Origin of the sequence: Microtetraspora malaysiensis (assembly GCF_001528665.1) — a bacterium.
In the GTDB taxonomy this organism is placed as follows: domain Bacteria; phylum Actinomycetota; class Actinomycetes; order Streptosporangiales; family Streptosporangiaceae; genus Microtetraspora_A; species Microtetraspora_A malaysiensis.
Genome location: NZ_BBYJ01000008.1, coordinates 170642 through 283602 on the forward strand (window position 1 = coordinate 170642; position 112961 = coordinate 283602).

Sequence of the window (112961 nt, forward strand, 5' to 3'; positions counted from 1 at the left end):
GCCACCTGCCAATTCCCCCACACGCAGCGCACCGGCGACCACCGGAATCACGCTGAGCATGATCAGGCCGGTGGGCCCCATCCATCCGGGGACTTTGGCGCCCCGTCCGCCCGGCTGTACCTTCTGGAGCTTGGTGCCCCTCACACTGCTTTCGGTCATGAGGGGATCGTGGCTTCTTCGCCCATGTCTGCTCATCACACGAACGGTCCGATTCAGGTCAGCCGATCATCCAGCGATCAGGCGTACTTTCGGCTGATCCGGCGGCCTGGCCGCGTTTCTTAGCCTTTTGGCTGCCTCCGCACTCGCATTGACTCGCATAAGGAGATGGCGATGAAGGCGTTCGTCTCACGCTCGTACGGGCCACCCGATGTCCTGACGCTTATCGAAATCCCCGTCCCCGTTCCTCGCGACGACGAGGTCCTGGTCCGGGTACGTGCCAGCTCCGTCAATCCGTACGACTGGCATAACATGCGCGGCGAACCGTACCTGGCCCGCCTGATGCCCGGCGGCCTCGCGCTCCGAACCCCCCAGGTCACCATCCTGGGCGCAGACATCTCCGGCCAGGTCGAATCCGTCGGCAGAAACGTCACGGAATTCCGCCCCGGCGACGAGGTCTTCGCCGTCATCAGCGGTGGCGGCTTCGCCGAATATGTCTGCGTCCGCGAATCCGACCTGGCCCCGAAGCCGGAGAGCCTCTCGTACGAGGAGGCCGCCGCGGTTCCCATGGCCGCCAACACCGCTCTCCTCGCCCTGCGCGACGAGGGTCATATCCTGCCGGGCCAGCGTGTTCTCATCAACGGCGCGTCCGGTGGGGTCGGCACGTTCGCCGTACAACTGGCCCGCGCCCTCGGCACCGAGGTCACCGGCGTCTGCAGCGCTCGGAACGTGGACCTGGTCCATTCCCTCGGCGCGACCAAGGTCATCGACTACACCACCCAGGATTTCACTCGCGAGACCCAGCGCTACGACCTGTTCCTGGACATCGCCGGAAGCCGACCGGTCTCCGTCTCCCGACGCACCCTGCGCCCCGAGGGGGCCTACGTGGTGGTCGGCGGCCCGCCCGGTCGCTGGATACAACCCATGGGCCATGTGCTCTCCGCCCTGTCGGTATCCCGCTTCGTCGGCCAGCGGATATCGGTGGCAGACGCCCTCAAGTGCCCCAGCCCCAAACAGAACCTGCAGACGTTGAGCGCATTCCTGAACGACAAACGAGTGATCCCGATCATCGACCGCCACTACCCCTTCGAAGAAGTCCCCAGGGCAATCGGCTACCTGGAGGAGGGCCATGCCCCCGGCAAGGTCGTCATCTCCTTCTGAGCGGCGCCCCTCACCGGAGGCGTCCCACACGTGACGCACCATGGCCTACAGCAGGTACGGAGCCGACGAGGGCCCGGTCAAGGCGATACAAGGTGTCAGGTGCCGCTCCCCTTCCGATACCGGTTCTGCTTGCTACCGGTGATCGAGTCGGCCGAGATCCGGGCCTCTGAGGGCTTGATCACCGTGCCGTCAGCATGCCATTAGGCCAGGCCGAGTAGCGGGCGAAGGTAAGAGCTGTATGAGGTTGGCCCGCAGGTCAGACGCCCACAGTGCGATCAGCGGTTTCCATCGAACTGGAGCAACCCCGCCCAGGCCAAACCACGTTTGGGAGTCATGCGATCGGCTGGGCCGCATCGAGTGCCTGTACGTACACTGACGGCATGAGTGCGCAACCGCAGGAGTCCACTCCTGAAGGGCACCTGCCGGAGAAGAACCTGCGCGCCATCCGCAGAGCGTTGGTCGTTCCGCAGGACCGAGACGGGTTCGACGCTGGTCTTGACGTCGTCCTGGCGCAGGTCCGCGCCAGTTTGGACCTCGGTCGGCTGAGCGAGTTCATCCACTCCTGGTGGCTGATCGCGTGCGACTCCGTCAAAGATCCGCAGGGCCGCAGAGACCTCTACGAGCGGGCCGCCCGTGTCCAGGAACTGGCCGACGTTGGCGAGCCGATCCCTCGGGGCGACAAGACGTGGCGCGAACTGCTCGCTGAGCGCGGGGTCGAGCGGTAGGTGTACTCGATCGTTGAGCCCGATCCTGTCGCTCAAGAACAGATCGCTGCCCTCCCCGACGATGCCTTGCGATATCTAGCCGGAGCGCTGGATCTGATTGAGCTGGAGCCTTGGGCCGGCGGACCACAGTCGCCAAGCAAGCTCGACGGGAACATGCGGGTCATGCCGTTCGGAGAGTGTGGGCTCGTGACCTATCTCGTATTGGATCCTCAGCGCGAGGTGTATGTCGTCCGCGTGCAGTGGATCTAACCTTCCGTCTGCTCGCAGGCGTGGCTGTACTGGGTGACTATCTGGGAGACAAGCGCCATGGACGAGCCTGGACGGTGGTGGACCGTCGTGGACTGCATGGCCAGGTCAGGGCGGGTGCCGGTGCTGGTTCCGCCCCTTCCTGGGTTGACCTACGAGCGAGGGGTCACTGGTTCGAACCCAGTACCGCCCACCAGCGAGAAGAGCCCTGTCTTCCACCTGTCGAAACGGGGCTCGTGCCATTAGCCGTGCCATTGGCCGATGCGGGCGATCTCGCTCAGAGATCACTCGCCTTGGTCGGCAGGACTTCTGTGACCTTTCCGTTCATAGCGTTCGCGATCTTGCGGTCAGCCTCCGCCGTGCGTAGATCATCGCGGTGCGGACGGAGTCGTGCCCCATCCGCTCCATGAGATCCCGAAGCGTCGCGCCCGGACCGGCGGCGATCCTGTTGCCGGTGCGCCGGAGATCATGGAAGTGCGGGCCGGCGAAACCGATCTTCTTCGTGTTCTTCGCCCAGCCGGCGGCTTTCAGAGTGGCCTCCGGCCATCACGCGAATTTGATCGCCGGACGCCAGGGACTAGCGGACGCGGTCGTAGACCATGGCGATCTCGCCCAGCTCGCCGGTCTCCTGGTGTGTGAGCGTCCACTTCGAAGCCGGCAGGCCGTCGTCGAACAGTCGCTGCCCACCTCCGGCGATCTCTGGGGTGATCATGAGATACAGCCGGTCGAGCAGGTCCGCCGAGAGGAGCGCCTTGATGATGCTGGCGCTGCTGTTGACGAGAATGTCGCCCTCACCGGTGGTCTTGAGGTCGGTGACGACGTCCGCAGCGGGGCCGTTCACGAGGCGGGTGCGTTCCCACGGCGCCTCGGTCAAGGTGGTCGAGAGGACCACCTTTTCCGTGTCGACCAGCCACTTCGCGTATCCGCGATCACGTGGATCGGCGTTCTCGTCTTCGGCGACCGTCGGCCAGAACCCCAGGAACCCCTCGGCATTGAGCCGGCCGAGCAGCGCCGTCGTCGCGCCCTCCCAGATCCGGGTGAGGTGATCTCGCGCGACCTCGGTGGTCGCGTACGGGACGATCGCGCCCAGATCGCCGGGCCCGCCGGGGCCGTTGTAGCGCCCGTCGAGGGTGAGGCTGATGTTCGCGGTCACCCTGCGTCCGGTCGGGTTGGTCATGGCTATGCTTCCTTTTCCTTGGTTCGCGCTGCCTTGGTAGTGCGCTGAGATGTGCCGATGGCGTCGGCGAGGTTGTCGAGCACCTGGCCCCAGCCGGTTACGATCCCGGCGATGTAGGGAACGGCCTCGATGGTCGTTTCGGTGATACGCAGGCCAAGCCGCAGCTGGGTGCCGTCCGGGACCACGGCGAGGGCCAGGTCGTAGCGGCCGGTGAACGAGACCGCCCCCGCCGCGTTCAGCACCGAAAGGTCGAACACGAGGTGCTCAGGTTCCTTCGCGGCGTGGACCCGCCCCTCGGAGCGGTATCGCCCCTCGGCATCGCGATACTCCAGGACAGCGCGACCACCCGGCTTCGGCTCAAGGGCGCAGTCGGTGACCGTCATCGACTGCGGGGCCCACCAGGACGCAAGAAGGTCCGGGGCGACCCAATACCGCCAGACGACGTCCGGGGGCACGGCCAGCACGCGCTCGAACGAGAAGGTGCGCCCGTCGGCCCACCGTTCCCGGTCCGCGACCGCGGACTCCGCTTCGATGGCGGCGCGGTAACGCGCGATGACGTCTCGCTCGTTCTCATGCGCCTCGATGGTCTCGACCAGTTCCCGCAGGCGGCGCTCGAGGGCCTTCAGCGGCGCCGCCTCGACCGCGTAGACGCGACGTTGCCCGAGCGGGAAGACCGTGACGAGACCGGCACGGGCGAGGGTCTGGAGGTGCTTGGTGGTCTGCGGCTGCCGTAAGCCGGTCAGCTCAGCCAGTTCGCCGACAGACCGGGGCCGCTCGGCAAGAACTTCGACGATGCGCCACCGCGCGCCGTCTCCAAGTGCTGATGCGAACTGATCCACGAGCCGAAGTATTCGGTACGAAGAATATTCTTGTCAAGGAATGCTTCGCGGGGTTGGATCTGCTGTGGATGGCTACGCCACACCGCGACAGCGTGCACTTCGCCGCAGGGATCGCTCTGCACTGCAGCAGCCTGCTCGTCCCCGACATCGCCGCCGCTGTCTACCGGCCACGTGCTCGACACCGGCGACGGACGCCTCGCCCAACTGTGCGTGTGCATCCAACTCCGCCCCCACCTCGGCATCGGCGCCCTCGACCCTGCACCACACGGACGCGCCGTAGCGGGCCGAGGTTCCTTCCTTGCCTCGGGTGGGGATCTCCGCCAAGTGATCGCCGAAAGTCGAGGATGGATGGACGGCTGTTGGCTCGACCGCTCCGATCAGCGGATGCCGGGAATGCCGGGAATGCCCACCTTGGCCGCGAACTCGGCGGTGAAGACCACCATGACATCGTCGGTGCCCAGGTGAAAGGCCTCGCCTGGTGGATAGGCCAGTAGGCCGAGGCGGCGGGGCGGCGCTCTGCGGCTCCGCATCAATGGGAAGAGGCGGTCGATTCAGTTCGGGCGTTCCACACGGCTCGCTTGAAGTCGGGACATTCCGTCAGCGGCTCGTGGTCACAGGTCGCGGCGTGGTCGAGAGCGTCGCGCAACCGGATCAACTGGGCGATGCGCTGGTTCAACTCCCCGGCTTTGACCGCCATCTTTTCGCGTACCTCCTGGTCGCCGGGGCCGGCTCCCAGAAATGAGCCGATTTCGGCGATTCCGAAGCCGGCACTGCGAGCGCACATGATCAGCCCGAGGCGTTCCAGTACCTCGGGTCGGTAGGCGCGGCGCAGACCGTTGCGGCCGGTGCTGGAGATGAGGCCCTTGCGCTCGTAGAACCGCAGCGCCGAAGGGGCCAGCCCGGTGCGCTCGGCTATCTCGCCGATATCCAGCAGTGTCTCGTCCACCCCGGTGGCTTCCTTGTCTCCTTGACTTGAATCGCGGTTCAAGTTGCAGTCTAGGGCGCATGAAGATCCATCACCTGAACGTCGGGTCACTGAGGGAGATCGAGGCGACCTACAGCGCCCTCACTCCGATGCCGATCGTGTGCCACGCTCTGCTGCTCGAAACCGATGACGCCGGCCTCGTGCTGGTGGAGACCGGCCTCGGACTGGACGATGTCCGACGGCCCGAGGAGTCGCTGGCCGCCGACTGGGTCGCGCTGACCGAACCGCTTCTGGACCCAGATGAGACCGCCGTCCGTCAGATCATCCGTCTAGGGCATGACCCCGCGGATGTTCGCGACATCGTGGTCACGCATCTGGATGTGGACCACTCCGGCGGGCTGCCCGACTTCCCGCAGGCGAGGGTTCATGTGGTGGAAGCCGAATACAGGTCCGCGCTGGCCGAGGCCCCGAGCCGCCGCTACCGCCCCGCCCACTGGGCGCACGATCCGCACTGGATCACCTACGGCAGCGACGGCGGTCAGGACTGGTTCGGGTTCCCCGGGGCGCGTCCGCTGGAGGGGCTGCCGCCGGAGATCCTCTTGGTGCCGCTCGGCGGTCACAGCGCCGGTCATGCCGGAGTGGCCGTACGGCATGATGACCAATGGCTGCTGCACGCGGGCGACGCCTACTTCTACCACCGGGAACTGGACGGTGACACCCCGCACGGGCATCCGCTCATGGACATCGTGCAGCATGAATCGCAGGTCGACCGAGCGGGCCGCCTCGACACCCAAGCCCGGCTGCGCGCGCTCGTGCGCGAACACGGGGATGAGGTGACCGTCGTGTCCGCACATGATCCCTGGGAGTTCGACCGCGTCCGACCATGAGCTTCGGGCGCATCCGGATGGTGGCCGCGCGATGAGACCGCGATCGAGGTGTGGACGCGCCTGTCATACGCCGCGCTCTGCGGCCCCGATACGAGGGAACGGGGCGGTGGAGAAGACGACCTCCACCGGGACCTCGAAGTACGCGGCGATTCTCAGGGCCAGGTGCAGGCTGGGGCTGTACTCCCCGCGCTCCAGGTAGCCCACCGTCTGGTAGTGGACCCCGAGGGCTTCGGCGAGTTGCCTGCGGGAGATCCCGCGTTCCGCGCGCAGCATGGCGATGCGGTTGTAGATCACCTCGCTCATGGCGTTCGTCTTTCTCGTGCGGTTCAGCGGGTTCCGGTATGTGCGGCGGCGTCACGACAGGCGTTGCATGGCCTTCTCGCGACGGGCCGCCACTTTCGACCCGGACTCGCGACGCGCCATCCGGCGCAGCACCATCGGCGCCACCACCAGTCCGGCGACGGCCCAGGCCCCGAGGACTCCGACGGTCTCCAGGTGACGCCAGGAGCCGCCGATCTCCACGGCCGCCATTGTGTCGGGGAGCAGTGCCGAGCGCATCCCGAGCCCCAGCCAGTAGATCGGGAAAGCCTGTCCGATCCACTGCAACCACTCCGGGAACTGGGTTATCGGATAGAAGATGCCTGAGGTGGCGGTGAGGCCCATGATGGGCAGCATGAGCAGCCCTGAGCTGCGGGGGTTGGAGAACAGGGATCCTGTGATCGCGCCGATCGGCATGGTCGCCACCAGGCCCAACAGCAGCACCCACGCCAGGGTCACCCACGAGCCGAGACTGCCTGTCGCCAGGCCGTCGAAGATGAACAGGCCGGGGATCAGTACGATGGCCTGCGCGATCAGGGTCATCCCGGACACCCGGACGATCTTGCCGATGAGGTAGCCCAGCATCCCGTTGGGGATCGCCTTGACACGCAGCAGGGTGCCATCATCGCGGTCGATGGCGAGCAACTGTGTCACAGTCATCAGCCCGCCGGAGGCGACGCCCATGCCGAGTACGCTCGGCAAGGTCATGGACCCCAGGGAGAAGTTCGTGCCCGCGACCGTCGAGCCCCGCATGAACAGCATGGCGACCAGCAGGATCGCTGAGAAGAACAGGTTGGACCCGATGTCCTGAGGGCTGGTGAGGCTCTGCTTGAGCTCGAGCAGACCGCGCTTCAGCCCTGCTCGTACGGCGATCGATGTCGCGTTCATCGGGCCACCACCTCGTCGCTCCCGGAGCGCTCCTGGACTCCGAAAGGATGCGCGGCCACATTCCGGCCGGCTTCGTGCTCACGCACCAGGGCCATGTAGGTGTCCTCCAGGCTGGCCCGGCGCACCTCCAGGTCGGAGATGGCATCGCCATGCTGCTTGAACAGCTCGTGAACGAACCGCGTGGCCTCGACCGTCGTATGCACGAAACGCCCGCCGTCGTGGCTCCACCGTACCTCCGCCTCCGTCGGCATCTGCCGTGACAGTTCGTCGGCCGAACCGTCGGCGATGATCGACCCTCCGGCCAGGATCAGGATGCGGTCGGCCAGTTTCTCGGCCTCGTCCAGATCGTGCGTGGTGAGCAGGATCGTGGTGTCGCCGCTGTCGGAGAGACGATGCACAAGGTCGTGGAACTCCCGCCGCGCCTCCGGGTCGAACCCGACGGTGGGCTCGTCGAGGAAAAGCAGCTCCGGGCGGCCCACGATGCCGATCGCCACATCGAGCCGGCGCCGCTGACCGCCGGACAGCTGCCCGACCTTCTTTTTCACGTGCTCGGTCAGCCCGACCGCGCTGACAAGCTCGTCGACGTCCCATGGACGGCGGATCCGCTCCGTGGAGTAGGGCACGTAGTAGGAGGCGAGGTGCGCGAGCAGCTCGCCCACCCTCCATCTGGCGTGATCGCGCCAGGACTGCAGCACCACGCCGAGCCGCGCCCGCCATCGCTCGTCACCGTGGGCCGGGTCCACACCGAGCACCTCGACGTGTCCGGCTGACCGCATCCGGAAACCTTCCAGGATCTCGATCGTCGTCGTCTTGCCCGCCCCGTTCGGCCCGAGCAGGGCGAGCACCTCACCGCGGCGCGCCCCGAAGGTGACCCCACTGAGCACGTCAGCTGTGCCGTATCGCATCCGCAGGTCGCGGACATCGAGCACGGTGTTCTCGTCGGGCGGCCTGGCGTTCAGTACCGATGCGGCTGATTCGCTCACGACTGTCACAGCCCACCTTCCTGTCTAAGTCTTCATAAGAAATGTAGCAGGAGTGCTACGAATGGCAATACTTGTACTGACTGTGGAGGTCGCCTGGCGCGACGGCCCCTCAGGTGGATAGCCGCGTCGGCGTGTTCGCCGAGCGTGCGGGGGTCGATCGCGCTCGGCGACTACCGGCCGGGCGGGAACGACATCGATTTCGTCGCGGTGGCCGGCGGGCGGCCAGGCGTGGAGGTCCTCCGCAGGGTGCGCGGCGAGTTGGAGGCGCGCCACGCGAAGCCGTTCTTTAGCGGGCTGTACGTCACGTGGGACGACCTGCAGCACGGCAAAAGGCCATGGTGCTGGAGAGGAGGTGACGTCAAGCAAGCCGTCGCGGCCGGCGTGGGCCCGTCGGTGCGGCCATGGCGGGACGACCGGTGGTGCGCCTTGAGCGCGGAGAATGGGGCCGGCCCGGCACGGCGGCTGAGCGGTTCGCCGATGTCCCGCCAAGCCTCGTCAACCTTGTCCGACGGTAACGGATCCAGGCCCTTGCATACTTTCGTCTATACGGAGAGTAATTATTCGATGACATACTGTGCAGGTCCTTGGAGGTTCTCCCCGGAGGAAGACATCCCATGATCAAGCCGGTACTGAAGGCCCTGCCCGCGGCGCTCGCGGCGGTTGCCCTGTTCGCCACCCCCGCCGTTCTCTCCGCCCCCGCGCACGCCGCCACCGCGTCGACCGGCCGGCTGCCCGCCGGGGACGACGTCTACCGCGACTGGTTCACCAGCCACTCCAACTGCGTCTCCGCCGGTCAGGGCGGGATCGACCGAGGCCACTGGGGGCACTACACCTGCTCGGAAGGCGACTGGTTCTGGCACCTGTGGACCGACCGCTGACTCCTTGCGTGCGGCCATGTCGTGTGAGGCGCTGACCGGCCCCCGGCCGGTCGCCGCCGCGGCGTGACCCGTCGGCGGGGGCCCGGGCCGTACGGCCCCGCCGACGATCGCACCTCGTCGAGCGCTGCACGGCCATGGCAGGATGAGCGGCTTCAGCCGAGCGCCCAGAGAGGCATCTGCCGTGTCCGACTTTGACAGCCAGGTTTCCTACTGGGATGCCGTCGCGGCCACGAAGACGTTCACTCATCCGCTCCATCTGCCTTGGCTCGACGGGGTCAGCGCAAACGCTGCGATCCTCGACTACGGATGCGGATACGGCCGCACCATGGAGGAGCTCGAACAGCGCGGCTTTCACAATCTCACGGGCGCGGACACCTCGCCAGAAATGATCAAACGGGCCCGCGGTCTGCACCCTGCCATGCGCTTCGCGATCTTGGATGCACCACCCGTTTCGCCCTACCCGGACGCGAGCTTTGACGCGGTCCTGCTTTTCGCCGTGCTGACCTGCGTCCCCAGCGGTGAAGCCCAGCACCGGTTGATCTCCGAGCTGAACCGCATCCTCAAGCCCGGCGGGATCCTCTACGTCAGCGATCTTCTGCTGCAGGACGACGAACGCAACCGCAGCCGGTACGACCGGTATGTGCAGGAGTACGGCTGCTATGGCGTGTTCGAAACAGGCGACGGCGCCGTCTGCCGCCATCACTCTCGCGAGTGGCTCTCCGACCTGCTCGCCGAATTCGAACCCATCGATGCCCGAACCATCACGGTGTCCACCATGAATGGGCACGAGTCAACCGGGATCCAGATCCTCACGCGTAAGCCGATGGCGGCGTAAACACGGCTCAGATCCGCAGGTGTTGACAATTACTCGTCCTCCTGAACGGAGAGCGGTCGGCGACCCGGTTTGACGGCAATAGCCTCCAAGCGTGGACATACCGTTTGATCTCGATCGCGCGCTGGGGTCCCTGTACGCGGCCTTCTCTCCGTATCCGCTTCCGGAGAAAGTGGAAGTCTGTTACCACTGCGTGTCACCTGAAGATGTCCGGGCGGCGCGCTCCGCGCCCATTCGGATGCTTAGCGCGTCACGTCGGATCCATCGGGTGGATGCGGCGGGTCGGCGGCCGGGTGCGGTGACGGGGGGCGGAAACTGTCGGCCGGCTTCGCTAGGTTTCCGCCATGGCGGAATTCGTATTGGTTGCCGGGGCGTGGCTGGGAGCGTGGGCCTGGGACGAGGTGGTGCCGGAGCTGCGTGCGGCGGGCCACGGCGCTCACCCGTTGACGCTCTCCGGCCTCGCCGAGAAGCGGGGCGTGCCGGCCGGCCAGCAGACCCACGTCCAGGACATCGTCGATCTGGTCGAACGGCTCGACCTGCGTGAGGTCGTCGTGGCCGGGCACAGCTACTCGGGCATCCCGGTGGGGCAGGCCGCGGAGCGGATCGGGGACCGGCTGACCCGCGTGGTTTTCGTGGACTCGAACGTTCCGAGGCCCGGGGCGGCGTTCGTCACCCACCCGTACGGCCGGGTGGTGGTGGAGTCGATCGCCGAAAATCAGGGGTTCTGGCCGCCGCTGGCCGCGGCGGACTACGACGGCCAGGGGCTCACCGGCGAACAGATCGCCCGGATCGTGGCCAGGTCGACGCCGCACCCGGGGGCGTCGTTGACCGAGGCGGCCGTGCTGGAACGGCCGCTTGGTGAGCTGCCGGCGACCTACATCAAGTGCCTGCTCGACGGCGACAAGCCGACCGAGGACGTGGTCGAGTTGCTGACCAGTGAGAACTGGCGGCTCGTCGAGATGGACACCGGCCACTGGCCGATGTTCTCCCAGCCGCGCGAGCTCGCGCGGATCCTGCTCGACGCCGCCGCCACGTGAGTACGCGCTCGTAACGACCTGCCGACAGCGGCCGGACGGACTCTCACTCCGCTGGGAACTCTCGCCGGTGCGCTGCGGCTCGGTCAGAGTGCGCTGTCCGGATCGTGACTCCTCATCACGCCGAAGTAGGCTTCGGGCCCCCCTTCCATGTGCTCGGGCAGTTCGTCCAGTGACGGCACCGAACTCCAGGCATGCGTTCTCGACCACATCAGAACCCAGCGAGTTGGACTCCCGCATAGCCGACCTCACCCGGGCCCGTTCGGCTCTGGGCGACCTCCTTGACGCCTCCACCCGAGCACTCGCCCACGTCTGAACCGGCTGTGTCGTCTCGCTGGTAGATGTCCGCCCGGGGCGGTGGTGGAAGATCAGCGGTTGTGAGTCGCGTTCGATCGTTGAGTGGGGCGCCGATCGAGCGGAGTCCTCTCGATGATCTCTTCGCGGGGCAGTCGGTAGAGCGTCTGCAGGGCGCGGAGGAAGCCGTGACGGTCTGCCTCGGGCAGGCGCGCGAGCAGGCGCTCCTCGTTGGCCTGGATCTCGGCCCGCACCGATCCGCGCACCTCGCGGCCTTCATCGGTGATCGTGAGGATCCGCGCGCGGCGGTCCCGAGGGTCCGGTTCGCGGGTGATCAGCCCGGTTGCCTGCAGTCTGTCGAGGGTGCTGATGATGCGGGTCTTGTCGGCGCCGATCGCTTCGGCGAGAGCGGCCTGGGTGCGTACCGAACCGTCATCCAGGGCGCCCAGTACGGCGTAGCCCCACATGGAGACGCCATGCGCCGCCAGCACCGGTAGTTCCGCCGCGATGAGCGACTGCAGAAGAGGATACAGCATCTCAGCGATGTCGCGGCGGCCCGTCACGGGTCCAAGATACCCACTTGACGAGATCATAAGCATATGCAGATCATATGCGAATGCACATGAATGAGTTGATGGAAAAAGCCGATCTTGTCGCCCTCGACGCGCAGGCCGTCCGTGCCAGCGTCGAGGTGGCGGCGCAAGTGCGGCCCGCAGACCTGTCCCGTCCGACGCCCTGCCTCGGATGGACCGTGTACGGCCTGCTCGCGCACATGGCCGCACAGCACTACGGCTTCGCCGCGGCGTCCGGGGGAGACGGCGATCTCGCCCGGTGGAAGCTGCGTTCTCTCGGCGACTACCCCGTGGCGAGCTATCGGATCGCAGCCGAGCACGTCATGGCGGCCTTCGCCGTCGACGGCGTGCTGGAGCGCATGTTCCCGCTGCCCGAGGTGAGAAGCGGGAGCGTCTTCCCCGGGACACAGGCGATCAGCTTTCACTTCATCGACTACGTGGTGCATTCCTGGGATCTCGCCAAGGCGCTGGGGACCGAGGTCGTGTTCCCGCCGGACCTGCTGGACGTGGCTCTCGCCGTGGCGGAAGCCGTACCCGGCGGCACGGCGCGCGAACAGCCCGGGGCGGCCTTCGCGCCGCCGCTCACGTGCTCGGGCGGGTCACGTCTGGATGAGATCGTCGCAATCCTGGGCCGCTCACCGAGCTGGCCCGAATCTCCGAGAAGGAGCACGATATGAGCAGCAGCGTCAGATTGATCCGCAATCACCAGCTCACGCAGCAGGTGGACTACGCCTATGCCGCGGTCGCCGACGCGCCGGTGCGTTCCATCTGGGTGGCCGGCGCATGCCCCCTTGATCTCAACGGCGAGACCGTCGCGGTCGGCGACTACGCCGGCCAGGCGCACCAGGTGATGCGCAACCTCGTAACCGCGCTGGAAGGGGCGGGCGCGTCACTGACCGATGTCGCCAAGACCACCGTCTACGTGGCCTCCTCCCGGCAGAGCGACCTGGTCACGGCGTGGGAGGTGTACCGGGAGTACATGGGCGAGCATGACGTGCCCAGCACGTTGCTCGGCGTGACCGTGCTCGGCTACAAAGACCAGCTCGTCGAAGTGGAAGCCGTCGCCGTACTCCCAGGTGCGCGCGACTGACTCCGAGGAGACAGAACCCCCGCCGAAGTCACCCGGAGCGGCTTCGCGCGCCCGGACCCTCACGTGTCGAGCTGCTCGCCTGGCGGGGACGCGGTCCGAGCGGTGAGCCGGGCGGCGCGGGTGGTCAGGTAGTCGCGCTCGGGGATGCTGGTCGTCCGGCCCGCCGCCGTACGGTAGTCCTCGATGGCCGCCCGGCGGTCGCCGGCCATCTCCAGCAGGTGGGCCCGGGCAGCGTGGAAGCGATGGTTCCCGGCGAGGCGGCCGTCGAGCGCCTTGAGCAGGTCCAGACCGGTGGCGGGGCCGTGGACCATGGCGGCGGCGACCGCGCGGTTGAGCGACACCACCGGGTTGTCGGACATCCGCTCCAGCAGGCCGTACAGCGCCAGGATCTGCGGCCAGTCGGTCTCCTCGGCCGTCGCCGCCTCGCTGTGCAGCGCGGCGATCGCCGCCTGCAACTGGTACGGCCCGACCGAACCTCTGGCCAGGGTGCGGGTGATGAGCGCGACGCCTTCGGCGATGGCGCGGCCGTCCCAGAGACTCCGGTCCTGGTCGGCGAGCGGGACGGGCATCCCCGACCCGTCGGTGCGGGCGGGGCGGCGGGCGTCGGTGAGCAGCATCAGCGCGAGCAGCCCGGCCACCTCGCAGTCGTGGGGGAGCAGCCGATGGGTCAGCCGGGCCAGCCGGATGGCCTCCCGGGAGAGCTCCACGCGGTGCACGTCGGGGCCCGCGCTGCTGGCGTACCCCTCGTTGAAGATGAGGTACAGCACATGCAGCACCGAACCGAGCCGGGTCGCCCGCTCTCCGGGCGGAGGCATCCGGAACGGCACGCCGGACGCCTTGATGCGCTGCTTGGCCCGGCTGATCCGCTGGGCCATGGTGGCCTCGGGCACCATGAACGCCCGGGCGATCTCGGCCGTGGTGAGGCCGCTCACGGAGCGCAGGGTGAGGGCGATCGCCGACGCCGGGGTCAGCGCGGGGTGGCAGCACAGGAACAGCATGATCAGCGTGTCGTCCCGCTCCGTTTCGAGCGCCTCCTCGGCGGAGGGCGCGGTGAGCCGTTCCGGGGGATCCTGGGCGGCCACCAGTTCCTCGCGGCGACGCCGCGCCTGCTCGTTGCGCACCTGGTCGACCATCCGGCGGTAGGCGACCTGGACGAGCCAGCCCCGCGGGTTGTCCGGAACGCCCTGCGCGGGCCACTGGGCGACGGCGTCCAGCATCGACTCCTGCACCGCGTCCTCGGTGGCGTCGAAGTCTCCGAAGCGGCGGGTGAGGAGGCCGACGACCTGCGGAGCGAGTTCGCGGAGCAGGTCGTCGACGGCGGGCGTGCTCACCGGCTCACCCCGGCTGTCCGGCCACCGGCGCCGGGTACGACCGTCGTCCCCATCGGGAGGACGACCGAGGCCGTGGACAACGCACCGGTGGACGGCGTATCCACGGACGTCGCCCCTGTGGACGTCGTGGTCGCCGGCGCCGCCTGGGAGGCCGGCGCTCCTGCCAGTGTCAGGAACGGCATCGCGGCCCCCGCCGCCGCTCGCCCGGCTCTCGCTCGCGCTGAGAACATTTCCACCTCCTTACGCCGCCGGATTCCCCGGCGGATGCCGGATTTTCGACGTGCCGGAAATCCACGGGCGGCGATTGCGGTTATCCGCCGCGCGTCCGTGTTTTCCGGACCATTGACATCGTCTGACGTGATCGCGAATTTGCTAACCTCGAAGATTCAAGGGTGTCGTCGTCATCCGTGCGGAGGACCCAGAGGAAATGCGGACGATCCTCCTTCAGGCTGAAGCCCCCGGGCCCGAATCGTCCACTCTGGAGGTCCCTCCCGGTCGTGAGGTCAGCTTCGGTCGCGGTGACCGATCCGCTCACGTCGACTTCCCGCTGCACCATCCCGGGGTCTCGCGGCGGGCAGGGGCGATCAGGGCGGTAGATGACTACTGGCTGCTGACCAACCTCAGCCGCACCGCCACCCTCGTGGTGGAGAACCCCGAAGGCGGCGGCGAGTTCCTCAAGGTGGCTCCCGGGCGGGCCGCGGCGCCCGTGCCGTTCGAGTTCGCCCGCGTGGTGCTGCCGGTCGCGGACCGGTCGTGCTCGTTCCTGGTGTTCGCCTCACAGCACAGCTACATCGACTTCGACGCGCCGAAGAGCACCGCGGGGGAGCCGACGCTGTCGGCGTTCGCCGTGGACGAGACGGCGAAGTACTTCCTGGTGCTGGTCGCGCTGTGCGAGCCGCGGCTGCGGGACTGCTCGTCTCCGGTCATCCCCACGGTGCCCGAGGTGCTGGACCGCCTGCGGCGCGCTCCCGGCGGCGTGGAGCTGACCCGGCCCGCCGTCAACTTCCACATCGACTATCTGGCCAGGACCAAACTGCGCGTCAAGGAGGCGTCGGGCGTGCGGAAGGCCGACTGGCAGCGGGCCGCCCTGGTGTCCGTCGCGCTCCGGTTCGACCTCGTCACCGAGGACCACCTGGCGCTGCTCGACGGCTGAGCGCGCGCACGGTTCACGGCTGATAGTCGGCGCGGAAGCGGCGCACCCGGTCCACATACGGCTGGAAGCGGGCCGGTACGCCGTTCCCCTGGCGGATCACGTCGTCGGAGGAGCGGAAGGCCGCCGCCCCCAGCAGACCCTGGTCCCCGGGCACCCCGGCCAGCAGCGGCAGCCGTACGCACAGGTAGCGGCCGACGGCGGGGATGGAGTCCTCGGGGGGCAGCGGAGGCGTCGGGATCTCATCCCGTCTGTCCACCGGAAGGTAGAAGCGCATCACGGACGGTGTCCACCGGGCGAGGCCGTACTCGTCCTTGGCCGGATCGGACAGGTCGGGGTTGAAGCCGCTCTCCGCCTTCAGGATCGCGGCGACGAGCGCCGGGGTCAGGCCGGGCTCGCCGCACGAGGTGCCGGCCTGCACGATCAGCCCGCGATATTCGCGCGGGATGTCGGAGTCGGTGCGCAGCCAGCGCGCGTAGGGGTCGGGCCGGTGGTCCACGGCCGTCGAGCCCGAGCCGCACGCGAGCGTGAGGAGAGCGGCGGCGGCCATCCCCGAGACGGCGCGTGTCCGGGTCCGCCCCGGCGCGCGTACGGTGCCGGCGAGCACGCGGGCCCGCTGCAGTTGGCGCGCCGCCTCGGGCCGGGACCTCGGGCGGGGCGACAGACAGTCGCCGATCCAGCTCCGCCAGGCGTCCGGCAACGAGGAGGGAAGCGCCAGGGGCCGCTCGCCGGCCGCGTACTCGGCGGCGGCGACGTAACGCGCGCGGGCCGTGGGGGCGCTGAAGGGCAGATGGCCGGTGAGCAGCTGGCAGGCCGTCACGCCGAGCGCCCAGATGTCGGCCGAGGTCCGTACGGCGTAGCCGCGCTCGGTCAGCGGCTCACTCCAGCGCTCCGGGGGCACGTGGTCGATCGACCCCGCGGGAGGAAGGTAGCCGTGAGTCCCGTCGATCTCCGTGGCCAGACCGAAGTCGGCGAGCCGGATGGAGCCGTCCGCCATCATGAGCACGTTGCTCGGTTTGAGGTCGCCGTGCATCCAGCCTTCGGCGTGCAGGTGTGCCAGTCCCTCGCAGATCTCCGTGATCAGTCTCGGCGCGCCGGGAACGGGAGTCCCCGGCGCCCCCGCGCGGAGCAGGTCGGCCAGCGATCCTTCGGCGAGCTCCATGACCAGGACGCAGGCGCCGTCGAGTTCCGGATCGCCCGCGTCCTCCACGACGAGCGTTTCGCTGACCTGGACGATGCGCGGATGCCGGAGCGTGTGGTGGAGGCGGATCTCCCGCTGGGTCATGTCCCGCAGGTGCCGCAGCTGGCGGCGGGTGACGGTGCCGGTGGGGAGGAACTTCAGCGCCGCGGGCGCCGCGTCGCCGCTCACCGGCCGTGCCTCGTAGACGCTGGCCCAGCTGCCGGAGGCGATGGGCCGGGTCACCCGCCAGTCGCCGACCCGGTACCCCGTCGGCACACTGACCGCCCAGCCCTCGGTGTCCATGTGGCGTCCCCATCTTCTCGACGTCACCCTGTCAGCACAGAGTCAGTGCGCACCGTCATGCTAACCGTTGAGGATCTTCGAATTCGAGGGCGATTCGGGAACGCTGCGGAATTCCGGGGAAATGCGAGGCGCCGCATCCCGCTCCTCGCGGCACGGCGTCACCGGCACTTGTCACCTAATGGCCGCCATAAGCCACTTACAGTATTTAGTCCTTTTTATGCATTTTTGGAGCTATTCATGTCGCTGAACCGCTCCGCACCTGCCGAAATCCGGCCTCCCCACGCCGACCGGTGCCCCCGGGGCGCATCAGGCCCGGGAGCCGCCGCGCGAGCCGTAGGCCGGGCCGAACACGACCAGCAGTGCCAGATCCTCGGTGATGTCCACGAAGCGGTGTTCCTCGCCCGCCGGAACGAAGATCACCGCTCCGGGGCCGACCTCCGTCTCACCGCTCGCCGCCACGATCCGGGCCCGGCCTCTGGTCACCACGTAGATCTCGTCCTCGGTGTGCGGACTTTGGTCGTCGACCCCGCCGGCCGGGATGCAGTAGGTGCCAACGGACAGGTCCGGCACCTTGAGCTGCTCAACCCAATCGTTGGCGGCCCCCGCGGCGGGCTGCGCCCACGCACCCGCACCCGTGATGATCTCCATGGCGGCCAGCGTACCTGTCAGGTCGATCTCTCCGGCGGTTGGAGAGTGGAGGTGCTGCGAACCGGGCTCAGGACTCCGCGGCCGGGACAGCCGACCGATAGGCGCGCCAGATCGTGACGTCGTACCCGATGGCGAGAGCGGCGCCGAGCAGCAGCGGCGCGCCGGCGACGCCGATCGGCCCGGAGAGCATCGCGGTCGCGGCGACGGGGCTCACGGAGACCGCGACGCTGCGGGCGATGCTGGTCATGCTCGCGGCCGCCGTACGCTCGCTCGGCCGTACGGCCACCGCCATGAACGCCTGGCGAGCGGGCACATCGATCTTCGAGAGGCTCTGCCGCATCAGGAGCAGGGCGACCGCGGCGCCGAGGCCGGGGGCGAACGCGACGCAGGCGAGGATCAGGTTGGACGTGAAATGCGGCAGCAGCATCGCGGTGAGCAGCCCGCGGCGCGCGGCCAGCAGGGGCGCGGTGAGCTGCGCGAGCGCGGGCAGCAGGTTCGCGGCGAAGAAGATCAGGCCCAGCTGGGAGGTGGTCGCGCCGAAGCGGTGTGCGAACCACCAGGCGAGGACGGCCTGCACGACGAGACCGCCCGCGAAGGCGTCCACGGCGAACAGACCCACCAGGCGGTGCACCCGGCGCGGCAGCCGCGACATCGGGACCGGGGCGAGGTCCTCCACGTCTCCGTTCGTCGCCGCGCCCCCGCTCGCGGCGACGGCGCCCGCTTCGGCGGCGGGGGAGAGCCCGAGGAACAGCAGCACGGTCGCGGCCGCCAGCACCGCGTACAGCGCGAACGCGGCGTCCCCGGCGGAGACGACGTGCTGCAGTCCCAGCGCGGCCGCGGCCAGTCCGCCGAGCGCCCCCGCCGCGAGCGCGGTCACGTTGTAGACAGTGAAGATCCTGGTGAGCCGGGCGGGTTCGCACGTCTGGGCGAGGATCGACTGCTCGACTCCGGAGAAGGGGGTGTTGTCGTTGGTCGACGGCGAGATGGTGCCGACGAACGCGGCCGCGACCAGGGCCGGGTACGACTCGCTGACCGCGAAGACGGCCCCGGCGAACGCCATCAGGCATCCGCACACGATCAGCGCGCGCCGCCGGCCCCAGCGGTCGGCGAACAGCCCGAGCGCCAGGCTGGACGCCACGGACCCCGCCGACGCGGCGGCGAGCAGCATCCCCGTCTGCCAGGGAGCGTCGCCGTCCTGGGTGAGCATCCCGGCCAGCAGGACGCTCGTGCATCCGTACCCGAAGGTTCGCAGCGCCCTCGCGGCGACGATCAGCCGGGCGTCCCGCGCCATGCGGCGCGACGGCATCCGTTTCGACCACGCAGTCACGGGCCCACGCTGAGGGGCCGCCCACGCCTCCGCCACCCCGACACGCCTGCGCCGCCCTCTGGAACCCCAACTCCGGGAGGTCGGCGGAGCGTCCACGGCAGGGAACCCGGCCGGCCGAGATTTCTTCCGCGAATTCTCCCGAGTATGTCGAGAACGAGGTCGCGTGCTTCGACCTGGGGTGAACTGTCGACAAGCTCAGGGAGCGAGACCATGAAATACATGCTGCTGATGCAGTTCAGCGGGCAGAGCGACGTCCCGCCGATCCACAGCTGGCCGGCGGAGGACGTCACGGCGCACATCCAGTTCATGCGCGAGACGGACCGCAAGCTCGTCGAGGACGGCCTGTTCGCCGACGCCCAGGGACTCACGGGCCCCGACCAGGCCCGGATCGTACGGTCCGGCGACGGCGGCCCCGTGATCACCGATGGCCCGTTCCCCGAGATGAAGGAGTTCCTCATCGGGTGGTGGATCATCGACTGCGAGAGCCTGGAGCGGGCGACCGAGGTCGCGGCCTACATCTCGGCCGCGCCCGGCCCCGGCGGCAAGCCGCTCAACATGCCGATCGAGGTGCGCCAGGTGATGGAGGCGCCGCCCGAGGAACTGTGACGCGTGGACGATCCGCGCGGGTCCGGCTCACGAGCCGCCGGACATGCCACGCGGCCGCCGCCCACGGGATCCGCGCCCGCGCCGGCCTGACGATCGTCACCGGCCGGACGGGCGCGGGAACGGGGGTCAGAAGTTCTGTCGTACGCCGAGCTCGTCGAGGCGGTTGAGCATGTCGGCGGGGTCGGAATACACCCGGAACGCGCCCGCGCGCTCCAGCTCGTCCCTGCCGTACCCGCCGGACAGCAGGCCGACCCCGAGCGCCCCGGCGCGACGCGCGGCGAGCAGGTCCCAGACGCTGTCCCCGACCACCATCGCCGAGCGGGGGTCGATGTCGAGCACGGCGGCGCCGGCGAGGAAGAGGTCGGGGTCGGGCTTGGCCCGGCGCACCATGTCACGCGTGACCATGGGGGTGTCCTCCGGCAGCCGGAGCATGTCGAACGCCCGCCGGGCGGTCTTGGCGTACCCGCTGGTCGCGATCGCCCACGGCACCCCGCGCTCGGTGAGCTCGGACAGCAGCTCGATCGCCCCCGGCAGCGGCTTCACCGAGTCCAGCTGCTCGGTGTAGGCGGCGGCGTGCGCGTGCTGGAGGTCGTCGATCTGCTCCTGCGTCAGCGACAGGCCCGTCTCGCGCAGCAGCGCGGTGACGAAGAGGCCGCCGCTCATGCCGATGCGCCGGTGGATGCGCCAGACCGACAGGTCGATGCCTATCCCGGCCAGCGCCGAACGCCAGGCGATCACGTGCTGGTACACGCTGTCGATCAGGGTGCCGTCGAGGTCGAAGAGGAACGCCGGGTTGGTCGGCTCGGGATAGCGAAGGTCAGTGCTCACCTGGACATTCTCGCGGGACGCCGTCCGCCGGCCTCCACCGGCGTCCGGGTACGGCGGGACCGCGGGCTCGGATCAGTTCACACTCCGGCCCGGGAGGGGGTGCGCATCGCCTGCTGCCGCGTCTCCTGCCATTCGGCCGTCTCGCGCCGCTCCATGTCGCGCATCTCCTCCACGCGGAGTGCGACCCCCATGGCGAAGAACGTCGGCGCCCACTCGCCGACGAAGAGGCCCCAGTGGTCCGCCCGGCCCTGGCCCGCGGCCGCGTCGTCCCTCGACAGGAACCAGGACGTGGCGGCGAGGCCGATCGAGGCGAGCCCAGCCGTGTACATCATGCTGGAGCGCAGCCCCATCTTGTGGAGAGTGCGGATCATGTTCCCCCCTGGACGGTGACATCCCTCTTCTGATTACCCTCCGTAATGTTTGACAAACGGTACGCATGCCTACAAATCGGCCTAGAAGCGGGCGTCGACCTCCGCGCGTGACGGCGGCGCCGCGCCCTCCCGTGTGCAGGTGAGCGCGGCGGCGAGGACCGCGTAGCGCAGCGCGTCCGGGAGCGCCATGCCCCGGTCGGCGGTCGCATGCAGGAAGGCGCCGGTGAAGGCGTCCCCGGCGCCGACCGTGTCCACCACCCGTACGGGCACGCCGTCCGCCTCCGCGGGGGAGCCGTCGCGGGGCAGCGCGACCGCTCCGGCCGCTCCCCGGGTCACCAGGACGAGGTCGAGGTCGTGCTCGGCCAGCCACGCCCGCGCCGTGTCGAGCGGGGCGCGTTCCGGGTGCAGCCAGCGCAGATCCTCCTCGCTGGCCTTGACCACGTGCGCCGTCCGCAGCCACGCCCCCACCTTCTCCAGGTACGGCTCCCGCCCCGGCAGCGCGGCCGGTCGCACGTTGACGTCGTAGACCACCGTGACCTCGTCCCGGTGGCTCGCGGCCCACGAGCGCAGCACGTCGGCGCCCGGCTGTACGACGGAGGCGACCGAGCCGACGTGCAGGGCCCGGGTGCCGGGCGGCAGCGTCGCGGGCAGCTCGCCGGGGGTCCACTGCCAGTCGGCGGTGTGCTCCAGGTAGAACCGGAAGTCCGCGGAACCGTGTTCGTCGACGTCCACGACCGCCAGCGTCGCCGGCTCGTCCGCCTCGACGGCGAGGGAGAGGTCCACGCCGCTCTCGGTCAGGTGGTCGCGCAGCCGCCGTCCGAACCCGTCCCGCGACAGCCGGCACAGCAGCCGGGCGGGGGTGCCGAGCCGCGCGACGGCGACCGCCGTGTTGGCCGGGCCGCCGCCCGGGACGGCGCGCCAGGTGTTCTCCGCGCCGGTCGGGACGAGGTCGACGAGGGCCTCGCCGCACACGATGATCACAGTTCCTCCCGCTGGGTGCCGTTCTCGCCTTGAAGTCTGGCAGCGGCGGGCTGTCAACCGCCAATTTCCTAAATACCTACCTGGACGCCATGGAATTCCGATGTCATGATGGCTGACATGAGATCACGGCGAGTTCTGACCGAGCGTCGTCACATCGATCTGCTCCGCGTCTGCGCCGCCGCCTGTTGACCCCCGGTCCCACAAGATCCGGCACGTCACCAGGTCCGAAGGAGAAGCGCAATGACCCAGGCGGAGATCATCGACCTCGCCGCCCGCGAGCCGGTCCGTGACCGGGCCGGGGCGGACGAGGGCACCGTACTCAGCGTGGTCCCCCTCCCCGGGGCGGAGGCCGCGCTCATCATCGTCGGGCACGTCGTCCCCCTGTCCCAGGCGTCCCAGGTCCGGGACGCGCGCCAGGCGCCGCCCACGTTCCCCGTAGACGCCGCCGACGCCGACGGGGTCGTCGTGGACCGCACGGCCCGCACCGTGCGGGTCGACGGCGACGACATCGAGCTCACCTACCGCGAGTTCGAGCTGCTCGACTTCCTGTGCTCCGCGCCCGGACGCGTCTACACGCGCCGCCAGATCATGGCCGCCGTGTGGGACAAGTACGGGGATGAGAGCGCCCGCACCGTCGACGTCCACATCCTGCGGCTGCGCAGGAAGCTGGGCCGGCACGCTGGGAAGATCGTGACCGTGCGGAACGTCGGTTACCGGTTCGTCCGCAGTGCCCCCGCGGTTGTGGCCGGGGGTGGGACGGACTCTCCCGCATAGCGGAATATCAGTCTCTTCCGCCCGGCTTGACCTCGTCGGAACCCCCGGGCACGACCGCTCCGACGGTAATCCGGTGGCGGAGACATACCTGGCCGTACCTATGCTTACGGCGGGATGAAAACTTCGCTCGCCGATCTGCAGGGAAGCCTGCCTGACCTGATGCTGCGCGATCAGCGCAGGCTCCGCCGGCGCATCGACGGCATGCGCAAGATACGGGACGGCAAGGCGCGCCAGGCCGTGGCCGCCGAGATCGCCGCCGACATCGAGGCGGCCGAACTCCGCGTCGCGGCCAGGCGCGAGGCCGTGCCGCCGATCAGCTATCCGCCGCAGCTTCCGGTCAGCCAGCGCAGGGACGACCTGCTGGCGGCCATCAGAGACAACCAGGTCGTGATCGTCGCGGGCGAGACCGGCTCCGGCAAGACCACGCAGATCCCGAAGATCTGCCTGGAGCTGGGCCGCGGCGTTCACGGGCTGATCGGCCACACCCAGCCGCGCCGGATCGCGGCGCGTACGGTGGCCGAGCGCATCGCCGAGGAGCTGTCGATCTCGCTCGGCGACGCCGTCGGCTACAAGGTGCGCTTCACCGACCACTCCAGCGACGGCACGCTGGTCAAGCTGATGACCGACGGCATCCTGCTGGCCGAGATGCAGACCGACCCGATGCTGCTGCGCTACGACACGCTCATCATCGACGAGGCGCACGAACGCAGCCTCAACATCGACTTCATCCTCGGCTATCTCAGGCAGCTCCTGCCCAAGCGGCCCGACCTCAAGGTCATCATCACCTCCGCCACGATCGACCCCGAGCGGTTCGCGCGGCACTTCGCCTCCCCTCAGGGCGACGCGCCGATCGTCGAGGTCTCCGGCCGTACCTATCCGGTCGAGGTGCGCTACCGCCCGATCGAGGAGGACGACGACCAGGCGCAGGCGATCGCCACCGCGGTGGACGAGCTGTGTGCCGAGGGGCCGGGCGACATCCTCGTCTTCCTCAGCGGCGAGCGTGAGATCCGCGACACCGCCGACGCGCTGAAGGGACGCAACGAGGAGGTCCTCCCGCTGTACGCCCGGCTGTCGGCGGCCGAGCAGCACCGCGTGTTCCAGTCGCACCGCGGCCGCCGGATCGTCCTGGCCACCAACGTCGCCGAGACCTCCCTCACCGTCCCCGGCATCAAGTACGTCATCGACCCGGGCGCCGCCCGCATCTCCCGGTACAGCCACCGGCTCAAGGTGCAGCGGCTGCCCATCGAGCCGATCTCGCAGGCGAGCGCCAACCAGCGCAAGGGACGCTGCGGCCGCACCTCCGACGGCATCTGCATCCGGCTGTACTCGGAGGAGGACTTCCTCACCCGGTCCGAGTTCACCGACCCGGAGATCCTCCGTACCAACCTGGCGTCGGTCATCCTCCAGATGACGTCGCTGGGCCTCGGCGACATCGCGGCCTTCCCGTTCGTCGAGCCGCCGGACAGCCGCCAGATCAAGGACGGCGTCAACCTGCTGCACGAGCTCGGCGCGCTGGACGCCAAGGGGCTGACCCCGGTCGGCCGGAAGATCGCGCAGCTTCCGGTGGACCCGCGGCTGGCCCGCATGGTGCTGGAGGCCGACAAGAACGGCTGCGTCCGCGAAGTCATGATCATCACGGCGGCGCTGTCCATCCAGGACCCGCGTGAGCGCCCGGTGGACAAGCAGCAGGCGGCCGACGAGAAGCACCGCAGGTTCGCCGACAAGGAATCCGACTTCGTCACCTACCTCAACCTGTGGAACTACCTCAAGGAGCGGCAGCGCGAGCTGTCCTCCAGCGCGTTCCGCCGGCTGTGCCGCAGCGAGTTCCTCAACTACCTGCGCGTACGCGAGTGGCAGGACATCGACAGCCAGCTCCGCCAGGTGGCCAAGAACCTCGGCGTCGTCGTCAACAGCGTGGACGCCGACCCGCAGCGGGTGCACGTCTCGCTGCTGTCCGGGCTGCTGTCGCACATCGGCGTCAAGGACGTCATGGAGTCGAAGGGCGCGCGCAAGCCGGACGGGCCGCGCCGCCCCATCACCGAGTACATCGGCGCCCGCAACGCCCGCTTCGCGATCTTCCCGGGGTCGGCGCTGGCCAAGGCGCAACCGCAGTGGGTCATGTCCGCCGAGCTGGTGGAGACCTCGCGGCTCTGGGCCCGGGTCAACGCCAAGATCGAGCCGGGCTGGGTCGAGCCGCTCGCCCAGCACCTCCTCAAGCGCACCTACAGCGAGCCGCACTGGGAGAAGGACCAGGCCGCCGTCGTCGCCTTGGAGAAGGTGACCCTGTACGGCGTGCCGATCGTGACCGAGCGCAAGGTCAACTACGGCCGGATCGACCCCGAGCTGAGCCGCGAGCTGTTCATCAGGCACGCGCTGGTGGAGGGCGACTGGCGCACCCACCACAAGTTCTTCCAGGAGAATCGCAAGCTGCTCCAGGAGGTCGAGCAGCTTGAGGAGAAGGCCCGCCGCCGGGACATCCTGGTCGACGACGAGACGCTGTTCGACTTCTACGACCAGCGGATCCCCGCCGACGTCGTCTCCGGACGCCACTTCGACAGCTGGTGGAAGAAGACGGCTCCGGCCAAGCCCGACCTGCTGACGTTCTCGCCCGAGATGCTCGTCAACGAGAGCGCCGGGGTGAGCGCCCGGGACTACCCGGACGCCTGGCGGCAGCGCGGCCAGCGGATGCGCCTCACCTACCAGTTCGAGCCGGGCACCGACGCCGACGGCGTCACCGTGCACGTCCCGCTCGCCGTGCTCAACCAGGTTGAGGCCACCGGGTTCGACTGGCAGATCCCGGGCCTGCGCGAGGACCTCGTCACCGCGCTGATCCGGTCGCTGCCCAAGCAGCTGCGGCGCAACTTCGTGCCCGCGCCCAACTACGCGAAGGCCGTCCTCGAACGGGTGTCGGCCGCCCAACAGGAAGGCGCTCCGGCCGAGCCGCTGCTCGACGTGCTGGAGCGGGAGCTGCACCGGCTGACCGGCGTGACGATCCCGCGCGACGCCTGGGCGCCGGACCAGGTGCCCGACCACCTGCGCATCACGTACCGGGTGGTCGACGACAGCAAGCGCGTGATCGCCGAGGACAAGGACCTCGACGGGCTCAAGCGGCGGCTCGCCCCCCGGCTGCGCGCCACACTGTCGAAGGCGGCCGACGACCTGGAACGCACCGGCCTGCGCGAGTGGACCATCGGCACGCTGCCCCGCCTGTTCGAGCAGGGCCGCATGAAGGCCTATCCCGCGCTCGTGGACGAGAAGGACAGCGTCGCGGTGCGGATGTTCGACACGCCCGCCGAGCAGGAACCCGCGATGTGGGCGGGCACCCGGCGGCTGCTGCTGCTCGGCTCGGTCAGCCCGGCCAAGGCCATCCTGCGCGGGCTGACCATGACGCAGAAGCTGGCGCTCAGCCGCAGCCCGCACGGAGGGGCCGCCGAGCTGTTCGACGACTGCACCGCCTGCGCCGCCGACCGGCTCATCGCCGAGGCCGGCGGCCCCGCCTGGGACGCCGCCGGATTCGGGCGGCTGCACGACCACGTGCGCGCCGGGCTGTACGACACCACCGAGGACGTCGTCGGCAAGGTGGAGCGGGTCCTGGCGACGTGGCACACCGTGCAGAACGCCGTCACCGGCCCGGCCGACGCGGTCGCCGACATCAAGGAGCACCTCGGCGGCCTGATCTATCCCGGCTTCGTCACCGCGACCGGGTACGCCCGGCTGCCCGACCTGCACCGCTACCTGCGGGCGGTCGAGCGCCGACTGCAGAAGCTGCCGGACGACCCGCACCGCGACCGCGAGTGGATGCACCGGGTCCACGACGTCGAGGACGAGTACCGCGACCTGCTCGACCGGCTCAAGCCGGCGGAGCGCGACAGTCCGGCCGTACGCGAGATCCGCTGGATGATCGAGGAGCTGCGGGTCAGCTTCTTCGCCCAGCAGCTCGGGACCCCGACCCCGGTCTCGGAGAAGCGCATCCGCAAGGCGATGGAGCGGCTGTGACGGGAAAGCGTGAGAGAAATGTGGAGGAGCGGCCGTGAACATCCGGTCACTGGTGTTCGACGTCGGTGAGACCCTGATCGACGAGACGCGCATCTGGTCCCGGTGGGCCGACCGGCTGGGGGTGCCGCGCCTGACGTTCATGGGCGTCCTCGGCGGGATGGCCGCGCTCGACCGCTCGCACGCCGACGCGTTCCAGGTGATCCGCCCCGGCCTCGACCTCGACGCCGAGATCGCGGCGTGGCGCGCGGAGGACCCGGACGGCCTGCGCGAGAACTTCGACGGCGACGACCTTTACCCGGACGTGCGCGACAGCCTCGCCGCGCTCAGGGCCGCCGGATACGAGCTGATCATCGCGGGCAATCAGCCGAGCCAGGCGTACGACGCGCTGCTCGCCATGGACCTGCCGGTGGACGCGATCCACACCTCGGCCGCCTGGGAGGTCGAGAAGCCCGCGCCGGAGTTCTTCGCCAAGGTCGCGGCCGTGGCGGGCCGGAGCCCGGAGGAGATCCTCTACGTCGGCGACCGGATCGACAACGACGTCCGGCCGGCGAAGGGGGCGGGCATGCGCGCCGCGCTGCTGCGCCGCGGTCCCTGGGGCTACCTCCACGCGGAGCGTCCGGAGGCGTCCCAGGCCGACCTGGTCGTCGACAGCCTCGCCGACCTGGCCGCCCGCCTCACCACCTGATCTCCGCCGTCCCCGCCGCCGTCCCCGCCCGCGGACATTCCGTACGGCCTGGCCGGATCCGTACGCGCGGACGGCCGGCACCGGTAAGTTTCGCTACGACATCGGCACGCGGCGCCGTCCCGGGTGTCCCGGCGAAGTACGGGCGCGCCCGGATCCGGTCGTCGCCCCGGAGGTGACGGAGTGAATGAGACGAGAGCAGCAGGCGACGGGCCAGTGATCGTACCCGTGGATCCGTACGGGCCGCGCCTGGCGGCGGTTCCGGCCGAACGCAGGCGGGGACCGGCCACGGCTGTGGTCACCGCCTGGGGCGGCATTACGACTGCGTGGGGGACGTGATGGGCCGGTCGGCGCCGTTCCTGCGGCGGTTGCGGGTGACCGATTACAGGAGCATCGCTTCCTGCGACGTCGCCTTCACCCCGCTGCTCGTCCTTCTGGGGCCCAACGGAGCGGGGAAGAGCAACGTCGTGGACGCGTTGCTCTTCCTGGCGGACGCGCTTCGATCCACTCCTGCCGACGCGGCGACCAGCCGAGGCGGCCTGGACGAGATTCTCCGCCGGTCGGCTGAGCCGACCGACCGCTTCAGCGTCCACCTGGACATCGCCGTCGAGCTGAACGGCGAGCCCACGCCGGTCGAGTACGGCTTCACCCTGGGCCGGGACTCCACGGGGCAGCGACCGGTGGTGGTCCACGAGGAGCGCTGCGTCATTCGCGGTCGCGAGGGACAGGAGATCACCACCGGGTTCACGCTGCGGGACGGGCTGATCGTCGACGGTGGGAAAATCGAGCGCGACCGGCTTTACCTGCCGCTGGCGGCCACCCAGGGCGAGTACGCCGAGGTCTATCGCAGCCTGCGGGCGATGCTCTTCTACCACCTGAACGTGGATCGGATGCGGCAGATCGAGCACGTCGGATTCGGAAAGCGGCTCGGTTACTCCGGAGAACGGCTTGGGGCCGTTCTCGGGGAGCTCGCCCAGGAGCATCCGGTGTTCAAGGCGCGCATCGACGACTATCTGAATGCGATCGTCCCCGAGGCGGTCGGCGTGGACCAGCGCGTCATCGACAGCTATTCGACCGTCGAGTTGCGCACGCGGGAAGGGGAGCGACCCTTCGGGCCGGAGGCCATCTCCGTAGGAACGCTGCACGCGGCCGGGGTGCTGACCGCGCTGTTCCAGCCCGCCGTATTGGAGGGGCAGGCCACCCTCGTCACGATCGAGGAGCCGGAGACCGCGCTCCACCCGGCCGCTGCCGGAGCGCTCTTCGACGCGTTGACCGAGGCGAGCGAGCACGTCCAGGTGCTGATCACCACGCAGAGCGCCGACCTGCTCGACCGCGACGATTTCGACCCCGCCTCCGTTCGCGTGGTGGCGATGAGCGGCGGCGTCACCAAGATCGGCGAGATCGACGAGGTAAGCCGCCGTCTCGTCGAGGACGGACGGACCACCCTCGGCGAACTGATGCGCGGCGGCCAGCTCCAGCCGGAGGAAAGCGCGTGAGCGAGCCGATCACCGTAGCCTGCGTCGTCGAGGGAGAAGGAGAAGTCGTCGCGCTTCCCATGCTGCTTCGCAGGATCGCCGCGGAATCCTCGATCTGGAACCTGCGGATCCCCCACCACGCCGTATCCCGCGCAACAGGCTCGTCGCGCCGGGCGGGGTCGAGAGCGCCGTCGTCCAGGCGTCGTACCAGGTCACAGGCGCGGGCGGCGTCCTGCTCCTGATCGACTCAGACGACGACTGCCCCGCCACGCTGGGACCCGCACTTCTCGATCGGGCTCGCCATGCGCGCGCGGACAAGGAGATTTCGGTGGTGCTGGCTCACCGGGAGTTCGAGGCGTGGTTCCTGGCCGCTGCCTCATCACTTTCCGGGCGCCGTGGTCTCGCCGACCCGCTGCGGCCGCCCCAGGACCCGGAAGCGATTCGCGGCGCGAAGGAATGGCTCAGCGCCCGAAAGACCGATGGCACACGTTACAAACCCACGGTCGACCAGGCGCCGCTGGCCGATGCCTTCGACCTGGGCCAGGCGCGTAAGAACGCACCGTCTTTCGACAAGTTCTGCCGTGATGTCGAGCGGCTTCTGCGAGCCGACTGATCCGTACGCGCCCGCCGCCGTCCCGCCCGCGGACATTCCGTACGGCCCACGCCTCCGGCCGGCACGGGAGGGGGATGGCGGCCGGAGGCGGGTGAGTACGGAGGGGGTGGGTGCTGGGGTCAGGCGAGGTCGAACTCGTCGGCCTTGACCCCGGCGACGAAGGCGTCCCATTCAGCGGGGGTGAAGAACAGCTTGGGCCCCTCGGGGTCCTTCGAGTCGCGTACGGCGATCAGCCGGTCGTGGTCCATTTTGTGCGCGGCCCCCGTGACGCGACCCAGCCTGTGGTTGGTGTCGCCGACCGCCGCGGCGCCGACGGGATGCGAGGGGCCGGCGGCGACGCCGGTCAGCTCCGCGATCTCGACGCAGTTTCCGCCGTTGTCGCCGGAGAAGCTCGACTTGCGCCAGCGCGTCTTGCTCAGGTCCATCGTTCCTCCACCGTTCTCTCAATGAGCTCAAGGGACATGTTCAGCGGCAACGCCTCTGTGCGTATCGCCTCGAACCGCTCGATCGCTGTGCCGACGTCCTCGCGGTCGCTGGTGGCGATGCCCCGGACGGCGGTCTCCGCATACAGTACGTCGGCTCCGCCGTCGAGGGTCGCGATTACGAAACCTCCCAGCAGGCCGGAGTGCATCCCCTGGGGCACCACCTGAACGCTCAGCCGCGGGCCGGTCACCCCGACCAGATGGCGGAGCTGTTCGCGCATCACCTTCGGACCGCCGATCGGCCGATAGAGCACCGCCTCGTCGATCACACATCTCAGGACCGGCGGCGGGGGGTCCTCGCGGGTGAGGATGAGCTGCCGGTGCAGGCGGGCCGCCACCGCCGTCTCGTCGCCGCGTAACACCACCCGCGCGTACGCCTCGGTCTGGAGCAGGCCGGGGATCAGCAGGGGCTCGTAGGTCCGCAACGCGGTGGCGACCTGCTCCTTGTCGCGCCACTTGCCGAACCAGGAGGGGAAGACCTGGCCCTTGCGCCAGTCGAGCAGGCGGCTCAATGCGCCGCGGGTGGCGAGGGCCTGGTCGCAGGCCGTGGCGAACTCGGGGCTGGCCGGAAGCTGGCCGGTCTCGACGCCGCTGATCAGGGATTCGCTGAAGTGGATCTTTTCGGCGAGCTGGGCCTGGGTGAGGCTCGCCGCCTGCCGGTAATGGCGCAGCTCCCTGCCCCATATCGCCTGTGGTGAGTAGGCGTCGACCACGATGCCTCCTTTGTCGGAGTTCAATCGCGTGAACCCGATCCGCAAGAAGCGGCCTTGGTAACGAATCCTTTACAGACAGTAGCGCTGTCTCGGCACGCTGGTTCTGGGAATTCGAGACCCCAGGAGAGCACCGATGAAACAGGCGTTCGGCGGCCGTACGACATCAACCGCTCGCATCGCGTCCACCGGACGCGCGGGGTCCGCCGCCTACGGCGCGGCCGCCACCCGCGCCACCATCTACGAACGCGCGGGGTACGCCACGGAGCGGCTCGCCCCCGTCCTGGGTGAGAAGTGGATCCCGCGAGACGGGAGGTGCCTGGCGTCCGCCCGCCGGTTCGTCCACGATGTGGCCGTCGACTGGAAGGCGACGTCCGACATCCCGGAGCTCGCCGAACTCCTCGTCTCGGAGCTCGTCACCAACGCCCTCACCCACGGAGCCGTCGGCGTCCCCGCCACGAGCACCGTGCGCATCTCGGTGAGCCGTGAGCGTGAGTTGCTCGTCGTCGACGTCCACGACCCCTGTCCCGCGCTGCCGCGCCGGTGCCGGGCCCGCGACCTCGACGTCGGCGGCCGGGGCCTCGCCATCGTCGAGACCTTCTCCCACGACTGGGGCTGGACCCTCACCTCGTACGGCAAGTCCGTCTGGTTCCAGCTCCTCGCCTGGCCCTAGCTCCAGACGTCGACGCCGTCGCGGGGCGGCGATGCGACCTGCGCCGGCAGCGGAGGGGTGCGCGCACGATCGTGACGAGACTGTCAATTCCTGTGATCAGTTGAGGTGGCTCGGGTCGTGTGGAGCGCCCCGCGCGGACCGTGGCGCCCCGTGAGGGCGCCGCGGTAGGAGGCGGGGGAGGAGACTGGCAGTTCGCGCTGCACTGGTTGGGACTACAGGCTTCCGAGCCGGCTATCGCCCCGAGGCGCCGCGTAGCAAGGTCATACATCCGGCCCCAGGTTGCACGGAAAGACGTACGCGGCCAAATTTGATAAGTACAATTAGCTCTTCGAGAGGCATATCAAGTTGCGGTTCGCCCGTGCACGCAGGAGGTTCGGTGGCAGGCAGGGGCCGCCCAAGCAGGGCCACCGTCTATAAGCGGCTGGATCGAGCCCTAAATGAGCTGAATCAGCGTCTTGGCGGTCTACCCAGTCCCACTGAAGCCCAGGACATCTGGGCGGACATCTGGCACCAGGAAGCCCACCACTCGACCGCCCTGGAGGGCAACACTCTCGTCTTGCGTGAGGTTCAGGCCTTGCTGGACCAGGGCCGCGCGGTGGGTGCGAAGTCGCTGCGGGAGTACAACGAGGTCCAGGGATACGGTGACGCCGCGAAGTGGGTGTACGGACAGGCTCTGGAGCCGGACTCATGGCATGACGGGAGACTCCTTACGCTGCACGAACTTCGTAACGTGCATCGGATGGCAATGACTCCCGTGTGGGACGTAGCGCCACATCAAGACGCCACAGATCGGGAAGGGCCGGGGAACTTTCGGGAACACGACATTCGCCCCTTTCCTGAGGGGATGGCGCCGCCTTCATGGCCGCTGGTGCCAGGAATGATCCAGGACTGGGTGGACGGCGTATGCGACGTCGGCAAGAGGATCGAGAACCAGGAAGATCTTGGCCACCCTCTCCCTGAGGAGCTCGCCAGAATCCATAACGCATTCGAGCGGATCCACCCGTTCATAGACGGCAACGGGCGAACTGGACGCCTGGCTCTTAACCTCATCCTGGTGCGGCTCGGATACCCCCCCATCATTGTGTTCAAGAAGCAGCGCGAGATGTACCTGACTGCCATGCGTCGCGCCGATGCCGGGGACTATGGCGCTCTGGGCGAGCTGATCGCTCGCGCGATGGAAGACAACCTCAACCGCTTCATCGTGCCGAACGTTGCCGGTCCCGTCCGCATGGTTCCCTTGGCGGCGCTGGCTGATGACGAGTTCACCGTTCAGGCACTCCGACAGGCCGCCCAACGAGGCCGTCTGTCCGCCGTCCAAGGTGCGGATGGCGTCTGGCGATCGTCCAAGAAGTCCGTCGAGGCATACCGCGCTTCCAAGCACAAACGCTCCCCGAGAAAGAACGGATCGTGACCACTCCCAGCGGGGAGGGCTAGCCGGCGATTCGTCGAGGACGGTCCGCGGAGCGCCTCGCGCGGACCGTGGCGCCCCGTGAGGGCGCCATGGTAGGAGGCAGGAGAGAAAGCCGGCCCGAGGGGATTTCGGCCGCGCTGTCAGACGAGTTGCGAGAGGCGCACCGTGTACGCGAGCCTGCGCCGGCCGGCGTCGCTGAGGTGGATGTGGTCGCCGTGGTCGTACGGGGCGGCGAGCTGGGCGGGGAATCCGGGGTCGCGTACCGCCTTGTCGAAGTCGATCACGGCGTCGAACGCCTTGTTGGTCCTGATCCAGACGTTGACCTGCTGGCGGATCTCCTCGCGCTCCTCCGTCCAGGTCGAGTAGCCGTAGAACGGTGTCAGCGTGCCGCCGAGGATGCGCAGCTTCTTCGCGTGCGCGAGCTTGATCATCTTCTTGTAAGCGTCGATCAGCGGCTTCGCCGAGGTGTACTCGCCCCGTGAGATGTCGTTGATGCCTTCGAGAACCACGATCGTGCGGACGCCCGGCTGGGACAGCACGTCCCGCTTGAACCGGCTCAGCGCGCTCGGGCCGACGCCGGGCTGCAGCACCCGGTTCCCCGCGATGCCGACGTTGAGCACGCCCATCCGCTTGGCGGCCGGGACCCGTCCGAACCGCTGGTAGAGGTAGTCGGTCCACCGCCGGTTCGCGTCGCTGCCCTGGCCGGTGCCGTCGGTGATGGAGTCGCCGAGCGCGACGACGGAGCCCGCGTCGCCGCCCGTGGTCACCGCGACGCGGTCCAGGAAGTACCACTGGGTGCTGGTGCCGGTGAACGACTCCGCGGTCTCGTCGGCGGCGTGGTCGCCCGGCGTGGAGAGGTAGGTGGTCGCGTACGCGCGGTCGTGACCGGTGACCTCCTCCACGGCGGTCGGGATGTAGGCGCTGACCACCACGTCCTGGCGGCCCGAGACCTTCTCCTCCAGAGGATCGCTCCAGACCGCCTGGCCGGGCTGCACCGTGATCCACTTGCGGCGCTCGAATGTGAGCGGCCGGTTGGACTTGGTGACGAGCTCCGCGCCGTACGCCTGGAGGCCGAGGTGCACGTTCTTGAACGTGACCGGCTTCCTGCCGAAGACGTTGGACAGGCGGACGCGCAGGCCGGACCCTCCGATGCTGATGCGTGCCACCATGCGGACGGTCTGGCCGCCGATCGTGACGGCGAGCCGGTCGGTGGGGGTCAGCCGGTCGCTCGCGGTGGACCACGTCCCCACCAGTTGCCGGGACTCGGCCCCGGCCGGTGATTGTTGCCGGGACTCGGCCCCGGCCGGTGACGCGGGAAGCACTCCCACAGTCACCGCAGTCATGACCGCCGCCGCCATGGCCAACCGGTGAACCGGCCGTCGCATCGTCGTCCTCCTGATTTGATCGCACCGTGCGACGGCTTACATTACGGGCATTTGTCACAGTAGACGCATCAGTCAGCGGTGAATTCGCTGGGAAAATCGGTCCATCGCGCCCCAGCTATCGGGTCGTCGCTCATGATCGCCAGGTGGGCGCGGGTGCGCCGGTCTCCCTCCTTGCCGGGACGCCGCGCCGTCCGCTCTGACAAGTTCCGTTATGTCCGGACTTGTCCAGGTACGTGCTCGTGGCATTCCCGCGCGTACGGAGGACGGCGCCGGGCCACCGAGCATTAACTCACACCTCATGGTGCCGACGCGTGCGCCGGATAGGGTCGAGGCGATGAACGACAACGAACGCTGGATTGCTCTCGACGGTGCTGTCAACGTAAGAGACCTCGGCGGCCTGCCCACCGCCGACGGAGGGACCACGCGGTTCGGGCGGGTCCTCAGGGGCGACAACCTCCAGGGGCTGACCGATGGGGACCTGGCCCGCCTGGTCGGAGATCTCAAGCTCAGGAGCGTGGTCGACCTGCGCTCCCACGCGGAGGTACGGCTGGAGGGGCCCGGCCCGCTGACCCGGGTCCCCGAGGTGGGGCACCACCACCTCAGCCTCTTCGCCGAGGCGGGCCGGTTCACCGACGTGGAGGCCGACGTGATCGACGGGGACCGGGTCCTGCCCTGGGGCCGGTCGCCGAAGGCCGACGAGGAGCTGCGGGTCACCGGCTACTACTACGGATATCTGCGCGCCCGGCCCGACTCGGTCGTGGCGGCCCTGCGGGTGCTCGCCGGCGACGACGGCATGGCGCTGGTCCACTGCGCCGCGGGCAAGGACCGCACCGGCGTGGTGAGCGCGCTCGCCCTCTCCGTGGCCGGGGTGACCCGCGAGGCGATCATCGCCGACTACGTCGCCACAGGAGAGCGGCTGGACGGCGTCCTCGCCCGCCTGCGCGCCAGCGACACCTACCGCGCGGACCTCGACGGCAAGCCCGCCGACCACCACCTGCCGCGCCCGGAGTACATGGCGCAGTTCCTGCACACCCTCGACCTGCGGTTCGACGGCCCCCTGGGCTGGCTGGAGCGCAACGGCTGGACCGAGCAGGACACCGACGTCCTCCGCTCCCGGCTTCGCGACTGACCGCGCTCGGCGGAGTCTCGCGGCCGTGCGCCCCGGCACGGCCGCCGATCGTCCCGGACGCTGAGTGGGTTCCGGCGCGACGCCGCCGCCAAGGGGCGTCGGCGGCGACCTGAGCGACCCGGGAGTTTCTTCGGACACGACTTAAGAGGTGACGGCCGGCAGCGTGACCGTGGACCCGCTCTCCGCGGAGCGGCGCGCCGCCTCCAGGACGGCGAGGGATGCGACGGCGTCGCACGGGTCCACCGGCGGGGGAGCGCCGTCCCGCAGGCACGCCACGACCCCCGCGTAGAACTCCTGGTACGCGCCGGGCTCGGTCGGGACGGCCCGGCTGTCGCCCTCGACGCCGAGCTCTCCCCACCGGTCCGGCGGCTCGACGCCCCAGGCCGCGCCGTCGGCCCGTGCCGTCCCGTCGGGCCGCTCGCCCGCCCGCAGGAACGCCTCCTGGGGGTCCAGGCCCGATTTCACGTACGCGCCGCGCGAGCCCAGCACCCGGAAGCGCGGGCCAAGCCGGCCCGCCACCGCGCTCATCCAGAGATGGGAGCGCGCGCCGCTCACATGGGTCAGCGCGACGAACGCGTCGTCGTCGGAGCGGACCCCGGGACGGCGCGCGTCGGCCTCGGCGTAGACGGCGGAGACCGGGCCGAGGAGCTGGAGCGCCTGATCGACGAGGTGGCTACCGAGGTCGTACAGCACGCCCCCGATCTCGTCCGCGTCGCCCATCTCGCGCCAGCCGCCCTTCGGCACCGGCCGCCAGCGCTCGAACCGGGACTCCAGGCGGTGGATCGCGCCGAGTTCGGGCAGCAGGCGGCGGATCGTCAGGAAGTCGCCGTCCCAGCGCCGGTTCTGGAACACGGTCAGCATCAGGCCGCGTTCGGCGGCCAGCCGGACGAGGTCGCGCGCCTGGGCGGCGGACCCGGCGAGCGGCTTGTCCACCACGACGGGAAGGCCCGCCTCCAGCGCCGCCCGCGTCAGCGGCACGTGCGTGCGGTTGGGAGAGGCGATCACCACCACGTCGCAGCGGCCGGGAAGGTCGTCGGCCGAGGCGAGAACGTCCGCCCCCGGATGCGTCCGCCGTACCCGGGCGGCCCGCTCCGGGTCGCCGGTGACCACCGCGGCCAGCCGGAGGCCGGGCGTGGCGGCGATCAGCGGGGCGTGGAAGAACTCTCCGGCCGTGCCGTACCCGGCGAGGCCGACACGGATCTCAGACTCCTGGGGCATGGCCCAACGATATTGGCCCGCCGCGCGCGACCCGTCCGGCCGCCCGGCCGGGCGGCTCAGCTCTCGGTGTCGTCGCGCTCGGCCAGGAACGCCTCGAACTGGGCGGCCAGCTCGTCGCCGGTCGGCATCGGGAGGTTCTCGGCGAGGAGGTTCTCCCGTTCGGCGCCCGCCTGGAACGCGTCGAACTGCTGCTCCAGACCGCGGATGGCGCCGGCCAGCTCGTCGGAGCCCTCGATCTGCTCCTCGATCTCGGCGTTGGTCTTCTCGGCGGCGGCGCGGAGCGCATCGGTGGGGAAGACCAGGCCGGTGCCCCGGGTGACCGCTTCGAGTGCCACGACCGCCGCCTGGTGGTACTCCGCCTGGGCGAGGTAGTGCGGCACGTGTACGGCGTAGCCGAGCGCGTCGTGGCCCTTGGAGCCGAGACGCAGCTCGATCAGGGCGGCCGCGCTGCCCGGCACCTGGACCTTGCCGAACGGGCTGGGCGTCGTCCCGGAGACCAGCTCGGGACGGCTGGCGTGCGCGGTGAGGCCGAGCGGGCGGGTGTGCGGGACGCCCATCGGGATGCCGTGCACGGTCACCAGCTTGCCGACGCGGAGCTGGGTCACCAGCATGCCGACGGCCTCGGTGAACAGCTCCCACTCACGGTCGGGCTCGGGGCCGGACATGATCAGGAACTGGGTGCCGGTGACATCGGTGGCGAGATAGACGGCCAGTTCGGGGATGTCGTAGTCGACCCAGTGGTCGCCGTCGAAGACCATCGGAGGACGGCGCGAGCGATAGTCGAGCAGCCGGTCGACGTCGAACGTGGCGATCAGGCGGTGCTCCAGTTCGGCGAGCAGGTGTCCGACGGCCAGCCGGCCCGCCGCGCCCGCGTCCACGAAGCCCTCGAAGTGGTAGAGCAGCACCGGATCGGTCAGCTCGGGGGCGTCGCCGTCGAGCCTGTAGAGATCCGTCGGGTCGAGCACCTGATTCCCAGCCTTTCCTCATGAACGTTTCTCTGGTGAACCATCGAAACATCCCATGGATTCCGAGTCGGTGTGGTGGACACTACCCGGTGGCCAACGGACCCCATGAAGTCGGACCCGAAACTGGAGGAGCTCGCGACCAAGCCGGTCGGGCTCGCGCGGGCGGGAGAGAGCTCCGATACCGCCGCAGGTCCTGAAATTTCGGTATTTGCTGCGACTCTAGCCATTTGTTGGTTCGATAGTCATGCTGTTGGACGTGCCGAATCCTTCCCCACTTACCGAAAACAGCCCGCCGCTGCGCATCCCCGAGCTGACCTGTCCGTTCCCCAGCGAGGTCAATCCGTACGTCGAGGAAGTGGACAGGGACACGCTGGCCTGGCTGGCCGCGTCCGGAATGATCGATGGCGCCGACAACCTCGCCCGCTACGGCGCGGCCAGGTACGGGTGGCTGGGCGCCAGAACGTACCCGTACGCGGCGCGGGAGCTGTGCCAGATCGTCACGGACTGGTGCGTGTGGCTCTTCGCCTTCGACGACGCCTTCTGCGAGTCGGACCGGTCGGCGGCCGAGATCGCCAGGGCGCTCCCGCTGTTCGTCTCCGTCATCGACGATCTCGACGACGGAGACCCCGTCGGCAACGTCTTCGCCCGGTCGCTGCTCGAAATCAAGACCAGGATCGCCGCCGCCGGGAACGGCGACCAGCTCGACCGCTGGCGGTCCATGACCAAGGACTACCTCTTCGCCCAGGTCTGGGAGGCGGCCAACCGGGAGCACGACGTCGTCCCCTCCTTCGACGACTACATCGTCATGCGCCGCAGGACCGGCGCCATGCTCACGGTCTTCGCGCTGATCGACGTGGCCGCCGGCGCCTACCTGACCCCCGACGAGTGGCGTCACCCGGACGTGCGGGCCATCACCGAGCACGCGAACGACGTCGTCGTCTGGGACAACGACCTCATCTCGTACGCCAAGGAGCGCTCCGGCCCGAACATCAACAACAACCTCGTCAGCGTGCTGTGCCGGCACAAGGGGTGCTCCACCCAGGAGGCGATGGGCCTGATCGGCGTGATGCGGAACGAGGCGGTTGCCGGGATGGTCGCGCTCAGGCCCCGCCTCGACGCCCTCGGCTCGCCCGGCGTCGCCGCGTACGTCAAGGGCCTCGAACGCTGGATCAGCGGCAGCGTGGACTACTCGCTGACCAGCTCCCGCTACGTGACGGCGCTGTCCGGTTGAGGACCCGCCCGGCTCGGGCGGATCCGGAACGGCTCGCGCGGAGACCGTGTCGGTCCCGGCGGCGCGTGCCCGGCACCCATCGTGCCGGCCGTGTCGCCGGGCCGCCGCGCCCCCTGTGACCGCGGGGCGGCGCGCCCGCGCCGTCAGTCAGCGAGAGACGGCTCGTCGAACTCGTCCAGCGCGTACTCGATCAGCTCGGTCAGCGAGAGCCGCGTGCCCCGGTCGTACGCGTCCTGGTAGGCGGCGTCGCCGAGGAGCTTCCTGCACTCCTTGACGCACTGCTCGTGCTCGTTCGTGAAGAACGGCGCCCCGAACTGCGGCAGCCCGAAGGTGCGCCAGTTGGTCTGTGCCGCGCCCAGCAGATGGGCGGTGTACTCGGGCCGCCCCATCTCCAGATAGAGCCCGGCCATCACGTCCACGCACAGCACGATGCCGAGGACGTCATGGAAGTGGCGCTTGATCCGCACCGACGCCTTGCCGCTCTCCAGCGCCTCGCCGTGGCGGCCGGTGGCCCGCTGGACCTGCGCCGTCGCGTACCACGCGTAGGATCGCAGCCACTGCTCGCCGCGCTCGGTGCACACGTTGACGCAGTCGACGAGCAGGCCCTCGGCCTCCGCGTAGTCGCCCTGCGCGAACAGGACCATGGACAGCTCGACGATCGCGGGCAGCAGACCCGGGTTGAGCTCGCGCCCGCCCCGGTGGAACTCGATGGCCACGCCGAGCAGAGCCGTGGCCTTCTTGGCGTCGCCCTGGAGCATGGCGGTCGTGCCCTGCATCTTGGTCGCCAGGATGACGGCCCCGGAGTCGCCGGCCCGCACCGCCTCGTTGCTGCACTCCTCGGCCGCCGCGAGCGCGCCCGGCAGGTCGCCCTGCGCGCTCCGGATGTACGCGAGCACCCACAGGGCCTTGCATCGTTCCTTGCTCGGCACCCGGGACCCCGCGAGCGCCCGCTCCAGATAGACCGCGCCCTCGCGGGCGAACCCGCACGCCACCCAGAGGAACCACAGCGACGACACCAGCTCCAGCCCGACCTTGGCCTCGATCGGGTCGGAGAGGCAGTAGTCGAGCGCGACCCGGATGTTGTCGTGCTCCTGCCGCATGCGCACGTACCAGTGCACCTGCCGGGGACCCGACCAGGAGTGCTCGCCGCGCTGGGCGAGCTCCAGGTAGTGGTCGCGGTGGCGGCGGCGCAGCGTCTCGGTCTCGCCCAGCTTCTCCAGCCACTCGGCGCCGTACTGCCGGAGCGTGTCGATCAGCCGGTACCGGTGGCCGACCGGGGTGGTGAAGCTGAACAGGATCGACTTGTCGACCAGGCCGGAGATCACGTTGAGGACGGTCGCGGCGTCCAGCCCGTCTCCGGCGCAGACGTAACGCGCCGCGTCCAGGTCGAAGTCGCCCGCGAACACCGACAGCCGGGCCCACAGCAGTCGCTCGGCCGGCTCGCACAGCTCGTGGCTCCAGCCGATCGCGGCGCGCAGCGTCTGGTGCCGGGGCAGCGCCGTACGGCTCGCGCCGGCCAGCAGGCTGAACCGGTCGGCGAGAAGCGCGAGGATCTGCTCGACCGACAGCGCGCGCAGCCGTACGGCGGCCAGCTCGATGGCGAGCGGGATGCCGTCGAGCCGCCGGCACAGCTCGGACACGGCCTGCACGTTGCTCTCGTCCACCACGAAGTCGGGCACGACCGCGCTGCCCCGCACGGCGAAGAGCTGCACCGCCTCGTTCGTGTACGGGCTCTCCGAGGGGTCGTCGCCCGGCACGGCGAGCGGCGGGACCGCGACCGTGAACTCGCCGGGGGCGTTGAGCGACCGGCGGCTGGTCGCGACGATCCGCAGGTTGGGCGCCCTGGAGAGGAGGTCCTGCGTCAGCTCGGCGCACGCGTCCACCAGGTGCTCGCACGTGTCCAGGATGAGCAGGATCTCGCGGTCACCCAGCCACTCGGCGAGGGTTTCGGAGCCCGCCCGGTGCGACTGGTCGGCGATGCCCAGCGACGCGGTGATCGTGTGCTGGACCATGCCGGAGTCCTGCAGTCGCGCGAGATCGGCGTACCAGACGCCGTCCTTGAACTCCTGGCGCACCAGATGGGCGATGCGCAGGGCCGTGCGGGACTTGCCCACACCTCCGATCCCGGTCACGGTGACCAGTCGGGAGTCGTGCAGTCGCTGTCTGATGGTGGCGAGAAGCCTGGTCCGGCCCACGAAGCTGGTCAGCTCCGCGGGCAGGTTGCCCTCTCGACGCCATCCTGATGGCGTTGCCATGCCGCCTCACGGGGGTCGCGTCCGGCCTGCTACCTGTTTCCGCATCGTACCTTTGCTGAGGGTTGAATGTTTGGGTCGGAGATCTTCGAATCCCGTCTTGGCGGGAAATCGCCGCTTAGCGTGCTTTGTATGGAATTCCGGTGATTTGCCGCCTCGGGGCGCAGTGGCGACGTGCGGGCGAGACCCGCGTCCGGCGGCCATGCCGGTTACCATCGTCGTGTGACTGAGCGGCATCCGGATGACATGCGGCCGGTGGACCTCTTCGACGAGGGTCTGTCGGTGTTGCCTGACCAGACCAGCGACGACACCGACCTCGGCTGGGGCGAGTGGCGCAGCGACGCCGATTCCGACGACGCGCGACTGATCGAGGAACGCCCTCCGCACTGGGACTAGGGGCCCTCGCGCGCGGGTCAGGACACCACGTCCTTGGCCCGGAACCGCCGGAAGGCGAACGCGACAATGATCACCGAGTACGTCACCGCCACGGCCACCCCCTTGATCATCCCGCTGTAGTCGGGGTCGGGGGCGAGGGCGTCGGTCCAGGCGTTGTTCCAGAACGTGGGCAGGAACTCGCGGATGGAGCCCAGGGCCTCCACCGCCTGCAGGATGCTGCTCACGATCACCAGCCCGACCGCGCCGCCGACCGCGCCGAGGGGCGAGTCCGTGCCGACCGACAGCAGGAACGCGACGGCCGCCACGACGAGCTGGCTCACCAGCGCGTAGGCCACCACGACGGCGAACCTCGGCAGCACGTCCCCGGCCGGGATCGTCTCGCCGGTGCCCGGCACCTGGATGTCGTTCCAGCCGAAGGCGACCGTGCCCGCGAGCAGCGCCATCAGCGGCAGCACGGTCACCGCGGCGGCGGAGTACGCCATCGCGACGACGAGCTTCTGCCGCAGCAGCCGGTCACGCGGCACCGGGGCGGCGAGCAGGTAGCGCAGCGACGACCAGTTCGCCTCGCTCGCCACCGTGTCCCCGCAGAACAGCGCCACCGCGACGACCAGCAGGAAGTTCGCGGAGACCGACAGGGCGAAGGCGGCGAAGTTCAGCCCTCCCTGGGTGGCCAGGTCGGACAGCCGCATGCCGCCGCCCTGCCCGCCTCCGGGTCCCGGGCCGAACTGGAACGCCACCACCAGGATCCACGGGAGCGCGAGCAGCAGCCCGAACATCGCCATCGTCCTGCGGCGGCGGAACTGGCGGACGAACTCCACCCGCAGCGACAGCGTCCGGCCCGGCGCGTACCCCGGAGCCGCCCCCGACGGCCGCGTCGAGGACGCCGGAGACCCGCCCGGAGAGGTCATGACACCGCCGGCCGAGGCCGCGGGCGTGTCCTCCCGGGCGGACGCCCCGGAGCGGGCGGCCGGTGCGGCCCTGTCACCGTTCAGGCTCATCCGAGCCCTCCCTTCAGGCTCAACGTGCCTCTCCGATCAGGTCCAGGAAGACGTCCTCCAGCCGGGGGCCGGGGCCGTCCGAGGGGGAGCCGGTGGCGAGCAGCTCGGCGACCGGTCCCTGGAAGACGAGCCGGCCGCGCCGCATGACCACCACGTGCGTACACGCCTGCTCGACCTCGGCGAGCAGGTGGCTGGAGACGATGACCGTGCGGCCTCCCTCGGCGTACGCCTTGAGCACGGCGCGCATCTCGGCGATCTGCGGCGGGTCCAGCCCGTTGGTGGGCTCGTCGAGCACGAGCAGGTCGGGCAGGCCGAGCATCGCCTGGGCGATCGCCAGCCGCTGGCGCATCCCCTGCGAGTAGGTGCGCACCGCCCGTTCCAGCGCAGCCCCGAGCCCGGCGATCTCCAGCGCCTCGTCCATGTGGGCGTCCGCGGCGGGGCGTCCCGTGGCCTGCCAGTAGAGCTCCAGGTTGGCCCGCCCGGTGAGGTGGGGGAGGAAGCCGGGCCCCTCCACGAACGATCCGAGCCGCGACAGGACCGGCGCGCCCGGGACGACCCGGCGGCCGAAGATGTGGATCTCGCCCTCGTCCGGGTGGATCAGCCCCATCATCATCCGCATCGTGGTGGTCTTGCCCGCGCCGTTCGGCCCGAGAAGACCCAGGACCTGGCCCTTCTCCACCTGGAAGGAGAGGTCGTCCACCGCCTTCTCGCCGTTGCGGTAGCGCTTGGTCAGCCCGGTGATCCGCAGCGGAGCGCCGTCGCCGTCCTCGCGCGCGTCGGCGGGAGCCGTACGGCGGCGGCCGGCGAGGAGAAGCGCCGCCGCGACCACGATCGCGGCCAGCGGGCCGGCCCACGTCCACCAGGCCGGTCCCGTCGCGGGCGTGACGAGCGACGCGTCGCCGGGGAGCGAGACGGTCCCGCCGGCCAGGCCCACCCGGTACGCGGCGGGCGCGGACGGCGTGGCGTACCCCATGTCGGTGGTCGTCAGCACGACCCGCAGCCGGTGGCCCGCGTCGAAGCGCCGGTCGATCGCGGGGAGCGTGACGGTCGCGTCCGCGCCGGACTCCGACGCCGTGACGCGCAATGGCGCCACCAGGCTCGACGGCAGCACGGCGAGCCGTCCGCCGCTCGCGTCGTAGAGCTTGGCGAACAGGGTGACCTCGCCCGTGCCGTACACCTTGATCCGGAGGGTGGGGGCGCCGGTGACGTGGACCGGCGTGGCGAGCGGCGCGGACTCGAACACCGCGGCCTGCCCGGGGATGTCCACGGAGACGCCGGGGTTGGCGCTCCCGCCGCCGAGCAGGCTCATCCCCGGCACGATCGAGACGGACGCCGGGGAGCCGCCGGGCGGGTTCGCGATCTCCTGCACCGGGCCGACGACCGGCACCTCGGTCCGCGAGGCGCCGCCCAGCCCGGGGTACGAGGGCGCGCTCGCGTGGACCACGAGGGAGCGGCGGGTGCCGGGGTCGCGGCCGCCGTCGCGCGACACCGTGAAGCCCGTGGCGTCGGTGCCGGTGCCGGTGCCGGTGCCGGTGCCGGTGGAGGTGGAGGTGGAGGTGGAGGTGGAGGTGGAGGTGGAGGTGGTCCGGCCGGCCTGCACGCCGGGGACGGGCGACTCCTTGAGCCAGCGGTCGAGCCAGGCCGTGGTGCGCTCCTCGACCCATTCGGTGTCGGTGTCGGAACCGCCGCCGTCGTGTCCGCCGCTGATCCAGGCCACCTCCACGGGCGCGCCGGTCGCGGCGATCGCCCGGGCGTTGGCGTCCGCGTGTCCCAGCGGGAACAGCGAGTCGCGCTGCCCCTGGATCAGCAGGGTCGGGATCTTGATCCGGCCGGGCACCGACACCGGGCTCGACGCGCGCAGCAGCTTCACCGCCTCGGGCGTGGCCCAGCCGGTCTCCGCGACGGTCAGGTACATGTCGCAGATCTCGGCCAGGAAGCGGCCACATTGGGCCTGCCGGGAGGTCCCCTGCGCCGCGGTCGCGCCGGAGCCGCCGCCGGCCAGGGCGGCCAGACCGCCCGGCGCGCCGCCGGACAGCGCGCTGCCACTCGAGCTGAAGAAGAGGCCGGCCCACATCTTCTTGAACACGCCGTGCTCGGGGCCGCGCCCGGTGGACTCGGGGAAGAGCGCGTCGGCCAGGTCGTACCAGGTGATCTGCGGCACGATGGCGTCGATCCTGGTGTCGTAGGCGGCGGCCATCAGGGCGATCGCCCCGCCGTACGAGCCGCCCGCGATGCCCACCCGGGGGTCGCCGTCGGCGTCGAGCCGTACCTCGGGGCGGTGGGCGAGCCAGTCGACCAGCGCCCGCACGTCCTTCACCTCGTAGTCCGGCGAGTTCAGCGCGATCTCGCCGGTGGAGCGCCCGAAGCCGCGGGCCGACCAGGTCAGTACGGCATAGCCGCGCCCGGCCAGCCGGGACGCCTCGTCCCGCAGGTCGTCCTTGCTGCCGCCGAAGCCGTGGGCGAGGAGCACTGCCGGGGCCCGGCCGCCGGTGGCGGGCGGGAAGAAGGCGGCGTCCAGTGTCACGTGCTGGTCGTCGGCGGGGCCGTCCACGACGGAGATGGCCACGTCCTGCCCGCGTACCAGGGGCTCGGACGGCCACAGATACCAGGTGAGGCCGCCCACGGCCACCAGCGCGAGCGCCACCAGTGCGGCAAGGGCGCGCCGCCCACCCCGAAACGTCATGCCCGGAGCCTACTCAGACCTCCTGAGAACCGGCTGAGACAGCACGATCCAGTCGTCGGTCGTGACGGGGGCTCCACGCCGCCGAATCAGGGGCCGCCGAATCAGGGGCCGTCGGCCGCATATCCTGGAGGTATCCGGGTTGTCCCCGATTGCGCAGCGGGTGAGCGGACGGCATCATTTCGCGCGTGATTGGAACGCTCAGGCAAACACCTCATCGGATCCTCGACTGGGCCCTCCCGTACTGGACCAGAGGGGAGGCCGGCCGGGAGACTCCGGCGGAACTGTTCCGGGTCCTCTACCTCGGCTGGCTGACGGCGTTCGTCCTGAAGGTGCTGGGGGCGTCCTGGGACGTCTCCTGGCACTTCCGCTGGCTGCGCGACGACCTGGCCCCGCCGCACCTGCTCAACACGGTCGGCACGGTCATCGCCGTCGGGCTGACCATCGTCCACTGGTACACCGGTTACGGCGTCGACCGCCTGGCCTCCAAGCTGATCGTGTGGGGCACGGGCGTCTTCCTCATCGCGATCCCGCTCGACCTGATCAACCACCGCGTCAACGGCCTCGACATCACCGCGTGGAGCCCTTCGCACGCGCTGCTGTTCATCGGCAGCGGCCTGATGATCGCCGGAGTGACCCGGGGGTGGTGGCTCGGCGCGCCGCGCGGCGACGCGCGGGCCGAACGGCGGCGCACCCTCGTCCTCGGCGCGCTGTTCGCCTTCTTCCTGGAGAACGTGCACTTCGCCGCCCAGCAGCAGGAGTACGGCGTGCTGGAGATCGCCTCCTGGGACCGCGGCGACCCGTACGCGGAGCCGAGCCTGCTGGCGTTCGCCGCCAACCAGCTCGGCCGCGCGGTGGACCGGGAGATGCTCGTCAAGTTCTCGCTGCCGGTGCCCGACCTGCTCTACCCGCTGTGGGCCGGCGTGGCGGTCATGCTGATCCTGGTCATCGCCCGCCTCATGGTCGGGCGGGCGTGGACGGCCACGGCCGTCGCGGGCGCGTACGTCGCCTACCGCGCGCTGGTCTGGCCGCTCTTCGTCGGGATGGGCTTCCCGGCCTCGGCCGTCCCGTTCTTCTTCGTGCTCGCCGCGGTCGGCGTGGACCTCGCCTTCATGGGCTGCCTCCCGCTGGGTGACACGATGGCCGCCCGCCTGGTCCGGCCCGTGCTCGGCGCCGCCCTGGCCACGGCGGGCGTCTACGGCGGCCTCGCGGTGCAGGGCCACTATCTCGCGGCGCCGCCGTACCCGGTGGACTCGTGGCCGCTCGCGGGCGGTCTTCTCCTCGCCGTCTGGCTCGCCGCCGAGTTCGCCACGCGGAAGTACCGCCTGCGCGACGGCGATCGAGATCAGGCGACGGGCGCGCGGGTCAGCGCCACCGCCACGCCGTAGGCGAGGCCCATGACGGCGAGTTCGAACGCCACCCAGGCGGCGAACGCCGTCGGGGCCCGCCGGCTGATCGCGGGCAGCAGCCGCCAGCGGATGTTGCCCCCGAGCAGCGCCACCGCCCCCACGAACAGGATCTTCGCGACGACGAGCCGGCCGTAGCCGGTGGTCACCAGCGAGAGCGGGAACTCCTGGCCCGGCGTCAGCAGCAGCTCGACGACCCCGTTGAAGAGGCCGGTGAGGCCGACCACGAGCAGCGCCACCGTCGCCAGCCGGGAGAAACGCGGCAGCGTCGCCGCGAGCAGGTCGCGGTCGCCCGCGAGCAGCACGGCCAGCGCGAGCAGGCCGCCGACCCACGCGGCGGAGCCGATGACGTGCAGCTCCATCGAGACCATGCTCAGGTCGTGCCAGTACCAGTTGGAGGCGTGGCCGGTCACCGGCAGCGGCAGCAGGCCGAACGCCGCCACCAGCACACGGAACTCGGCCGGGACCTTCTCGCCGAACCTGACCGCCAGCATGCCGACGGCGGCGCTGACCATCGCGCTGGACGCGCTCACGATCAGGCCCTGGCCGGAGCCGATCCGCTCGACGTACTCGGCCACGTCGGGCGCCTGACCGGGGTTCAGCTCGGCCGCGCTCAGCACGGTGGACACGAGCGCGGACGCGGCCCACACCAGTGCCGACAGCACCGCCCAGTGCCGCGCCCGCGAGGCGATCGGCTCGGTGCGCTCCGGATCGCCGAAGCCGAGCAGCTTGGGCAGCAGACTGAGCCCGACGGTCGCGGTCGCGGCCACGTCCAGGATCAGCCGCATGACGGGCAGGCCGAAGTCGACCAGGGGGCTGGGCATCACGATGCCCTGCGCGACCGTGGGGAGGGTCAGCCAGGTCGAGACCAGCGCCGCGAGCAGCCCCGCGAGGGTGAGCGCGGTGACGGCCAGCCTGGGGCGGGCCACCGGCCTGGTGCCCACCGTTTCCACGGTGCTCTCGAGGGTCTCCGTGCTTCCCGGGGTCTCGGTGCTCTGCGGGCTCTCGGCGGCTCCGGTCGCGGTCACGCCGCGCCTCGCAGCCTGCGGTCGTGCCGGACGAGCACGTACGCAGACAGGGCGAGCAGCGCGGCGGCGGCGACGAGCAGACCCCACACCCAGCCCCCGGACGAGCTTTGCGCGGCGAGGTCGGCGGCCGAGGCGGCCGAGCCCGGCTCCCCTCCGGTGGCCGGGGGCAGCGGGTCGCCACCCGCCGCCGGAGTCGGGGCCGCGGAGGGGGACGGCGCGGGATCGGCCGAGGGGGAGGACTGCCCGGCGGCCGGTCCGGCCGCGGTCAAGGTGAAGGTGATCGTCCCGGTGACCGGGTGGCCGTCGTTCGACACGACGCGATAGCCGATCACGTACGCGCCGGCCGGGCCGAGCGGCGCCAGGCCGACCGAGGCGTCGTTCCCCTTCGTCGTGATCTCACCCCGCGTGTAGTCGGCCCCGTCGGGACCGGTGACCGCGATGCGCGCGAAGTCCCGGCGTACGGGCTGGTCGAAGTTCAGCGTGATCCGCTCTGGCGCGGTGGAGACCTTGGCGCCGTCCTTGGGATCGCTGCCGACCAGCACGTTGTGCGCCTGGGCCGGCGCCGCGACGCCCAGCAGGGCAGCGCAGGCGAACAGCAGGACCGTGAGTAGCCGCCTCACCGATGATGACCTTCCATTGGATGCTTCCTGACCCAGACATGGTCCCACCTGTCCGGCACCGGTACGCCTCCCGCCGGGCCCGCCGGAGCCCGCATCGCCTGCGGCGCCGCCCTCGGAGAAAGAGCAAAAGTTCCGATGCGATCACCCGAGCTCGGCGGCCTCCTGACTTGGCGCGGGTGCCCGCCCGCTCCGCGCCGCCGCGAGCGTGGCGAAGAGCCGCTCCCAGCGGAGGCGGATGTCGTCCATCTCGTAGCGGGCCGCCGTGGCTCGGGCGGCGGAGCCGAGCCGGTGCCGGAGCGGCTCGTCGGCGACGAGACGGCCGATCGCCGCGACCAGCCCGGAGACGTCGCGGGGCGGGACGAGCAGGCCGTCCGTCCTGTGGGTGACGATCTCGCCCGGGCCGTGGGGACAGTCGAAGGCGACGACCGGCAGCCCGTGGGCCATCGCCTCGACGAGGACCATGCCGAACCCTTCGAACCGGGAGCTGAGCACGAAGACAGCGCCCTTGGCGAACTCCTCCTCGAGCGTCGTGGTGCCGCCCATCAGGAAGACGTGGTTGTCCAGGTGCAGCCGGTGGATCAGGTGCTGGAGCCTCGCCCGCTCCCTGCCGTCGCCGTAGATGCGCAGTTGCCAGTCGGGATGCGCGTCGGCGACCACGGCGAACGCCTTGATGAGCAGGTCGAACCCTTTCTGCCGGGTCAGCCGGCCCGCGGCGACCACGATCCGGCCGGCCAGGTCGGCGGGGCGCCGATCTCCAGGAGTCAGCGCGTTCGGGATGACTACCGGTTCGGTGCCGGTCCCGTCCAGGGCCGCCGCGTACCGGGCGGCGTCCGCCTGGGTGAGCGCGACGACGGCGTCCAGTCCGGGGTACCACCGGGTGATCTCGGCGGCGAGTTCGGGCTTGTGCGAGTCGAAGTGCATGTGCTCCTGCGCCACTCGAACGACATCGTCCGGGGCGAAGCGCGCGGCCATCAGGTTGAGTGCCGGCCGCGTGGTCACCAATACGTCGCCGTGGAGCGAACGCAGGTAACGGGCGATCCGCACGTCGCTGTACCGGTTGAAGGTGGCGTACCGCGTCTCGGTCGGCGGGATGAGGCGGCTCGGCCGGCGGGCCAGCACGGTGCGGAGTGGGTGCCGCCACCGCGACCCGCCCCGGTCGGCCAGCACGCGCAGCCGGACGCGCGGGTCGACACGGAACGCGGGCGTGCGGCGGGTGCGGAAGACGCTGATCAGCTCGACGTCGTGCCGAGCGGCCATCGCGTTCGCCTGGTTGATCACGGTCCGGATGGTGCCGCCGACCCCGTAGGCGTTCATGATGAGGTAGCGGATCTTCATGCGACGGCTCTCTCGCGGCCCACCCGCAGTTCCGCCCGCCCGTGCCCGGCGTCAGGAGAAGGAACGGCAGGAGCGTGGTCTCCGCCGGGATCCTGCGCGCGCTCACCGCCGACGAGCGGCGCGTGCCGCTCGCGCACGAGCGGGCCCACCTCGGCGACCGGCATCGAGGGCGACGCCCCGCGGGGACCGGCTCTGTCAGCGCTCACCGGCACAGTGTGCATGAGCGTGATCCGCCCACGCTCGGTGTTCGCCAATTAAAGAAGGTTCCCCGGGCCGCGCCTGCAGTACGGCACGCTCGGGGCGCTTACGTGGCCCGCCCTCGGCGGTGGGTCAGGCGAGCGCCCAGCCGTACATCCAGGTGATGAAGACGAGACCGGTCATCACGGGGACGATGTCGGCCGAGGCGGCGCGCAGCCGGAAGGCGGCCGTGATCGACAACACCGTGGCGGCCGCCGCGAGCAGGCCGTACCAGGCGATCGCCGGAGGAAGGCCGATGGCGAACACGATGTCGTTCGGCACGCCGGTGACGCTCAGCGCGGTCAGACCGGCGAAGGCGAGCCCGGCCAGCCCGGCCAGCACGCGCACCGCGCCGCCTCGGCGGCGCACCAGCGCGACGAGCCCGGCCACGACCTGCGCCGCCGCCACGAGCACGAAGACCGCGAACGGGGCGATCAGCGCCGGCGACTGCGAGATCCGGTACGGCGCGGCCGTCAGGTGCAGGTCACCCGGCCGGACCGGGGCGGAGGCGCCCGCGCCCGGGTCGCACACCGCTCCCGCGGAACCGGAACCGGTCGCGGAGCCGGAGGCGGCCGCCGCGGGGGCGTCGAGGAACGCGGAGATCGTCCGGCGTCCGCACTCGCTCGCCAGGAACACCCCGTGCCCGACGCCCGCGAACTCGGCGAACCGGGCGGACGGGATGTCGCCCGCGGCCGCCCGCGCGCTCTCCGGCGGCGTGGTCGGGTCGTACTGCCCGCCGAGGACCAGGGTCGGCGCCTCGACGGCCCCGGCCTCGTCCGAGCTGCGGGGCAGATGCCAGCCGGCGCACACGGCGGCGTCCGCGACGCCGGTGAACAGCCGCGGCCCGGCAGCGGCGGCGAACGTGTTGAACGGGACCTCGTCCTGGCACTGGACCGCGTAGTACAGGCCCCAGTCGTGCGAGGTCAGCGCGTCGCCCGCCGCGTCGACGACCGGCCGGAGCAGTTCCTTCCTGCCGTCCGCGAGCGCGTCCACGAGCGCGGGCACCAGCGGGAGGAATTCCGTCTCCCGCATGGCCTCCCCGAGGATCGTCGCGATGTCGTCGCCGGTCAGCCGCACGCCGATCCGCTTGCGGGTCAGCGGGTCCGTGGTCTGGAACGCGGCCGGGGCGGCGTTGTACCGGGCCAGCATCTCGTCGAACCGGCCCGCCGCGCCCAGCTTGGCCAGCGTCGCCCGCAGGTCGGACGCGGCCGTGTCGTACCAGTTGACCTGGGCGGGGAGGAACGAGTCGAGCACCAGGGCGCGGGTGCCGCGCGGGTCCTTGGCGGCGGCCTCCGCCATCGAGCGGGTGGAGTAGCTGACGCCCATCAGGTTCCACTGCTCGTAGCCGAGCGCCGCGCGCAGGTCCGTCACGTCGGCGGCGATCTCCTCGGTGCGGTAGCCGCGCAGGTCGATCCCCTCGGCCTGGTAACGGCTCTGGCAGGTCAGCGCGCCCTGCAGGACGGGAGCGGTCTCCTCCGTCGTCGCCTTGGGCGTCTTCAACGTCTCGACCAGGCCGCCCATCACCTCCGGGCAGGCCAGCGAGGGCTCCGAGTAGCGGCTGCCCCGCTGCTCGATGACGACCACGTCCCGATCCGGGAACATCTGCGTCAGGAAGCCGGCGAGCCGCAGTGACGGCGACCCGGGGCCGCCGCTGGAGTACGCCACGGGGTCGGGCCGGCGCTGCGGTGAGGTCGATCGGTGGACGGCGTAGCCCACCCGGATCGTCCTGCTGCCCGGCACGTCACGCCGCTCGGGCACGAGCAGGTATCCGCAGGTCGTGCCCGCGGGAACCGCGACCGGGCACGGCCGCTCCTCGGTCCCCACGGCCCGCTCGGCGGCGTACGCCGTGCGGGGGCCGCCGATGAGAACCGTAACGATCGCCGCCATGAGCGCCGTGACGGCCGCTCCACGCCAACCCCGCAACCGTCCGCTCCGTCTCGTCCACCTGGACATTTCGCGAGAAACCCTAGCGCGCCGGGCGACTCGTACGGACCTTGAAGAGGTCATCGGGTGTGAGCCGCCCGGCGGAAGAGCCGGTCACGCGACGCGCGGAGGCGCGGTGCTCTCCCTGACGACCAGATCGGTGGCCAGCTCAACCCGGCGCGGCTCGGGCACCTCGCCCCTGCCGATGGCGAGGACCATCCGGGCGGCGAGCGCGGCCATCTCCTGGAGCGGCTGGCGGACGGTGGTCAGCGGTGGCCAGGCGGAACGGGCGAGGGGGAGGTCGTCGAAGCCGACCACGGACAGGTCCTCCGGCACCCGCAGGCCGCGCTGCCTGGCCGCCTCGAAGACACCGAACGCCTGCATGTCGCAGCCCGCGAAGATCGCGGTAGGCGGGTCGGGGAGCGACAGCAGCGCGTGCCCCTGGTCCCGGCCGGAGCCGACGAGGAAGTCGCCGTTCCTGATCAGCTCGGGGTCGACGGCGAGGCCCGCGGTCTCGAGCCCGGCCCGGTATCCGTCGATGCGGGCCCGGCTGCAGAGCATGTCGGGCGGGCCCCCGATCATGCCGATCCTGGTGTGGCCGAGTTCGAGCAGGTGCCGGGTGGCGGCCAGCCCGCCGTGCCAGTTGGTGGCGCCCACCGACGTCATGCCGGGGGCGGGCTCGCCGTCCGGGTCCACCACCACGAACGGGATGGCGCGGGCGTTGAGCTGCCCCTGCTGGCGCGTGGACAGATGCGACCCGACGATGATCGCGCCGTCGGTGCGGCGGGCCGCGATGCGGTCGATCCAGTCGCGGCCGGGGCCGGTCTTGGTGTGCAGCACGGAGACGACCACGCTCGCCTCCGTCTCGCGCGCCGCGGTCTCGGCGCCGCGGATCAGCTCCATCGCCCACGGGCTCTCGACCTCGGCGAAGACCAGGTCGACGAGGCCGACCGGCCCGTCACCGTGGCCGGTCCTGCGCTGGTAGCCGTGTTTGTGGAGGAGGCGCTCGACCCGCTGCCTGGTCTCGGACGCCACCTCGGGCCGGCCGTTGATCACCTTCGAGACAGTGGGGACGGAGACTCCGGCCTCCTTGGCTATCAGGGCGATCGTCACCCGTCTCTTCGCTGGCATGGACGACAGATTAGCCGAAAACTTTCGGATGCGCTTCCCCCGGTATTCCCCGCTATGGGATCGCTCCCACGGAGACTATTGACGCGTAACGCGCGATCTACCTATTCTCCGGGTCACGAAATATTCGGGGGTGCACCTGAAACTTTCACTCGGGCTCCGCGCGGGTCCGGAGATGAGGAAGGGAAGCACTGACATGTCGTTGACGCGACGAGGTGTGGTCTTGTTCGCGACGGCCGCGCTCGTCCTGGCGGGCTGCTCCAGCCAGGGCGGCGACGGAGCGGCGGACAAGACCGCGTCCGAGAAGGTCACCGTCGAGTGGTGGAACATCGCCACCACCGAGCCGTGGAAGTCCCTCCTCGCCGAGCAGGCCAAGGCGTACGAGGCGGCCCACCCCAACGTGACGATCAAGAACGTCCCCATCGAGAACGAGGCGTTCAAGGCCAAGATCGCCACCGCGACCCAGTCGGGGAAGGCACCCGACATCTACGCGACCTGGGGCGGCGGCGTCCTCCAGCAACAGATCGACGCGGGGCTGGTGAAGGACCTCTCCGCCGACACCGCGTCCTGGATCGGCAACTTCACCCCGGCCTCCCTGCAGGCGTACCAGTTCGACGGCAAGACGTACGCGATCCCGGACGACATCGGCATGGTCGGCTTCTGGTACAACAAGGCGCTGTTCGCCAAGGCGGGCATCACCGAGCCGCCGGGCACGTGGAGCCAGTTCCTCGACGACGTCAAGAAACTCAAGACCGCGGGCGTCACGCCGATCGCCCTGGCCGGCAAGGAGAAATGGCCGGGCCACTACTACTGGGCCTACCTCGCCATGCGCATCGCCGGCCTGGACGCGCTCAAGCAGGCGGGCGCCGACCACGACTTCACCAAGCCGGAGTTCGTGTCGGCGGGCGAGCACCTCAAGCAGCTCGTCGACCTCCAGCCGTTCCAGAAGGGCTTCCTCGGCGCGGGCTACTCGACCCCCGACGGCCAGGCGGCCACCGTGAGCAACGGCAAGGCCGCGATGGAGCTGATGGGCCAGTGGGCTCCGGCCGTCGAGAACGACGCGGGCAAGGGGCTCGGTGAGAACCTCGGCTTCTTCCCCTTCCCCGCCGTCGAGGGCGGCAAGGGTTCGGCGACCGACGCCTTCGGCGGTGGCGGCGGCTACGCGGTCGGCGCGAACGCCCCGGCCGAGGCGCTCGACTTCCTGAAGTTCCTCCACGACCCGGCCCAGCACCGCAAGGTGGTGGAATCCGGCGCGATCCTGCCCGTGCTCAAGGACGAGGAGGACGCGGTCAAGGACCCGAACCTCGCCGTCGTCGCGAAGACGCTCGCCTCCGCGACCGGGTTCCAGCTCTACCTCGATCAGGCCTACCCGCCCGCCGTGGGCCAGGAGGTCAACGACAGCGTGGCGGCGCTCATCGCGGGCTCCAAGAGCCCCGAGGAGGTCGCGCAGGCCATCACCGAGACGGCCAAGTCCGAATAAGCCCACCCAGGAGTGCGGGCCGGGCGACGACCTCGCCCGGCCCGCGCGCCCGGCACGGACCCACGAGACGACGGACGGAGCGAAGCGACGTGACACCCCCGGCCCTGACGGGCGAGCGATCGGAGAGCCCCGCGGCCCATCCCCGTACGGCGCGCGCGCAGGCGCCTCCGGAGGCCCGCCGCCGGCGGTTCCGCGGCCTGGTGACGATCACCCTGTTCCTGCTCCCGGCGCTGGTGCTCTTCACCCTCCTGGTGCTGGTGCCGATCGCCGTCGCCGGATACACCAGCCTGTTCAAGTGGAACGGCCTCGGCGGCCTGCCCACCCAGTTCATCGGGCTGGACAACTTCACCCGGATGTTCGGCGACGAGATCTTCCTCGGCGACCTGTGGCGGGGCCTGATCCTGATCGTCCTGTCGGTCACGATCCAGCTCCCGCTGGCGCTCGGCATCGCGATGCTGCTCAACCAGAAGATGCGCGGGCGCGCGGTCTACCGGATGCTGTTCTTCGCGCCGTACATGCTGTCCGAGGTGATCACCGGCGTCCTGTTCACCATGATCCTGTCGCCGGACGAGGGGCTGGCGAACCAGGTCCTGGGCGCCGTCGGGCTGGAGTCGCTGGAGTCGGAGTGGCTCGGTAACCCGTCCACCGTCCTCGTGTCCGTCTTCATCGTCATGACCTGGAAGTACTTCGGCTTCCACATGATCCTCTACCTCGCCGGCCGGCAGGGCATCCCGAAGGAACTGGGCGAGGCGGCCTCCATCGACGGGGCGAGCGCGTGGGAGCAGTTCCGCTACATCACCCTGCCGCTGCTCGGGCCGACGATCCGCATCAGCGTCTTCCTGTCGGTCATCGGCGCGATCCAGCTCTTCGACCTGGTGTGGGTCCTGACCAGCGGAGGTCCGATCCACTCCTCCGAGACCATGGCCGTCACGATGTTCCAGTTCGGCTTCAAGCGGTCCCAGGTCGGCTACGGCACCGCGATCAGCGTCGTCATGTTCCTGATCAGCCTGATCTTCGCGCTGGGCTACCAGCGGTACGTCCTGCGCCGCGACACCGAAGGAGCGATCACCACCATGCGGGACCAGCGATGAACACCCACCGCACCCGGGCCCGGCGATCGGGCGTCCTCCTCCGTTCCGTCTCGCTCCAGACCCTCGTCGTGGTGCTCGGCGCGCTCGTCGTCGTGCCGCTGCTCTTCGCACTCGTCGGCGGGTTCAAGGACACCGCGCAGCTCTCCACGAACCCGTTCGGCCTGCCGTCCCCGTGGGCTCCGGAGAACTACACGGACGTACTCGCGTCGGGCGTGTTCTGGCGGCAGATCCTCAACAGCGTCTTCATCGCGCTGGCCACGACGCTCGTCGTCGTGGGCCTGTCGGCCATGGCGGCCTTCGTCTTCGCCCGCTTCGCGTTCCGCGGCAGGGAGGCGCTGTACACGCTGTTCACGGTCGGGCTGATGTTCCCGTTCACGGTGGCGATCCTGCCGCTGTTCGTGCTGGTGCGGACCATGGGGCTGCTGGACAACCCGCTCGGGGTGATCCTGCCGCAGGCCGCCTTCGGGCTGCCGATGACGATCATCATCCTGCGCTCCTTTTTCCGGACGATCCCGAGGGAGGTCGAGGAGGCGGCGACCATCGACGGATGCACCGCCTTCGGCTTCTTCTGGCGGATCCTGCTGCCGATGGCGCGGCCCGCGCTGGCCACGGTGTCCGTGCTCGCGATCGTCGCGAGCTGGAACAACTTCTTCCTCCCGTTGGTGATCTTCACCGACCCCAACTGGTGGACCGTCCCGCTCGGGGTCCAGCAGTTCTCCGGCCAGTACGTCTCGGACACCGCCAAGGTCCTCGCGTACATCGTGCTCGCGATGGTGCCGGCACTGGCCTTCTACGGCGTCGCCGAACGCCAGCTCATCGGCGGGCTCACCGCTGGTGCCAGCAAGGGATGACCCTTCGCGTTCGGCCGAACACTATGACCGCCGGGCCGCGTCCCGGTGCTTTTGAGAAGGAGTTGTGATGACCCTGCGTGTGTCCGGATCCCGCCTCGTCACCGCCGACGGCGCCCCCGTGCGGCTGCGCGGAGTGGGCCTCGGGGGCTGGATGAACATGGAGAACTTCATCACCGGCTACCCGGCGAACGAGTCTTCGATGCGGGCCGCGGTGCGCGAGGTGCTGGGGGAGGAGCGCTACGAACTGTTCTTCGACCGGCTGCTCACCGCGTTCTTCGACGCCGCCGACGCGGACCTGCTGGCGGATCTCGGGGTCAACTGCGTGCGCATCCCGGTCAACTACCGGCATTTCGAATCCGATGACCGCCCGATGGAGATCGTCGAACACGGCTTCCGCCATCTGGACCGCGTCATCGGCCTGCTCGGCGACCGGGGCATCTACTCCGTGATCGACATGCATGCCCTCCCCGGCGCCCAGAACCAGCACTGGCACTCCGACAACCCCACCCATGTCGCCTCCTTCTGGCACCACCGGCATTTCCAGGACCGCGCGGTCCACATGTGGGAGGCGATCGCGGACCGGTACAAGGACCACCCGTGGGTCGCGGGCTACAACCCCGTCAACGAGCCCGGGGACGTCGAGGGGCGCGTGGTCGGGCCGTTCTACGACCGCCTGGTCAAGGCGGTGCGCGCGGTGGACCCGGCGCACGTGCTCTTCCTCGACGGGAACCGTTACTCCACCGACTTCTCGATATTTCGTGAGGTGTACGAGAACACGGTGTTCGTCTGCCACGACTACGCGCTGGCCGGGTTCGCGCACGGCGGGCCGTACCCCGGCTACACGCGTGGCGAGTGGTGCGACCGCGCCGAGCTGGAACGCGCCTTCGAGCGGCGGACCGCCTTCCAGCGGGAGACCGGCACGCCGGTGTGGGTCGGCGAGTTCGGCCCGGTCTACACGGGCGCCCCCGAGATCGACGCCCAGCGGTGCCAGATCCTGCGCGACCAGCTCGAGATCTACGACGCGCAGGAGGCCGGGTGGTCGCTGTGGACGTACAAGGACGTCGGCCTCCAGGGCCTCGTCTACGCCTCCGGGCCGTACATGGACAGGTTCGGGCCGTTCATCGCCAAGAAGAAGCGGCTCGGCGCCGACCGGTGGGGCTCGACCATGGAGGAGGCCGCGACCGACCTCGCGCCGCTGCACGGCCTGATGGAGCGGGAGTTCCCGAACTGGGACCCCTATCCCTGGGGCGCCCGCTACCAGATCGACGATCTCCTGCGGCACATCCTCATCGCCCAGGCCCTGCTGCCGGAGTACGCGGAGCTCTTCCGCGGTCTGTCCGACGACGAGCTCGTGGCCCTCGCCGACTCCTTCGCGCTCACCCAGTGCGTACGGCGGGAGCCCCTGATCGAGCTCCTGGCCGGGAACCTGGCGCGGTAGGCGCCCCTCTTCGGACCGTGGCTCGCCCGCTCCGCCCGGCGGCGAGCCGCGGGACTCCCGGCATGCCGCCGCGACTCTCGCCCGGAACGCCGAACTCAGGGAGTGTCGCGGTGAATCTCGCAAAATGGTATGTCCGGAATTCACGGATATTGCGGCGAATTTCGCGCGTTGGCATGTTCCAATAGGGAGTGGCCGGGTCTCGTCTTCCGCAGCGTGCGAGGCCCGGCCGCCTGACCGCTCCCGCTCCGCGCTCGACCCGGCCGCCTGACCGCTCCCGCTCCGCGCTCGACCCGGGCGGCGGCCGATCCGGCCCGCGCCCCCGCTCGGAGGGGCGTCCCAGCGGAACTCCGCCGGGTTCGGCCTGGACCGTGTCGCGGGCTCCGGCTACCGCCCGCTCTGCCACCGCGCCCGCCGTACGGCGAGGCCGGCGGCCCGCGTGGCCAGCGCGGGCGACAGCCGTACCAGCCGCCAGACGAGCCGGGCCGAGGCGGGCGCCACGATGAGCGCGCGGTTCCGGGCCACGCCGCGCAGGATGTCGCGGACCAGCGCGTCCACCGGGTAGAGCCGCCCCTGCGCCCGCACCGCGGCCCGCCGGGCCTGCTCGCCGACCTCCGTCGGCGGCAGGCCCGGATTGGCGCGGTCGAGCAGCGGGGTGTCCACGAAACCGGGGCAGACGACGCTCACCCGGACGCCCCGGGCGGCGGCCTCCGCGCGCAGCGCCAGCGACAGGCCGACGACGGCGTGCTTGCTCGCCGTGTAGGGGGCCATCAGCGGCGCCGGGGTGAGCCCGGCGAGGGAGGCGGTGTTCACGATGTGGCCGAAGCCCTGCCGCACCATGATCGGGTAGGCCGCGTGGACCCCGTGCACCACCCCGCGCAGGTTGACGTCGATCGCGGCGTTCCAGTGGTCGAGCGTCATCTCGTCCGCGTACCCGCCGATCGCGATCCCGGCGTTGTTGAACACGTAGTCGAGCCGGCCGTGCTCGTCCCGGACGGCGGCGAAAAGGTCCCGCACCGCGCCCGCGTCGGTCACGTCGAGGACGGCGTGGGCGCAGCCGAGCTCGGCGGCCGTCTCCTCGGCGTTCCGGACGTCGGCGACCGTCACATACGCGCCCCGCGCGACCAGCTCGCGGGCCAGCGCCCGGCCGATCCCCGAGGCTCCACCTGTGACGACGACGGTTCTGCTCATCCGCGCCCCTCTCCCGGTGCTTCCGCCGGCCTCCTTTGAGTTGTACGAGCCATCCGTCAGCGGTGCAAACAGGACACTTCGGCAATCGTGCGCGTTTGCCCTACTCACAAGATTCTTTCGCGATAAAGTTCCTATGGGGCACGCGTGTGTGACCTTCTTGAACGTCCTGACCTCACCTACTGTGGAACCCGGAAACGGCGAAGCATGGGGAGCTTGCGTGCGTGAGACCTGTGAAGTCGCGATCGTCGGCGGCGGAGTCATCGGATGCGCGATCGCGCACAGGATCAGGTCACAGGGCCGGAGCGTCGTCCTCGTCGAGGCGGCGTCCCAGCTCGGCCTCGGGGCCTCGGACGCCGCGATGGGCGGCATCCTCACCCAGACCGAGAGCTCGTGCCTCGGCCGGCTGAGCCCCGTCATCAAGCACAGCCGCGACCTCTACCCGGCGTGGCTGGCCGAGCTGGCCGAGATCTCCGGCGTCGAGGTCCCGGTGCTGGACGGCGGCGACATCCAGGTGGCCCTCGACGACGAGGAGATGACCCGCCTGGAGACGGAGATCCTGCCCCTGTGGGAGGCGTCGCCGTTCGCGGTCGAGCAGCTCACCGCCGCCGAGGCCCGGAAGCTCGAACCCCTCCTCAGCGAGGCGGTGGTCGGCGGCTTCCTGCTGCCGGACGAGCTGGCCCTCGACCCGCGCGAGCTGATGGGCGCGCTGCGCCGCACGATGGAGCGCGCCGGCGTCGCCGTACGGCTCGAGGCCCGCGCCCTGCGGGTGGCGTCCGGCCCCGGCGGCGCGCGCGTCGAGCTGCGGGGCGGCGAGACGATCCACGCCGAGACCGTCATCGTGGCCGCCGGGCACCTCAGCGGCCTGCTGCTGCCCGCTCTCGACGCCGTGATGCTGCCGATCAAGGGCGAGGCGTACAACGTGCGCCGCCCCGGCTTCACGACCTACCCGCTGCGCCACCACGTCTTCGCCGAGATCACCTCCGACGGCCGTACCGGCTATCCGTACCTGGTGCCCCGGCACGACGGGCGGCTCGCCGTCGGCGTCACCTACGAGGAGGGTGTGGGCGACCCCACCCCGACCGCCGCCGGCCGCGACGAGATCGCCCGCTGGACGGCCACGCTCATGCCGGCCGTGGCGGACTGGCCGGTCGAGCGCCACTGGGCGGGGCTGCGCCCGGCGAGCGCCGACCACATTCCGATCATCGGGTACGTCGACGACCACCGCAGGCTGGTGGCGGCGACCGGCCACGCCGGCCTCGGCATCACCCTCGCCCCGGCCACCGCCGAGCTGGTCACGGCCGTGCTGGACGGCCGAGCCGACGAGGAGATCGCGCGGAGTCTGGAGATCTGCCGCCCGGACCGCGCGTTCACCCCGCTCAGGACGGCTCCGAAGCCTGCTCCCACAGCTCCTTGAACCGCTCGATCCGCTGCCGCACCCGGGGCGGCTCCAGCACCAGCAGGGTGTGCACGAACGTGTGCGTGGTGATCTGTCCCACCTGCGGCGCGGACGGCGTGATCTCGTAGCTCACGTCGTCGTCGAAGATGATGAAGTCGAGCAGCCCCAGCGGACTGGACAGGTCGTCCGGGGTGAGGATGCGCACCTCGATCCCGATCTCGGTGTGCATCTTGCAGATCCGGCGGAACATCTCCGACTCCACCCGCTCGGCGCGGTCCACGAAGAAGATCCGACGAATCCGTACCCCGGCCCGGAGCCGGTCGCGCTGGGCCTCCAGGTAGCGCTGGCCCGCGTCCGTCGTCCAGAACCCGCCGTCGAACTCGCTCGGCCCCTGGTCCACCACGTTGAGGCTGAGGGCGTCGAGGGTGTGCTGGGTGTTCCGGGTCAGGCCGAGCAGCCAGTCGCGGTCCTCGCCCTCATAGATGACGTTGCCCTCGCTCAGCTCCCGCAGCAGCGTCGAGATCCGCGCGATCTCCGACTGGGCGAACGCCTGCACCAGCGCTGGCATCTCCTTGTCCACCCGGGTGGCGTTGCTCACCAACTGCGTGATCACGTCGGTCTGCACCGCCGACGCCTCCACCCGGTTGAACAGCTCGGTCGCCTTGGTGATCCGCGACAGACCGGTGATCATCTCGAGGCGGGTCGCCTCAAGCTGCTTGTCGACCTCGATGAGGTACTGCGTCAGGAAGACGACGGCGCTGATGAACACGGTCAGCACCAGCGCCCAGGCGGAGTGCTCGCGGTTGAAGGCCGGCCCGTTGTCGTTGGTGAGGAAGTATGTGGGCACCCCGACCGCCGCGGTGATGAGAACCTTCCGGAGGGTGCGGGGGATGATCTCGGCAGAGAGCCTCGTCCTACCTGGCATGGGCACCTACCACCCGCCCGCCTCCCTCAGCAGAGCCAACGTGTTGATCGCGACCTGGTCGCGTACGCGCGCGACCAGTGACTGCCACTGGCGGGTGAAACCGGGACGCCGCTCCAGCGCCTCCCAGAGCGGGGCGAAGTCGTCGTCCAGCCGGGCCGCCGGCATCCACAGGTGCAGCAGATGGTCCACCGCCGGGGCCAGCTTGGCGGTGACCTCCGCCCGCGTCGCCGTGCCCACCCTGGCCCGCTCGACGATCACCAGCAGGGTGGTCAGCAGCCAGTCGTGCAGCGCCAGGTCCTCGCAGAAGTCCACCACATCGGGGGTGAACCCGTCCGGCAGGACCAGGCGCAGCGTCCGCACCCGGTCGCGGCCCAGCGTGAACCGGATGCCGGGGCCCTCCCGGCCCGGTTCCTCGGCCACCGCGACCCAGCGCAGCCGCGTCCGCGCGCTGCGGAAGGGCGCCTTCCTGTCCAGCAGCGGGGACGCCTGCACGACGTCCATGAACCGCTCGCCCACGCTGCCGAGGTCCAGGCAGTCGTTCCACCCGCCGCTGTCGGCGAAGCCGTCCGCCAGATCGGGAACGCGCACCTTGCCGAACACCTCGATCACGCCGGGCCGCGCCAGGTAGTGCGACCACGACAGGCGGTGGTCGGACTCGGCGCGCGCCACCTGGATGTGCGAGGACCCCTGGAGCACCCGCCCGCCGGTCACCGACGCCCGCGACAGCACCGTCCCGACCCCCCGGACCCTCGCCCGCGACGCGGACGCCAGCCGGCAGTCCACCCCGGTGAGCTGGTCGGGCGACACCGCGTACACGATGGGGCGGCGCGAGGTCCGCACCCGCTCGCCGGAGAGCAGCCCGAGGACGCCCTGGCACAGCGACTCGGGGATCTCCCCCGAGTTCTGCAGGAGCCCGGTCCGGACTTCCCCCATCACCAGCATGTGCGCTCCGATCACGGATCCGGTGGTCAGGCCCCCAGGAAGATGTAGGAGATGCGATCGACGAGCTCGTCCGGCAGGGGGATGCCCTCGCCGCCGCTGCGGTCGGCCACCTGCCGCAGGACCGCCGCGTCCACGAAGACCTGGCTGAGGATCGTCCGCACCGCCAGCTCCACCGGCAGGAAGCGCGTCGACAGCACCGACAGCGTCGTGTACGCGCTGAACGGGGCCGCGGCCGGGTTGAGCTGGACGACCGCCGGGAGCTCGTCCCAGTTCGCCGGAAACGACGGCCCGCGCGGCACCGGGCGTACCGGCAGCTCACCGTCGTTGCGGATCAGGCCCAGCCGCAGGAGCTGCCACACCGCGGCCAGGAACGGACAGGACCAGGTGCGGCCCCGGCTGTCGCTGTCCCACAGCTCGACGTCGACGAAGATCGAGTGCCGCCGCTTGGCGTTCTGCGCCGGCGGCTCCCACCCCCGGGCCGACCCCATGGCCTGTACGGCGCCGCCGTACGGGGACCTGGCGCCGTTGCAGAGCCAGCCGGTCTCGGTGACCGGCGGGCGCGAGCCGTCGGTGCCGGGAGGCGGGTCGGTGACCAGCCGATCCTCCACCAGCCGGGCCAGCTTCACGCCGTCCGCCTCGGCGCAGGCGGACTCGCGGGCGAGGTAGTCGATGGTCAGGTCGCACTCGGCCGCCGCCTCCAGCACCATCGGCACCAGCTCGGACGGTGTGCTGAACCTGCTGAAGTAGTCGTCGATCAGGAAGCAGGTGCTCACCCTGGCCCGGCCGCCGGGCACCCGGGCCCGCCAGCTCGCCCGCATGGTCTCGGCCCACGGGGCGACCTGCCGGAACTGCTCCCTCAGCCGCTCCGGCCCGGCCTGGAAGTCCTCCATGTAGAGGTGGCCCAGCTCGATGGACACATGCGACAGCGGGGCGGAGGCGACCCTGCGCTCCGCCTCTACCTCGCCGAACGCGGCGTACGCCGGCGTCACAGGGCCTCCCACGCGCTGTCGTCGACGATCTTCTTGGCCAGGTCGTCGAAGGCCGCGACCGTCTCGGCGTTCGCGATCTGGCTGGACAGCACGTCCTCGTCGGAGATGAGCTGCTCGCGCCACTGAAGCACCGGGTCGAGCGGGATCTTGCCGAGCATCGACGTCCGGCCCACGCCGTACCTGCGGGCCAGCTCGCGCAGCTCGCGGTCGCACTCGTTCAGCCACGCCTTCTGCGTCTCGCGCAGCCCCTCGAGCTCGGCGGCGTCCGGTTCGAGCACGGCGGTGCGGACGAAGCGGATGTGGTCGGCGAGGGTCTCCCCGTCGTGACCGTGATCCACACCCGCCGCGAGCAGGCCCTGTCTGCCCTGGACGAGGCCGTGGGCCGCGATGATGTGCTGGCGGGTCCACCGGTGGAAGACGAGCCAGCGGAAGGGCACCCCGGGCAGCCGCGCGGTGGCGGCGAGCGCCATCTGGGCGGCGAACGAGCGGCCGGCGCTGAGGTCGACCAGGCACAGGTCGAACTCCTCCTCCAGGCGGGTGAAGAGCCGGACGCAGCGCAGCAGCATCTCCTCGCTCACCGTGGAGAACTCGCCGCCGCCCTCGTCGCCGGGGAAGAGCACCATCTGACCGGCTCCGGGCGGCTTGGCGCGCAGCCCCTCGCGGTCGGTCTCGGCCCAGATGTCGATGCGGTGCGGGTCGGCGATCCGGCCCTCGAAGTAACGGTGCATCCCGCCCTGGGTGGTGCCGCGCGCCACCGAGCTGACGCTGAAGATCGCGCCGGCGGTGGGCGAGCCGAAGTCGAAGTCGAGGTAGCACACGTCGCTGCCCTGGAGCGCGCGACGGTAGACGATGTTGCTGCTCGTGACCGAGCGGCCGGTGCCGCCCTTGTCGGAGATGGCGAACACGAGCATCGTTACATCGCCTCCGAGGCGTTCTCGCGCGCGGTCGCCTGGCGTTCGAGTTCGAGCAGGGCGTCGCTGATCAGCGCGATCGCGCTCCCCGGACGCTCGCCCATGATGGCGCGGGCGCGCTGCAGCGCGGCCTGGACGCCGCTGACGCTGGAGCGCAGGTGCTGCCCGGGGAGGGCGGGGCGCAGCACCTGCTCCCTGCTGAGGAGGTGCTCGGCCTCGCTCAGCATCTCGCCGGCGATCTCGAAGAGCTGGGAGCTGCGCAGCGGAGGCTCGCCCGAGGCCTGGGCCAGCGACACGAGGAACTCCACGACCCGCTCCGTGAAGTACCACGAGGGCTGTTCGTACCGGAGGCCGATGTCGGGGAAGGCGTTCGCCGGCTGGTCCCACAGGCCCTTGTGGACGCCGCCGGCGAACTGGCGGGCCTGGATGTGCTGCCAGATCTGGTCGGCGAGGTTGTGCAGCCGCTCTCTGGTACGCGAGCTCTGCGCCACGTTGGAGACCCAGATCGTCCGTTTGAGCAGCGTGATGGCGAAGTCGGAGACGACCCAGATCATCTGGGGCCCGAGCTCGTCGCTGCCGTGGAGGTTCACCCGGACGCCCGGCGTGTGCAGTGCCACCGGCGGGTCGCCCGGGACCGCCCTGCGGATGATGCGCGCCCGCATCGCCAGCTCCTCCAGGATGCCGGCGACCCGGTTGAGGTCCACGTCGCCCGCCCTGCTGCGGGCGAGGTACTGCACGACCATGGCGGTGACGCCGAGGCTGTAGTAGTCGGACTCCTTGCCGTCGGTGGTCCGCCACGGGATGTCCTCCAGCGGCCAGCGGCCCCTGCCGTATGTGGCGACGGTGCGCCAGTAGGCCTGGGTGAGGTCCCAGCGGCGCTGGAGCGCGGTGGCGAGCTTCTGCTGGTCGTCGTTGAGCAGGCCGAGGACTCGGGTGCGTTCGGACCACAGGTCGACCAGGCCGACCAGGGCGTTCACGGTGAAGTAGAGATAGGGCGTGTCGGCCGCGACGCCCTTGGGCTGCTGGCCGACCTCCAGGTTCGTCTCGACGGTCGGCGCGTCCTTGACGACGCTCCAGGACCAGCCGCACTCGAAGAGCAGATTGGGGTTGTCGAGGTCGACGACGCCGGACCCGATGGTGAGGTCGCGCAGTCCGGCGCGGACCTCCTGGAGCTGCTTCTGGAAGTCGTCCAGGACGCGCCGTCTGGGCGCGCCCGTCTGGTTGGCCGTGCGCAGCAGCGCCTCTCCCTGCGGCGACGAGGGCTCGAAGGCGTTGACGGAGAAGCTGCGCAGCATCCCCACCATGGCGGCGGAGAGCCGGTCGCCGGCCAGGGCCTCCAGCTCGCGGATCTCCCGGCGGATGCCCTCGCGCCGCACGCTCTGGCGGAACACCCTGAGGAAGCCGAGCATGCTCAGCATGAGCGTGATCGACATAGAGTAGGAGTCGACGACGTCGATCGCGCGCTGGTCGGCGGTGATCTCGTCGTCGGGCGCGCCGGGCTGGAAGTAGCTGCCGCCGGAGAAGTCCGGCCGGCCGTCCTCGTACGTGTAGGTGCGCAGGTATTGCGTGAAGAGGCGCAGGAGCAGCCGGGGGATCTCGACGCTGTCGCCGAGCACGTCCAGCGCGTTCAGCACGTCGTCGGCGGTCTCGTCGGGAGTGTCGAGACGGAAGCCGGGGAGCTCCGCCGCGGGGTACATCAGGCACAGGAGCTGCTCGGCGTCCGCGATCGAGTTGGCGCCGTCGCGCCCGCCCCAGACCCACTGCCTGTCCCGGTAGGAAGTGCGTGCGGCGGCCTCCCAGAGCTCCATGAGCTGCTGGCGCGGCTGAAGTTTCATGGGTCCCCCTCGCCACGAAGATCCGGCCGGGGGACATCGTCCGGCACGGATGGCTGCCATTCTTACCGCTGAATTCCATTTCAACAATAAGTCAAGAGTGATTCCATCGCGGCCGGAAGAGACTGCGTCCCTGGCCGGACCTACACTTGGGGAGGTCAGCACCGTTGTGGTATTTCGGGTTTCCCGACGCGCCGAATCCGTTCCGGCGGGTCTACGCGAGAAGGGCGGCCGTGTCGAAAATCCGAAATGCCCGCCATTTACGCCGAAAGACCTGATCATGTCTCAAATGCGGACGAGCGAGCACGTATCCGCCGTGGATGTCGCAGGTAGTGAGATGGCGCTCGCGGGGGCCGCGGTCGGCGCGGCGAAGATCGTGGTGAGCGGTGCGGGCATCGACGAGCGGCTCCTCGCTCCCCTGCACGGCCTGGGCTGCCAGGTGGTGTCCATCGGGCGGGGTGAGACGCCGACGGCGCAGGCGTTGCGGGACGAGCTGACGGACGCGGTGGCCTACCTGCACGGGGGCGAGGAGGTCGTCTCGGAGGAGGTGCTGGAGCTCGCGGGCGGGCTCAGGGTCATCGCGTTCCTGGGCATCGGCTACGAGACCTTCATCGACGTGGCGGCGGCCCGCCGGCGCGGCATCGTGGTGACCAACACGCCGGATCGGACACCGGACGCCGTGGCGGAGTTCACCGTCGGGCAGATCATCAACGCGAGCCGGCGCATCCCCCGGCATCTCGGCACCGTCTATCCGCACTGGTCAGGGGCCGAGGAGCTGCCCGACGAGCTGGCCAGTAAGAAGATCGGCATCGTGGGCCTGGGGCAGATCGGCGCCCGCATCGCCGGCATCCTGCGGCTCGGGTTCCGCTGCCGGGTCTCCTACTACAACCGCACCCGCAAAGAAGGCCTGGAGATGACCCTCGGGGTGCGGTTCCGGCAGCTCGCCGAGCTGGCCGAGTGGAGCGACGTCCTCGTCGTCATGGTCGGCGGCAACGCCGAGACCGCCGGGCTGATCGACCGTCGCGTCCTCGCGCGGGTCCGTCCCGGCTCGATCCTGGTCAACACCGCGCGGGCCTCGATCGTCGATCCCGAGGCGCTGCGCGACGCGCTCGCCGGAGGGCGGCTCGCGATGGCGGTCTTCGACGGCTACTACCAGGACTCGAGCGTCGCCAAGGACCTGCTGAACGATTTCGGCGACCGCATGTACGTCACCGGGCACATCGCGTCGCACACGAAACAGTCGATGGAGCGGATGGTCCGCCAGGCGGTGGATTCCGTCGTCAACCTGTTGAGCGGCCGGCCCGACCCCAACGTCGTGATCCGCTGAGATATTTAGTCCACCTAATACCTTTATATCCGGATGGGCCGGAAATGCGGTCCTCTGTCACGGTGAGGTAACTCGAAGATACGATGCGCACGTACCAGCCCTGGCGTCGAAATCCGAGTGGGGTGGAGATGGAAGCCACGGGGGCGGAGGTGCTCGTCGCCGCGTTGCGGACGCACGGTGTGGACACGGTCTTCGGCATCCCCGGCACGCACAACCTGGCCGTGTACGAGGAACTGGCCCGCGGTGGCGTCTCCTGCGTGACCCCCCGCCACGAGCAGGGCGCCGGATACGCCGCCGACGGGTACGCCCGGGTCACCGGACGGCCCGGCGTCGCGCTCACCACCACCGGCCCCGGCGTCGTCAACGCGGCGGCGGCGCTCGCCCAGGCATACTCGGACTCCACACCTGTGCTGCTGCTCTCGCCGGGGGTGCCGAGCGACCACCCCCGCCTGGGGCGCGGCTACCTGCACGAGAGCAAGGACCAGTCCGGCGCCCTGGACGCGCTCTGCGCGTGGAGCCACCGCGTCACGTCCATCCGTGAGATCCCGGCCGCGGTGGGCCGCGCGTTCGCCTCGTTCGCCGAGGGCCGCCCCCGTCCCGTCCACGTCGAGGTACCGGCCGACCTGCTCGAACGCCGGGGGAGCGCCGACCTGGCCGGGCCGTACCGGCTGATGCCGCGGGTGCCCGATCCGGCCGCGCTCGACCGGGCCGCCCGGCTGCTGCGCGGGGCGCGCCGGCCCGCGATCGTCCTCGGCGGCGGCGCGCAGCGGCCCGGCGACGACGAGCCGGTCACCGGGCGGCTCGCCATGCGGCTGGCCGAGCGCACCGGGGCGCGCGTGGTCACCACGGCGAACGGCAAGGGCTCCGTCCCGGAGAGTCACCACCTGTGCCTCGGCGCGACCCTGCGGCTGCCCGGCGTGCGGCGCTGGCTGGCCTCCTGCGACGTCGTGCTCGCCGTCGGCACCGAGCTCGGCCCGGCGGATTTGTGGGAGGACCGCTTCGTCCTGCCCGGCACGCTGATCCGCGTGGACGTGGACCCCGCCCAGATGTACGGCGACCACGTGGCGGACGTGCCGGTGCTGGCCGACGCCGCTCTCGCCCTTGAGGGGCTGGCCGGCCGGGTGCCGGAGACGGGGGACGCGCCCGCGCCGGACGACCGGGTGGAGCGCGAGCGCGACGCCGAGCTGCGCGAGGTGGCCCGGCGGTGGGCCCCGCAGCTCGCCGCGCTGCGCGAGGCGATGCCGGCCGACACGGTCGTGGTCGGCGACAACTCGATGATGAGCTACCACGGCGCGATCGTCGGGATGCCGGTGGACCCGCCCGGCCGGTTCCTCTTCCCCGCCGGGTACGGCACGCTCGGGTTCGCGCTGCCCGCGGCCATCGGGGCCAAGGTCGGCCGGCCGGACCGGCCGGTCGTGGTGCTGGCGGGCGACGGCGCGCTGCAGTTCAGCGTGCAGGAGCTCGCCACCGCCGTCGAGCTGCGGCTCAGCCTGCCGATCGTGGTCGCGGTGAACGGCGGTTTCGGCGAGATCAGGGACGAGATGCGGCGGCGCGGGATGCCGCCGGTCGGGGTCGATCTGCACGCCCCGGACCTGATGACCCTGGCCGCGGCCTACGGCGCATGCGGACGGGTGGCCGACCGTCCGGAGGAGCTGGGCGACGCGGTCGCCGAGGCGCTCAAGACGCCGCTGCCCACGGTCATCTCCTTCCGGGAACCCGGCTGACTCAGCCGGGCAGGGGGATCCGCAGCACGAACCGGGCGCCCTTGGGGGAGTCCTCCAGCGTCAGCGAGCCGCCGTGGCTCTCGGCGATCTGCCGGGCGATGGGCAGGCCGAGCCCGGTGCCCCCGGCATCCCTGTTACGCGCGGCATCGAGCCGGGCGAAGCGCTGGAACACCACCTCTCGCTGCTCGGGCGGGATGCCGCCGCCGTCGTCGACGACCTCCATCACGGCCGTGTTCCCCTGGCGTTCGACCACGAGCGTCACCTCGTGCTCGGCATGGCGCTCGGCGTTGTCGAGGAGGTTGGTCAGCAGGCGGGCCAGGCGGAGCCGGTCGCCTCGGATCACCACGCCGGGGGTGAGCCGCCGGTTCACCGTGACCTTGCGCGTCCTGCGGTCGAGCTCGCCCATGGCCAGCTCGGACAGGTCGACCGGGTCGTTCCTCCCGGGGGCGCCGGCGTCCAGCCTGGCGATCTGCAGCAGGTCGGTGACCAGGTTCTGGAGCCGGTCCAGGCTCTCCAGCAGCGCCTTGCCCGTCTCCTGCCAGTCGGTCTCGTCCGGGTGGAGCATGGCCTCCTCGACCTCGGCGCGCATGGCCGTCAGGGGGCTGCGCAGGTCGTGGGAGGCGTCGGAGGCGAAGCGGCGCTGCCGGTCCACCGCGGACTCGGCCCGGTCCAGCGTCTGGTTCGCGGTCACGGCGAGCCGCCTGAGCTCGTCGTGGAAGTGGGGCACCGGCACCCGCTGGCTGAGATCGCTCGAGGTGATCTTCGCCAGTTTGTCGGTCATCGCGTCCACGGGGGCGAGCGTCGTGCCGACCGTGCGGTACGCGCCGAGCGCCGTCAGCAGAACCAGCAGGAGCGAGCCTCCGGCGAGCGAGCCGAGCAGCGGACCGCTGACGTACCACGGCACCTCGGGGTTGGCGGCGTAGAGCCACCAGACGCCGTTGGCCAGGTCGATCGGGAAGGCCAGCACCATCCTGCACTCGCCGGGGAACGACGGCATGTCGCACACATGCCTGATGGCGTAGGTGTCGATGTCGGGGGTGCCGAAGTCGCCGAGTGGGGGCCCGCCTTTCACGTCCGCGGTCGCGGCCACCAGCGTCCCGACCGGGTTGTAGAGCTGGATGGCGACCTCGCCGGGGTCGGGGATGCTGGTCGGAGGGCCCTTGCGCCGGAGTTCCTGCACGACCCGTACGGCGTCGGCGACGAGCTGCTGCTGGCGGTAGTCCGTGGCGCTGCCGCGGACGGCCGTCAGGATGAACACCGACGCGATGGTGCAGAGCAGCGCCATGACGACGCTCGACACCACCGTGAGGCGTGTCCGTATCGACCATCCGTGCCAAACGCTCACCCGACCCCCCTGTGACCAGATGATCACAGTAGGTCAGGTTCTGGGGTTGGGAGGGAGATTTGACGCCAAAACTGGGCAAACGTCCCTCTCGGGAGGGTCCACCCGGGGTGCGGAACGGGCTCAGACCGGGATATCGGCCCTCATGGTTTCCCCGCCTCTTCCCCTTCGACACATACCACGTAGCGGCCGCCGGAGAACCCCGTCACCCGGGCGCCACCGGCCATGAGACCGCCCAGGACCTCGCGTACGGCGAGCCGCCACGCCCCGGCCGCCGCGGGATCGGCGCGGCGGAGCGACTCGACGTCCTCGGGGACGGCGACGAGGACCGCCGGGCCCTCGACCGCCCGGGCGACCGGCCGTCCGCCCTCGTGCGAGATCCCCTCGACCGCGCCCCGCGGAACCGCCGGCAGGTACGGCTCCCGCCCGCACGCCCGTACGACGTGGGGCGCGTCCAGCCGCCACACCGCGAGCACACGGTCGGACTCGTCGCCCGCGTTGACGACGTCGGCCATCGGCCCGTAGAACTCGGGCAGGTACTCCTCGGGGAGGGCGCCCAGCTTGGTCAGGTTGAAATGGGCGTTGCGTCGTACGAGCGGGTCGAAGGTCCAGGTGATGCGGGTCAGGCCGCGCCGCAGCGCCCAGGCCCGCTGGTGCAGCTTGAGCGCGAAGCCCGCGCCGCGCCGGACCGCGCCGGTGACGTGTGAGTGCAGCACCTCGCCCGCGGGCGCGGCGAAGAACCCGGCGGAGGCGCCCACCAGCCGGTCGCCGTCGAACGCGCCCGCCACGTAGTTGCCCGCGTGGGACAGCGCCCGCATGACCTCCACCGTGATGGGCGGGGTGGCGGGGTCCGGGTGCCAGATCTCGTCGAACAGCCCGAGCACCCGCTCGAAGTCCGCGATCTCGTCCAGGTCGCGGACCCGGACGCCGCAGCGCGCCGCCGCTTCCCCGGCGGCGGCCCACGCGGCGCGTTCGCCGCCCAGGCCGCGTTCCTCGCTCACGGCGCGTTCGCCGCCCAGGCCGCGTTCCTCGCTCACGGCGCGTTCCCCGCCCAGGCCGCGTTCCTCGCTCACGGCGCCTTCCTCGCTCACGGCGCCTTCCCGGCTCACGCGGCGGTCTCCGCGAGCATCGAGCCGACCAGGGCCGCGACGAGCCGCGCGCGTACCGGCATCTCCGCGACGATCACGTGCTCGTCCGCGGCGTGCGCGCCGCCGCCGACCGCGCCCAGGCCGTCCAGAGTGGGGCAGCCGACGCCGGCGGTGAAGTTGCCGTCGGAGGCGCCCCCGACGGCGGCGCCGCGCAGCGGCCCCATTCCGAGATCGTCCGCGAGCCGTACGGCACGGGCGAACAGCGCGGCCGACGACGCGGGGTCGAGGGGCGGGCGGTTGGGGCCGCCGTGCAGCTCCAACCGGGTGTCCGGGAGCCGCGGCGTGAGCGCGCGCATGAGCTCGTCCACCCGCCGCTGCGCCGCGAGGTCCGGCACCCGGACGTCGATCGCCACCCGGCCGGTCGCCGGGACGGTGTTCGTGCTCGTCCCGGACGAGAGCAGCGTGGGTGTGACCGACACCATGCCCGCCTCGGACGAGGACTCCACCCGGTGCGCGATCTCGGTGATCGCCAGGATCTGGTGCGCCAGCTCGACCCCGGCGTTGGCGCCGCGCTCGGGTTCGAGGCCGGCGTGGGCGGCCCTGCCGTACACGAGCAGCTCGTAGCGGGAGACGCCCTTGCGCGCCGTCTTGAGCGCGCCGCCGCCGGCGCTCGCCTCCAGGACGAACGCCGCCGCGCAGCCCGCCGCGACCGACTCGATGAGCGGCCGGGACGTCGGGGACCCCAGCTCCTCGTCGCCCACGACCAGCACGCACACCCCATCGAGGGACGGCAGGGAGGCCAGGGCGTGGAAGAGCTGCACGAGTCCCGCCTTCATGTCGAAGACCCCCGGCCCGCGCGCCACCCCGTCGACCACCGACCACGGATGCGCGCGCAGCGAGCCGATCGGCCACACGGTGTCGTGGTGGCCGAGGAGCAGCACCCGGGGCGTGCCGAACGTCCACTTCAGGTGGGTGACGCCGTCGATCACGATCGTCTCGGGCTCCGCGCCCAGGAGGCGCGTCCCCTGCGCCGCCACGGCCTTGGCGCTGTGCTCCACCGCCGCGTGGTCGGAGGAGTACGACTCGCACAGGACGAGCTCCTCCAGGTCGGCCAGCATGGCCTCCGGGTTCACCGGCCGCGTCCCAGCTCCGATCGGAACAGGCGCATCACGTTGTCGCCGAGAACCTTGACGATCTCGTCCTCGGAGAAGCCGCGCTTGAGCAGTCCCTCGGTGACCAGGGGCATGCCGCGCGGCCCGTCCAGGCCGGGGATGGCGGCGTCCGTGTCGAGCCCGCTGCTGCTCCCCTCGCAGCAGGGCGGGGTGAGGTCCCGGTACACCTCGCGGATGAAGTCAGGGCCGAGCCCCACGTGGTCGATGCCCGCGACGCCCGCGATGTGCTCGATGTGGTCCACCAGGTGATCGATCGTGACCGAACGCGCGTCCTCCGCGAGGAAGGCGGCGAGGAAGTTGACGCAGATCACGCCACCGGTCGCGGCGACCCCGCGAAGCTGCTCGTCGGTGAGGTTGCGGTGGTGGTCGCGCAGCGCGCGGGCCGAGGAGTGCGTGGCCATGACCGGCCGGGTCGCGATCTCCAGGACGTGCGCCACCCCGGACGCCCCGAGATGCGACACGTCGAAGATCATGCCGAGCCGCTCCATCTCCTGGACGGCCTCGACGCCCGCCTCGGTGAGCCGCGACCCGGTGGCGTCCTCGCCGCTGCCGTCGGCCAGGGGAGTACGCCCCCAGTGGGCGATCGACGCGACCCGCACGCCGAGCCGGTGCACGGTCGGGATGAGCTCGACGCTGTCGTCGATGCCGGGCATGCTCTCCATGGCCAGGACCAGGGCGATCCGGCCGAGCGCGAGCGCCTCGTCGATCTGGTCGCCGTCGTAGCAGAGCCGTACGGAGTCGGGGTTGCCCTCGGCCAGCACGTGCGCGCACTCGATCATGCGCAGCGTCTGGCGGAGCGACCCCTCGGGACGGAACTCGCTGTCGATGAACACCGGGAGGACCTGCACGTCCACGCCGCCCTCGACGAGTTGCGGCAGCCACTGCTGCCGGAAGAAGGAGGCCCACTGGTGCGGCGGCCGGGCCGAGACGGCCATGAGCAGGTCGTTGTGGGTGTCGGCGACGACAGCGTCCCTGTGCAGATCCCGAGCCGGCATCCTGGAGTCCCTTCTAGATGGTGTCTCTCGGACGTTACACTCACCGCTTCCGTTCCGCCGTCCCGAGATCGGCCGGAGACCGCCGTGATCTCGGGGAGACGCCGCCGGCGGTAGTCTGCGCCTGTGCTTGCGGATGTCGTTGCCGAGATGGAGACGCTGTACGACCCCGCCTGGGCGGAGTCCTGGGACGCGGTCGGGCTGGTGTGCGGTGATCCCACCCAGCCGGTGAGGAAGATCCTCTTCGCTGTCGATCCCGTCGCGGTCGTCGTGGACGAGGCGCTCGAATACGGTGCGGACTTGATCATAACGCACCACCCTCTCTACCTTCGGGGCACGACCAGCGTCGCGGCCACCACGTTCAAGGGCCGCGCGATCCACCGGCTGATCAGGAACGACGTCGCCCTCTACACCGCGCACACCAACGCCGACGTCGCCGATCCCGGGGTCTCCGACGCGCTGGCCCGCGCCGTCGGCCTGTCCGGGGAACTGCGCCCGCTGCAACCCTCCGCCGACGACCCGCGCCGCGGCCTCGGCCGGATCGGGACGCTGACGGCCCCGGTCCCGCTGCGCGAGTTCGCCGGGCGCGCCGCCTCCGGCCTGCCCCGTACGGCGGGGCCGCTGCGGGTGGCGGGCGACCCCGAGCGCCCGGTGGCCACCGTCGCGGTCAGTGGGGGCGCGGGCGACTCCCTGCTTGGGGCGGCCCGCGCCTCGGGAGCCGACGTGTTCCTCACCGCCGACCTGCGCCATCACCCGGCGAGCGAGTTCGTGGAGTCCGAGGGAGGACCGGCCCTGATCGACGCCTCCCACTGGGCGACCGAGTGGCCGTGGCTGGCCGACGCCGCCGAGCGTCTGACGTCCGCCCTGGCGGCGAGGGGCATTAATGTTGAGGCGCGCGTCTCCCGCATCGTCACCGACGCGTGGACGTCGACGACACCGTAATCGCCCCCGCGAGCACCTTGAGGATCTGCGATGAAGGCCGCACCCGAAGCACAGAAGCGTCTGCTCGACCTGGCGGAGCTCGACGCGGGTCTTGACCGGTTCCGGCACCGCCGCCGCACCCTGCCCGAGCTCGCCGAGATCGAGGAGCTCTCCAAGAGCCTCGCCCGTGCCGCCACCCAGGCCATCGCCGCCGAGACCGAGGCCGGCGACCTCGCCAGGGAGCAGGCCAAGGCCGAGGCCGACGTCGAGGCGGTCCGGGTTCGGATCGACCGCGACCAGAAGCGCCTCGACTCCGGTCAGGTGACCTCGCCCAAGGACCTGGCGAGCCTCCAGTCGGAGATCGCCTCGCTGGACCGCCGCCAGGGCGACCTCGAAGAGGTCGTGTTGGAGATCATGGAGCGCCGCGAGGCCGCCGACGCCCAGGTCGCCGACCTCAAGGTGCGGCGCGACGAGGCCGCCGCCACGCTGGCCGCCGCCGAAGAGCGGCGCGACGCCGCCTTCGCCGAGATCGACAAGGAGGCGGCCGAGCTGCAGGACCGCCGTCCCGCGATCGCCTCCGGCATCCCCGACGACCTGCTGGCGCTGTACGGCAAGCTGCGCGAGCAGTTCGGGGTCGGCGCGGCCATGCTGCACGGCGGGCGCTGCCTCGGCTGCCGGACCACCCTGTCCATCGCCGAACTCAACCGCATCCGGGCGGCGGCCCACGACGAGGTGCTCCGCTGTGAGGAGTGCCGCCGGATCCTGGTCCGTACCGCGGAGTCCGGCCTGTGAGGTTCGTCGTCGAGGCCGACGGCGGATCCCGGGGCAACCCGGGCCCGGCGGGATACGGCGCCGTGGTGAAGGACGCCGACGGCCAGGTGCTCGCCGAGACCGCCGAGGCGATCGGCACCGCGACCAACAACGTCGCCGAGTACCGCGGCCTGATCGCGGGGCTCTCGTCCGCGCTGGCCCTCGGCGGCGAGGGCGCCTCCATCGAGGTGCGGATGGATTCCAAGCTCGTCATCGAGCAGATGGCCGGCCGCTGGAAGATCAAGAATGAGGGCCTGCGGCCGCTCGCGCTCGAAGCGGGCGGCATCGCCCGGCGGCTCCGCGTCACCTGGACGTGGATCCCGCGCGAACGGAACAAGCACGCCGACCGCCTCGCCAACGAGGCCATGGACGCCGCCGCCAAAGGCCTGAAGTGGGAGTCCACCGGCGTCGCGGCGCCCCTGGCCGAGCTCGTCCGTCCCGCCGCCGAGCCCGAGCCTTCCGCCCGGGTCGCCTACGAGGCCGCCGCGCCTGAGCCGGCCTTCGAGGTGGAGAGCGCGCCCGAGCCCGCCGCCTCCCTCGCGGCGCCCACCGCCCCGGCTCCCGGGCCGTCCGTCGCCTCCGCGGCCGTACGGCGGGAGCGTGGCGAGGGCACCGGTTGGATGGCCCGCCCCACCCGGGTCGCCACATCGTTCCTGCTGCTCCGGCACGGCGAGACGCCGCTGTCGGTGGAGAAGCGCTTCTCCGGGGTGGGGGACCCCTCGCTCACTTCCCGCGGTCTCGCCCAGGCCGAGGCCGCCGCGCTCCGCCTCGCGCGCGAGCCGTACGCGATCGACGTGATCGTCAGCTCCCCGCTCACGCGGGCCCGGCAGACGGCCGAGGCGGTCGCGGCGCGTACCGGCGTGCCGGTCCGGGTCGAGCGGGATCTCAGAGAGGCCGATTTCGGCGCCTGGGAAGGGCACACGTTCACCGAGATCCAGCGGGACTGGCCGGCCGAGCTGACCGCGTGGCTCGGCGACCCCTCGGTCGCCCCACCCGGAGGCGAGAGCTTCACGGAGGCGGGACGACGGGTCGAGCACGTCAGGGAGCGGATCGTCGCCGAGCACGAGGGCAAGACCGTGCTCGTCGTCTCGCACGTCACACCCATCAAGCTGCTGCTCCGCTTCGCGCTCATGGCCCCTCCGGAATCCCTCTACCGGATGCACCTCGACGTGGCGTGCCTGTCGGCCATCGACTACTACGCCGACGGCCCCGCCGTCGTACGAGCGCTCAACGACACCGCCCACCTGGGCTGAGCCGTACGCGCTGCCGGGCATCCCGCGCGTTTGCCGTCGAGTTGGACAGTGCTTGGGAGGCCGTTAGGCTTGGACGCACGGCGGACGAGCCGGCCGGGCGGCCGCGTCGGGGTCCCGCGTTCGCGCAGGGTCCCGCCGAGGAAGGTCCGGGCTCCACAGGGCGAGGTGGTCGGTAATACCGACCCGGGGTGACCCGCGGGACAGTGCCACAGAGAGCAGACCGCCCCCTTCGCGGGGGTAAGGGTGAAAGGGTGGTGTAAGAGACCACCAGCGCCCACGGTGACGTGGGCGGCTCGGTAAACCCCACCTGGAGCAAGGTCAAGAAGGGACGCTCCGCGAGGAGCGTCCCGCGCGCGACGTTTGAGGGCTGCCCGCCCGAGCCGCGCGGGTAGACCGCTTGAGGCCGCCGGCAACGGCGGTCCTAGATGGATGGCCGCCGGTCGGCGAAAGCCGGCCACAGAACCCGGCCTACAGGCCGACTCGTCCGCCGCTACGTCTCTGACCTGCGTCTATGATCAGGTCAGGTCCCGCTGTTCCGCCTGCGCCGCGGCGATCATGATTTCGACTGCACCTCTGCCCAGATCTACAGTTAGATGGACTCCGTCGCAGCGCCAGTCTCGGTATCAGTCGCTGCCCGCCATTCTCCGGTCTTTTCATCCTGGACGAGCCACGGCTGGTGGAGAGTGCCTTCGGTCCAACGATGCAGCCACTCGGTGAAACTCAGAGGCTGGGGAAACAGTGACACATGGAAGTTGTCACTCGGGGCGGGGTTAGGGTCGATCGCCCACATCCCGGCACTCGGGTCGCCGCAGTTGACGTAAGAGGCAATTCCACACCCCCAGTGGCACACCGGCAGCAGGGCCTTGGCCTTTGGCTTCCATGGTTCGGGCCAGTTCTGCTGTTGCATTCGATAGTCGCTGAGGATGCTTCGCAGGGGTTCGAGACCATGGGCAGGGCCGAAGCCTCCGTCACCCAGTTCGAGATAGCAGCGGCGCAACAGGGGTGGCAGTGGGTGTCCGAGGAGCACTTCGCACTCGTTCACCGCTTCAACCGAGGCCGGCAGCAAAGGGGGTAGCGGCACGAACCGGCCAGCGGCTTGGGCGGCACGGTATTCAGGGGTGCCGCGCCAGTACAACCGCTGTAGCCGACCGTCGGGGGCGTACTTGAATGCTCCACCCCCCTCGGTGTCGACACCTGGCAGCCCGGCTCTCTCATCAAGGTAGTCACCTGTCTCCACCCGTGCGCGCACCGCTTCGAACACCAAATCGTCGTTGATCATGCGGCAATGATGCCCGAGAGAACTGACACTTCTAGGTTTGCCTGCCAGCGGCGCCTCCGGCACCCAGCCGCGTGATCATTCCCCGTCGATCAGGCTGGCCATGGCGCTTCGGGCGGTCCTCATCCACATGGATGATCGACATCAAACCGGCCCTGAAGATCGCGGAATGCACCCTAGCCGTGGCGACAGGCCAGAGGCGGCCGCCGCGGGTCGATCTCGACGATGCCGAATAGGCGCACTGATCATGGTTAGCCAAATGGTGTACTGTTAGCCATATGGTGAACGATCCGTTCCGGGCCGTGGCCCACCCGATCCGGCGCAGGATGATCGAACGTCTGGGCAACGGCCCCGCGACGGTCGGCGAAGTGACCTCAGACCTGGGCGTCTCCAAACCGACGATCACCAAGCACCTGAAGATCCTCGAAGAAGCCGGCATCATCGTCCGCCACGTCGTCGGCCGCACCCACCGGCTGGCGTTGAACCCGGCGGCCCTCATCGACACCGTCAGCTGGGTCGACCGCCAGCGCGCCCTCTGGGAGCGCATGTTCGACACCGTCGAGGAACACCTTGCCAACAAGGAGCAGACCAACGTGACCGACACAGCCATGCCGACCGCCGTCCGCATCGAACGCACCTATCGGGCACCCGCAGACGTCGTGTTCGACGCCTGGACCAACCCCGAAGTAATCAGGAAGTGGTGGCACGCCGGCCCCGACTGGGACACAGCCGAGGCCCAGGTCGACCTCCGAGTCGGCGGACACCTGCGCGTCGTGATGCGCGACACCGAGGGCGTCGAGTACACCGGAACCGCTACGTACACGGTCGTGGAACGCCCCTCGCGTCTGGGCTGGATCTGGCACGGCGAAGAGGGCGAGGCAGGCACCGGATCGCGGTGCGACCTGGAAATCAGCGAGCGGGACGGCGTCACCCGCGTGGTCCTCACCCACAGCGGTCTGCCCGATCAACACGCGGCAGCGGAGCTCCGCGAGGGCTGGGGCCTGTGCCTGGACAACCTCGACACGGTCCTCGCCCGATGACGCGCCTCGACGGCCCGATGGCCTTGCCTCAGGGCGATGTCCGCCTGCTGGAAACCGACGTGGCCCAACGGCTGCTCCACTCCACCGAGCTGGCCCGCGTCGCCTACGTGGCCAAGGACGGAACGCCACGGGTGTTCCCCATGCTGTTCCACTGGAACGGAAGCGAGGTCGTGCTCTCCACGTTCGGAGGCTCCAAGGTCAACGCGCTACGGGTCCGACCCGACATCGCCATCACGATCGACGCGGCCACCACTCCACCCTCAGTCCTCCTCATCCGAGGCAAAGCCGAAGTCACCGACGTCGAGGGCATCGTCGAAGAATACGCAGCCGCCCAGCGCCGCTATGGCGGCGAGGAACAAGCAGCGGCGAACATCGCCGCGGTTGACCGGCCCGGCGTCAGAATGGTGCGCATCGCCGTCCGGCCGACATGGGTCGGCGTCCTGGACTTCGTCACCCGCTTCCCGGGTGGCACGACCCCCGAGGAGTTCGCTCAGCGAGGTCAATGAGCAGGCCAACCGGCCATCGCCGATATCCCTGGCGAAGGACAAGAGCTGTATGACGGAGACTGTCACGCACGGTTCTGTGGGAGCCCGGGGGTGAGGTCCCCCCGGGCGACCCCCGGCTACCAGTCGGGACGGCTGCTGGCTCGATCACTCCGATCAGCGGGTGACGGGAACGCCCACTATCGGATCGCGGAGGACGCAGACGTGATTTTGGAGGCCTGTGCCGGTGAGGATACTTTCTGTGCTGGCGGGGGTCGTGTTTCTGCTGGCCGGAATAAACGGCTGCATGAGCGAAGGCGTCGATAACGAAGCCAAGCTTTGTCTTGACCGCGCCAATCGAGAGAACGCGCTGTTCCGCCACGCCATCAGCGCCGTGCTCCCCGCGGATCAGGTCCTCTCCATCGACGAGTTCAACGGTTGCGATTCAGCGAACAACGGAGCCTGGTTGAAAGTCCGGTTGGCTCCCAAGCTGGGCGAGCAGGACGTTTGGAAGAGATTTCAAAAGGCGGGATGGTCGGCCGGCGGCGCAGTCGACTCTGATCTACGCAAGCAGGTAGGCCGACGGATCATAGGAGTGCTGATCGCCGCGGGGCGAGAGCCGGGTATGACAGTCGAGGTCACGGCGGACGATTCCTGTTGGGATGACAATGGCTACAGATGTGACTGAGAGATAGTTGTACAGCAGTGGAGTGGCAACACCGCCTTCTCGTGACCACACGCACCGGTCCCCACCTGCCTCTTGAGCAGGACGCCGGGACGTCTGTGTCGTGACCGGCTTCCGTTCGCAAGCAGAAAGTCAGGGGTTGGGGCATCATCCCCGGTGAAACGAGCGAACCGTCTACGGCTAGCCCGGGAGGAACATCGGCCCATCGCCCCACAGCGCATCCCACAGCAGTGCCAGCGCCAAGAAAACGCCTGCTCCGATTGCGGCACCCAGCAGGAGAGTCACCACGACCAGCTTCACCAGCGCGCGCGGAGAGCGCCGGGCTGGTCGCCGGGGAAGCGTCATAGCAATGATCCTTCGTCACCAGTCCCGACTGGTCAAGGTCGTTCTAGGAGAGGCCCGGAGGCACATTAGGGGTACGCGGCCGCGGAAAGGATTGACAAACGACGGCATCGCCAGCGCCGCAGCGATCAGGGTTTCGGTCGTACCTCTGCCGAGGTCTTCATCGTCCGGGAACAGGTGGATGTATGTGTCCATCGTCTCGGCGACCCTGTGGGTCTCCGGCAGTTCGAGTGACGGGTGGCCTGGAAGTCGCGCGGTCTTGTCGGAGCTCAATCGGGGTCAGGCGGCCACTACCTCTGGCTGCTCGTCTGCGTGGGCTATTCGGGTCAGTTCACGCCACAGCAGGACGACGAAGGCCGCTGATCCCACGAAGGCGAACCAGAAGGGCGCCGTTACGCCATGATGCTCGGCGAGCGTGCCGCCGATGGCTGAGCCCGCGACGAGGCCACCGTAAGTCGCAATCATGTTGACGCTCCCCACGCGCCCCTGAAGCTCGGAGGGGACGGCTCGTTGCCTGACCGTGATGGATGTGGTGCCCCAGATGAACGCGTGGGCGCCGAAGACGAAAAAGATCGCGGAAGCCAGCCACGGGGACGTCGTCATGGCCAGGGCGAGGTGGGTGAGCGTTTCGATCACGAGCCCGATGCGCATGATGTTGCCCAGGCTCACCCGCTGGGTGATCCACCCGTACAGGGCGGTCCCGAGGAGGCCACCGACGGCCGAGACGGTGGTGAGCAGGCCGAACCCGACGGGGCCCATGCCAAGCCGCTTGCTGGCGTAAAGGACGAGGACCGCCCAGGCCGCTCCGAAGGTGATGTTGAAGATCAGGATGGTCAGGACGAGGGTTCGCACGGCCGCGTGGCGCAGTGTCCAGCGGAAGCCTTCTGCTATGTCCTGCCAGAGGTTGCCTGCGCTGCCGGTGGCGCGACCGTGTGCGGGCAGCGCGATGCGTGACACAAAGATCACGCCCAGGGCGACAAGGACGGCCTGAGCCAGGAATGGCCAAGTCGTGCCTGCCGCGAAAAGGGCTGCCCCGATTGACGGGCCGACCAACTGATTGAGAGTGATGAAGCCGGCCTGCAATCGGGAATTGGCGAGCGCGAGGTCGTCGCGGGCGACAAGCATCGGCAGGACCGTCGCCGCGGTGTTGTCGGCGAAGACCTCGGCGGTGGCGAGCAGGCTTAGGGCCAGCAGCGCCCCGGTAATGGAGAGAGTGTCAGTGAGCAGCGTGATGACCAGGACGCCCACTATCACGGTGCGGGCCAGGTTCGCGACGACCATGATCATGCGGCGATCGAGACGGTCGGAGAGGGCACCGGCATAGAGGCCGAACACGAGCGGTGGCGTCCAGCGCAGCAGAGCGGCGAGCGAGATCAGGAAGGGGTTGTCGGTCAGTGATGCCACCAGCAAGGGACCGGCAGCGATCGCGATGCCGTCGCCGAGGTTGGTTGCCCACGACGACGCCAGCAGCCGACGGTAACCGGCGCCGAGTCGCGTAGGGGCGATGGTCTCAACAAGTCGGCTCACAAGGAGGGCAGGTTACATGTGTCGATCATGCGTGTCACGCGGATATCGACCGGTCCGCCCGGTCCGCCGCTGATGCCGAAGACCGGGAAGTACCGGCTGCGTTTCGACCGAGTGAGGTAGTCGCTGAGCCTCAGAGAAGGCCGCCGTCCGCGAGGATGGCCTGCCCGGTGATCCACCGGGCGGCGTCGGAGGCGAGGAAAGCGACCACGTCGGCGATGTCGTCCGGCTCGCCGAGACGGCCCAGCGCGGTCCGGGCCGCGAACTCCTCTTCGCTCCCGGCCAGCATGTCGGTGCGGGTGGCACCGGGCAGCACGCTGTTGACGGTGATCTGCCGCGGGGCCAGTTCACGCGCCGCGGAGCGGACCAGTTGTTCCCCGGCCGCCTTGCTCGCCGCGTAGATCCCTCCTCCGGGGCCGGGCCGCACGGTCGCGCCGCTGGAGATGACGATGATCCGCCCGCCGTCGGTCAACCTGTTCGCCGCTTCGCGCAACGCCAGGAAGGTCGCGCGGGTGTTGGTGGCGAACACGGTGTCGAAGTCCTCGTCGGTGGCCTGCCCGATCGGCGCGGCGCGCCAGATGCCGGCGTTGCTGACCAGGACATCCAGCCGGCCGAAGTGCTCCTCGGCGGCGTCGAACAGGCTCCGCAGCTGGTCCGTATCGGCGACGTCGGCCTGCACCGCGACGGCCTGCCCGCCGCCCGTGGTGATCCGGGAGACGACCGTGCCGGCGGCCTCCCGGTTGGTGCGGTAGTTGATCAGCACGCGATCGCCGCCGGCGGCCAGCCGTATGGCGATCGCCGCTCCGATGCCGCGGGAGCTCCCCGTGACCAGCGCTGCCCTCTGCCGTGCCATCGCCCCTCCTTCGCTGGGAAGGGTCCTTCATTTGGAAGGGTAACGTCCGCCGTGAAGACCGCGGGTGCCGGGTGCCGTGCGGCCCGCTGTACGCACCGGGTTCGGCGCGCCGGGTCAGCGGGACGGCGACGGGAGCGGTTTCGCCTGCTCGAAGAATGTCAGGACCGCCTCCGAGAACGCGTGCGGCTCGGCGGCGTGGACGAGGTGCCCGGCCGGGATGGTCATCGTTCGGCTGTCCGGGATGCGCCGGGCCAGCTCGGCGACCCGTTCCTGCGGTATGTGGCTCGCGGGGCCGCCCGCGATGACGAGGACCGGCGCGGTGATCCGGCCGAGCCGGTCCATCCAGGCGGGGTCGGGGTCGTCGATCTGTTTCCTGACGGCCAGCACCATCTCCCAGTCGTACGGCAGGTCGCCGTCCGGCCGAGTGGGGACGACGCGCTCGCGGGGGAGCGGCGCCGGGACGTCCTCCAGGACCAGTCGGCTCACCCGTTCCGGATGATCCCCGGCCAGCAGGTAGGCGACGAGACCTCCCAGGGAGTGCCCGATCAGATCCACCCGGTCGAGCGCGAGCGCGTCCAGGAAGCCGAGCACGTCGGCGCGCATCAACTCCAGCGAGTAGTCGCCGGGCCGGCCGCTTTCTCCGTGGCCGCGCAGGTCGAGCGCGTACACCCGCCACCTGCCGGCGAAAGCGGGGATGACGACGTCCCAATCGGCGGCGCACTCACCCAGCGCGTGCACGAGCACGAGCGGCGGGGCGTCGCGCGGACCACACGCCCGGTAGGCCAGCCGGATTCCCCCAATGGTGGCGAAGTGATCGGTAATGTCCATACGTGGACGATAGCCGCCTCGTTATTCAAGAAGGGGAGACGTTCACCACCGGCCGAAGCGGACCCGTCTCGTCTGACGGGTGGCGTTTCCGGCCCGCTCCAGTTTCCGCCCCGCGCATGTTGCGAACGATCGGATTCCCGGAGCCGGGATCCGTTCGGTCAAGTGCTGCTCTGAGACAGCGTACGGACGGTGCGGGCGAGGTGATGGGACAGCTCGGCGTCAATCCGGTCCGACTCGGCCTCGTCGATCCCGGTGGAGCCCTCCTGCGCGTCGCCTTCTTCCAGGAGAGCGGCTCGCAGCGCGAGGGGCGGCGCCAGATCCCGCCAGGTTCGCCGTGCCGAGGAGGCCTCCCGCCGGGCGATCACCGCCTCGCGATCGATGTCCCCGGACTGCGGTACGGCACGGCGGATCTCGTCGATCGACGCCCCGCGCCGGGCCGCCGACAGCATGGGGGTGAGGCGGCCGTCGGCCATAGTGAGGGCGTCCAGGTAGCGGCGGACGGCGGGGGTCGACACGGCGCGTGCGGCCACCTGGTCGGCGTAGTAACGGGCAACCTGCGACTGCCCCGCCAGGAGCCGCGTCAGCGCGAACTCGGCGAGGAACAGCGGCCAGCCCAGCACCGCTCCGGTGATCTTGCCGATGAGCTGGGAGCCTATCCGTTCCCCGGGGAACCAGACGTTATCTATGACGGCGTCGCCGGTCGGTCGGTACCGTTCGACGCGCGCGCTCAGCAGGGCATGCCGCCACTCGCCGGCGGTGAGGAGCGCGGACCGCGCCAGCAGGCCGCGCGCGGGATCGCCGCCGACGTCCTCGGAGAACGCGACGGCCAGCATGCCCGCCCGCTCACGCGGTGTCAGGGTGAGCAGCAGCGGCAGGCCGATGACCAGCGTGGGGCGGGCCACGTCGGGCCGGGGCGGTCCGACGGCCGACGGTACGCCCGGAGAACGGACGCCGATCGTGAGATGGGGTTCGGCGGCCGGCGGTTATCGGGTGATCCCGTGCAGCGAGCACACGTGACGCCAGATCGCGTGGTCCAGCTCCCCGGCGCGGTCCTGGAAGGCGGACGTGGTGACCCGGATCGGGTCGCTGAGGTCGAGGAAGCTGTTGTGGTCGGCGTCGGGGTCCCAGGCGCGGGTCGGGATCTCGATGTGGTCGCTGCGATGCCGCTGGTCCTGGCTGGTGATCTTCAGTACCTCCGCGCCATCCTGATGCGTCCTCAGGACGACGCACGGCCGCACCTTGGAGCCGGGCCCGTCCTCGAACGGCACGTCCGCCCACCAGATCTCGCCGGGGTGCTGCGCCGCGCCCGCGTCCGCTCCGTGCGGCCGCCCGCGCGTGGGCTCGCCTCGCCGGGTGGACGGCGTGCCGGTCCGGGACCCGGGCGCGGGAACGGCACCCCCGCGGCCCGGCGGCCGTCCCCCGCCGCCCGGCCGGCCGCCACGCGGTCCGGACGGGGACCTGCGGGGGCCGGTGGGGCGGCTCTGCTGACTCCGGCTCTGCTGCTTCCGCCCCTTCCGCCGCGTGGTAGTCGCGAAGCCCCCGCCCAGGAGGACGACGAACACGATGAGAAAGGCGGCGAGTTGTGGCAGATCCGACATGGCCGCCAGCCTAGAGGTGCCTGGAGCCATGGGGGAATCCACTCCGTGATCGGGGTCCGATCAGGAGCGGGCGTCCCAGACCGCGAGAATGCGGGCCTCCTTCTCCGGGTCGATGCCGTGCTTCCCGAACCTGCGCTGGTCCTCCGGAATGTCCTTCAGCCACTCCCAGGTGTCCCGCACCGTCTCACTGACGGGACGGCAGGTGAGCCCGGCGGCGAGCGCCTTGGCCGAGGACGGCAGCCAGACCCCCACCGTGTCCGGGCCCTCCCACGCCCACAACGGCAGCTCGACCCACATCTGGACGTCGTGCTCCCGCAGGACGGCGTCGTCGACCCAGACCAGCTCGGCATCGGAGCCGGTGACCTTGACGCAGTCGCGCAGCCAGTCGCCGTACGTCGTGTTGCCAGGTACACCGGAGGTGAGGAAGCGGCCGGTCGTGCCCTTGGCCGCCTGGTCCACCGCGAAGGCGGCGATGTCGCGGGCGTCGATGAGCTGCATGGCCCGGTCCGGGTCGCCCGGCGCGAGCACCCGCCCTCCCTTGGCGATCCGGGTGAGCCACCACGGCAGCCGCCCGACGTTCTCGTACGGCCCGAGAATGAGGCCCGGATCGATGATCAGCGTCTCGCCGTCGAAGTGCTCCTCGACCGCGCGTTCGCAGCCGGCCTTGAGCACGCCGTAGTCGCCGAAGTCACTGTCCGCGTCCGCCGGGCACTCGTAGCGTGGCGCGTCCTCGTCCAGCCCGGGCACGGTCGGGAAGCCGGGGAACGCGGAGATGCTGGAGATGAACGTGTAGTGGCCGGCATGGCCCGACAGCCTGCGCACCGAGTCGAGGACGACGCGCGGGGTGTAGCCGCAGACGTCGATGACGGCGTCCCACTGGCGTCCCTCGACGAGGCGGTCCAGGTCGGCGGGCACCTCGCGGTCCCCGTGCACGGCCTCGACCTCGGGTGCGTCCGGCGCGCTCCTGCCGCGGTTGAACGTCGTGACCTCGTGTCCCTGGCGGAGCGCCTCCGCGACGATCGCCCGGCCGAGGAACACCGAACCACCGATGACCAAGATTTTCATGCCGCCATCTTTCGCCGCGCCCACCACGGCTGTCTCCCCGGTTTCACGGTGGGCGGACAAGTGCGCTCGGGGTGAACGGGGTCGCGGGCGACGGCGGGATCAGCCCGTACGGAGCGTCGGCACGGGCGTGAAGCCCTCCTCGTGCAGCACGTGGACGCTGGCCGCGCCGATGTCGAAGTACAGCCCGGACAGCTCCAGCGTCCCCGACCGGACCAGGGCGTCCAGGCGCGGGTGGGAACGTACGTTCTCCAGTTGCTGGATCACGTTCAGGCGGCAGAGCCGGTCCAGCGGGCCCGCGTCGTCCTCCGTGCTCTCCGTCGCCACGAACCGGGCCAGCGTGTGCCGTCCGTGGCGCAGCCATCCACGCAGGGCGGGGAAGCCGGTGTCGAACTCGGCCGGTGCCGGCGGGATCTCACCGAGCAGAGCCACCATCGCGCCGCAGCCGGAGTGCCCGCAGACGGTGATCTTCCGTACCCCGAGGACCCCCACGGCGTACTCGATCGAGGCCATGACGGAGTCGTCGTGCGGCGCGGCCCGGTGGCGGGGGACGAGGTTCCCGATGTTGCGCAACGTGAACAGGTCGCCGGGGCCGCTCGCGGTGATGATGTTCGGCACGATCCGCGAGTCGGCGCACGTGATGAACAGGTGGGAGGGCGCCTGCCCGCGCGCCAGCCGGGTCAGCAAAGGCCGCACCAGCGGGGCGGTGCGCCGCTGGAACTCCTGGGCCCCCTTCAGCAGATCCGGTACGGCTTCGCCCCCGTTCGCCGGGGAGACGACGGCCGGGGCGGGCTCGGACATCGGGAGGATCTCCCCGGGACGCGGCCCGGGACTCCGGTACGCCCACGGCAGCCACCACCGGTCGTGCCGGAACGGGCTCTTGGCGGGGAACATCCGGGTGCCGCGCACGGCGGCGGAGTACCACTCGTCGTGCAGCTCGTCGATGTCGATCGTGCCGCCGGCGCGCTCGTGTTCCAGCCGCCAGTGGTGCAGCGCCTCGAAGGCGGCGTTGTCCATGAAGTCGACGTGCAGGTCGAGTTCGACGGCCGCCCCCGCCGGGATGGCCCGCAGCGCTTCGGTCAGCCTCGGCACGCCGAGGAAGGTGAGCGAACCGGTCACCACGAGGCGCCATCGGTCGCCGTCGGGCCGCACCTGGACCGAGAGCCAGGTGAGCCGGCGGAGCGAGAGCAGCGCGGCCAGGCCGAGCCCCACCAGGACGCCCTCGGCGAGCCCGACCAGCACCACGCCGCCCATGGTGACGAAGTAGACCGGCATCTCGCCGTGGCCGCGCAGGTTGCGCACGTGGCCGACGTTCACCATCTGGATGCCGATGAAGAGCAGCAGCGCGGCGAGCGCCTCCATCGGGATCAGCGTGATCGCCCATCCGAAGGCCAGGGTGAAGATCAGCACCCACATGCCGTGCAGCACCGTCGACCAGCGGCTGCGCGCGCCCGCCCGCGCGTTGGCGGTCGTCCGTACGACCACGCCGGAGACGGGCAGGCCGCCGAGCGCGCCCGAGATGAGGTTCGCCGCGCCCTGCGCGGTCAGTTCCCGGTCGAGGTCGGCGCGTGGCCCGCTGTGCATGCGGTCGGAGGCGACACAGGTGAGCAGCGACTCGACCGCGGCGAGCAGCGCGACCAGCAGCACCGACGACATGATGGCGTGCCAGTCCCCCGACGGGAAGACGGGACCCTCCAGGGAGGAGAACCCGCCGGTCAGGTCCACCCGGGTGACGTCCCAGCCGAGCGCGGCCGCCGGGGCCGCTCCGATCAGCAGGGCCGCGAGCGGGGCGGGCACCGCGCGCAGGCGCGGCAGCCGGTTCCACACCAGCAGGACGGCGATCGTGATGACGCCGACCAGGACGGCGTGGCCGTGGTTGTTCACGATCTGCGAGGGCAGCTCCAGGAGGTTCTCGACCGCCGACTTCTGCGGCTGCCCGCCGAGGACGATGTGGAGCTGCGAGAGCGCGATCGCGACGCCCACCCCGGCGAGCATCCCGTGGACGACCGCGGGGGACACCGCCAGGGCCGCCCGTGCCACCTTGACGAGGCCGAGCAGGAGCTGCAGCAACCCCGCCAGCAACGTGATCATGCACGTGGCGCGCCACCCGTACGTCTGCACGAGGTCGGCGACGACCAGCGAGAGCCCGGCGGCCGGGCCGCTGACCTGGACCACGGATCCGCCCATCGCGCCCGCGACGATGCCCCCGACGACCGCGGCCACCAGACCGGCGGCGATCGGGGCGCCTGACGCGACGGATATCCCGAGGGAGAGGGGCACCGCGACGAGGAAGACCACCAGGGAGGCGGGTACGTCGTGCCGGAGCACGGACCGCCAGCCACTTTCCGTGTTCGTATAGCCGCTCTCCGTCATGACGCGACCCTAAAACAGGGATCACGCGCAGGTCAGGCAAGCGGGAGGAAAGTCAGCGGTAATAGTCGGGATAGTCGGTCTCGGGGCTGCGGTGGCTGCCGCGGCGCCCGGTCGGCTCGGGGGTCGTGCCGTACAGCTCGTCGTAGCCGGGCCAGCTCCCGGACGCGGGCTTCTGCTCCGGCCACGCGGGCGGCTCCGGTGTGGCCGCGTGCCCCGGCTGCTGGCCCTGGCCGTAGTAGTCGCCCTGCTCGTACGGCGTGGCCGGGGTCGCGGGGGGCGAGCCGGCGGAGGCGGTGGGGCCGTTCATGGTGTCGGAGTCGTCGATCGTCGCCCAGCCCGCGCTCACCTCGTACGAGCTCGGGGACGGGGTGGAGGGGTAGGACGCGCGGTCGGCGGAGTAGGAGTCGTAACCGCCGTACTGGGTGGGCTGGTAGCCGTGCGGCGGTTCCGGGTCGTCCAGCACGTCGCGCACTCCCGGCCAGGCGGGCGTGGCGGGCGGAGCCGCCGGCTGTCCCCAGGAGGGCTCCTCGGCGGGCGGGGACGAGGGCACCGCGTAGGAGGGGCCGGTGTCGGAGGTGAAGCGCCCCGTCGAGCTGTACGGGTCCGCCGGAGGCACGTCGTAGGACGCCGGCCGCTCGAACATCCCGGTCTGGGGGACGGCGGTGTCGAAGGGGCCGGTCGCGGGGCTGGTGGGGGCGGGGCCGGTGTCGCGGATCGCCTCGAACATCCCGGTCTCGGGGATCACGTTGTCGAACGGGCCGGTCGCCGGGGCGGCGGGGCTGGTGGGGGCGGGGCCAGTGTCGCGGATCGCCTCGAACATCCCGGTTTCCGGGATCACGTTGTCGAACGGGCCGGTGGCGGGCGGCGTGTTGCGTACGGCCTCAAAGGAGCCGCTGCCGCGTACGGCCTCGAAGGAGCCGCTGCCGCGTGGGCTGTTCAGCGGGTCGGCCGGCGGGGCGGAGAAGGGGCCGTTCGGCGTTCCGCCGGACGGCGAGCCGGTGGGCGGCGGGGCGCCGCGGTCGAGCAGCGGGTCGGGGCGCCCGGCCGGGGCCGGGGTGCCGAGCGCGCCCAGCGCGTCGGTGCCCGCGGTGGAGAAAGTCATCGTCTTCTGGTCGGCGAGCGCGGAGGCGGGGGTGGCGCGCAGAGGCTCGACCAGGTCGGCCAGTCCGGAGTGCCGCGGGGCCTGCGGGGACTGCGGGGGCACGGCCCGGGGGTCGGCCGAGGCGGCGACGGGGCGGGACGGGTCCGGCTGCGCGCCCCCGGCGCCGTCGAAGCCGCCCTCGTCGGAGCGGACCCGGGTCCAGTAGTCGTCGTCGTAGTCGTCCTGCTCGCCCCACTCGTCCACGCCGCGCCGGCCGCGGGCGGCCGCGGGCTGTTTGCCGCGCTGCGCCCCCGGGCGCGAGGCCTGCCGGCCGCCGGGGCGGGGCGCCGGGCGGGCGGCACGCTGCTGCTTGGCGCTCTGCGGCTCCTCGAACGCGTCGAAACCCTTGGGGAAGCTCTCGAAGAAGGTCTCCTCGGCGGGACGCCGCGGCTTGGGACCCTTGTTCTCGGCCATCGCCTTCAACCGCTCGGGCGGGAGCGCGCTCTCCCTGCGGCTCATCGACCGCATGCCCATGGCCACGACCACCAGCACCAAGAGCACGACGGCGACGAGGCCGGAAATGACCGCGATCATAGCACCACCCTCAAGGCCATGGCCTGCCAGCGGCGCCGGTGAGGTCGCGCGGCCATCGACGCGACCTGCCCCCTTTGTTCACCTGCGCTCAGCAATTGGATCCGATTCTGCTCGACCACGATGACCGTTGTCACACCCTTGGCGAAGATTGGCGAGGTGCTGCTACCTGCGGTGTTCGGCATGTCACTCGATGTTCGAGGCAGTGAGACGGCCGCGGGCGATGGTGTGGCCGGCGATGTGCTCCAGGGTCTCCGCGAGGGGGGCGCCCTGCTGGAGATCGAGCTTCGCGTCCAAGGCGTACACAGTGAAACGGTAGTTCCCGTTGGGGGCGCACGGAGGCACGTATCCGACTTTCCCGGTCGTCGTCTTGCCCTCTCTCGAGCCTCGGGGGACGCCGTTCTCAGCCAGCTCGGTGGTGTTGGGGTCGATGTTGAAGACCACCCAGTGCACCTCCGCTTCGCTCCGAGGGCCGTTGTCGTCGACCACCAGGGCCACCGACTTGGCGCCCGACGTACCCGACCAGCGGAGAGGCGGGTTGCCCATCCCTCCGTCGCAGGAGTAGCCGTGCGGCAGGGGGGCGCCGTCGCGGAAACGCGGACTGGACACGCTGATCACGTCGAGGTTCCTGGGCGAACCACCGCCCAGGATCCCGCAGCCTGATGCGGTGAGCGCGACCGCCGCGATGGCGACGGCACGCCGCGCGCGTCCTGACATGTTCGGCGACCCCATGCCCGATGATGCTACGCGGATCTGGACGGTGCGCTGACCGGATCGCGCCGATCCGTTCCCTCGGCCGGCTCCACGGGTGCTTCCCGAGCCCGCGGCCCCGTCGTCCCGGCAGGGGCGGGAAGGGGGGCCTCGGCCGTGGTCACCGCCGGTACGGCGGCCGCGCCTGTCGTCCCAGTGCCGTACGGGGAGCGGGCCCGCGATCTGATCGCCCACCGGCTCCCGAAGAGACGGATAATCGAGGCATGGTGGGGACGGAACGGGACACAGGCCTAAGATTCTCCGTCCTCGGCCCTCTTGAGGTCCGGCAGGACGGCCGGCTGATCGAGATCGGCGGGCAGCGACTGCGGGCCCTGCTGACGGCGCTGCTGCTCGACGCCGGCCGGGCCGTCCCGGTCGACGCGCTCGTCGCGAGGGTGTGGGAGAACAGCCCCCCGAGCGGTGTCGGCAACGCGCTCCAAGCCCTGGTCTCCCGGCTCCGCGCCGCGATCGACCGCGAGCTGGTGGCCGCCCACCCGTCCGGATATCGGCTGGCCGTCTCGCCCGAGCTGGTCGACGTCCACGTGTTCACCCGGCTGTGCGGGGAGGGCGGCCGGGCGCTGGCCGCCGGTGACGCCCCCAGCGCCGCACGCACCCTGCGGGACGCGCTCGCGCTCTGGCGCGGCCCCGCGCTTCCCGACCTGCCCGACGGAGCGCCGGAGGCCGCGCGGCTCGACGACCTGCGGATCGCCGCGACCGAGGACCGGATCGACGCCGACCTCGCCCTCGGACGGCACGGCGAGGTGCTGCCGGAGCTGCGCGCCTTCATCACCGCGCACCCGCTGCGCGAACGGCTGCGCGGCCAGTTCATGCGGGCCCTCTACGCCTCCGGACGCCAGGTCGAGGCGCTCGCCGCCTACGAGGACGCCCGGGCCGTTTTCGCCGACCTGCTCGGAGCCGATCCCTCGCCCCGGCTCGCCGAACTGCACCTCGCCGTACTCCGCCGCGAGCCCCTCCCGCACAACGGATCCGCCCCGGCCGTCGCGGGGGAGGAGCGGCCGGTCGCTCTCGAAGCGCGCGTCACCGCCGTCCCAGAGTCGCCGGCCGCTGTCCCAGAGTCCCCGGCCGCGCCGGAGTCGCCGAACGCTCTGGAACCGGCCGTCATCCCGGAGTCGCCCGTCATCCCGCCGGTCGCCGACGCGCGTCCCCGCTCCGCGCCGGCCGCGGCCAAGGGCAACCTGCGGGCCAGGCTGACGAGCTTCGTCGGACGCGAGACGGACGTCGAGCGTGTGGGCGGCCTCCTGGACGCGCACCGGCTGGTGACCCTCTTCGGTCCCGGAGGGGCGGGCAAGACACGCCTCGCCGTCGAGACCGCCGAGCAGCTCTCCTCCGAAGTGCCGGACGGCGCCTGGCTGGTCGAGCTGGCGTCGCTGCGCGACCCCGACGAGATCGCGCAGACGATGCTCACCTCGCTCGGCCTGAGGGACGCGAGTCTGATGACCAGGCGGCCGGGCGCCGGGCCGCACGGCGAGGCCGACCCCACCGAGCGGCTGGCCGTCCTCCTCGCGGGCCGCCGGGCGCTGATCGTCCTGGACAACTGCGAGCACCTGATCGAGCCCGCCGCGGTGCTGGTGGACCGGCTGCTGGCCGCCTGCCCGGACATCCGCGTCCTCGCCACCAGCCGGGAGCCGCTCGGCATCACCGGCGAGATGCTGTGGCTGGTGCGCCCGCTCGACCTCGACCCCGCGGTACGGCTGTTCACCGACCGCGCCACGGCCGCCAGGCCGGGATACGCGGTGGACGGGGAGCGCCCGGCGGTCGAGCGCATCTGCCGGGAGCTGGACGGGATGCCCCTCGCGATCGAGCTGGCCGCGGCCCGGCTGCGCGCCCTCTCCGCCGGGCAGATCGCCGATCGCCTCGACGACCGGTTCCGCCTCCTCACCAGCGGGAGCCGTACGGCGCTGCCGAGGCACCAGACGCTGCGTGGCGTGGTCGAGTGGAGCTGGGAGCCGCTGGACGAGGACGAGCGGCGGCTCGCCGCGCGGCTGTCGGTCTTCGCGGGCGGGGCGACCCTGGAGAGCGCCGAGCGCGTCTGCGCGGGGCCGGGCGGGTCGGGCTGGACCGTCGACCTGCTCGGGCGCCTGGTGGACAAGTCCCTCGTCGTCTACGACGACGGCGGCTATCACATGCTGGAGACGATCAGAGCGTACGCCGCCGAGCGGCTCGCCGAGTCGGGCGAGGAGCGGCGGGTGCGGCTGGCGCACGCGGAGTTCTTCACCGAGCTGGCCGAGACGGCCGACTCGCGGCTGCGCGGGCCGGACCAGGTCGGGTGGCTGGCCCGGCTGACGGCCGAACAGGACAACCTGTCGGCCGCGCTGCGCTGGGCGGTCGACGAGGGCGAGGCCGACCTGGCGATCCGGCTGGTCGGCGCGCTCGGCTGGTACTGGTGGCTGGCCGGTCGCCGGGCGGAGGGCGAGGCGCGGACCGCCGAAGTGCTCCGGATCGTCCCCGAGGACGTCGAGCCGGCCAAGCGGGCGCTGCTGCTCGCGGTCTACGGCGTGACCGCGCTGGGCGGCTCCGCCGACTGGGAGCGCGCGCGGGAGGCTCTCGAAGGCGTCGGCTCGCTGGTCGAACTGCTCGCGCCCAGCCCCCTGCACCCGATCGTCGCGCTGGCGCGGCCGGTGCTGAGCCTCTTCCTCCGCCACATTGACACCGTGGACGCCCACCTCGCCGAGCTGTTGGCCGCGCCGGACCCGTGGCTGGTCGCCGTCGCGCACCTGTTCCGGGGGCATCTGCACTTCAACAGCGGCCGGGTCCCCCAGGGGGAGGCCGACGTGGCGGCCGCGCTTGCGGGATTCCGTCTGACGGGTGACCGCTGGGGCGTCGCCAACTCGTTGTCTGCGCTGGCCGAGGTCAAGGCCATCCGCGGGGACAACGCCGGAGCGATCCCGATCATGCGCGAGGCCATCGCGCTCGTCGACGAGATCGGCGCCTCCAACGACACCCCGTACATGCGGAGCCAGCTGGCGACGGCCCTCAACGCGACCGGAGATCGCGCGGGGGCGCACCTGGTGCTCGACGAGGCGGAGCGCATCTGCGCCGCGGGGGACGACGTGGTCAGCCTGGCGGGCCTGGGGCTCGTCAGAGGGGAGTTCGCCCGGGAGGACGGCGAACTCGACCTCGCCCGGAGGCACTACGCCGAGACGGTGCGGCAGATCGACGGGCCGGCGGTCCAGCCGCCGCAGTTCCGCGCGCTGGTGCACGCGTCCCTCGGCCTGCTCGCGGAGCAGGAGGGCGACGCGGCCCGCTCGCGCCGGATGCACGCCGCGGCCATGGAGGCGGCCATCACCGCAGAAGACGGTCCGGTCATCGGACGTGTGCTGATCGGCAGGGCGGGGCTGGCGCTCCTCGACGGCGACCCGGAGCTGGCCGCCCGCCTGCTCGGGTCCGCCGCGGCGATGCGTGGCGTGGACGAGGTGGTCGCCTTCGACCACGGCCGCATCACCGCCGCCGCGCAGGCCGCGCTCGGGCCCGAGGAGTTCTCGCGGGCCTACGAGCGCGGCCGGGCGACGCCGCTGGACGACATGGTCGCCGCTGTCTCCGCCGGCTGAGAGCCCGCGCGGCCGGGTCACGTACGGTTGCGGAACGCGCGGATCGACAGCGGGGCGAACACCACCGCGAGCCCGGCCGCCCACAGCAGGGACACGATCGCGCTGGAGGCGATCGGGCCGCCGCTGAGGAGCCCGCGCACCGCGTCGGCCAGGTGGCTGACCGGGTTGATCTCCGCCCACTTCTGCAGCCAGCTCGGCATGGTGGCGGTCGGCACGAACGCGTTGCTGGTGAAGGTGATCGGCATAATCAGGGAGAAGGCCAGGATCTGCACCTTCTCCTGGTTCTCCGCGGTCAGCCCGATGAGCACCGCCGGCCAGGACATGGCCAGCGCGAACGCGAGCAGCAGCGCCAGCGCGCCGAGGACGCCGAACACGCCGGTGTGGACGCGGAACCCGAGCACCATGCCGACGCCGAGGAACAGCGCGAACGCCCACGCCTGCTTCAGCGTGTCGGCGACGATGCGTCCGGTGAGCGGCGCCGACCGGGCGATCGGCAGGCTCCGCAGCCGGTCGAACACGCCCTTGGTGATGTCGGTGTTGAGCCCGATCGCCGTCGTCAGGCTGGCGAACAGCATGTTCTGCGCGACCAGGCCCGGCAGGGAGAACTGCAGGTAGTCGCCCGTGGAGCCGGCGATCGCCCCGCCGAACACGTATGTGAACAGCAGCAGGAACATGATCGGCTGGACGCTCAGGTCCAGGAGCTCCATCGGGTTGTGCTTGATCTGCACGAGGCTGCGCCACGCCAGGGTGGCCGTGTGGCGCATGGTCGCCGCGACCCCGGGCCGCGCCGAGACGGTGACCCCGGGAGCCGCCGGGCTGATGGCCGTCATAGCGCGACCTCCTTCTTCCTCGCGGTGCCGTTCCGCGTGTCGTCGTGGGCGCCGGCCCCGCTGCCGGGGCCGTCGCCGGGCCGGTCGCCGGCGTTTTCGGTTCCTTCGGCGCGGTGGCCGGTCAGGGCGAGGAAGACCTCGTCGAGGCTGGACTTGCGCAGCGACAGCTCGGCCGCGACCACGCCCAGATCGTCCAGGCGGCGCACGATGGAGGGCACAAGCGCGGGATCCCGGACGCTGCCGGAGACCAGACCGCCCGCGACCTCGGGCGCGGCGCCAAGCACGTCGCCCACCACGCTCGCGACCACGTCCAGGTGGGACGGCCGCAGCGGCCGCACCTCGAGCACCTGGGCGCCGGTGGTGGCCTTGAGCTCGTCGGAGGTGCCGCTCGCGATGACCTTGCCGTGGTCGAACACCACGATGTCGTCGGCGAGCTGGTCGGCCTCCTCCAGGTATTGCGTGGTGAGCAGCACCGTCACCCCGTCGTCCCGCAGGCCGCGCACGACCGCCCACAGGTCCGCCCGGCTGCGCGGGTCGAGGCCGGTGGTCGGCTCGTCCAGGAACAGCAACTGGGGGCGCCCGACGAGGCTCGCGGCGAGGTCCAGCCTGCGCCGCATCCCCCCGGAGTAGGTCTTGGCGGCACGGCCGCCCGCATCGGTCAGGTCGAACCGGGCGAGCAGCTCGGCGGCGCGCCGACGGGCCTCGGCCCGCGGCATGTCGAGTAGCCGGCCGATCATCACGAGGTTCTCCACGCCGGTCAGCGTCTCGTCGACGGCGGCGTACTGCCCGGTCAGGCCGATCAGCGACCGCACCTGGTGGGCCTGTCTGACGACGTCGTAACCGGCGACCCGGGCGCGGCCCCCGTCGGGCCGCAGCAGGGTGGCGAGGACGCGCACAGCGGTGGTCTTTCCCGCGCCGTTGGGCCCGAGGACTCCGAGCAGCCGGCCGCGCGGCACCTCGAGATCCACCCCGTCCAGGGCACGCGTCTCGCCATAGCGCTTGGCCAGTCCCTCGGCCTGAATCGCGTATGTCATGATCTCTCTTCTCGTCGGTGTCGGCTCCACTCTGAAGGACGCCACTGACATTTCGCTGATCCCTTCGGCCGGGCACTGACATATCGCTGACGCCGTGCTGAGAAGCGGGCTGAGGCGGGTCGTGACCTCGGCTGATGACCGCTTGGCAGCTCGTTATCCACCCATTCGGTGAAGAATCACAGCGATTTACCACATATCGGGTACTTAGAGGAGGAAGCGCGGCGGAGCCGCCGGTCGAGATCCTTTTTCCATCTGTTTCCCACGCGAGGCGGGAGGGTCATGGAAAGCAACGACTGGGGTGCTTTGCGGATCACTCTTCTCGGCGGATTCCGGCTGCTCGCCGGAGGCGATCAGGTGGTCGTCTCCGGCGGCGCCGAGCGGCTCCTCTCGTTCATCGCCCTCTGCGGCCAGTCCGTGCCCCGCGCGCTGATGGCGGGCAGGCTGTGGCCGGACGCCTCGGAGCGGAGGGCGCACGCGAGCCTGCGGTCGGCCCTCGCCCGCCTCGACGGCGTCGGCCGCCGCATCCTCGACATCGGCGCGACCGACGTACGGCTGAGCCCCGCCGCCCGCGTGGACGTCGACGAGGCGCGGGCCCTGGCCCGGCGCATCCTCGACCGGACCACCCCGACCGCCGAGCGGGATCTGAGCGCCGACGCCGTCGAGACGCTCTCGGCCGACCTGCTGCCCGGCTGGTACGACGACTGGGTGATTTTCGAGGCGGAGGAGTGGCATCGGCTGCGCGTCCACGCCCTGGAGGCGCTCGTGGACGACTTCATCGCCACCGGGAGGTTCGCCGACGCGGTCTCCGCCGCGTGCCTCGCCGTACGGGCCGAGCCGTTGCGGGAGAGCGCCCACGCCGCGCTGATCCGCGCGCACCTGGCCGAGGGGAACCAGGCCGAGGCGTTGCGTGACTACGAGCGCTGCGCCGGCCTTCTGCAGGCCGAGCTGCGGATCCCGCCCTCACCGCGGCTGCGCGAGCTGGTCGCCGGCCTGCGTCCGTGACGCCGCGAGTCGCCGGATCGGGCCGTGCGGCAGGTGGCGCCGGAGGGGGAGCGGTCACGCTCGCGTCACGCGGGTGTCGCGGCGCCGTGGCGCGGCCCCGGTCACGATGCGAGGTGACCCGTAGTCGCGCCCACCCTCCGGCCGGACGGTCGCCGGGTGGCTCCATGGAGAAAGGAGACGGCCATGCGACGCACCGGACGTGTGATGCTGCTTGGCTCGGCCCTCCTCACAACCCTCGCACTCAGTCCGACCGGGGTATCCCACGCCGCGGCCACCCCCACCGAGGCGACCCTGAGCATGTCGCAGCACTCGGCGTTCAGCCGGGACGACTACAAGAAGGGCTTCCGCGACGGGTACAAGGACGGCCGCGCCGACTGCAAGGCCGGCATGGAGAAGAAGGCCATGCAGGGCCTCGCCGGAGAGGACGACTACGAGCGCGGCTACTCCGACGGCTACGACAAGGGCTTCCACAGCTGCAAGCGGATGAAGAAGGAGAAGAAGGAGAAGATGCACCGCATGCACGAGGAGCGGATGCACCGCATGCACAAGGAGAAGACGCAGCGGATGCACGAGCAGCGCATGCAGCGGATGCACGAGCAGCGCATGCGCACGGAGAAGGCGCACCGGATGTACCAGTCGCAGCGGTGATCCGGCCGCTGTCCGGCCCGCCATCGGGGTCCCGTCAGTCGGTGGTCCGCATGCGCTCCGGAGGCCGCCTCGCCACCGGCCGGTGAACCGGGCGAACGGCGATGAACAGGGGGCGTGGTCGCGCACCATGCCCCCGATCGCCGGGCGACGACGGGAGGTCAGTGGAGCGTGGAGGAGGGCGTTCACGCAGTGGAACGGTCGACCGGGGGGAGGCCCGGGCAGCCGGAGTCACATGGGGTGACATGCCGGTAGAGCGGCCGGAAGCCGGTCGTCCGCGAGACGCGGGGGGAGACGGGCGCGGGCGCCTCGTCAGGAGCGGATCATTCCTGCTTGCGGGCGCCGAACATGATCTCGTCCCACGTCGGGACGGAGGCACGCCGCCCGCGCGACTTGCGGGGCCGGGCCGGAGCGGGCTTGGGAGTGGGCGGGGCCGGCGGCTCGGGCTTCGGCTCCTTCGCCGCGCCCTGCTTGCCCGGGCTCGTGCCTGAAGCGGCGGCGGGCGCGGCAGGTGGTGCGGCTCGCTCCTCACTGAGCCTCGCGGCGGGCACGGCGACGGCCTCCTTGGCCGTGCCGGGCTCGCCCTCCGCCGGCGCGGGCGCGGCGGCAGGTGCGTCAGCAGGGGTCTCGACCCGCTCGGTCGCGGCGGCGTCACCGGGGCTCTCGGCCCGCTCAGCGGGCGGGACCGTGGGCGTGGGCGGCTGGGCTGCGGGCGCCGTCGCTTCGCTCTCCGGAGCGCTCCCGGCGTCCGTCGCGGCGGCCGGCTCGGACACGGTCGGCGCATCCGAAGGCGCCCTGTCGCTCACGGGCGCGGTCGCCTCGACCGACGCGTCTGCCACGTCCTCTGAAGCCGCGGCCTCCACGGCCGTGCCTTCCGAAGCCGTATCTTCCGAAGTCGTGCCCTCCGGAGCCGGGGAGTCCGACGCCGTCGTGACCTCGATCGCCTCCGCGGCGGCGGCCACGGACGGGGTGGCCTCGTCCTGCCGGCCGGGTGGTGCGGGAGCCGACGGGACGTCGTCGGCCGCCGGCGCGCCGGCGTTCCGCACCGATGTGCCCGGCGCGCCCGCGGCGCCTACCGGGCTGTCGGCCGCGACGGCCGTGTCGGTGCCCGCCTCGGCCTCCGCGTACGCCTCAATGCCACCGGAGGGCGCGTGCGGTGCGCTCTCCGGCACCAGGGAAAGCCGTTCCTCGGCGCGTGGCGTCTCCTCGGCCACGGGCTCGCGCACCGGGTCGCCGGGACGCGTCGGGTACGCGGCCTCCCCGACGTCGGGCAGGTGCGGGGTAGGGGCGCTCGGCGGTGGCGCGCCGCCGTGGACGGGCGCGGGCTCGGTCACCCGGACCGGGGGCCGCGTCTCGGTCTCCGGCAGGGCCGCCTCCTGGGCGGGTTCGCGCAGGTGGAACGCCGTCTCCCGGCTCGGCTCGGGACGGAAGACGGGACGGCCCGGGGCCGTCGGGGCCTCGGGCCGGTACGCCGTCTCGGCGGCCGGACGGGCCGCGGGCTCGTCGCGGACCGGATCGTCCCGGCGGGCGGGCTCGGGCCGGACGGGCGGGAAGTCGGGCTCCGCGCGGCCGGCGCGGACGGAGAGCGGGCCCTCGGGCAGCGGAGGGACGGGCGCGAGCTTGGACGCCAGGCGAGGCAGGAACGGCCGCACCGTCGTGTCCTCGACGGGGACGGGCTCGACGTACTCGGCGGCGGACAGGCGCATCGCCTCGTCGTCGTTGGGCGTGATGTGGCGGCGGCGCGGGTCGAACAGCCACTCCGCGTGCCGGGTGTGACCGTTCCAGACGAAGCCGAGCTTCACCCGCCAGAGGTTGTCGTCACGCTTGCACGAGTCCCAGTCGATCTCGTCGGCGGGCACGCCGCGCCGGGTCAGCCGCTCCGCGACCAACTCGCCGAGGGTGGGGCCGGGTGTGGTCTCGCCGGGAAGGCGCACGGCGACCCGCTGCGCCTGCTGGGCCATGTATTCGCGCTCCTGAAGCACGGGCCCCTCGAACCAGCGGACACGTTCGACCGGGATGCCGGCGGTCGCCGCGATCTCCTCCGCCGACTCTCCGGCGCGGATGCGAGCCTGGATCTCCTTGGGACGCAACGGACTCTCCACTTCGATCTCGTACTGGCCGAGACGGGAGAAGTTGCCGCGGACGGCAGCACGGAGCCGGTCGTCGACGGGAAGCGTGAACCGCGTACCGCGTCCGGCCGTGGCCAGAACGAGGTACGTGCCGTCCTCACTTACCGCGACGAGACGGAGCTCCTGCATGCGAGTCCCTTCGTCGTCGTGCTCAATCTTCCCCCGGACCCTTGAGTTTCTCGCGTGAGCCGGTTGCCTTCCAGCACCGTACCCGGCATGTCCGAACATCGCCTTCCCCAGGGGCGTGGCAGGCGACATGACGCCGGTCACATTTGTCGCATTCACCTTTCTACAGCGTGGCGGGGTTCAGCAAGCGGTTCTTGCCCCTCCGGGATTCCGGCGAGTCGCGCCGGGGCCCGCGCGAGCACGGAGCGGGGCCGCCGACGGAGTCTCAGACGTCATCGAGACGCCATGGTGTCAGCCCAGGACGACGTCCAGGTAGTCGTTCGTGAACACCCGCTGGGGGTCGAGCTCGTCGCGCAGCGCCACGAAGTCGGCGAACTTCGGATAGACCGTGGCGAGGTAGGCGGCGTCCCTGGTGTGAAGCTTGCCCCAGTGGGGACGGCCGCCGAACCTGGTCAGGACCTCCTCGACACCCTCGAAATATTCGGGGTTCGGCGTCGGACGGTAGACGTGGCAGGCGATATACGCGCTGTGCCTGCCGTACGCGGTGGACAGCCAGGCGTCCGACGGTGGGGTCACCCTGACCTCGACGGGGAAGGTGATCTTCCAGTCCATCCGCTCGATGAGGTCGCGGGTCTCACGCAGGGCCTGGGTCAGGTTCTCCCGCGGGATCGCGTACTCCATCTCCAGGAAGCGCACCTCCCGCACCGAGTTGAAGATCTTGTACGACGTGTCGACGGACTCGGACGCGCTGAGCAGGCTCGCGGAGACCCCGTTGATGCGCGGGATCGCGCCGGGCATCTTCGCGCCGACCGCGCAGGCCGCGCCGAAGATCGTGTTCTCCAGGAAGACGTTGTCCAGCCAGTGCTTGAACGGGCCGGTGGGCCGGGCCGGGCCGGGGGAGCGGTTGTTGCGCTTGGCCAGGCAGGTGTCGGTGTGCGGCAGCCAGAAGAAGTCGAGGTGCTCGTTCTCGGCGGTCAGTTCGTCCAGCGTCTCCAGGATGCCGCTGAACGGCAGCGGCTCGCGGCGGCTGCGCAGCAGGAACGACGGCTCCACCCGGAACGTGACGGCGGTGAGGATGCCGAGCGCGCCGAGGCCCACGCGGGCCGCGTCGAACAGCGGGCCCTCGCTGACGGTGGTGATCGTTCCGTCGGCGAGCACGATCTCCAGTTCGATGACCTGGTCGGCGAGGCCGCCGATGTCCCGTCCGGTCCCGTGGGTGCCGGTCTGGATCGCGCCCGCGATGGTCTGCGCGGTGATATCGCCCATGTTGCCGAGCGCGAGGCCGCGTTTGTGCAGCTCGTCGTTGACGACGTGCAGGGGGGTGCCCGCGGCGACCTTGGCCCAGTCGTCACCGGTCGCGAGCACGCCGGTGAGCGCGTGGGGCCGCAGCATGATGCCGTCGACCAGGGCGATGCCGGTGAAGGAGTGCCCGGTGCCCGTCATACGGACCCTGCGGCCGCTCCGCGCGGCGTCCTGTACGGCTTCGGCCACCTCGGCGGCGGACGCGGGCGTCCTGATCTCGGCGGGGGTGACGGACTGGTTGCCGGCCCAGTTGCGGAACTCGTTCATGACCATCCAAGCCCACGTTTTCGGGAGAAAACATGAACGATACTCATGAAGCCGGCGCCGAATCCAGAGCCCGGGGCCGGGAACCTGCCGGTGCCCCCGTCAGGCGGCGTCGTTCCCGGCGACCTCGGGTGTGCGCAGCCAGGCCGACCCGGCGAGGCCAACCGCGACGGCCAGCAGCGCGCAGATGAGCGGGAAGCCGTACGCGTTGGACGCGCCGTAGCTGTCGGTGAGCCGCCCGCCGGCCCACGCGCCGATCGCCACGCCGAACCCGAGCGACGTGGACAGCCACGACATGCCCTCGGTGAGCTGTGCCGCCGGGACCATCCGCTCGACCAGGGAGAACCCGGTGATCAGTGTGGGTGAGATCGCCAGCCCGGCGAAGAACAGGGCGACCGCCATCGTCGGGACGTTGCCCATCAGGATGAGCGGGGTCAGCCCCACGACGAACACCCCGAGCCCGCGCACCAGCCGCCGGCGCAGGTCGATCTTCCAGTGGCGCGAGCCGTACCAGAGGCCGGAGACCATGCTGCCGCTCGCGACCGAGGCGAGCAGCAGGCCCGCCGCGCCCTTTGCGCCGTGCTCCTCGGCGAACGCGACGGTGACGATGTCGATCGAGCCGAAGACCGAGCCGACGGCGAGGAACACCATCACGAGCAGCGCGACCCCCGGGATCGCGATCGGCGAGCCCGTGTGCGCGCGATGCCGTACGGCCGGCGGCTCGGTGCCGCGGAGCGCGGCGAACGCGAGGGTGCCGCCGACGGCGAGCAGGATGGCGACGACGAGCCCGACGTAGACGTTGACGCCGGTGGCCAGCGCGGTGACGAAAGCCGGGCCGGCCACGAAGATCGCCTCGTCGGCCACGCTCTCGAACGAGAACGCGGTGTGCAGCTTCGCGGGGTCGTCGAGCACGTGCGACCACCGGGCCCGGACCATCGACCCGAGCGAGGTGGCGGCCGCGCCGACGACGAAGGCGGTCGCGTAGAGGGTCCAGATGGGCGCCTTGGCGTGCGCGCACAGAATGAGCGCGACGAGCGCGGCGCCGTGCAGGAAGACGAGCGGGACGAGCACCTTGGCCTGGCCGTACCGGTCCACGAGCCGGCCCGACAGCGGCGCGGCGAGCGCGAAGGCCACCGACTCTACCGCCGAGACCGCGCCCGCCGTGGCGTAGGAGCCGGTCAGCTCCGACACCAGCAGGATGATGCCGATGCCCAGCATGGACATCGGGATGCGGCCGACGAATCCCGCGATGACGAAGCCCTTGACTCCAGGCGTGCCGAAGAGCCCGCGGTACGGCCCCACCATGTCGATTTCCCCTCGCACTCCGTGCGTCCGGGCACCTCGATGCGACTGGTGCGGCCGCGGGCTCCCCCGCTCGCGACACGCGGACGTGCACTTATCCTGCCAGACCATGTCGTACCGGCTGGCCGGTTGGCAAGTGATTTTTCGATCTACGTCCCGAAGCGACTAGCCTGAGCCGGGTGCGCCGTGTTCCCTGGTTCGCCGCACTACGTGTGCTTCTGGTGGGGCTGACGGCCCTGGTGGCGGTCGGCGCCGCCGTGCTGTACGCCAAGGGCGAGGAGGGCGGCCGCGAAGACGGCGCCAGGCACAGCCTCGCGGACACCACGAGATCGACCCCGTCGACCCCCGGCCCCGGCCCCGGCCCCGCGCTTCCCACCGGCTCCCCGGTGCTGGCGGAAGCGGAGATCCGGGCCGCCCCGCCCCAGCTCATGGCGATCACCACGTCGTCCGTGCCGGACGAGACCGTGCGCAGGGTCGCCGGGCTCAAGGGCGTGCGCAAGGCCGCCGCCGTGGACGGGGGGACCGTCCACATCGCGGGCAACCCGCTGCAGCTGCTCGCCGTCGATCCGGCGACCTTCCGTTCCTGGACGCCGCAACCGGTGGCGGAGCACCCCGAGGTGTGGAGCGCGCTGAGCCGGGGCGAGCTGGTGGCCGACGCGGAGACGGTCCGGCGGCTCGGCATGAACCTCGGCGCGCAGTATCAGGTCGACGGCGGCCCCCGGCTGCGCCTCGCCGCCTCCGCCGCGCTCGGGCTGCCCGCCGTGGACGGGCTGATCAGCACGGACCTGGGGCGGAGCTTCGGGTTCTCCCCGGGCGTGGTCGTCCTGATCCACGGAGCGTCACCGGACGCCCGCCGGGTGAAGCGCGTGCTCGGAGCGAAGGCGCACATCCTCGCCGTACAGCCCGGAAAGCGGGAGAAGACGACGAGCGAGAAGAAGGCCGGGAAGACCGCGAAGACCGGCGGGAAGACCGGAGGTGGGACGAGCACGGGCGGCGGAGGCACCGGGCAGGGTCTCGTGGGACGGCCGGCGAGCTATCTGGAGCTCTACCGGCGCTCAGCCGGGGTGTGCCCCGGGCTGTCCTGGTCCGTGCTCGCCGCGATCGGGCAGGTGGAGAGCGGGCACGGGCGCAACAACGGCCCCTCCTCGGCGGGCGCGCTCGGTCCGATGCAGTTCATGCCCGCCACCTGGAAGACGTACGGCGTGGACGGTGACGGCGACGGCAAGGCCGACATCTGGAGCGCCTACGACGCCGTCCCGTCGGCGGCCAAGTACCTCTGCGCCAACGGGGCCGCCAAGGGCGGGGAGAAGCTCAGGAAGGCCGTCTGGTTCTACAACCACTCCTGGGACTACGTGAACAGGGTCCTCGGCCTCGCGGAGGCGTACGCGCGGGCCTACAGCTGACCGGGGCCGGTCAGCGGGGGCGCCGTGCGGGGGCCGGGCAGCAGGTCGCCGGGCACGGGGCCGGCTCGGGCTCGGCCATCAGCTCGGAGATCATCCGGACGAATCGGGGGTGCGTCCCCGCGGTGGCCGCCCGGGCGAGCGGCAGGCCGAGCCGCTCCGCGAGGGCCGTGGCCTCGACGTCGAGGTCGTAGACGACCTCCATGTGATCGGAGACGAAGCCGATCGGCACCAGGACGACCGCCTCCGTGCCCGCCGCGTGCAGCTCCTCCAGGTGGTCGCAGACGTCGGGCTCCAGCCACGGGACCTGCGGCGGGCCGCTGCGGCTCTGCCACACGAGGTCCCAGGGCCGGTCCGCGGCGACCTCGGCCGCCACGAGCGAGGCCGTACGGCGCAGGCCCGCCTCGTAGGCGCCCCCGGCCGGTCCGGCGGTCTCTGCCATCGAGATCGGGATGCTGTGCGCGGTGAACACCAGCCGCGCCCGGTCCCGCAGCCCCTCGGGGAGCCGTTCCAGGGCCGCGCGCGTGTGGTCCGTCATCGCGGCGACGAAGCCCGGGTGGTCGAAGAAGTGGCGCAGCTTCACGATCTCCGGCGCCCCCGGCACCGCCGCCGTGGCCCGCTCGATGTCCTCGATGTACTGCCGGCAGCTCGAATACGAGCGGTGCGCGGACGTGACGAAGGCGGCCGCCCGGCGCACGCCGTCGGCGGCCATCTGGCGAACGGTGTCCTCCAGGAAGGGGTGCCAGTGGCGGTTGCCCCAGTAGACCGGGAGGTCCACGTCCAGCGCCGCGATCAGGTCCCGGCACTGCTGGTTGATCGGGCTGACCCCGCCGAAGCGCTGGTAGTGCGCCTCCACCTCCAGCAGCCGCTCGCGCGGCACCCCGCGCCCGCGTACGACGTGCTCCAGGAAGGGCATCACGTCCTCGGGCTTCTCCGGTCCGCCGAAGGACACGACGAGCAGCGCGTCGTAGCGCGGGGCCAGCCCGCCCTCAGGTGTCAGATCGCCCATCGCTCCCCGCCCGATCAGCTTCGCCGTACCGGCCGTTCGCCGGCCCGGGTCTCACAGATTATGCGGCCATGTCTCCGGCCGGTCTCGCGGACCGCCCCCGCCGCCGGTGGGCGGTCAATCGCCTTGGTCACCACAGATGATCGGGGTAGGTTCGATCGGTGAGTCATTTCCGGGATATGAGTGAATACGTCGCCCTGCCGCGCGTGCTGTCGCTGCGGCTCTCCCCGGACGGGACCCGGCTGGTGTCCGTGGTTCAGTCCCTCAATCCGGACAAGAAGTCGTACGGCACCGCCCTTTGGGAGATCCCCCTGGACCCCGAGGGCCGCCCCCACCGGCTGACTCGGTCCGCCAAGGGCGAGGCCGGCGCCGATTTCACCCCCGACGGCGAGGTGCTCTTCGTCTCGCGGCGCCCCGACGAGACGGTCAAGGACGAAGGGGAGGAAGTCCCGGCGCTGTGGCTGCTGCCCGAGTGCGGAGAGCCGCGGCGGATCGCCGAGCGTCCGGGTGGCGTCACCGGCGTCCACGCGGCCGGCGGCACGATCGTGTACAGCGCCGACGTCCTTCCGGGTGACGCCGCCACCGAGGGCGAGCGCCGCAAGGCCCGCAAGGAGGCCGGGGCCAGCGCGATCCTGCACGAGAGCTACCCCGTCCGCTACTGGGACCACGACCTCGGCCCCGGCCAGACCCGGCTCTTCGCGGCGCGCGCGGGAGCCGCGCCGGACCGGCTGGACGCGCGCGACCTGACGCCCGAGCCGGGCAAGGCGCTCGAACTGTCGTCGTTCGCGGTGACGCCCGACGGCCGCACCGTCGTCACCACCTGGAACGTCCCGCTCGCCGGCGGCATGCGGCGCTCCGAGATCGTCGCCATCGACCTGGACGCCGACGCCGGAGCGGAGGGGGTGGGCCGCAGGGTGCTCGCCGCCTCCGACACCCACGACTTCGGCGGGCCGGTCGCCGTCTCGCCCGACGGCCGGTACGTCGCCTGCACTCGGGAGCGGCACTCGACCGAGGAGCTGTCGACCGCGTTCGAGCTGTGGGTCATCGACCTGGAGACCGGCGAGGGACGGGCGCTCGGCGGCGAGCTGTTCCCGCAGGACATCGTCTGGGCGCCCTCCTCGGACGCGATCTTCTTCGTCGCCGACCACCAGGGCCGCCGGCCGATCTTCCGGGTGTCCCTGGACGGGGACGGCACGGCCGTCCGCGTCACCCCGGACAACGGCGCCTACATTGAGCTCTGCCCGGCGGCCGACGGATCGGTCTACGCGCTGCGGAGCGCCGTGGACTCCCCGGCCGTGCCGGTGCGGGTCGCCCCCGACGGCGACGTGACCCGGCTGCCGTCCCCGGCCCCCGAGCTGGAGCTGCCCGGCACGCTGACCGAGGTCAGCGCCGTCGCCGAGGACGGCACCGAGATCCGCGGCTGGCTGGTCCTGCCCACGGGCGCGAGCGCGGAGAACCCCGCTCCGTTCCTGCTGTGGATCCACGGCGGCCCCGTTTCGAGCTGGAACGACTGGTCCTGGCGCTGGAACCCGTGGATCATGGCCGAGCAGGGGTACGCGGTGCTGCTGCCCGACCCGTGCCTGTCCACCGGGTACGGCCAGGCGATGATCGACCGCGGCTGGGCGAACTGGGGCCCGGTCACCCACGCCGACCTGATGGCGATCACCGACGAGTGCCTCAAGCTGCCCGAGATCGACGAGCAGCGGATCGCGGCGATGGGCGGGTCGTTCGGCGGCTACATGGCCAACTGGGTCGCCGGGCACACCGACCGGTTCCAGGCGATCGTCACCCATGCCTCCCTGTGGAACCTGGACCAGTTCGCGGGCACGACCGACGCCTCGATGTACTGGGAACGCGAGTTCGGCCGGCAGGGCCACGAGCGGTACGCGCGGCTCTCCCCGCACAACTCGCTCGGCGAGATCAGGACGCCGATGCTCGTGATCCACGGCGACAAGGACTACCGGGTCCCCATCGGGGAGGGTCTGCGGCTCTGGTGGGACCTGCAGCGCTCCGGCGTCGAGTCCAAGTTCCTCTACTTCCCGGACGAGAACCACTGGGTGCTCAAGCCGGGGAACGCCGTGGTCTGGTACCAGACCGTGCTGGCCTTCCTCGCCCAGCACGTCCTCGGAGAGGAGTGGGCGCGCCCCGCCTCGCTGGAGTGACCGGGCCACCGCCCCCGCGTCGTACGCCCCGCCGGTCCACGCGGACCGGCGGGGCGGTTCTTGTCCGGCTACCCCGCTGAGACCGGGCGCCGATTCCCGGTACGCCATCCGGTCTCCGTGCGCGCCTGCCTCCCGGCCGCGCCTGCCCCGCAGGCCGATCTGGGAGGATGCCTCAAGTGGCCCTTAGTCACGAAATTTCAGGACTTGACGTGATCGGACCGAGGAGGGGGCGGGTCAGGATGGCCGAGGAACGGGGCGCACCCGACCAGGCGGAGTTGCTGGCACTTGCGGTGATCATCGCCGAGGAGGCGGGCCGGATGCTCGTCGCCAAACGGCCGGCCCGGCCGGAGGTGGTCGAGACCAAGACCAGCCCCACCGACGTCGTCACCGCGCTCGACCGCGCCGCCGAGGAACTGATCCGGGCCCGCATCGCCGCGGCCAGGCCGTACGACGCGGTGCTGGGCGAGGAGGGCGGCGACACTCCCGGCACGGGCGGCGCCCGCTGGGTCGTCGATCCCATCGACGGCACGGTGAACTTCCTGTACGGCCTGCCCGACTGGGCGGTCAGCATCGCCGTCGAGGTGGACGGCGAGATCGTCGCGGGGGCGGTGAGCGTCCCGCAGCGCGGCGAGCTCTACTCCGCGGCCAAGGGCGGCGGCGCCTGGCTGGGCGGCGAGCGGCTGCGGTGCAACACCGGGGTCGAGCTGGGGCGGGCACTGGTCGCGACCGGGTTCGGGTACGCCGCCGCCCGCCGCGCGGTGCAGGCCGAGGTGCTGGCGCACGTGCTGCCGCGCGTCCGCGACATCCGCAGAGGCGGGTCCTGCGCCGTCGATCTCTGCTCGGTCGCCGCCGGCCGGGTGGACGCCTACTACGAGCGCGGCACCCACTACTGGGACCACGCCGCCGCCGGGCTGATCGCCACCGAGGCGGGCGCCCGCATCGGTGGCCTGCGCGGCAAGCCGCACGGCACGGACATGCTGGTGTGCGCCGCCCCCGGCCTGTTCGAGGAGCTGGACGGCCTGCTCGCGCCGCTCGACCCCGAACGCGACACCCCCGCCGGTCGGGAGTGACGGCAGGACGGCGATGAGAACACGATGAAAGACGACGCGGGGACCCGCCTTTCGGCGGGTCCCCGCGTCGTCGAGGGGGGTTATCGCTCGATGGCGATGCCGTGATCGACGGCCAGACGGCGCAGGTCCTCGATCTCGGCGGTGAGGGTGTCGGCGAGGAAGTCGTCCCCGTTCGCCGTGGCTTCCTGGAGACCCTTGTAGGCCTGGTTGAGCCGGGTTTCGATCGTGGTCGTGAACTCGCCCATACTCACCTTCTTTCTCAGGGGGCGAAAAGGTGCCGGTCGGCCCCGGTGCCGGATCCTGGGGAGAGCATGGCCCTTCCCCGGCACACGGCAGAGGGGTGTAGACCAGCCTTACCCACGCCGGGGGAGCTCTCAAACCACCCAATACTTGTGCTCTACGTCACGTAGAGCTGAGGGACCGCTTACCGTCGACTTACGTCCAACCAGGTCACAATGAGGGCCTGAGACCTTTCGAGGAGGACTTGCATGCGCGTGCTTGTGGTGGAGGACGAACGCGTCATGGCGGACGCGATCGCCACCGGGCTCCGTCGTGAGGCGATGGCCGTGGACGTCGCCTACGACGGCGCGGCCGCCCTGGAGAAGACCGGTTACATCGACTATGACGTGATCGTGCTCGACCGTGACCTGCCCAAGGTCCACGGCGACGAGGTCGCGCGCCGCCTGGTCGCCCAGCGGTCGGCCTCCAGGATCATCATGCTGACCGCCTCTGGCGAGGTCGACGACAAGATCGAGGGCCTGGAGCTGGGCGCCGACGACTACCTGGCCAAGCCGTTCGCGTTCATGGAGCTGGTGGCGCGGGTGCGCGCGCTCGGCCGCCGCTCGGCCCCGGCGCTGCCGCCGGTGCTCGAACGCGCGGGCATACGATTGGACCCGGGCAAGCGCCTGGTGACCAGGGATGGCAATGAGGTCTCCCTCACCAAGAAGGAGTTCGCCGTCCTGGAGGAGCTGATGCGCGCCGAGGGCGCGGTCGTCAGCCAGGAGGATCTCCTCGACAAGGCGTGGGACGAGCACATCGACCCGTTCACCAACGTGGTCCGCGTGACCATGATGACGCTGCGCAAGAAGCTCGGTGAGCCCCAGATCATCGAGACCGTGCCGGGAGTTGGATACCGACTGTGACCGAGCCGTACGAGCCTGCGAAGGACGACGCGGACGCCGCCCGGGGGTCCTCCTCGGGCTCGGACGGCACCGCCGCCACGCCCGCCCCGACCCAGGGAAGCCAGGGCGGACGGGAACCCCAAGGGGCTTCACAACCGCGTATGCGCCTGGGCCGGATGACGTCGGCGATGGGGACCGGGCCCTACCGCACCCAGGTCCCGCCGCCGCCGAGCGGTCCGCCGGTTTGGGACGGCCCGCCGCCGGTGGAGGCCAACCCGGTGGAGTCCGGACTGCTCGACCAGGTCCGCGCGCTGCCCGGCCGCATGAGCATCCGCTGGCGGTTGACCCTCACGTACGGCGGCCTGGTCTTCTTCGCGGGCGCGCTGCTCCTCCTGGTCATGTACGTGCTGGTGGGGCAGGCCATCGCCGCCGGATGGCCGACCAAGATCATTGTTTCTAACGGCCTGCCGCTGGAGTCCTACGACGCGATAAAAGACTGGTACGTGCAGCAACAGGCGGAGATGATCGCTGCCGCGCGGGGCGAGCTGCTGAGACGGTCGTTGCTTGCGCTGCTGGGCGTGGGGATCCTCGCCCTCGTCCTCGGCTACTTCGTCGCGGACCGGGCGCTGCGACCGGTGAAGAAGATGACCGCCACGGCAAGGAAGCTCTCCGGCACCTCTCTCGCCCACGAGCGGATCGACCTCCGGGGGCCCGACGACGAGCTGAAGGAGCTGGCGAACACCTTCGACGAGATGCTCACCCGGCTCAACACGGCCTTCGACGCGCAGCGGCGGTTCGTCGACAACGCCTCCCATGAGCTGCGCACGCCGCTCGCGATCAACCGGACGGTCCTGGAGGTCGCACTGTCCGACCCGCACGCGTCCGAGGATCTCCAGGTGCTCGGCCGTACGCTGCTCGGCACCAACGCACGTAACGAACGTCTCATCGAGGGGCTCCTGCTGCTCGCCCGCAGCGAGCGCGAGCTGTCCGTGCGCAAGCCGGTGGACGTCCAGGAGGTCGCCACGACCGCCGTCGAGCAGCTCGCCTCGTTCGCCGCCGAGCACGATGTCGCCGTCGAGCACGATCTCCATCCCGCCCCCGTCACAGGGGATCCGGTCCTGCTCGAACGGTGCGTCTCCAATCTCGTCGAGAACGGGATCAAGCACAATTCCGGCGCCTCCGGAAAAGTCTGGGTACGGACGGGAATGGTGGACGGGGCCGCCGTTGTTCAGGTCGCCAACACGGGACAGCACGTCCCCGCGTATGAGGTGGATGCCATCTTCGAACCGTTCCGCAGACTGAACGCCGACCGGGTGGACTCCGCCAAGGGCGCGGGGCTCGGACTGTCCATCGTGCGGGCGATCGTGCGCGCGCACGGCGGCACGGTCACCGCCGTCCCCAGGGACGGAGGCGGCCTCGTGGTGACGGTGCGTCTCCAGGGAGCCGGTGCTCTGGCCGGGACGACACTGTCGGCGCGCTGATAGAGCGGCCGCCCCGCACATGTGGTTGGATGTGCCGTCGAACGCGATGGGTCATACCCGCAATACTCTAGTTTTCGCCATATTTGGCTAACTGGAGCCTTGCGCGGCATCCCCTCGCGTGTCGGAAGGTTCGGTGATCCGCGAACCGGGGTACCGATTGCAAAATCTCCCGGGAGAAACGGGCACAAGAACGGCCTTCCAAGCGTTAAAGACGCGCGACCCGCGCGACAGATAGATGAGGGGGATGGAGTACGCACATGGCTACCGACTACGACAGCCCGCGCAAGACCGACGATGACCTGAACGAGGACAGCCTCCAGGAGCTTCAGGCGCGGCGGAGCGACAAGTCGTCGGGCAGCATAGACATCGACGAGACGGACCTCGCCGAGTCGCTTGAGCTGCCGGGAGCGGACCTGTCGAACGAGGAGCTGTCGCTCCGAGTGATCCCGCGCCAGGCCGACGAGTTCACCTGCTCGCGTTGCTTCCTGGTGCACCACCGCAGCCAGCTGGCCTCAGAGAAGAACGGCCAGCAGATCTGCCGCGAGTGCGCCGCCTAGGAGACGCGGGGAGGAGTCCGTTGACTTCGAAAGCGGATCGATCGCAGGACGAGGTCGCCGAGCTGGTCGGCCGGCTCGTGACCCCTGAGGAAACGAACGAGGCCGAGCGGCGCCGGCTGCTCGGCCGCCTCAGTCGAGCGCTCGTCCGGTCCGCGAAGAAGACGAAGGACTCGGTTCCGGGGCGTGGCCGCTGGCTCGCCGATGTCTTCATGAACATCGCGCCGCGTCTCCCGATCAGGGACGCCGCGACGCTTCGGGAGCACCATTACGGGCTCACCGGCGAGCAGCTGGCCGATGATCTGGTCCGTACGGCGGCGAAGGGCACGATGGCAGTGGGCGCGGTGGGCGGAGCCCTGGCCGCGGCCCAGTTCGTCGCTCCTCCGCTGCTGCTTTCCGCTCCCGCCCAGCTGGTCGCGGAGACGCTCGTCGTCGCGGCGATCGAGGTCAAGCTCATCGCCGAGCTGCACGAGATCTACGGCGTGCCGGTCCCCGGCACGACCACCCAGCGCGCCACCGTGTTCGCGGTGGCTTGGGCCAGGGAACGCGGGGTGAACCCGCTCGCCCCCGGCTCGGCCTCCATCGCGGTCGGGGCCGCGGCGAAGACCGCGTTGCGCAACCGCCTGATGAGGACGCTCGGGCGGCATTTCACCACATTCGGCCCCTTCTTCACGGGAGCCGTCGCGGGCGGCGCGCTCAACCGCATCGCGACCAAGAAGCTCGCCCAGGCCGTACGGGCGGACCTGCGCGGGCACGCCCTTCCTCCCGCCTGACCCCGGTCCGCGGCGCCTGCGCCGGACCGCGCGGTACGTGACCGGACGGTACGGAAATGTAACCGACTGGTCTAAACCTCTTTTCCGACGCCCGTGACCTGGCGAGATCATTCTCACACGTACCCAAATGAATTGTGCACTTCGTGGCGGGTATGGGCGGTATGAGTGGCCTTTCGTATGGTTGTCCTGCGAGGGCTCGGCGTAGTGGGGACGATCTCCGGAGGGCTCAATGGATGGCACCAGCTCGTTTCTGATTGTCGCGAACCGGCTGCCGGTCGACCGGGTCGGCGAGTCCGAGTGGCGGCGCAGTCCGGGCGGCCTGGTGACGGCGATCGCGCCGGTGATGCAGCGGCGCGACGGGGCGTGGCTCGGGTGGACCGGCGCCGGTGGCGAGGAGCTGAAGCCGTTCGACAACGACGGGATGCACCTGATCCCCGTGCCGCTCTCCGCCCTGGAGGTGGAGCTCTACTACGAGGGCTTCTCCAACGCGACCCTCTGGCCCCTCTACCACGACGTCGTCGCGACGCCGGTCTACTCACGGGTGCTGTGGGACGCCT

Annotated in this window: 102 protein-coding genes and 1 other RNA gene (2 of these 103 running past the window's edge); 47 read left to right on the forward strand and 56 right to left on the reverse strand. The window is 70.8% G+C overall.

Features of this window, described 5'->3' with window-relative positions; all coding sequences use genetic code 11:
- Positions 1–159: the 5' end (the start) of a DUF2306 domain-containing protein gene (locus AWQ71_RS11025; RefSeq protein ID WP_084258775.1), read on the reverse strand. 513 nt of this gene lie to the left of the window's left edge; 159 of the gene's 672 nt are visible here — the first part of the coding sequence; it begins with the start codon at positions 157–159; its stop codon lies beyond the left edge, outside the window.
- A 171-nt stretch (positions 160–330) separates the two neighbouring features.
- On the opposite strand from AWQ71_RS11025, the gene AWQ71_RS11030 reads away from it, so the two are divergent.
- Both AWQ71_RS11030 and AWQ71_RS11035 read left to right on the forward strand, forming a co-directional pair.
- Complete coding sequence (locus tag AWQ71_RS11030; RefSeq protein ID WP_067130898.1) at positions 331–1317, forward strand: NAD(P)-dependent alcohol dehydrogenase; 987 nt, start codon at positions 331–333, stop codon at positions 1315–1317.
- A gap of 380 nt (positions 1318–1697) precedes the next feature.
- Complete coding sequence (locus tag AWQ71_RS11035; RefSeq protein ID WP_067130901.1) at positions 1698–2042, forward strand: DUF6247 family protein; 345 nt, start codon at positions 1698–1700, stop codon at positions 2040–2042.
- 823 nt (positions 2043–2865) lie between these two features.
- Here AWQ71_RS11035 and AWQ71_RS11045 read toward each other — a convergent pair.
- From AWQ71_RS11045 to AWQ71_RS11055, 4 genes are all read right to left on the reverse strand, one after another.
- Positions 2866–3465 carry a dihydrofolate reductase family protein gene (locus AWQ71_RS11045; protein ID WP_067130907.1) on the reverse strand — a complete coding sequence of 200 codons (600 nt, stop codon included), beginning with the start codon at positions 3463–3465 and terminating at the stop codon, positions 2866–2868.
- 2 nt (positions 3466–3467) lie between these two features.
- Complete coding sequence (locus tag AWQ71_RS11050) at positions 3468–4304, reverse strand: metalloregulator ArsR/SmtB family transcription factor (RefSeq protein WP_067130911.1); 837 nt, start codon at positions 4302–4304, stop codon at positions 3468–3470.
- 377 nt (positions 4305–4681) lie between these two features.
- Positions 4682–4834: a hypothetical protein gene (locus AWQ71_RS41510; protein ID WP_157570287.1), complete on the reverse strand. Its 153-nt coding sequence runs from the start codon at positions 4832–4834 to the stop codon at positions 4682–4684.
- Positions 4834–5250 carry a MerR family transcriptional regulator gene (locus AWQ71_RS11055; RefSeq protein ID WP_067130914.1) on the reverse strand — a complete coding sequence of 139 codons (417 nt, stop codon included), beginning with the start codon at positions 5248–5250 and terminating at the stop codon, positions 4834–4836. The genes AWQ71_RS41510 and AWQ71_RS11055 overlap by 1 nt, the downstream gene beginning before the upstream one ends.
- Before the next feature lie 59 nt (positions 5251–5309).
- Here AWQ71_RS11055 and AWQ71_RS11060 point away from each other — a divergent pair, with 59 nt between their 5' ends.
- On the forward strand, positions 5310–6116 hold the full coding sequence (locus AWQ71_RS11060; RefSeq protein WP_067130917.1) for an MBL fold metallo-hydrolase: 807 nt from the start codon (positions 5310–5312) through the stop codon (positions 6114–6116).
- Positions 6117–6179: 63 nt separating this feature from the next.
- Here AWQ71_RS11060 and AWQ71_RS11065 read toward each other — a convergent pair whose 3' ends face one another.
- From AWQ71_RS11065 to AWQ71_RS11075, 3 genes are read right to left on the reverse strand one after another with little or no spacing between them, the layout of a single operon-like run.
- A complete protein-coding gene (locus AWQ71_RS11065; protein WP_067130920.1) occupies positions 6180–6419 on the reverse strand; it encodes a helix-turn-helix transcriptional regulator in 240 nt (79 codons plus the stop codon).
- 51 nt (positions 6420–6470) lie between these two features.
- On the reverse strand, positions 6471–7322 hold the full coding sequence (locus tag AWQ71_RS11070) for an ABC transporter permease (RefSeq protein WP_067130923.1): 852 nt from the start codon (positions 7320–7322) through the stop codon (positions 6471–6473).
- On the reverse strand, positions 7319–8227 hold the full coding sequence (locus AWQ71_RS11075; RefSeq protein WP_067131549.1) for an ABC transporter ATP-binding protein: 909 nt from the start codon (positions 8225–8227) through the stop codon (positions 7319–7321). The genes AWQ71_RS11070 and AWQ71_RS11075 overlap by 4 nt, the downstream gene beginning before the upstream one ends.
- A 692-nt stretch (positions 8228–8919) precedes the next feature.
- On the opposite strand from AWQ71_RS11075, the gene AWQ71_RS11080 reads away from it, so the two are divergent.
- The 3 genes from AWQ71_RS11080 (at position 8920) to AWQ71_RS11090 (ending at position 11052) form a co-directional block, all read left to right on the forward strand.
- On the forward strand, positions 8920–9183 hold the full coding sequence (locus AWQ71_RS11080) for a hypothetical protein (RefSeq protein WP_067130926.1): 264 nt from the start codon (positions 8920–8922) through the stop codon (positions 9181–9183).
- 181 nt (positions 9184–9364) lie between these two features.
- Positions 9365–10018: a class I SAM-dependent methyltransferase gene (locus AWQ71_RS11085; RefSeq protein WP_067130929.1), complete on the forward strand. Its 654-nt coding sequence runs from the start codon at positions 9365–9367 to the stop codon at positions 10016–10018.
- Between the two features lie 341 nt (positions 10019–10359).
- Positions 10360–11052: an alpha/beta fold hydrolase gene (locus AWQ71_RS11090; RefSeq protein ID WP_067130934.1), complete on the forward strand. Its 693-nt coding sequence runs from the start codon at positions 10360–10362 to the stop codon at positions 11050–11052.
- Positions 11053–11417: 365 nt separating this feature from the next.
- On the opposite strand, the gene AWQ71_RS11095 is transcribed toward AWQ71_RS11090, so the two are convergent.
- Positions 11418–11906 carry a MarR family winged helix-turn-helix transcriptional regulator gene (locus AWQ71_RS11095; protein WP_218001742.1) on the reverse strand — a complete coding sequence of 163 codons (489 nt, stop codon included), beginning with the start codon at positions 11904–11906 and terminating at the stop codon, positions 11418–11420.
- 71 nt (positions 11907–11977) lie between these two features.
- Between AWQ71_RS11095 and AWQ71_RS11100 the strand changes: the two genes are divergently transcribed.
- Positions 11978–12592, forward strand: coding sequence for a TIGR03086 family metal-binding protein (locus AWQ71_RS11100; protein WP_067130940.1), 615 nt, complete (start codon positions 11978–11980; stop codon positions 12590–12592).
- Entirely contained in the window at positions 12589–13005 is a 417-nt protein-coding gene (locus AWQ71_RS11105; protein ID WP_067130943.1) for a RidA family protein, read from the forward strand. Before AWQ71_RS11100 ends, AWQ71_RS11105 begins: the two co-directional genes overlap by 4 nt.
- A 59-nt stretch (positions 13006–13064) precedes the next feature.
- Here AWQ71_RS11105 and AWQ71_RS11110 read toward each other — a convergent pair whose 3' ends face one another.
- Positions 13065–14336, reverse strand: a complete 1272-nt coding sequence (locus AWQ71_RS11110) for an RNA polymerase sigma factor (RefSeq protein WP_067130946.1) — start codon at positions 14334–14336, stop codon at positions 13065–13067.
- Between the two features lie 427 nt (positions 14337–14763).
- Between AWQ71_RS11110 and AWQ71_RS11115 the strand changes: the two genes are divergently transcribed.
- On the forward strand, positions 14764–15489 hold the full coding sequence (locus AWQ71_RS11115) for an FHA domain-containing protein (RefSeq protein ID WP_067130949.1): 726 nt from the start codon (positions 14764–14766) through the stop codon (positions 15487–15489).
- Between the two features lie 13 nt (positions 15490–15502).
- Here the strand turns inward: AWQ71_RS11115 and AWQ71_RS11120 are convergent, their stop codons facing one another.
- The 3 genes from AWQ71_RS11120 to AWQ71_RS11130 form a co-directional block, all read right to left on the reverse strand.
- Complete coding sequence (locus tag AWQ71_RS11120) at positions 15503–16969, reverse strand: serine/threonine-protein kinase (RefSeq protein ID WP_067130950.1); 1467 nt, start codon at positions 16967–16969, stop codon at positions 15503–15505.
- A 306-nt stretch (positions 16970–17275) separates the two neighbouring features.
- Positions 17276–17617 carry a cupin domain-containing protein gene (locus tag AWQ71_RS11125; protein ID WP_067130951.1) on the reverse strand — a complete coding sequence of 114 codons (342 nt, stop codon included), beginning with the start codon at positions 17615–17617 and terminating at the stop codon, positions 17276–17278.
- Positions 17618–17684: 67 nt separating this feature from the next.
- The gene (locus tag AWQ71_RS11130) at positions 17685–18944 is read right to left on the reverse strand and encodes an MFS transporter (protein ID WP_157570288.1); all 1260 of its coding nucleotides are present in this window, start codon (positions 18942–18944) and stop codon (positions 17685–17687) included.
- A 210-nt stretch (positions 18945–19154) separates the two neighbouring features.
- Here AWQ71_RS11130 and AWQ71_RS11135 point away from each other — a divergent pair, with 210 nt between their 5' ends.
- Positions 19155–19550 carry a YciI family protein gene (locus AWQ71_RS11135; RefSeq protein ID WP_067130957.1) on the forward strand — a complete coding sequence of 132 codons (396 nt, stop codon included), beginning with the start codon at positions 19155–19157 and terminating at the stop codon, positions 19548–19550.
- Positions 19551–19676: 126 nt separating this feature from the next.
- Here AWQ71_RS11135 and AWQ71_RS11140 read toward each other — a convergent pair whose 3' ends face one another.
- The 3 genes from AWQ71_RS11140 to AWQ71_RS11150 all read right to left on the reverse strand — a co-directional run bounded on the left by AWQ71_RS11140 (position 19677) and on the right by AWQ71_RS11150 (position 21730).
- Positions 19677–20378, reverse strand: a complete 702-nt coding sequence (locus AWQ71_RS11140) for an HAD family hydrolase (RefSeq protein ID WP_067130960.1) — start codon at positions 20376–20378, stop codon at positions 19677–19679.
- 77 nt (positions 20379–20455) lie between these two features.
- The gene (locus AWQ71_RS11145) at positions 20456–20749 is read right to left on the reverse strand and encodes a hypothetical protein (protein WP_067130963.1); all 294 of its coding nucleotides are present in this window, start codon (positions 20747–20749) and stop codon (positions 20456–20458) included.
- 81 nt (positions 20750–20830) lie between these two features.
- Positions 20831–21730 carry a carbohydrate kinase family protein gene (locus AWQ71_RS11150; RefSeq protein ID WP_067130966.1) on the reverse strand — a complete coding sequence of 300 codons (900 nt, stop codon included), beginning with the start codon at positions 21728–21730 and terminating at the stop codon, positions 20831–20833.
- A gap of 240 nt (positions 21731–21970) precedes the next feature.
- Between AWQ71_RS11150 and AWQ71_RS11155 the strand changes: the two genes are divergently transcribed.
- From AWQ71_RS11155 to AWQ71_RS43710, 5 genes are all read left to right on the forward strand, one after another.
- On the forward strand, positions 21971–22504 hold the full coding sequence (locus AWQ71_RS11155; protein ID WP_067130969.1) for a winged helix-turn-helix domain-containing protein: 534 nt from the start codon (positions 21971–21973) through the stop codon (positions 22502–22504).
- A 114-nt stretch (positions 22505–22618) separates the two neighbouring features.
- Positions 22619–26500 carry an ATP-dependent RNA helicase HrpA gene (hrpA, locus tag AWQ71_RS11160; protein ID WP_067130972.1) on the forward strand — a complete coding sequence of 1294 codons (3882 nt, stop codon included), beginning with the start codon at positions 22619–22621 and terminating at the stop codon, positions 26498–26500.
- A gap of 40 nt (positions 26501–26540) precedes the next feature.
- Entirely contained in the window at positions 26541–27185 is a 645-nt protein-coding gene (locus tag AWQ71_RS11165; RefSeq protein ID WP_439650367.1) for an HAD family hydrolase, read from the forward strand.
- 323 nt (positions 27186–27508) lie between these two features.
- Positions 27509–28678 (forward strand): AAA family ATPase, encoded by a 1170-nt coding sequence (locus AWQ71_RS11170; protein ID WP_157570289.1) that lies wholly within the window; start codon positions 27509–27511, stop codon positions 28676–28678.
- Between the two features lie 211 nt (positions 28679–28889).
- Positions 28890–29270 (forward strand): DUF4276 family protein, encoded by a 381-nt coding sequence (locus AWQ71_RS43710; RefSeq protein WP_369407196.1) that lies wholly within the window; start codon positions 28890–28892, stop codon positions 29268–29270.
- Positions 29271–29389: 119 nt separating this feature from the next.
- On the opposite strand, the gene AWQ71_RS11180 is transcribed toward AWQ71_RS43710, so the two are convergent.
- Both AWQ71_RS11180 and AWQ71_RS11185 read right to left on the reverse strand, forming a co-directional pair.
- Entirely contained in the window at positions 29390–29695 is a 306-nt protein-coding gene (locus AWQ71_RS11180) for a DUF397 domain-containing protein (RefSeq protein ID WP_067130979.1), read from the reverse strand.
- Complete coding sequence (locus AWQ71_RS11185) at positions 29686–30465, reverse strand: helix-turn-helix domain-containing protein (RefSeq protein WP_067131554.1); 780 nt, start codon at positions 30463–30465, stop codon at positions 29686–29688. Before AWQ71_RS11185 ends, AWQ71_RS11180 begins: the two co-directional genes overlap by 10 nt.
- 133 nt (positions 30466–30598) lie before the next feature.
- Between AWQ71_RS11185 and AWQ71_RS11190 the strand changes: the two genes are divergently transcribed.
- Complete coding sequence (locus AWQ71_RS11190) at positions 30599–31135, forward strand: ATP-binding protein (RefSeq protein ID WP_067130982.1); 537 nt, start codon at positions 30599–30601, stop codon at positions 31133–31135.
- A 376-nt stretch (positions 31136–31511) separates the two neighbouring features.
- Positions 31512–32546 carry a Fic family protein gene (locus AWQ71_RS44345; RefSeq protein WP_067130985.1) on the forward strand — a complete coding sequence of 345 codons (1035 nt, stop codon included), beginning with the start codon at positions 31512–31514 and terminating at the stop codon, positions 32544–32546.
- 140 nt (positions 32547–32686) lie between these two features.
- On the opposite strand, the gene AWQ71_RS11200 is transcribed toward AWQ71_RS44345, so the two are convergent.
- A complete protein-coding gene (locus tag AWQ71_RS11200; protein WP_067130988.1) occupies positions 32687–33931 on the reverse strand; it encodes an SGNH/GDSL hydrolase family protein in 1245 nt (414 codons plus the stop codon).
- A 334-nt stretch (positions 33932–34265) separates the two neighbouring features.
- Here AWQ71_RS11200 and AWQ71_RS11205 point away from each other — a divergent pair, with 334 nt between their 5' ends.
- On the forward strand, positions 34266–35060 hold the full coding sequence (locus AWQ71_RS11205) for a tyrosine-protein phosphatase (RefSeq protein WP_067130992.1): 795 nt from the start codon (positions 34266–34268) through the stop codon (positions 35058–35060).
- Positions 35061–35201: 141 nt separating this feature from the next.
- On the opposite strand, the gene AWQ71_RS11210 is transcribed toward AWQ71_RS11205, so the two are convergent.
- Together AWQ71_RS11210 and AWQ71_RS11215 are read right to left on the reverse strand one after the other, a co-directional pair.
- Positions 35202–36278, reverse strand: coding sequence for a Gfo/Idh/MocA family oxidoreductase (locus AWQ71_RS11210; protein WP_067130996.1), 1077 nt, complete (start codon positions 36276–36278; stop codon positions 35202–35204).
- Positions 36279–36334: 56 nt separating this feature from the next.
- Positions 36335–37243 carry a proteasome assembly chaperone family protein gene (locus tag AWQ71_RS11215; RefSeq protein WP_067130999.1) on the reverse strand — a complete coding sequence of 303 codons (909 nt, stop codon included), beginning with the start codon at positions 37241–37243 and terminating at the stop codon, positions 36335–36337.
- Between the two features lie 256 nt (positions 37244–37499).
- Between AWQ71_RS11215 and AWQ71_RS11220 the strand changes: the two genes are divergently transcribed.
- A complete protein-coding gene (locus tag AWQ71_RS11220; protein WP_157570290.1) occupies positions 37500–38474 on the forward strand; it encodes a 4-epi-cubebol synthase in 975 nt (324 codons plus the stop codon).
- Between the two features lie 143 nt (positions 38475–38617).
- Here AWQ71_RS11220 and AWQ71_RS11225 read toward each other — a convergent pair whose 3' ends face one another.
- Positions 38618–40729: an ATP-binding protein gene (locus tag AWQ71_RS11225; protein ID WP_067131006.1), complete on the reverse strand. Its 2112-nt coding sequence runs from the start codon at positions 40727–40729 to the stop codon at positions 38618–38620.
- A gap of 219 nt (positions 40730–40948) precedes the next feature.
- Between AWQ71_RS11225 and AWQ71_RS41515 the strand changes: the two genes are divergently transcribed.
- Positions 40949–41122, forward strand: coding sequence for a hypothetical protein (locus AWQ71_RS41515; protein ID WP_157570291.1), 174 nt, complete (start codon positions 40949–40951; stop codon positions 41120–41122).
- A gap of 17 nt (positions 41123–41139) precedes the next feature.
- Here AWQ71_RS41515 and AWQ71_RS11230 read toward each other — a convergent pair whose 3' ends face one another.
- Positions 41140–42120, reverse strand: coding sequence for an ABC transporter permease (locus AWQ71_RS11230; RefSeq protein WP_369407194.1), 981 nt, complete (start codon positions 42118–42120; stop codon positions 41140–41142).
- A 19-nt stretch (positions 42121–42139) separates the two neighbouring features.
- Entirely contained in the window at positions 42140–44803 is a 2664-nt protein-coding gene (locus tag AWQ71_RS11235) for an alpha/beta fold hydrolase (RefSeq protein ID WP_067131009.1), read from the reverse strand.
- 185 nt (positions 44804–44988) lie between these two features.
- On the opposite strand from AWQ71_RS11235, the gene AWQ71_RS11240 reads away from it, so the two are divergent.
- On the forward strand, positions 44989–46188 hold the full coding sequence (locus AWQ71_RS11240) for a hypothetical protein (protein ID WP_245658214.1): 1200 nt from the start codon (positions 44989–44991) through the stop codon (positions 46186–46188).
- Here the strand turns inward: AWQ71_RS11240 and AWQ71_RS11245 are convergent.
- The 3 genes from AWQ71_RS11245 to AWQ71_RS11255 form a co-directional block, all read right to left on the reverse strand.
- Entirely contained in the window at positions 46146–47234 is a 1089-nt protein-coding gene (locus tag AWQ71_RS11245) for a CopD family protein (protein ID WP_218001743.1), read from the reverse strand. The genes AWQ71_RS11240 and AWQ71_RS11245 overlap by 43 nt on opposite strands.
- The gene (locus AWQ71_RS11250) at positions 47231–47854 is read right to left on the reverse strand and encodes a copper resistance CopC family protein (protein ID WP_067131015.1); all 624 of its coding nucleotides are present in this window, start codon (positions 47852–47854) and stop codon (positions 47231–47233) included. The genes AWQ71_RS11245 and AWQ71_RS11250 overlap by 4 nt, the downstream gene beginning before the upstream one ends.
- Positions 47855–47995: 141 nt before the next feature.
- Entirely contained in the window at positions 47996–49189 is a 1194-nt protein-coding gene (locus tag AWQ71_RS11255; RefSeq protein WP_067131018.1) for a glycosyltransferase family 4 protein, read from the reverse strand.
- A 74-nt stretch (positions 49190–49263) separates the two neighbouring features.
- Between AWQ71_RS11255 and AWQ71_RS44610 the strand changes: the two genes are divergently transcribed.
- Positions 49264–49551 (forward strand): hypothetical protein, encoded by a 288-nt coding sequence (locus AWQ71_RS44610; RefSeq protein WP_369407195.1) that lies wholly within the window; start codon positions 49264–49266, stop codon positions 49549–49551.
- Here the strand turns inward: AWQ71_RS44610 and AWQ71_RS11260 are convergent.
- Both AWQ71_RS11260 and AWQ71_RS11265 read right to left on the reverse strand, forming a co-directional pair.
- On the reverse strand, positions 49520–51349 hold the full coding sequence (locus AWQ71_RS11260; RefSeq protein WP_157570293.1) for an alpha/beta hydrolase: 1830 nt from the start codon (positions 51347–51349) through the stop codon (positions 49520–49522). The genes AWQ71_RS44610 and AWQ71_RS11260 overlap by 32 nt on opposite strands.
- A gap of 114 nt (positions 51350–51463) precedes the next feature.
- Complete coding sequence (locus AWQ71_RS11265) at positions 51464–52480, reverse strand: LacI family DNA-binding transcriptional regulator (RefSeq protein ID WP_067131025.1); 1017 nt, start codon at positions 52478–52480, stop codon at positions 51464–51466.
- A 214-nt stretch (positions 52481–52694) separates the two neighbouring features.
- Here AWQ71_RS11265 and AWQ71_RS11270 point away from each other — a divergent pair, with 214 nt between their 5' ends.
- The 4 genes from AWQ71_RS11270 to AWQ71_RS11285 all read left to right on the forward strand — a co-directional run bounded on the left by AWQ71_RS11270 (position 52695) and on the right by AWQ71_RS11285 (position 57337).
- Positions 52695–53957, forward strand: coding sequence for an extracellular solute-binding protein (locus tag AWQ71_RS11270; RefSeq protein WP_245658239.1), 1263 nt, complete (start codon positions 52695–52697; stop codon positions 53955–53957).
- Between the two features lie 89 nt (positions 53958–54046).
- Positions 54047–55048, forward strand: coding sequence for a carbohydrate ABC transporter permease (locus AWQ71_RS11275; RefSeq protein WP_067131028.1), 1002 nt, complete (start codon positions 54047–54049; stop codon positions 55046–55048).
- Positions 55045–55899 carry a carbohydrate ABC transporter permease gene (locus AWQ71_RS11280; protein ID WP_067131031.1) on the forward strand — a complete coding sequence of 285 codons (855 nt, stop codon included), beginning with the start codon at positions 55045–55047 and terminating at the stop codon, positions 55897–55899. The genes AWQ71_RS11275 and AWQ71_RS11280 overlap by 4 nt, the downstream gene beginning before the upstream one ends.
- 67 nt (positions 55900–55966) lie before the next feature.
- A complete protein-coding gene (locus tag AWQ71_RS11285) occupies positions 55967–57337 on the forward strand; it encodes a glycoside hydrolase family 5 protein (RefSeq protein ID WP_067131034.1) in 1371 nt (456 codons plus the stop codon).
- Positions 57338–57721: 384 nt separating this feature from the next.
- Here AWQ71_RS11285 and AWQ71_RS11290 read toward each other — a convergent pair whose 3' ends face one another.
- The gene (locus AWQ71_RS11290; RefSeq protein WP_067131037.1) at positions 57722–58525 is read right to left on the reverse strand and encodes an SDR family NAD(P)-dependent oxidoreductase; all 804 of its coding nucleotides are present in this window, start codon (positions 58523–58525) and stop codon (positions 57722–57724) included.
- Positions 58526–58742: 217 nt separating this feature from the next.
- Between AWQ71_RS11290 and AWQ71_RS11295 the strand changes: the two genes are divergently transcribed.
- On the forward strand, positions 58743–59939 hold the full coding sequence (locus tag AWQ71_RS11295; RefSeq protein ID WP_067131039.1) for an NAD(P)/FAD-dependent oxidoreductase: 1197 nt from the start codon (positions 58743–58745) through the stop codon (positions 59937–59939).
- Here AWQ71_RS11295 and AWQ71_RS11300 read toward each other — a convergent pair.
- The 5 genes from AWQ71_RS11300 to AWQ71_RS11320 are packed head-to-tail and all read right to left on the reverse strand — an operon-like array spanning position 59902 to position 65523.
- The gene (locus tag AWQ71_RS11300) at positions 59902–60846 is read right to left on the reverse strand and encodes a hypothetical protein (protein ID WP_157570294.1); all 945 of its coding nucleotides are present in this window, start codon (positions 60844–60846) and stop codon (positions 59902–59904) included. The genes AWQ71_RS11295 and AWQ71_RS11300 overlap by 38 nt on opposite strands.
- Positions 60847–60852: 6 nt before the next feature.
- Positions 60853–61788: an SCO2521 family protein gene (locus AWQ71_RS11305; protein WP_067131566.1), complete on the reverse strand. Its 936-nt coding sequence runs from the start codon at positions 61786–61788 to the stop codon at positions 60853–60855.
- Between the two features lie 26 nt (positions 61789–61814).
- Positions 61815–62777 carry an SCO2522 family protein gene (locus AWQ71_RS11310; RefSeq protein ID WP_067131045.1) on the reverse strand — a complete coding sequence of 321 codons (963 nt, stop codon included), beginning with the start codon at positions 62775–62777 and terminating at the stop codon, positions 61815–61817.
- Complete coding sequence (locus AWQ71_RS11315; RefSeq protein ID WP_067131048.1) at positions 62774–63688, reverse strand: SCO2523 family variant P-loop protein; 915 nt, start codon at positions 63686–63688, stop codon at positions 62774–62776. Before AWQ71_RS11315 ends, AWQ71_RS11310 begins: the two co-directional genes overlap by 4 nt.
- Before the next feature lie 2 nt (positions 63689–63690).
- Positions 63691–65523 (reverse strand): SCO2524 family protein, encoded by a 1833-nt coding sequence (locus AWQ71_RS11320; RefSeq protein ID WP_067131051.1) that lies wholly within the window; start codon positions 65521–65523, stop codon positions 63691–63693.
- A 286-nt stretch (positions 65524–65809) separates the two neighbouring features.
- On the opposite strand from AWQ71_RS11320, the gene AWQ71_RS11325 reads away from it, so the two are divergent.
- Positions 65810–66847 (forward strand): 2-hydroxyacid dehydrogenase, encoded by a 1038-nt coding sequence (locus AWQ71_RS11325; RefSeq protein ID WP_169806547.1) that lies wholly within the window; start codon positions 65810–65812, stop codon positions 66845–66847.
- Positions 66848–66975: 128 nt separating this feature from the next.
- Positions 66976–68571, forward strand: coding sequence for a thiamine pyrophosphate-binding protein (locus tag AWQ71_RS11330; RefSeq protein WP_067131570.1), 1596 nt, complete (start codon positions 66976–66978; stop codon positions 68569–68571).
- Between the two features lies 1 nt (position 68572).
- Here AWQ71_RS11330 and AWQ71_RS11335 read toward each other — a convergent pair whose 3' ends face one another.
- The 4 genes from AWQ71_RS11335 to AWQ71_RS11350 all read right to left on the reverse strand — a co-directional run bounded on the left by AWQ71_RS11335 (position 68573) and on the right by AWQ71_RS11350 (position 73168).
- On the reverse strand, positions 68573–69871 hold the full coding sequence (locus AWQ71_RS11335) for a sensor histidine kinase (RefSeq protein WP_245658215.1): 1299 nt from the start codon (positions 69869–69871) through the stop codon (positions 68573–68575).
- A gap of 185 nt (positions 69872–70056) precedes the next feature.
- A complete protein-coding gene (locus AWQ71_RS11340) occupies positions 70057–70986 on the reverse strand; it encodes a GNAT family N-acetyltransferase (protein WP_245658216.1) in 930 nt (309 codons plus the stop codon).
- A 32-nt stretch (positions 70987–71018) separates the two neighbouring features.
- Positions 71019–72134: a M20/M25/M40 family metallo-hydrolase gene (locus AWQ71_RS11345; protein ID WP_245658217.1), complete on the reverse strand. Its 1116-nt coding sequence runs from the start codon at positions 72132–72134 to the stop codon at positions 71019–71021.
- Positions 72131–73168, reverse strand: coding sequence for a dipeptidase (locus AWQ71_RS11350; RefSeq protein WP_067131055.1), 1038 nt, complete (start codon positions 73166–73168; stop codon positions 72131–72133). The genes AWQ71_RS11345 and AWQ71_RS11350 overlap by 4 nt, the downstream gene beginning before the upstream one ends.
- 123 nt (positions 73169–73291) lie before the next feature.
- Here AWQ71_RS11350 and AWQ71_RS11355 point away from each other — a divergent pair, with 123 nt between their 5' ends.
- The 4 genes from AWQ71_RS11355 to rnpB all read left to right on the forward strand — a co-directional run bounded on the left by AWQ71_RS11355 (position 73292) and on the right by rnpB (position 76636).
- On the forward strand, positions 73292–74107 hold the full coding sequence (locus tag AWQ71_RS11355; RefSeq protein ID WP_281195998.1) for a Nif3-like dinuclear metal center hexameric protein: 816 nt from the start codon (positions 73292–73294) through the stop codon (positions 74105–74107).
- 30 nt (positions 74108–74137) lie between these two features.
- A complete protein-coding gene (locus AWQ71_RS11360; protein ID WP_067131061.1) occupies positions 74138–74878 on the forward strand; it encodes a zinc ribbon domain-containing protein in 741 nt (246 codons plus the stop codon).
- Entirely contained in the window at positions 74875–76149 is a 1275-nt protein-coding gene (locus AWQ71_RS11365) for a bifunctional RNase H/acid phosphatase (RefSeq protein ID WP_067131064.1), read from the forward strand. Before AWQ71_RS11360 ends, AWQ71_RS11365 begins: the two co-directional genes overlap by 4 nt.
- Positions 76150–76234: 85 nt before the next feature.
- Positions 76235–76636: RNase P RNA component class A (rnpB, locus tag AWQ71_RS11370), an RNA gene on the forward strand.
- Positions 76637–76738: 102 nt separating this feature from the next.
- Here rnpB and AWQ71_RS41525 read toward each other — a convergent pair.
- On the reverse strand, positions 76739–77428 hold the full coding sequence (locus tag AWQ71_RS41525) for a hypothetical protein (RefSeq protein WP_157570295.1): 690 nt from the start codon (positions 77426–77428) through the stop codon (positions 76739–76741).
- Positions 77429–77703: 275 nt separating this feature from the next.
- On the opposite strand from AWQ71_RS41525, the gene AWQ71_RS11380 reads away from it, so the two are divergent.
- The 3 genes from AWQ71_RS11380 (at position 77704) to AWQ71_RS41530 (ending at position 79635) form a co-directional block, all read left to right on the forward strand.
- Positions 77704–78465, forward strand: a complete 762-nt coding sequence (locus AWQ71_RS11380; RefSeq protein ID WP_067131071.1) for a metalloregulator ArsR/SmtB family transcription factor — start codon at positions 77704–77706, stop codon at positions 78463–78465.
- Positions 78462–78971: a pyridoxamine 5'-phosphate oxidase family protein gene (locus AWQ71_RS11385; protein ID WP_067131074.1), complete on the forward strand. Its 510-nt coding sequence runs from the start codon at positions 78462–78464 to the stop codon at positions 78969–78971. The genes AWQ71_RS11380 and AWQ71_RS11385 overlap by 4 nt, the downstream gene beginning before the upstream one ends.
- A gap of 238 nt (positions 78972–79209) precedes the next feature.
- Entirely contained in the window at positions 79210–79635 is a 426-nt protein-coding gene (locus tag AWQ71_RS41530) for a hypothetical protein (RefSeq protein WP_157570296.1), read from the forward strand.
- A 618-nt stretch (positions 79636–80253) separates the two neighbouring features.
- Here the strand turns inward: AWQ71_RS41530 and AWQ71_RS11390 are convergent.
- The 9 genes from AWQ71_RS11390 to AWQ71_RS11435 all read right to left on the reverse strand — a co-directional run bounded on the left by AWQ71_RS11390 (position 80254) and on the right by AWQ71_RS11435 (position 90601).
- Positions 80254–81501, reverse strand: coding sequence for an MFS transporter (locus tag AWQ71_RS11390; protein ID WP_067131077.1), 1248 nt, complete (start codon positions 81499–81501; stop codon positions 80254–80256).
- 130 nt (positions 81502–81631) lie between these two features.
- A complete protein-coding gene (locus AWQ71_RS11395; protein ID WP_067131080.1) occupies positions 81632–82351 on the reverse strand; it encodes a glucose 1-dehydrogenase in 720 nt (239 codons plus the stop codon).
- Between the two features lie 114 nt (positions 82352–82465).
- A complete protein-coding gene (locus tag AWQ71_RS11400) occupies positions 82466–83179 on the reverse strand; it encodes an alpha/beta fold hydrolase (protein WP_067131083.1) in 714 nt (237 codons plus the stop codon).
- A gap of 158 nt (positions 83180–83337) precedes the next feature.
- Positions 83338–84081, reverse strand: a complete 744-nt coding sequence (locus AWQ71_RS11405) for a hypothetical protein (protein ID WP_067131088.1) — start codon at positions 84079–84081, stop codon at positions 83338–83340.
- A gap of 81 nt (positions 84082–84162) precedes the next feature.
- Positions 84163–84777, reverse strand: a complete 615-nt coding sequence (locus AWQ71_RS40055; protein WP_084258783.1) for a type II toxin-antitoxin system PemK/MazF family toxin — start codon at positions 84775–84777, stop codon at positions 84163–84165.
- 60 nt (positions 84778–84837) lie between these two features.
- Positions 84838–85842: an NAD-dependent epimerase/dehydratase family protein gene (locus AWQ71_RS11415; RefSeq protein WP_067131094.1), complete on the reverse strand. Its 1005-nt coding sequence runs from the start codon at positions 85840–85842 to the stop codon at positions 84838–84840.
- Between the two features lie 99 nt (positions 85843–85941).
- Positions 85942–88212, reverse strand: coding sequence for a SulP family inorganic anion transporter (locus tag AWQ71_RS11420; protein WP_067131097.1), 2271 nt, complete (start codon positions 88210–88212; stop codon positions 85942–85944).
- 52 nt (positions 88213–88264) lie between these two features.
- Positions 88265–89887: a hypothetical protein gene (locus tag AWQ71_RS44350; protein ID WP_067131100.1), complete on the reverse strand. Its 1623-nt coding sequence runs from the start codon at positions 89885–89887 to the stop codon at positions 88265–88267.
- 183 nt (positions 89888–90070) lie between these two features.
- Complete coding sequence (locus tag AWQ71_RS11435; RefSeq protein ID WP_245658218.1) at positions 90071–90601, reverse strand: YbhB/YbcL family Raf kinase inhibitor-like protein; 531 nt, start codon at positions 90599–90601, stop codon at positions 90071–90073.
- Positions 90602–90858: 257 nt separating this feature from the next.
- Between AWQ71_RS11435 and AWQ71_RS11440 the strand changes: the two genes are divergently transcribed.
- On the forward strand, positions 90859–94203 hold the full coding sequence (locus AWQ71_RS11440) for an AfsR/SARP family transcriptional regulator (protein WP_067131109.1): 3345 nt from the start codon (positions 90859–90861) through the stop codon (positions 94201–94203).
- A gap of 17 nt (positions 94204–94220) precedes the next feature.
- On the opposite strand, the gene AWQ71_RS11445 is transcribed toward AWQ71_RS11440, so the two are convergent.
- Positions 94221–95033: an ABC transporter permease gene (locus AWQ71_RS11445; RefSeq protein WP_067131112.1), complete on the reverse strand. Its 813-nt coding sequence runs from the start codon at positions 95031–95033 to the stop codon at positions 94221–94223.
- A complete protein-coding gene (locus tag AWQ71_RS11450; protein WP_067131115.1) occupies positions 95030–96067 on the reverse strand; it encodes an ATP-binding cassette domain-containing protein in 1038 nt (345 codons plus the stop codon). The genes AWQ71_RS11445 and AWQ71_RS11450 overlap by 4 nt, the downstream gene beginning before the upstream one ends.
- Positions 96068–96346: 279 nt before the next feature.
- Here AWQ71_RS11450 and AWQ71_RS11455 point away from each other — a divergent pair, with 279 nt between their 5' ends.
- Both AWQ71_RS11455 and AWQ71_RS11460 read left to right on the forward strand, forming a co-directional pair.
- Entirely contained in the window at positions 96347–97069 is a 723-nt protein-coding gene (locus tag AWQ71_RS11455; protein WP_067131119.1) for an AfsR/SARP family transcriptional regulator, read from the forward strand.
- A 183-nt stretch (positions 97070–97252) separates the two neighbouring features.
- On the forward strand, positions 97253–97717 hold the full coding sequence (locus tag AWQ71_RS11460; protein ID WP_067131122.1) for a hypothetical protein: 465 nt from the start codon (positions 97253–97255) through the stop codon (positions 97715–97717).
- A 320-nt stretch (positions 97718–98037) separates the two neighbouring features.
- Here AWQ71_RS11460 and sepH read toward each other — a convergent pair whose 3' ends face one another.
- From sepH to AWQ71_RS11475, 3 genes are all read right to left on the reverse strand, one after another.
- Positions 98038–99972, reverse strand: coding sequence for a septation protein SepH (sepH, locus tag AWQ71_RS43725; RefSeq protein WP_084258785.1), 1935 nt, complete (start codon positions 99970–99972; stop codon positions 98038–98040).
- Between the two features lie 288 nt (positions 99973–100260).
- Positions 100261–101538, reverse strand: a complete 1278-nt coding sequence (locus tag AWQ71_RS11470; RefSeq protein WP_067131581.1) for a D-arabinono-1,4-lactone oxidase — start codon at positions 101536–101538, stop codon at positions 100261–100263.
- A 99-nt stretch (positions 101539–101637) separates the two neighbouring features.
- On the reverse strand, positions 101638–102840 hold the full coding sequence (locus tag AWQ71_RS11475) for an MFS transporter (RefSeq protein ID WP_067131125.1): 1203 nt from the start codon (positions 102838–102840) through the stop codon (positions 101638–101640).
- A gap of 176 nt (positions 102841–103016) precedes the next feature.
- On the opposite strand from AWQ71_RS11475, the gene AWQ71_RS11480 reads away from it, so the two are divergent.
- Positions 103017–104240 (forward strand): lytic transglycosylase domain-containing protein, encoded by a 1224-nt coding sequence (locus tag AWQ71_RS11480; RefSeq protein ID WP_067131127.1) that lies wholly within the window; start codon positions 103017–103019, stop codon positions 104238–104240.
- Positions 104241–104250: 10 nt separating this feature from the next.
- On the opposite strand, the gene AWQ71_RS11485 is transcribed toward AWQ71_RS11480, so the two are convergent.
- Positions 104251–105246, reverse strand: coding sequence for a ferrochelatase (locus AWQ71_RS11485; RefSeq protein WP_067131130.1), 996 nt, complete (start codon positions 105244–105246; stop codon positions 104251–104253).
- 176 nt (positions 105247–105422) lie between these two features.
- On the opposite strand from AWQ71_RS11485, the gene AWQ71_RS11490 reads away from it, so the two are divergent.
- Entirely contained in the window at positions 105423–107405 is a 1983-nt protein-coding gene (locus AWQ71_RS11490) for a S9 family peptidase (protein WP_067131133.1), read from the forward strand.
- Between the two features lie 239 nt (positions 107406–107644).
- Positions 107645–108475: an inositol monophosphatase family protein gene (locus AWQ71_RS11495; RefSeq protein WP_067131136.1), complete on the forward strand. Its 831-nt coding sequence runs from the start codon at positions 107645–107647 to the stop codon at positions 108473–108475.
- Between the two features lie 80 nt (positions 108476–108555).
- On the opposite strand, the gene AWQ71_RS42605 is transcribed toward AWQ71_RS11495, so the two are convergent.
- The gene (locus AWQ71_RS42605; RefSeq protein ID WP_169806548.1) at positions 108556–108720 is read right to left on the reverse strand and encodes a hypothetical protein; all 165 of its coding nucleotides are present in this window, start codon (positions 108718–108720) and stop codon (positions 108556–108558) included.
- A 243-nt stretch (positions 108721–108963) separates the two neighbouring features.
- On the opposite strand from AWQ71_RS42605, the gene AWQ71_RS11500 reads away from it, so the two are divergent.
- The 5 genes from AWQ71_RS11500 to AWQ71_RS11520 form a co-directional block, all read left to right on the forward strand.
- Positions 108964–109617 carry a response regulator transcription factor gene (locus tag AWQ71_RS11500; RefSeq protein ID WP_067131139.1) on the forward strand — a complete coding sequence of 218 codons (654 nt, stop codon included), beginning with the start codon at positions 108964–108966 and terminating at the stop codon, positions 109615–109617.
- The gene (locus tag AWQ71_RS11505; protein WP_245658219.1) at positions 109614–111077 is read left to right on the forward strand and encodes a sensor histidine kinase; all 1464 of its coding nucleotides are present in this window, start codon (positions 109614–109616) and stop codon (positions 111075–111077) included. The genes AWQ71_RS11500 and AWQ71_RS11505 overlap by 4 nt, the downstream gene beginning before the upstream one ends.
- 257 nt (positions 111078–111334) lie before the next feature.
- On the forward strand, positions 111335–111634 hold the full coding sequence (locus tag AWQ71_RS11510; RefSeq protein ID WP_066939395.1) for a DUF4193 domain-containing protein: 300 nt from the start codon (positions 111335–111337) through the stop codon (positions 111632–111634).
- A 20-nt stretch (positions 111635–111654) separates the two neighbouring features.
- The gene (locus AWQ71_RS11515; RefSeq protein WP_067131141.1) at positions 111655–112404 is read left to right on the forward strand and encodes a hypothetical protein; all 750 of its coding nucleotides are present in this window, start codon (positions 111655–111657) and stop codon (positions 112402–112404) included.
- Positions 112405–112633: 229 nt separating this feature from the next.
- Positions 112634–112961, forward strand: partial view of an alpha,alpha-trehalose-phosphate synthase (UDP-forming) gene (locus AWQ71_RS11520; protein ID WP_067131143.1) — the start only. The gene runs 1049 nt beyond the window's last position; only the first 328 of its 1377 coding nucleotides appear in the window; its start codon is at positions 112634–112636; its stop codon lies beyond the right edge, outside the window.

Excerpts from the sequence above, each read along its gene's own strand:
- AWQ71_RS11030 (WP_067130898.1), top strand. The coding sequence starts at position 331 with ATGAAGGCGTTCGTCTCACGCTCGTACGGGCCACCCGATGTCCTGACG.
- AWQ71_RS11035 (WP_067130901.1), top strand. The coding sequence starts at position 1,698 with ATGAGTGCGCAACCGCAGGAGTCCACTCCTGAAGGGCACCTGCCGGAG.
- AWQ71_RS11045 (WP_067130907.1), bottom strand. The coding sequence starts at position 3,465 with ATGACCAACCCGACCGGACGCAGGGTGACCGCGAACATCAGCCTCACC.
- AWQ71_RS41510 (WP_157570287.1), bottom strand. The coding sequence starts at position 4,834 with ATGCGGAGCCGCAGAGCGCCGCCCCGCCGCCTCGGCCTACTGGCCTAT.
- AWQ71_RS11060 (WP_067130917.1), top strand. The coding sequence starts at position 5,310 with ATGAAGATCCATCACCTGAACGTCGGGTCACTGAGGGAGATCGAGGCG.
- AWQ71_RS11065 (WP_067130920.1), bottom strand. The coding sequence starts at position 6,419 with ATGAGCGAGGTGATCTACAACCGCATCGCCATGCTGCGCGCGGAACGC.
- AWQ71_RS11070 (WP_067130923.1), bottom strand. The coding sequence starts at position 7,322 with ATGAACGCGACATCGATCGCCGTACGAGCAGGGCTGAAGCGCGGTCTG.
- AWQ71_RS11075 (WP_067131549.1), bottom strand. The coding sequence starts at position 8,227 with ATGCGATACGGCACAGCTGACGTGCTCAGTGGGGTCACCTTCGGGGCG.
- AWQ71_RS11080 (WP_067130926.1), top strand. The coding sequence starts at position 8,920 with ATGATCAAGCCGGTACTGAAGGCCCTGCCCGCGGCGCTCGCGGCGGTT.
- AWQ71_RS11090 (WP_067130934.1), top strand. The coding sequence starts at position 10,360 with ATGGCGGAATTCGTATTGGTTGCCGGGGCGTGGCTGGGAGCGTGGGCC.
- AWQ71_RS11100 (WP_067130940.1), top strand. The coding sequence starts at position 11,978 with ATGGAAAAAGCCGATCTTGTCGCCCTCGACGCGCAGGCCGTCCGTGCC.
- AWQ71_RS11105 (WP_067130943.1), top strand. The coding sequence starts at position 12,589 with ATGAGCAGCAGCGTCAGATTGATCCGCAATCACCAGCTCACGCAGCAG.
- AWQ71_RS11115 (WP_067130949.1), top strand. The coding sequence starts at position 14,764 with ATGCGGACGATCCTCCTTCAGGCTGAAGCCCCCGGGCCCGAATCGTCC.
- AWQ71_RS11120 (WP_067130950.1), bottom strand. The coding sequence starts at position 16,969 with ATGGACACCGAGGGCTGGGCGGTCAGTGTGCCGACGGGGTACCGGGTC.
- AWQ71_RS11125 (WP_067130951.1), bottom strand. The coding sequence starts at position 17,617 with ATGGAGATCATCACGGGTGCGGGTGCGTGGGCGCAGCCCGCCGCGGGG.
- AWQ71_RS11135 (WP_067130957.1), top strand. The coding sequence starts at position 19,155 with ATGAAATACATGCTGCTGATGCAGTTCAGCGGGCAGAGCGACGTCCCG.
- AWQ71_RS11145 (WP_067130963.1), bottom strand. The coding sequence starts at position 20,749 with ATGATCCGCACTCTCCACAAGATGGGGCTGCGCTCCAGCATGATGTAC.
- AWQ71_RS11155 (WP_067130969.1), top strand. The coding sequence starts at position 21,971 with ATGACCCAGGCGGAGATCATCGACCTCGCCGCCCGCGAGCCGGTCCGT.
- hrpA (WP_067130972.1), top strand. The coding sequence starts at position 22,619 with ATGAAAACTTCGCTCGCCGATCTGCAGGGAAGCCTGCCTGACCTGATG.
- AWQ71_RS11180 (WP_067130979.1), bottom strand. The coding sequence starts at position 29,695 with ATGGACCTGAGCAAGACGCGCTGGCGCAAGTCGAGCTTCTCCGGCGAC.
- AWQ71_RS11190 (WP_067130982.1), top strand. The coding sequence starts at position 30,599 with ATGAAACAGGCGTTCGGCGGCCGTACGACATCAACCGCTCGCATCGCG.
- AWQ71_RS11200 (WP_067130988.1), bottom strand. The coding sequence starts at position 33,931 with ATGCGACGGCCGGTTCACCGGTTGGCCATGGCGGCGGCGGTCATGACT.
- AWQ71_RS11205 (WP_067130992.1), top strand. The coding sequence starts at position 34,266 with ATGAACGACAACGAACGCTGGATTGCTCTCGACGGTGCTGTCAACGTA.
- AWQ71_RS11210 (WP_067130996.1), bottom strand. The coding sequence starts at position 36,278 with ATGCCCCAGGAGTCTGAGATCCGTGTCGGCCTCGCCGGGTACGGCACG.
- AWQ71_RS11225 (WP_067131006.1), bottom strand. The coding sequence starts at position 40,729 with ATGGCAACGCCATCAGGATGGCGTCGAGAGGGCAACCTGCCCGCGGAG.
- AWQ71_RS11230 (WP_369407194.1), bottom strand. The coding sequence starts at position 42,120 with ATGAGCCTGAACGGTGACAGGGCCGCACCGGCCGCCCGCTCCGGGGCG.
- AWQ71_RS11235 (WP_067131009.1), bottom strand. The coding sequence starts at position 44,803 with ATGACGTTTCGGGGTGGGCGGCGCGCCCTTGCCGCACTGGTGGCGCTC.
- AWQ71_RS11255 (WP_067131018.1), bottom strand. The coding sequence starts at position 49,189 with ATGAAGATCCGCTACCTCATCATGAACGCCTACGGGGTCGGCGGCACC.
- AWQ71_RS11265 (WP_067131025.1), bottom strand. The coding sequence starts at position 52,480 with ATGCCAGCGAAGAGACGGGTGACGATCGCCCTGATAGCCAAGGAGGCC.
- AWQ71_RS11280 (WP_067131031.1), top strand. The coding sequence starts at position 55,045 with ATGAACACCCACCGCACCCGGGCCCGGCGATCGGGCGTCCTCCTCCGT.
- AWQ71_RS11285 (WP_067131034.1), top strand. The coding sequence starts at position 55,967 with ATGACCCTGCGTGTGTCCGGATCCCGCCTCGTCACCGCCGACGGCGCC.
- AWQ71_RS11290 (WP_067131037.1), bottom strand. The coding sequence starts at position 58,525 with ATGAGCAGAACCGTCGTCGTCACAGGTGGAGCCTCGGGGATCGGCCGG.
- AWQ71_RS11300 (WP_157570294.1), bottom strand. The coding sequence starts at position 60,846 with ATGCCAGGTAGGACGAGGCTCTCTGCCGAGATCATCCCCCGCACCCTC.
- AWQ71_RS11305 (WP_067131566.1), bottom strand. The coding sequence starts at position 61,788 with ATGCTGGTGATGGGGGAAGTCCGGACCGGGCTCCTGCAGAACTCGGGG.
- AWQ71_RS11315 (WP_067131048.1), bottom strand. The coding sequence starts at position 63,688 with ATGCTCGTGTTCGCCATCTCCGACAAGGGCGGCACCGGCCGCTCGGTC.
- AWQ71_RS11320 (WP_067131051.1), bottom strand. The coding sequence starts at position 65,523 with ATGAAACTTCAGCCGCGCCAGCAGCTCATGGAGCTCTGGGAGGCCGCC.
- AWQ71_RS11325 (WP_169806547.1), top strand. The coding sequence starts at position 65,810 with ATGCGGACGAGCGAGCACGTATCCGCCGTGGATGTCGCAGGTAGTGAG.
- AWQ71_RS11330 (WP_067131570.1), top strand. The coding sequence starts at position 66,976 with ATGGAAGCCACGGGGGCGGAGGTGCTCGTCGCCGCGTTGCGGACGCAC.
- AWQ71_RS11350 (WP_067131055.1), bottom strand. The coding sequence starts at position 73,168 with ATGCCGGCTCGGGATCTGCACAGGGACGCTGTCGTCGCCGACACCCAC.
- AWQ71_RS11360 (WP_067131061.1), top strand. The coding sequence starts at position 74,138 with ATGAAGGCCGCACCCGAAGCACAGAAGCGTCTGCTCGACCTGGCGGAG.
- AWQ71_RS41525 (WP_157570295.1), bottom strand. The coding sequence starts at position 77,428 with ATGATCAACGACGATTTGGTGTTCGAAGCGGTGCGCGCACGGGTGGAG.
- AWQ71_RS11380 (WP_067131071.1), top strand. The coding sequence starts at position 77,704 with ATGGTGAACGATCCGTTCCGGGCCGTGGCCCACCCGATCCGGCGCAGG.
- AWQ71_RS11385 (WP_067131074.1), top strand. The coding sequence starts at position 78,462 with ATGACGCGCCTCGACGGCCCGATGGCCTTGCCTCAGGGCGATGTCCGC.
- AWQ71_RS11395 (WP_067131080.1), bottom strand. The coding sequence starts at position 82,351 with ATGGCACGGCAGAGGGCAGCGCTGGTCACGGGGAGCTCCCGCGGCATC.
- AWQ71_RS11400 (WP_067131083.1), bottom strand. The coding sequence starts at position 83,179 with ATGGACATTACCGATCACTTCGCCACCATTGGGGGAATCCGGCTGGCC.
- AWQ71_RS40055 (WP_084258783.1), bottom strand. The coding sequence starts at position 84,777 with ATGTCGGATCTGCCACAACTCGCCGCCTTTCTCATCGTGTTCGTCGTC.
- AWQ71_RS11415 (WP_067131094.1), bottom strand. The coding sequence starts at position 85,842 with ATGAAAATCTTGGTCATCGGTGGTTCGGTGTTCCTCGGCCGGGCGATC.
- AWQ71_RS11420 (WP_067131097.1), bottom strand. The coding sequence starts at position 88,212 with ATGACGGAGAGCGGCTATACGAACACGGAAAGTGGCTGGCGGTCCGTG.
- AWQ71_RS44350 (WP_067131100.1), bottom strand. The coding sequence starts at position 89,887 with ATGATCGCGGTCATTTCCGGCCTCGTCGCCGTCGTGCTCTTGGTGCTG.
- AWQ71_RS11435 (WP_245658218.1), bottom strand. The coding sequence starts at position 90,601 with ATGTCAGGACGCGCGCGGCGTGCCGTCGCCATCGCGGCGGTCGCGCTC.
- AWQ71_RS11440 (WP_067131109.1), top strand. The coding sequence starts at position 90,859 with ATGGTGGGGACGGAACGGGACACAGGCCTAAGATTCTCCGTCCTCGGC.
- AWQ71_RS11445 (WP_067131112.1), bottom strand. The coding sequence starts at position 95,033 with ATGACGGCCATCAGCCCGGCGGCTCCCGGGGTCACCGTCTCGGCGCGG.
- AWQ71_RS11450 (WP_067131115.1), bottom strand. The coding sequence starts at position 96,067 with ATGACATACGCGATTCAGGCCGAGGGACTGGCCAAGCGCTATGGCGAG.
- AWQ71_RS11455 (WP_067131119.1), top strand. The coding sequence starts at position 96,347 with ATGGAAAGCAACGACTGGGGTGCTTTGCGGATCACTCTTCTCGGCGGA.
- AWQ71_RS11460 (WP_067131122.1), top strand. The coding sequence starts at position 97,253 with ATGCGACGCACCGGACGTGTGATGCTGCTTGGCTCGGCCCTCCTCACA.
- sepH (WP_084258785.1), bottom strand. The coding sequence starts at position 99,972 with ATGCAGGAGCTCCGTCTCGTCGCGGTAAGTGAGGACGGCACGTACCTC.
- AWQ71_RS11470 (WP_067131581.1), bottom strand. The coding sequence starts at position 101,538 with ATGAACGAGTTCCGCAACTGGGCCGGCAACCAGTCCGTCACCCCCGCC.
- AWQ71_RS11475 (WP_067131125.1), bottom strand. The coding sequence starts at position 102,840 with ATGGTGGGGCCGTACCGCGGGCTCTTCGGCACGCCTGGAGTCAAGGGC.
- AWQ71_RS11485 (WP_067131130.1), bottom strand. The coding sequence starts at position 105,246 with ATGGGCGATCTGACACCTGAGGGCGGGCTGGCCCCGCGCTACGACGCG.
- AWQ71_RS11490 (WP_067131133.1), top strand. The coding sequence starts at position 105,423 with ATGAGTGAATACGTCGCCCTGCCGCGCGTGCTGTCGCTGCGGCTCTCC.
- AWQ71_RS11495 (WP_067131136.1), top strand. The coding sequence starts at position 107,645 with ATGGCCGAGGAACGGGGCGCACCCGACCAGGCGGAGTTGCTGGCACTT.
- AWQ71_RS42605 (WP_169806548.1), bottom strand. The coding sequence starts at position 108,720 with ATGGGCGAGTTCACGACCACGATCGAAACCCGGCTCAACCAGGCCTAC.
- AWQ71_RS11500 (WP_067131139.1), top strand. The coding sequence starts at position 108,964 with ATGCGCGTGCTTGTGGTGGAGGACGAACGCGTCATGGCGGACGCGATC.
- AWQ71_RS11510 (WP_066939395.1), top strand. The coding sequence starts at position 111,335 with ATGGCTACCGACTACGACAGCCCGCGCAAGACCGACGATGACCTGAAC.